At 69.3% G+C, this 115,343-nt stretch carries 102 protein-coding genes, 1 tRNA gene and 3 pseudogenes (1 of these 106 only partly in view); 46 read left to right on the forward strand and 60 right to left on the reverse strand.

The window, feature by feature from the left end; translation table 11 throughout:
- Nucleotides 1–315 precede the first annotated feature (315 nt).
- Entirely contained in the window at nt 316–1,116 is an 801-nt protein-coding gene (gene fabG, locus BFN33_RS36060; protein ID WP_069764408.1) for a 3-oxoacyl-ACP reductase FabG, read from the forward strand.
- Nucleotides 1,117–1,199: 83 nt separating this feature from the next.
- Here the strand turns inward: fabG and BFN33_RS36065 are convergent, their stop codons facing one another.
- From BFN33_RS36065 to BFN33_RS36110, 10 genes are all read right to left on the reverse strand, one after another.
- Complete coding sequence (locus tag BFN33_RS36065) at nt 1,200–2,378, reverse strand: hydrolase (RefSeq protein ID WP_069764409.1); 1,179 nt, start codon at nt 2,376–2,378, stop codon at nt 1,200–1,202.
- A 25-nt stretch (nt 2,379–2,403) separates the two neighbouring features.
- The gene (locus BFN33_RS36070) at nt 2,404–2,928 is read right to left on the reverse strand and encodes a flavin reductase family protein (protein WP_079141168.1); all 525 of its coding nucleotides are present in this window, start codon (nt 2,926–2,928) and stop codon (nt 2,404–2,406) included.
- Nucleotides 2,925–4,634: an NAD(P)/FAD-dependent oxidoreductase gene (locus tag BFN33_RS36075; RefSeq protein WP_069764410.1), complete on the reverse strand. Its 1,710-nt coding sequence runs from the start codon at nt 4,632–4,634 to the stop codon at nt 2,925–2,927. The genes BFN33_RS36070 and BFN33_RS36075 overlap by 4 nt, the downstream gene beginning before the upstream one ends.
- A 90-nt stretch (nt 4,635–4,724) precedes the next feature.
- Complete coding sequence (locus BFN33_RS50460) at nt 4,725–5,366, reverse strand: antibiotic biosynthesis monooxygenase (protein WP_079141169.1); 642 nt, start codon at nt 5,364–5,366, stop codon at nt 4,725–4,727.
- Between the two features lie 34 nt (nt 5,367–5,400).
- The gene (locus BFN33_RS36085; RefSeq protein WP_069764411.1) at nt 5,401–6,312 is read right to left on the reverse strand and encodes an MBL fold metallo-hydrolase; all 912 of its coding nucleotides are present in this window, start codon (nt 6,310–6,312) and stop codon (nt 5,401–5,403) included.
- Between the two features lie 49 nt (nt 6,313–6,361).
- Nucleotides 6,362–6,547 carry an acyl-CoA carboxylase epsilon subunit gene (locus BFN33_RS53390; RefSeq protein ID WP_069764412.1) on the reverse strand — a complete coding sequence of 62 codons (186 nt, stop codon included), beginning with the start codon at nt 6,545–6,547 and terminating at the stop codon, nt 6,362–6,364.
- Entirely contained in the window at nt 6,544–6,768 is a 225-nt protein-coding gene (locus tag BFN33_RS36095; RefSeq protein ID WP_069764413.1) for an acyl-CoA carboxylase epsilon subunit, read from the reverse strand. Before BFN33_RS36095 ends, BFN33_RS53390 begins: the two co-directional genes overlap by 4 nt.
- Nucleotides 6,765–8,309: an acyl-CoA carboxylase subunit beta gene (locus BFN33_RS36100; RefSeq protein ID WP_079141171.1), complete on the reverse strand. Its 1,545-nt coding sequence runs from the start codon at nt 8,307–8,309 to the stop codon at nt 6,765–6,767. Before BFN33_RS36100 ends, BFN33_RS36095 begins: the two co-directional genes overlap by 4 nt.
- Before the next feature lie 63 nt (nt 8,310–8,372).
- Nucleotides 8,373–9,866, reverse strand: coding sequence for a cation:proton antiporter (locus tag BFN33_RS36105; protein WP_069764415.1), 1,494 nt, complete (start codon nt 9,864–9,866; stop codon nt 8,373–8,375).
- A 351-nt stretch (nt 9,867–10,217) separates the two neighbouring features.
- On the reverse strand, nt 10,218–11,000 hold the full coding sequence (locus BFN33_RS36110; protein ID WP_069764416.1) for an AfsR/SARP family transcriptional regulator: 783 nt from the start codon (nt 10,998–11,000) through the stop codon (nt 10,218–10,220).
- Between the two features lie 2,046 nt (nt 11,001–13,046).
- Here BFN33_RS36110 and BFN33_RS36115 point away from each other — a divergent pair.
- Both BFN33_RS36115 and BFN33_RS50465 read left to right on the forward strand, forming a co-directional pair.
- The gene (locus BFN33_RS36115) at nt 13,047–19,289 is read left to right on the forward strand and encodes a DNRLRE domain-containing protein (RefSeq protein ID WP_079141173.1); all 6,243 of its coding nucleotides are present in this window, start codon (nt 13,047–13,049) and stop codon (nt 19,287–19,289) included.
- A gap of 96 nt (nt 19,290–19,385) precedes the next feature.
- Nucleotides 19,386–20,294 (forward strand): DUF4240 domain-containing protein, encoded by a 909-nt coding sequence (locus BFN33_RS50465; RefSeq protein ID WP_079141174.1) that lies wholly within the window; start codon nt 19,386–19,388, stop codon nt 20,292–20,294.
- 24 nt (nt 20,295–20,318) lie between these two features.
- On the opposite strand, the gene araD (BFN33_RS36125) is transcribed toward BFN33_RS50465, so the two are convergent.
- The 11 genes and pseudogenes from araD (BFN33_RS36125) to BFN33_RS36170 form a co-directional block, all read right to left on the reverse strand.
- Entirely contained in the window at nt 20,319–21,074 is a 756-nt protein-coding gene (gene araD / locus BFN33_RS36125) for an L-ribulose-5-phosphate 4-epimerase AraD (protein ID WP_069764418.1), read from the reverse strand.
- Nucleotides 21,075–21,114: 40 nt separating this feature from the next.
- Nucleotides 21,115–21,354, reverse strand: a complete 240-nt coding sequence (locus tag BFN33_RS36130; protein WP_069764419.1) for a hypothetical protein — start codon at nt 21,352–21,354, stop codon at nt 21,115–21,117.
- An 8-nt stretch (nt 21,355–21,362) separates the two neighbouring features.
- Nucleotides 21,363–21,491 (reverse strand): annotated as a pseudogene (araD, locus tag BFN33_RS54730) (L-ribulose-5-phosphate 4-epimerase); the annotation flags it as partial.
- A gap of 28 nt (nt 21,492–21,519) precedes the next feature.
- Nucleotides 21,520–22,257 (reverse strand): annotated as a pseudogene (locus tag BFN33_RS36135) (L-arabinose isomerase); the annotation flags it as partial.
- A gap of 1 nt (nt 22,258) precedes the next feature.
- Nucleotides 22,259–23,287: pseudogene (locus BFN33_RS36140) on the reverse strand (L-arabinose isomerase); the annotation flags it as partial.
- Between the two features lie 13 nt (nt 23,288–23,300).
- Nucleotides 23,301–24,962 carry a ribulokinase gene (araB, locus tag BFN33_RS36145; protein ID WP_069764420.1) on the reverse strand — a complete coding sequence of 554 codons (1,662 nt, stop codon included), beginning with the start codon at nt 24,960–24,962 and terminating at the stop codon, nt 23,301–23,303.
- A gap of 91 nt (nt 24,963–25,053) precedes the next feature.
- Nucleotides 25,054–27,099, reverse strand: a complete 2,046-nt coding sequence (locus tag BFN33_RS36150) for an RICIN domain-containing protein (protein WP_069764421.1) — start codon at nt 27,097–27,099, stop codon at nt 25,054–25,056.
- A 101-nt stretch (nt 27,100–27,200) separates the two neighbouring features.
- Nucleotides 27,201–28,709, reverse strand: coding sequence for an alpha-N-arabinofuranosidase (locus BFN33_RS36155; RefSeq protein WP_069764422.1), 1,509 nt, complete (start codon nt 28,707–28,709; stop codon nt 27,201–27,203).
- A 52-nt stretch (nt 28,710–28,761) separates the two neighbouring features.
- Nucleotides 28,762–29,664, reverse strand: coding sequence for a carbohydrate ABC transporter permease (locus BFN33_RS36160; RefSeq protein ID WP_069764423.1), 903 nt, complete (start codon nt 29,662–29,664; stop codon nt 28,762–28,764).
- On the reverse strand, nt 29,661–30,578 hold the full coding sequence (locus BFN33_RS36165) for a carbohydrate ABC transporter permease (protein WP_256122949.1): 918 nt from the start codon (nt 30,576–30,578) through the stop codon (nt 29,661–29,663). Before BFN33_RS36165 ends, BFN33_RS36160 begins: the two co-directional genes overlap by 4 nt.
- 172 nt (nt 30,579–30,750) lie before the next feature.
- The gene (locus tag BFN33_RS36170; protein WP_069764425.1) at nt 30,751–32,103 is read right to left on the reverse strand and encodes an ABC transporter substrate-binding protein; all 1,353 of its coding nucleotides are present in this window, start codon (nt 32,101–32,103) and stop codon (nt 30,751–30,753) included.
- A 476-nt stretch (nt 32,104–32,579) separates the two neighbouring features.
- Here BFN33_RS36170 and BFN33_RS36175 point away from each other — a divergent pair, with 476 nt between their 5' ends.
- From BFN33_RS36175 to BFN33_RS36200, 6 genes are all read left to right on the forward strand, one after another.
- On the forward strand, nt 32,580–33,620 hold the full coding sequence (locus tag BFN33_RS36175) for a LacI family DNA-binding transcriptional regulator (RefSeq protein ID WP_069764426.1): 1,041 nt from the start codon (nt 32,580–32,582) through the stop codon (nt 33,618–33,620).
- A 107-nt stretch (nt 33,621–33,727) separates the two neighbouring features.
- Nucleotides 33,728–35,014: an esterase family protein gene (locus BFN33_RS36180; RefSeq protein ID WP_069764427.1), complete on the forward strand. Its 1,287-nt coding sequence runs from the start codon at nt 33,728–33,730 to the stop codon at nt 35,012–35,014.
- A 283-nt stretch (nt 35,015–35,297) separates the two neighbouring features.
- Nucleotides 35,298–35,621, forward strand: a complete 324-nt coding sequence (locus BFN33_RS36185; protein ID WP_069764428.1) for a hypothetical protein — start codon at nt 35,298–35,300, stop codon at nt 35,619–35,621.
- A 3-nt stretch (nt 35,622–35,624) separates the two neighbouring features.
- Nucleotides 35,625–36,911 carry a WXG100 family type VII secretion target gene (locus tag BFN33_RS36190; protein ID WP_069764429.1) on the forward strand — a complete coding sequence of 429 codons (1,287 nt, stop codon included), beginning with the start codon at nt 35,625–35,627 and terminating at the stop codon, nt 36,909–36,911.
- Nucleotides 36,908–37,603, forward strand: coding sequence for a hypothetical protein (locus BFN33_RS36195; protein WP_069764430.1), 696 nt, complete (start codon nt 36,908–36,910; stop codon nt 37,601–37,603). The genes BFN33_RS36190 and BFN33_RS36195 overlap by 4 nt, the downstream gene beginning before the upstream one ends.
- Nucleotides 37,604–37,689: 86 nt before the next feature.
- Nucleotides 37,690–38,226 (forward strand): hypothetical protein, encoded by a 537-nt coding sequence (locus BFN33_RS36200; RefSeq protein ID WP_256122950.1) that lies wholly within the window; start codon nt 37,690–37,692, stop codon nt 38,224–38,226.
- Between the two features lie 59 nt (nt 38,227–38,285).
- On the opposite strand, the gene BFN33_RS36205 is transcribed toward BFN33_RS36200, so the two are convergent.
- From BFN33_RS36205 to BFN33_RS36215, 3 genes are all read right to left on the reverse strand, one after another.
- Nucleotides 38,286–40,946, reverse strand: a complete 2,661-nt coding sequence (locus BFN33_RS36205; protein WP_069764432.1) for an RICIN domain-containing protein — start codon at nt 40,944–40,946, stop codon at nt 38,286–38,288.
- Nucleotides 40,947–41,115: 169 nt separating this feature from the next.
- On the reverse strand, nt 41,116–41,400 hold the full coding sequence (locus tag BFN33_RS36210) for an SHOCT domain-containing protein (protein WP_069764433.1): 285 nt from the start codon (nt 41,398–41,400) through the stop codon (nt 41,116–41,118).
- 37 nt (nt 41,401–41,437) lie between these two features.
- On the reverse strand, nt 41,438–41,860 hold the full coding sequence (locus tag BFN33_RS36215; RefSeq protein ID WP_069764702.1) for a DUF6325 family protein: 423 nt from the start codon (nt 41,858–41,860) through the stop codon (nt 41,438–41,440).
- Between the two features lie 176 nt (nt 41,861–42,036).
- Between BFN33_RS36215 and BFN33_RS36220 the strand changes: the two genes are divergently transcribed.
- On the forward strand, nt 42,037–43,371 hold the full coding sequence (locus BFN33_RS36220) for a hypothetical protein (protein ID WP_256122951.1): 1,335 nt from the start codon (nt 42,037–42,039) through the stop codon (nt 43,369–43,371).
- Nucleotides 43,372–43,382: 11 nt separating this feature from the next.
- Here the strand turns inward: BFN33_RS36220 and BFN33_RS36225 are convergent, their stop codons facing one another.
- The 3 genes from BFN33_RS36225 to BFN33_RS36235 all read right to left on the reverse strand — a co-directional run bounded on the left by BFN33_RS36225 (nt 43,383) and on the right by BFN33_RS36235 (nt 45,202).
- Entirely contained in the window at nt 43,383–43,874 is a 492-nt protein-coding gene (locus BFN33_RS36225) for a hypothetical protein (protein ID WP_069764434.1), read from the reverse strand.
- A 30-nt stretch (nt 43,875–43,904) separates the two neighbouring features.
- Entirely contained in the window at nt 43,905–44,366 is a 462-nt protein-coding gene (locus tag BFN33_RS36230) for an SHOCT domain-containing protein (protein ID WP_069764435.1), read from the reverse strand.
- A gap of 173 nt (nt 44,367–44,539) precedes the next feature.
- The gene (locus BFN33_RS36235) at nt 44,540–45,202 is read right to left on the reverse strand and encodes an HdeD family acid-resistance protein (protein ID WP_069764436.1); all 663 of its coding nucleotides are present in this window, start codon (nt 45,200–45,202) and stop codon (nt 44,540–44,542) included.
- 211 nt (nt 45,203–45,413) lie between these two features.
- Between BFN33_RS36235 and BFN33_RS36240 the strand changes: the two genes are divergently transcribed.
- A complete protein-coding gene (locus BFN33_RS36240) occupies nt 45,414–45,986 on the forward strand; it encodes a potassium channel family protein (RefSeq protein WP_069764437.1) in 573 nt (190 codons plus the stop codon).
- Between the two features lie 36 nt (nt 45,987–46,022).
- On the opposite strand, the gene BFN33_RS36245 is transcribed toward BFN33_RS36240, so the two are convergent.
- The 3 genes from BFN33_RS36245 to BFN33_RS36255 all read right to left on the reverse strand — a co-directional run bounded on the left by BFN33_RS36245 (nt 46,023) and on the right by BFN33_RS36255 (nt 49,614).
- Nucleotides 46,023–46,220 (reverse strand): hypothetical protein, encoded by a 198-nt coding sequence (locus BFN33_RS36245; protein WP_069764438.1) that lies wholly within the window; start codon nt 46,218–46,220, stop codon nt 46,023–46,025.
- A gap of 125 nt (nt 46,221–46,345) precedes the next feature.
- Entirely contained in the window at nt 46,346–46,879 is a 534-nt protein-coding gene (locus BFN33_RS36250; protein ID WP_069764439.1) for a hypothetical protein, read from the reverse strand.
- Nucleotides 46,880–46,926: 47 nt separating this feature from the next.
- A complete protein-coding gene (locus BFN33_RS36255; RefSeq protein WP_079141179.1) occupies nt 46,927–49,614 on the reverse strand; it encodes a LuxR C-terminal-related transcriptional regulator in 2,688 nt (895 codons plus the stop codon).
- Nucleotides 49,615–49,811: 197 nt separating this feature from the next.
- Between BFN33_RS36255 and BFN33_RS36260 the strand changes: the two genes are divergently transcribed.
- Nucleotides 49,812–50,168: an amphi-Trp domain-containing protein gene (locus tag BFN33_RS36260; protein WP_069764440.1), complete on the forward strand. Its 357-nt coding sequence runs from the start codon at nt 49,812–49,814 to the stop codon at nt 50,166–50,168.
- Nucleotides 50,169–50,180: 12 nt separating this feature from the next.
- On the opposite strand, the gene BFN33_RS36265 is transcribed toward BFN33_RS36260, so the two are convergent.
- Complete coding sequence (locus tag BFN33_RS36265; protein ID WP_069764441.1) at nt 50,181–51,017, reverse strand: class II glutamine amidotransferase; 837 nt, start codon at nt 51,015–51,017, stop codon at nt 50,181–50,183.
- 123 nt (nt 51,018–51,140) lie between these two features.
- Nucleotides 51,141–52,517, reverse strand: a complete 1,377-nt coding sequence (locus tag BFN33_RS36270) for an MFS transporter (protein WP_069764442.1) — start codon at nt 52,515–52,517, stop codon at nt 51,141–51,143.
- Between the two features lie 242 nt (nt 52,518–52,759).
- On the opposite strand from BFN33_RS36270, the gene BFN33_RS36275 reads away from it, so the two are divergent.
- The 4 genes from BFN33_RS36275 to BFN33_RS36290 all read left to right on the forward strand — a co-directional run bounded on the left by BFN33_RS36275 (nt 52,760) and on the right by BFN33_RS36290 (nt 55,321).
- Entirely contained in the window at nt 52,760–53,536 is a 777-nt protein-coding gene (locus BFN33_RS36275; protein WP_069764443.1) for an RNA polymerase sigma factor, read from the forward strand.
- A complete protein-coding gene (locus tag BFN33_RS36280; protein WP_069764444.1) occupies nt 53,533–54,477 on the forward strand; it encodes a CU044_5270 family protein in 945 nt (314 codons plus the stop codon). The genes BFN33_RS36275 and BFN33_RS36280 overlap by 4 nt, the downstream gene beginning before the upstream one ends.
- A gap of 215 nt (nt 54,478–54,692) precedes the next feature.
- The gene (locus BFN33_RS36285) at nt 54,693–54,914 is read left to right on the forward strand and encodes a type II toxin-antitoxin system VapB family antitoxin (RefSeq protein WP_069764445.1); all 222 of its coding nucleotides are present in this window, start codon (nt 54,693–54,695) and stop codon (nt 54,912–54,914) included.
- Nucleotides 54,911–55,321, forward strand: coding sequence for a PIN domain-containing protein (locus BFN33_RS36290; RefSeq protein WP_069764446.1), 411 nt, complete (start codon nt 54,911–54,913; stop codon nt 55,319–55,321). The genes BFN33_RS36285 and BFN33_RS36290 overlap by 4 nt, the downstream gene beginning before the upstream one ends.
- Nucleotides 55,322–55,982: 661 nt before the next feature.
- On the opposite strand, the gene BFN33_RS36295 is transcribed toward BFN33_RS36290, so the two are convergent.
- Nucleotides 55,983–58,127 (reverse strand): PQQ-binding-like beta-propeller repeat protein, encoded by a 2,145-nt coding sequence (locus BFN33_RS36295; RefSeq protein ID WP_069764447.1) that lies wholly within the window; start codon nt 58,125–58,127, stop codon nt 55,983–55,985.
- A 687-nt stretch (nt 58,128–58,814) separates the two neighbouring features.
- Here BFN33_RS36295 and BFN33_RS36300 point away from each other — a divergent pair.
- Both BFN33_RS36300 and BFN33_RS36305 read left to right on the forward strand, forming a co-directional pair.
- On the forward strand, nt 58,815–60,779 hold the full coding sequence (locus BFN33_RS36300; RefSeq protein ID WP_256122952.1) for a protein kinase: 1,965 nt from the start codon (nt 58,815–58,817) through the stop codon (nt 60,777–60,779).
- A gap of 404 nt (nt 60,780–61,183) precedes the next feature.
- Nucleotides 61,184–61,900: a DUF4232 domain-containing protein gene (locus BFN33_RS36305; protein WP_069764448.1), complete on the forward strand. Its 717-nt coding sequence runs from the start codon at nt 61,184–61,186 to the stop codon at nt 61,898–61,900.
- 59 nt (nt 61,901–61,959) lie between these two features.
- On the opposite strand, the gene BFN33_RS36310 is transcribed toward BFN33_RS36305, so the two are convergent.
- Nucleotides 61,960–62,763 (reverse strand): SDR family NAD(P)-dependent oxidoreductase, encoded by an 804-nt coding sequence (locus BFN33_RS36310; protein WP_069764449.1) that lies wholly within the window; start codon nt 62,761–62,763, stop codon nt 61,960–61,962.
- A 139-nt stretch (nt 62,764–62,902) separates the two neighbouring features.
- Here BFN33_RS36310 and BFN33_RS36315 point away from each other — a divergent pair, with 139 nt between their 5' ends.
- Complete coding sequence (locus BFN33_RS36315; protein WP_069764450.1) at nt 62,903–63,811, forward strand: LysR family transcriptional regulator; 909 nt, start codon at nt 62,903–62,905, stop codon at nt 63,809–63,811.
- Nucleotides 63,812–63,915: 104 nt separating this feature from the next.
- Here BFN33_RS36315 and BFN33_RS36320 read toward each other — a convergent pair whose 3' ends face one another.
- Nucleotides 63,916–64,137 carry a hypothetical protein gene (locus tag BFN33_RS36320; protein WP_069764451.1) on the reverse strand — a complete coding sequence of 74 codons (222 nt, stop codon included), beginning with the start codon at nt 64,135–64,137 and terminating at the stop codon, nt 63,916–63,918.
- A 233-nt stretch (nt 64,138–64,370) separates the two neighbouring features.
- Here BFN33_RS36320 and BFN33_RS36325 point away from each other — a divergent pair, with 233 nt between their 5' ends.
- Nucleotides 64,371–65,504: an NAD(P)/FAD-dependent oxidoreductase gene (locus BFN33_RS36325; RefSeq protein ID WP_256122966.1), complete on the forward strand. Its 1,134-nt coding sequence runs from the start codon at nt 64,371–64,373 to the stop codon at nt 65,502–65,504.
- A 95-nt stretch (nt 65,505–65,599) separates the two neighbouring features.
- Here the strand turns inward: BFN33_RS36325 and BFN33_RS36330 are convergent, their stop codons facing one another.
- The 5 genes from BFN33_RS36330 to BFN33_RS36350 all read right to left on the reverse strand — a co-directional run bounded on the left by BFN33_RS36330 (nt 65,600) and on the right by BFN33_RS36350 (nt 69,689).
- Entirely contained in the window at nt 65,600–66,574 is a 975-nt protein-coding gene (locus tag BFN33_RS36330; RefSeq protein ID WP_069764452.1) for a hypothetical protein, read from the reverse strand.
- Nucleotides 66,571–67,191, reverse strand: a complete 621-nt coding sequence (locus BFN33_RS36335; protein WP_256122953.1) for an RNA polymerase sigma factor — start codon at nt 67,189–67,191, stop codon at nt 66,571–66,573. Before BFN33_RS36335 ends, BFN33_RS36330 begins: the two co-directional genes overlap by 4 nt.
- Nucleotides 67,192–67,714: 523 nt before the next feature.
- Nucleotides 67,715–68,203, reverse strand: coding sequence for an EamA family transporter (locus BFN33_RS36340; protein WP_069764453.1), 489 nt, complete (start codon nt 68,201–68,203; stop codon nt 67,715–67,717).
- 204 nt (nt 68,204–68,407) lie between these two features.
- Nucleotides 68,408–68,481: transfer RNA gene (locus BFN33_RS36345), tRNA-Gly, on the reverse strand.
- Between the two features lie 176 nt (nt 68,482–68,657).
- Nucleotides 68,658–69,689, reverse strand: coding sequence for a hypothetical protein (locus BFN33_RS36350; protein ID WP_069764454.1), 1,032 nt, complete (start codon nt 69,687–69,689; stop codon nt 68,658–68,660).
- Nucleotides 69,690–69,986: 297 nt separating this feature from the next.
- Here BFN33_RS36350 and BFN33_RS50475 point away from each other — a divergent pair, with 297 nt between their 5' ends.
- Nucleotides 69,987–70,604, forward strand: a complete 618-nt coding sequence (locus tag BFN33_RS50475; protein WP_176742542.1) for an adenylyltransferase/cytidyltransferase family protein — start codon at nt 69,987–69,989, stop codon at nt 70,602–70,604.
- Between the two features lie 17 nt (nt 70,605–70,621).
- A complete protein-coding gene (locus BFN33_RS36360) occupies nt 70,622–71,509 on the forward strand; it encodes a deaminase (RefSeq protein ID WP_069764455.1) in 888 nt (295 codons plus the stop codon).
- Here the strand turns inward: BFN33_RS36360 and BFN33_RS36365 are convergent.
- The 4 genes from BFN33_RS36365 to BFN33_RS36380 all read right to left on the reverse strand — a co-directional run bounded on the left by BFN33_RS36365 (nt 71,487) and on the right by BFN33_RS36380 (nt 74,238).
- Nucleotides 71,487–71,945 (reverse strand): HIT family protein, encoded by a 459-nt coding sequence (locus BFN33_RS36365; protein ID WP_069764456.1) that lies wholly within the window; start codon nt 71,943–71,945, stop codon nt 71,487–71,489. The genes BFN33_RS36360 and BFN33_RS36365 overlap by 23 nt on opposite strands.
- Nucleotides 71,942–72,460, reverse strand: coding sequence for a dihydrofolate reductase (locus BFN33_RS36370; RefSeq protein WP_069764457.1), 519 nt, complete (start codon nt 72,458–72,460; stop codon nt 71,942–71,944). The genes BFN33_RS36365 and BFN33_RS36370 overlap by 4 nt, the downstream gene beginning before the upstream one ends.
- Nucleotides 72,457–73,353: a thymidylate synthase gene (thyA, locus tag BFN33_RS36375; RefSeq protein WP_069764458.1), complete on the reverse strand. Its 897-nt coding sequence runs from the start codon at nt 73,351–73,353 to the stop codon at nt 72,457–72,459. Before thyA ends, BFN33_RS36370 begins: the two co-directional genes overlap by 4 nt.
- Nucleotides 73,354–73,485: 132 nt before the next feature.
- Nucleotides 73,486–74,238: a helix-turn-helix domain-containing protein gene (locus BFN33_RS36380; RefSeq protein WP_069764459.1), complete on the reverse strand. Its 753-nt coding sequence runs from the start codon at nt 74,236–74,238 to the stop codon at nt 73,486–73,488.
- Between the two features lie 652 nt (nt 74,239–74,890).
- Between BFN33_RS36380 and BFN33_RS36385 the strand changes: the two genes are divergently transcribed.
- On the forward strand, nt 74,891–75,406 hold the full coding sequence (locus BFN33_RS36385) for a phosphoribosyltransferase (protein ID WP_069764460.1): 516 nt from the start codon (nt 74,891–74,893) through the stop codon (nt 75,404–75,406).
- Between the two features lie 551 nt (nt 75,407–75,957).
- A complete protein-coding gene (locus BFN33_RS36390; RefSeq protein WP_069764461.1) occupies nt 75,958–76,359 on the forward strand; it encodes a DUF4234 domain-containing protein in 402 nt (133 codons plus the stop codon).
- 180 nt (nt 76,360–76,539) lie between these two features.
- On the opposite strand, the gene BFN33_RS36395 is transcribed toward BFN33_RS36390, so the two are convergent.
- The 4 genes from BFN33_RS36395 to BFN33_RS36410 form a co-directional block, all read right to left on the reverse strand.
- Nucleotides 76,540–76,959 carry a hypothetical protein gene (locus BFN33_RS36395; protein ID WP_141758022.1) on the reverse strand — a complete coding sequence of 140 codons (420 nt, stop codon included), beginning with the start codon at nt 76,957–76,959 and terminating at the stop codon, nt 76,540–76,542.
- Nucleotides 76,960–77,382: 423 nt separating this feature from the next.
- Nucleotides 77,383–77,841 carry a nuclear transport factor 2 family protein gene (locus tag BFN33_RS36400; protein WP_079141184.1) on the reverse strand — a complete coding sequence of 153 codons (459 nt, stop codon included), beginning with the start codon at nt 77,839–77,841 and terminating at the stop codon, nt 77,383–77,385.
- A gap of 33 nt (nt 77,842–77,874) precedes the next feature.
- On the reverse strand, nt 77,875–78,840 hold the full coding sequence (locus BFN33_RS36405; protein WP_069764464.1) for a Yip1 family protein: 966 nt from the start codon (nt 78,838–78,840) through the stop codon (nt 77,875–77,877).
- Between the two features lie 64 nt (nt 78,841–78,904).
- Nucleotides 78,905–80,203 (reverse strand): VCBS repeat-containing protein, encoded by a 1,299-nt coding sequence (locus BFN33_RS36410; RefSeq protein ID WP_069764465.1) that lies wholly within the window; start codon nt 80,201–80,203, stop codon nt 78,905–78,907.
- Nucleotides 80,204–80,346: 143 nt separating this feature from the next.
- Here BFN33_RS36410 and BFN33_RS36415 point away from each other — a divergent pair, with 143 nt between their 5' ends.
- Nucleotides 80,347–80,838, forward strand: a complete 492-nt coding sequence (locus BFN33_RS36415; protein ID WP_069764466.1) for a nucleotidyltransferase domain-containing protein — start codon at nt 80,347–80,349, stop codon at nt 80,836–80,838.
- Between the two features lie 88 nt (nt 80,839–80,926).
- On the opposite strand, the gene BFN33_RS36420 is transcribed toward BFN33_RS36415, so the two are convergent.
- Nucleotides 80,927–83,209, reverse strand: a complete 2,283-nt coding sequence (locus tag BFN33_RS36420) for a (Fe-S)-binding protein (protein ID WP_069764467.1) — start codon at nt 83,207–83,209, stop codon at nt 80,927–80,929.
- Nucleotides 83,210–83,404: 195 nt separating this feature from the next.
- On the opposite strand from BFN33_RS36420, the gene BFN33_RS36425 reads away from it, so the two are divergent.
- From BFN33_RS36425 to BFN33_RS36445, 5 genes are all read left to right on the forward strand, one after another.
- Complete coding sequence (locus BFN33_RS36425; protein WP_069764468.1) at nt 83,405–84,448, forward strand: MraY family glycosyltransferase; 1,044 nt, start codon at nt 83,405–83,407, stop codon at nt 84,446–84,448.
- Nucleotides 84,449–84,542: 94 nt separating this feature from the next.
- Entirely contained in the window at nt 84,543–86,390 is a 1,848-nt protein-coding gene (gene dnaK / locus BFN33_RS36430; protein ID WP_069764469.1) for a molecular chaperone DnaK, read from the forward strand.
- Complete coding sequence (grpE, locus tag BFN33_RS36435; protein WP_059209014.1) at nt 86,387–87,034, forward strand: nucleotide exchange factor GrpE; 648 nt, start codon at nt 86,387–86,389, stop codon at nt 87,032–87,034. Before dnaK ends, grpE begins: the two co-directional genes overlap by 4 nt.
- A 45-nt stretch (nt 87,035–87,079) precedes the next feature.
- Entirely contained in the window at nt 87,080–88,261 is a 1,182-nt protein-coding gene (dnaJ, locus tag BFN33_RS36440) for a molecular chaperone DnaJ (protein WP_069764470.1), read from the forward strand.
- A gap of 6 nt (nt 88,262–88,267) precedes the next feature.
- Entirely contained in the window at nt 88,268–88,714 is a 447-nt protein-coding gene (locus tag BFN33_RS36445; protein ID WP_069764471.1) for a heat shock protein transcriptional repressor HspR, read from the forward strand.
- A gap of 57 nt (nt 88,715–88,771) precedes the next feature.
- Here BFN33_RS36445 and BFN33_RS36450 read toward each other — a convergent pair whose 3' ends face one another.
- Nucleotides 88,772–91,156 carry a PA14 domain-containing protein gene (locus tag BFN33_RS36450; protein ID WP_069764472.1) on the reverse strand — a complete coding sequence of 795 codons (2,385 nt, stop codon included), beginning with the start codon at nt 91,154–91,156 and terminating at the stop codon, nt 88,772–88,774.
- Nucleotides 91,157–91,396: 240 nt separating this feature from the next.
- On the opposite strand from BFN33_RS36450, the gene BFN33_RS36455 reads away from it, so the two are divergent.
- Nucleotides 91,397–92,500: a sugar ABC transporter substrate-binding protein gene (locus BFN33_RS36455; protein WP_069764473.1), complete on the forward strand. Its 1,104-nt coding sequence runs from the start codon at nt 91,397–91,399 to the stop codon at nt 92,498–92,500.
- Between the two features lie 40 nt (nt 92,501–92,540).
- On the opposite strand, the gene BFN33_RS36460 is transcribed toward BFN33_RS36455, so the two are convergent.
- The 3 genes from BFN33_RS36460 to BFN33_RS36470 are packed head-to-tail and all read right to left on the reverse strand — an operon-like array spanning nt 92,541 to nt 95,871.
- Entirely contained in the window at nt 92,541–93,398 is an 858-nt protein-coding gene (locus BFN33_RS36460; protein ID WP_069764474.1) for a transglutaminase family protein, read from the reverse strand.
- A 2-nt stretch (nt 93,399–93,400) separates the two neighbouring features.
- Nucleotides 93,401–94,333 carry an alpha-E domain-containing protein gene (locus tag BFN33_RS36465; RefSeq protein ID WP_069764475.1) on the reverse strand — a complete coding sequence of 311 codons (933 nt, stop codon included), beginning with the start codon at nt 94,331–94,333 and terminating at the stop codon, nt 93,401–93,403.
- Nucleotides 94,330–95,871, reverse strand: coding sequence for a circularly permuted type 2 ATP-grasp protein (locus tag BFN33_RS36470; protein WP_069764476.1), 1,542 nt, complete (start codon nt 95,869–95,871; stop codon nt 94,330–94,332). Before BFN33_RS36470 ends, BFN33_RS36465 begins: the two co-directional genes overlap by 4 nt.
- A gap of 307 nt (nt 95,872–96,178) precedes the next feature.
- Here BFN33_RS36470 and BFN33_RS36475 point away from each other — a divergent pair, with 307 nt between their 5' ends.
- Entirely contained in the window at nt 96,179–97,207 is a 1,029-nt protein-coding gene (locus BFN33_RS36475) for a LuxR C-terminal-related transcriptional regulator (RefSeq protein WP_069764477.1), read from the forward strand.
- Here BFN33_RS36475 and BFN33_RS36480 read toward each other — a convergent pair.
- From BFN33_RS36480 to BFN33_RS36495, 4 genes are read right to left on the reverse strand one after another with little or no spacing between them, the layout of a single operon-like run.
- Nucleotides 97,170–98,162: a helix-turn-helix transcriptional regulator gene (locus BFN33_RS36480; protein ID WP_069764478.1), complete on the reverse strand. Its 993-nt coding sequence runs from the start codon at nt 98,160–98,162 to the stop codon at nt 97,170–97,172. The genes BFN33_RS36475 and BFN33_RS36480 overlap by 38 nt on opposite strands.
- Nucleotides 98,159–99,157, reverse strand: a complete 999-nt coding sequence (locus BFN33_RS36485; RefSeq protein WP_069764479.1) for a helix-turn-helix transcriptional regulator — start codon at nt 99,155–99,157, stop codon at nt 98,159–98,161. Before BFN33_RS36485 ends, BFN33_RS36480 begins: the two co-directional genes overlap by 4 nt.
- Nucleotides 99,154–100,131 carry a helix-turn-helix transcriptional regulator gene (locus BFN33_RS36490; RefSeq protein WP_069764480.1) on the reverse strand — a complete coding sequence of 326 codons (978 nt, stop codon included), beginning with the start codon at nt 100,129–100,131 and terminating at the stop codon, nt 99,154–99,156. The genes BFN33_RS36485 and BFN33_RS36490 overlap by 4 nt, the downstream gene beginning before the upstream one ends.
- Complete coding sequence (locus BFN33_RS36495) at nt 100,128–101,168, reverse strand: helix-turn-helix transcriptional regulator (protein ID WP_370743345.1); 1,041 nt, start codon at nt 101,166–101,168, stop codon at nt 100,128–100,130. Before BFN33_RS36495 ends, BFN33_RS36490 begins: the two co-directional genes overlap by 4 nt.
- Before the next feature lie 86 nt (nt 101,169–101,254).
- On the opposite strand from BFN33_RS36495, the gene BFN33_RS52770 reads away from it, so the two are divergent.
- Together BFN33_RS52770 and BFN33_RS36500 are read left to right on the forward strand one after the other, a co-directional pair.
- Nucleotides 101,255–101,458, forward strand: coding sequence for a hypothetical protein (locus BFN33_RS52770; protein ID WP_141758023.1), 204 nt, complete (start codon nt 101,255–101,257; stop codon nt 101,456–101,458).
- Between the two features lies 1 nt (nt 101,459).
- Nucleotides 101,460–101,795 carry a hypothetical protein gene (locus tag BFN33_RS36500; protein WP_062049350.1) on the forward strand — a complete coding sequence of 112 codons (336 nt, stop codon included), beginning with the start codon at nt 101,460–101,462 and terminating at the stop codon, nt 101,793–101,795.
- Nucleotides 101,796–101,923: 128 nt separating this feature from the next.
- On the opposite strand, the gene BFN33_RS36505 is transcribed toward BFN33_RS36500, so the two are convergent.
- Nucleotides 101,924–102,337, reverse strand: coding sequence for a pyridoxamine 5'-phosphate oxidase family protein (locus BFN33_RS36505; protein ID WP_069764482.1), 414 nt, complete (start codon nt 102,335–102,337; stop codon nt 101,924–101,926).
- Nucleotides 102,338–102,466: 129 nt separating this feature from the next.
- Here BFN33_RS36505 and clpB point away from each other — a divergent pair, with 129 nt between their 5' ends.
- Entirely contained in the window at nt 102,467–105,064 is a 2,598-nt protein-coding gene (clpB, locus tag BFN33_RS36510) for an ATP-dependent chaperone ClpB (protein ID WP_069764483.1), read from the forward strand.
- A gap of 36 nt (nt 105,065–105,100) precedes the next feature.
- On the opposite strand, the gene BFN33_RS36515 is transcribed toward clpB, so the two are convergent.
- Nucleotides 105,101–105,589: a hypothetical protein gene (locus BFN33_RS36515; protein ID WP_069764484.1), complete on the reverse strand. Its 489-nt coding sequence runs from the start codon at nt 105,587–105,589 to the stop codon at nt 105,101–105,103.
- 140 nt (nt 105,590–105,729) lie between these two features.
- Here BFN33_RS36515 and BFN33_RS36520 point away from each other — a divergent pair, with 140 nt between their 5' ends.
- From BFN33_RS36520 to BFN33_RS36530, 3 genes are all read left to right on the forward strand, one after another.
- Entirely contained in the window at nt 105,730–106,254 is a 525-nt protein-coding gene (locus BFN33_RS36520) for a YbjN domain-containing protein (RefSeq protein WP_069764485.1), read from the forward strand.
- Nucleotides 106,255–106,498: 244 nt separating this feature from the next.
- Nucleotides 106,499–106,768: a type II toxin-antitoxin system Phd/YefM family antitoxin gene (locus BFN33_RS36525; RefSeq protein ID WP_005483715.1), complete on the forward strand. Its 270-nt coding sequence runs from the start codon at nt 106,499–106,501 to the stop codon at nt 106,766–106,768.
- A complete protein-coding gene (locus tag BFN33_RS36530; protein WP_069764486.1) occupies nt 106,761–107,024 on the forward strand; it encodes a type II toxin-antitoxin system RelE/ParE family toxin in 264 nt (87 codons plus the stop codon). Before BFN33_RS36525 ends, BFN33_RS36530 begins: the two co-directional genes overlap by 8 nt.
- Nucleotides 107,025–107,073: 49 nt before the next feature.
- Here the strand turns inward: BFN33_RS36530 and BFN33_RS36535 are convergent, their stop codons facing one another.
- Complete coding sequence (locus tag BFN33_RS36535) at nt 107,074–108,264, reverse strand: pyridoxal phosphate-dependent aminotransferase (RefSeq protein WP_069764487.1); 1,191 nt, start codon at nt 108,262–108,264, stop codon at nt 107,074–107,076.
- 194 nt (nt 108,265–108,458) lie between these two features.
- On the opposite strand from BFN33_RS36535, the gene BFN33_RS36540 reads away from it, so the two are divergent.
- The 8 genes from BFN33_RS36540 to fbaA form a co-directional block, all read left to right on the forward strand.
- Nucleotides 108,459–109,094, forward strand: coding sequence for a hypothetical protein (locus BFN33_RS36540; RefSeq protein ID WP_141758024.1), 636 nt, complete (start codon nt 108,459–108,461; stop codon nt 109,092–109,094).
- A 210-nt stretch (nt 109,095–109,304) separates the two neighbouring features.
- Nucleotides 109,305–109,598: a hypothetical protein gene (locus BFN33_RS36545; RefSeq protein ID WP_069764489.1), complete on the forward strand. Its 294-nt coding sequence runs from the start codon at nt 109,305–109,307 to the stop codon at nt 109,596–109,598.
- Between the two features lie 426 nt (nt 109,599–110,024).
- A complete protein-coding gene (locus BFN33_RS36550; RefSeq protein WP_069764490.1) occupies nt 110,025–110,549 on the forward strand; it encodes a DUF2617 family protein in 525 nt (174 codons plus the stop codon).
- Nucleotides 110,550–110,637: 88 nt separating this feature from the next.
- Nucleotides 110,638–112,275: a polyamine aminopropyltransferase gene (locus BFN33_RS36555; protein ID WP_069764709.1), complete on the forward strand. Its 1,638-nt coding sequence runs from the start codon at nt 110,638–110,640 to the stop codon at nt 112,273–112,275.
- A gap of 70 nt (nt 112,276–112,345) precedes the next feature.
- Nucleotides 112,346–113,086: an SRPBCC domain-containing protein gene (locus tag BFN33_RS36560; protein WP_069764491.1), complete on the forward strand. Its 741-nt coding sequence runs from the start codon at nt 112,346–112,348 to the stop codon at nt 113,084–113,086.
- A 13-nt stretch (nt 113,087–113,099) separates the two neighbouring features.
- Nucleotides 113,100–113,891, forward strand: coding sequence for an aldose epimerase (locus tag BFN33_RS36565; RefSeq protein ID WP_069764492.1), 792 nt, complete (start codon nt 113,100–113,102; stop codon nt 113,889–113,891).
- Nucleotides 113,892–113,922: 31 nt separating this feature from the next.
- Nucleotides 113,923–114,474 (forward strand): orotate phosphoribosyltransferase, encoded by a 552-nt coding sequence (pyrE, locus tag BFN33_RS36570; RefSeq protein ID WP_176742552.1) that lies wholly within the window; start codon nt 113,923–113,925, stop codon nt 114,472–114,474.
- A 128-nt stretch (nt 114,475–114,602) separates the two neighbouring features.
- Nucleotides 114,603–115,343, forward strand: partial view of a class II fructose-bisphosphate aldolase gene (fbaA, locus tag BFN33_RS36575; RefSeq protein WP_069764494.1) — the 5' portion only. It continues 291 nt past the right edge of the window; 741 of the gene's 1,032 nt are visible here — the first part of the coding sequence; it begins with the start codon at nt 114,603–114,605; its stop codon lies beyond the right edge, outside the window.

The raw sequence follows: 115,343 nt of genomic DNA on the forward strand, positions 1-115,343 counted from the left end.
CCTGGAGCCGGGCTCGCCGGGGCGCGAGGCCGGACGGCGCAGCCCGCCTGACCCGCCGGACAAGCCCCCACCCCCGGGCCTGATCCGCCGGGCAGGCCCGCGCCACTGGTCTGGAGCGGGGCCCGATCGGGGCGCGAGGCGTGACAGCGCAGCCGGCCTGACCCGCCGGGCAGGTCCCCGCCCCCGGCCTGGAGCCGGGCTCGACCGGGGTGCGAGGCATGACCGCACAGCCCGCCCGACCCGCCGGACAAGCCCCACCCCGGTCTGGAGCCGGGCTCGACCGGGGCGCGAGGCGGGACGGCGACGGTGGGGGGCATGGACACATCGACTTCCACCGCCACCGACCGCCGGGTCGCGCTGGTCACCGGTGCCACCAGCGGCATCGGCCACGAGATCGCCCGCACCCTGGCCCGCCAGGGCTACGCCGTCTACCTGTGCGCCCGCACCGACAAGACCCTTGAGGACACCCTCGCCGAGCTGCGCGCCGAAGGTCTCGACGTCGACGGCAGCACCTGCGACGTCACCTCGCCCGAGCAGGTGCGGGCGCTGGTCACCGCCGTCGTCGAGCGTTACGGGCGGCTCGACGTGCTGGTCAACAACGCCGGCCGGCCGGGCGGCGGCGCCACCGCCGAGGTGCCCGACGAGCTGTGGTTCGACGTCATCGACACCAACCTGAACAGCGTCTTCCTGGTCACCAAGGCGGCGCTGACCGGCGGCGGCATGCTGGAGCGCGGTACGGGGCGCATCGTCAACATCGCCTCCACCGGCGGCAAGCAGGGCGTGGTGCACGCCGCGCCGTACACCGCCTCCAAGCACGGCGTGGTCGGGTTCTCCAAGTCGCTGGGCCTGGAGCTGGCCAGGACCGGCATCACCGTCAACGCGGTCTGCCCGGGTTTCGTGGAGACCCCGATGGCCGAGCGGGTGCGCGAGCACTACGCCGGGATCTGGGGTGTGGACGAGCAGGAGGCGCACAGCCGGATCACCACCCGGGTGCCGCTCGGCCGCTATGTGGAGCCGAGCGAGGTGGCCGCGATGGTCTCCTATCTGGTCTCCCCGGGCGCGGCGGCGGTCACCGCGCAGGCGTTGAACGTCTGCGGCGGCCTCGGCAACTACTGATCGGCCCTTCTCCACGTGTAACGCCCGGGTGCCGGGACCTCGACGGAGGTTCCGGCACCCGGGCGTTGCGCGTGGCTCGCGGGTCAGACCTTGAGCACCTGGTCGACCCAGCCACGGGCGGCCGGCTCGAACTGCAGCGCCACATGGGTGGAGATGGCGGAGACGTCCCGCCACAGCCGCTGCATCGGGCCGTCAAGCGCCTGCCCCCGGGTGCCGGACTGGCGGAACAGCCGGTCCACCGCGGTCACCGAAAGGTCGACGGCGAGGGCGGAGTCCCGCAGGTTCCGGGTGGCTTCCAGCGGGCCGGTGACGGCACCCTCGTCGGCGAGCCGGGCTGCCCTGCCCAGCAGCAGCCGGGCCGCGTCCACCTCGCCGGCCGAACGGGCCAGCGCCTGCTCGGCGGAGCCCCGTACGCCCTGCACCCCGGTGGTGCCGGGCAGGTTCGGGGCGTTGCCGACCTTCTCGGCGAAGTACGCAGAGAAGGTGCGGACCATGCCGAGCGCGGCGCCGACCGCCGGTGCCGCGAACATCAGACCGTTGACCGCCTGGAGCGGGGCCCGGTGGCAGGCCGCCGCCACCCCGCCCCAGGCCTCACTCGTGCGCCCGGCGAACAGGTCGGCCCGGTCGAAGGAGAGGTGCTCGGGCACGAACACCTCGTCGAGGACCAGGGTGTTGCTGCCGGTGGCGGCCATGCCGACGCTGTGCCACGTGTCCTCGATGCGGTACGCGGAGCGCGGCAGGGCGAACAGCCGTGCCTCACTGCCCGTCCCGGTCTCCACCAGGCCGCACATCAGCGCCCAGTCCGAGTGGGCGACGCCGCTGATGTACGGCCAACGGCCGCGCACCAGCCAGCCGCCGGGGGCCGGTCCGGCCGTGCCGAACGGTGTCACCGATCCCACCAGCACCGCGTCCGGGCCGGCCGCCCAGATCTCGGCCTGGCCCTGCTCGGGCAGGAAGGCCCCCGCCATCCGGGCGATCGAGGCGATCAGTGAGGCGCACCAGGCGCTGGCCGGGCATTCCCCGGCGATCTCCTCGACCGCCTCCACCAGTTCGGTGAAGGAACCGGCGGTGCCTCCGACGGCGGCGGGGGCGAAGTGCCGGGCGAAACCCGCCCGGACGATCTCCTTCAGTACGGCGGGGTCGACGTCGCGGGCCCGTTCGGCGGCCTCGGCGCGGCGGCCGGCGGCAAGTGCGACGGCGGCCGCGGCGGTGGACAACCCGGTGGTCGACGACCCGATAGCGGGCGACCCGGCGGTGGGCATCTGTCTTCTCCTCACTACTCGGTGCTCAGGAGGCGGCCGGCAGCCGGTGGAAGGTGTTGCGGAAGAAGGTCAACGGCCCCTCCTCGCGCTGCACGGCCAGGTCGATCACCTCGCCGATGACGATCACGTGGTCGCCGCCGTCCACCTCGCGGTCAATCCGGCACTCCAGATAGGCCAGCGCGTCGGAGAGCACCGGCACGCCGGTGATTCCCGGCCGGGTGTCGGCCTCGACACTGTGCCGGGTGTGCCGGCTGGCGAAGGACCGGCACAGCTCCTCCTGGTCGGCGGCCAGGATGTTCACCGCGAAGGCGCCGGTCCGCCTGAAGACCGGCAGTTCGCCCGAGTCCTTGTGGATGCAGACCAGGATCAGGGCCGGGTCGAGCGAGACCGAGGTGAAGGAGTTCACCGTCAGTCCCACGGTCCGCCCGGTGCTGCCGGTGGTGATCACGGTGACGCCGGTGGCCCAGTTGGCGCAGACGCTGCGCAGCGCCTGTGGGTCCACCAGGGCCGGTTCCTGCTGCAGCACACTCGCCGCGCGGCGCTCGCTCATGCCGCACCGTCGAGCAGCGGGTCGACGAACAGGCCCTGGCTGCCCTCGGAGATCTCCTCCGCCTGAGCCAGGGTCAGCAGCACCGGCCCGGTGTACAGCCCGTCGCTCTGCCAGTCGTCGGGACGCAGGCTGATCGCGTACGGGTTGACCGGCACCTCCGGGTCGGGGGTGACGTCGAGCTTGCGGGCGGCCCGGTGGAAGACTGCGACCGCCAGCGCCTCGGCGACCCTGACGTCTCGGTCGAGTTCGGCGGCCAGTTCGTCGTCGTTGTAGTCGACGACGAGGGTGCCGTGGCTGTCCTTGATCGCCTTGGCCGGGACATAGGCGCCCGCCGGGCCGTCGGTGACGACCTTCTCCAGCTCGTTCCAGTCGCGGAAGACCTGCTGGACCCGGTCGTTGACCGTGAACAGCTTCTCGAGGTCGCCGCGCACGCGGCGCATGAACCCGTAGTCCAAGAAACGGTCCTTGACGAAGGTCAGCACCACGCCGACGTGGTTGAGCATGGCGTCCCAGCACAGCTTCGGCACCATCACCGCCGGGTTGCCGAAGGCCGGGTAGTGGTCCTCGACCTTGGAGAGCACGAACTCGAAGGTGCGCAGGTGGAGTTCGTTGTAGAACTCCAGCCGTTCGGCGATGTCCTCGCCCGCGAAGTCCCGGGTGACCAGGTCGGTGGTGACGCTGTTGCCGTAGCCGATTATGTCCGAGCCGGGAGAGTAGAAGGCGTCCGCGAAGGCGCCGGCCTCGCCGACCAGCATCCAGCGGTCCGGCGAGTACACCCGCTCGGTGCCGAAGGCGAAGTCCTTCAGGCTGATGAAGTCCGCGACGTCGCCGGTGCGGCCGTCGACCACCTCGGCCAGTTGCGGCTCGTTGGCGCGCAGCCACTCCTGGACCTTCTCGAAGGTCTGGATCCCCTCGTACGGGTGGACCCGCGGGTCCGCGCAGACGCCGACCGAGATGTGGTCCGAGCCCAGCGGGATCAGCCACACCCAGTAGCCCTCGCCCATCAGGTGGTTGGTGGAGAACCTGCGGATGCCGGGGCGGTTCGTCCGCGCCATCCACCGCGGGTCGTCCTTGCCCCACTCCTCCAGGTCGATGCCGCCGGTGAGGCGGAACCAAGAGGCGTTGATGGTGTGCGACACCTCGCGGGAAAGGCCCAGCTTCCGCTTGACGAAGTGGGCGCGGCCGGCCGCGTCGACCAGCCAGCGGGCGGTGATCGTACGCTGCTCGCCGCCCTGGGTGTAGGACACCGTGTGGTCCTCGTCGCCCTCGCGCAGCTCGATGTCGGTGATCGCGGCGCCCTGGCGCAGGTCGGCGCCCGCGTCCAGTGCCATCCGGGTCAGCTCGTTCTCGAACCGGCCGCGGTCGATCTGGTAGTTGTCGTGTGCCGGGAACTCCCGCGGGCCGAGCTCGATCCGCTTCGTGAGGTCGTGGTTGCCGCCCGCGGGCTGGAAGAACCGCAGGCCGTTCTTCTTGAGATGGAACTTCTCCAGGTGCTCCTTCATCCCGACGGTCTGTGCGAAGTAGTGCGCGCCCGCCGGCACCGTCGACTCACCGACCTTGAACGCCGCCTCCGGCGCCAGGCCCTGCCGCTTGTCGAGGATCACCACGTCCGTCTCCGGCCGGGCCTTCTTGAGCTGGACCGCGAGCGTGAGACCCGCGAGCCCGCCGCCGAGAATCACCACGTCGGTCGTAGCCTGATCCACCATCGCTCCTCCTGCTGGTAACAGTTCGTCAGAAGTCTGTGCGGGCGCTCTCGGGGCCCGCTCAAGCCCGCGTGGAAGCGGCCGCCGGTCGTTTCACACCACCTCGGCGACCACTTCGGCGACGACTTCGAACAGGCCCGGATTGGCCGTGGCGTACGGCGGGTTGACGGCTTTGCGGGCCTGGAACTCCGGGTCGGCCTGCAGCGCCTTCCACGCCTCTACGCTGGCGTAGTGGGCGACGTTCACGAGGGGCAGCGAGGCCTCGCCGAGCGCCTGATGCATCCGGAAGTCGACGAAGCCCGGTGAGCCGGCGGCCCGTTCGGCCCGGGGCCGCCAGGCGCCCAGGAACTCCTCGACCCGCTCGTTCGGCAGCTCGAAGGCGTTGACCATGGTCACGCCCGCGCCGTCCGCCCGCTGCCCGGACGCGGCTTCGCCGATCACCCGGTAGACGCCCCGGTGGACGGTCTTGGCGTACGTCTCCGCGCCCGGGCCGCCCCGCTCGCCGGCCGCCGCCGCGGTCAGGTCCGCGGCGCTCGCCCAGTCGGCGACCGCGACCAGCTGGAAGCGGTGCTCGGCGCGCAGGGCCCGGTGCAGGCGGGCACCACGGAAGCCGGGCGCGGTGCGCAGCAGCTCCAGGTGGGTGCGCCAACCGGCGATGAACTCCTCGGTGTTCTCCACCGGCGCTTCGAGCACCGCGATCAGGGTGACTGGGCCGCTCTCGTACTTCGTGCTCACGTGTCGTCCTCTTCCTGTGGGAATCGTTGTGTCGTCAGGCGTGGCAGGCGGGAAAGCCGCCGTGCAGCTCCGCCATGCCGCGGACCATCTCGTCGATGCCGGCGAAGTCCTCCGGGCGTCCGCCGCGCAGTTCGCCGTAGGCGCGGTGCAGGTTGGGGACCAGCCGTTCGGTGTCCAGGAAGTCGGCGAACTCGCCGAGGTCGGCGGCGCGGGCCGCCTCCAGCGGGTCCAGTCCCCCGGCGAGACCGGCCCTGGCCACGTCCAGCAGCCAGGCGAGGTAGCGCTCGGTGGTCTCGAGCAGCTCCGGGCCGCCGACGGGGCCGTGCCCGGGCACCACGGTGACCGCGTCGAGCGCCCGCAGCCGGGCTACCGCGTCGCGCAGACCGCTGACCGAGCCGGTCAGTACGAAGGGGGTGACCGCGTTCATCACCAGGTCGCCGGCGAACAGCACCTGGCGCTCCGGCAGCCACACCACCGTGTCGCAGGAGCTGTGCGCCGGGCCGAAGGCACGCAGCCGCACCTCCAACCCGCCGACGTGGAGCGTGAGTTCCTCGGCGAAGGTGACCTGGGGCGCGGCCGGTTCGACCGCGCCCCAGTCCACGTCGGGCCACAGGCCGGTCAGGTGCAGTCCGGTACGGATCGCCTCCTGCCGGGTCCGTTCGGCGGCCACCACCACCGCTTCCGGGAAGAGGTGGTTGCCGAAGGTGTGGTCGCCGTGCGAGTGGGTGTTGACGAGCAGCCGCGGAAGCTGCGGCGCGGCGCCCGCGACCAGCTCGCGCAGCCGTCCGGCCCGCGCCTCGGTGGCGACGGTGTCGATCAGCAGCGCGCTGTCGCCGTCGACCACCAGCCCCGCGTTGTTGAGGCACCAGCCCCCGTCGGGCTGCAGGAAGGCGTGAACCCCGTCGGCGATCTCTTCGAGTCTCGGTGCACCGGTGAAAGCTGCCATACGGCCACTGTCGTCCGGGCCCCTCGACGGCCACTCGAAGCGACCCTGATCAGCGGTCCGGGTGCCGGCTGTGCCCGGGCCGGAACGCAGGGGTGCGCTCCCAGCGGGCCGCGCTCGGCCGGTCCTCGGCGGCGCGGGCCGCCACGACCACCAGCAGCGCCGCSGTCTCCTCGGGCGTCGGCCGCCCRCGYTSGATCCGCASCAGSRGYCGCTCCTCGACGGCGGGCCCGGTCACCGGGCCAGACGCCARCTGTGCCCSGGCCGGAACGCTACCGTGCGCTCCCAGCGGTACCAGCGAGCCGTGCCCGGCCCCGGCGGGCTCGGCCGCTCTTCGGCGCCATTCCGGGCCGCGGCAACCGCCAGCAACGCCGCGGTCAGCGCCGCCACCTCCTCCGGCGTCGGCCGCCCGCGCTCGATCCGCACCAACAGCCGCTCCTCGGCAGCGGGCCCGGTCACTGCGGCGGGTTGCCGTGCTTGCGCATCGGCAGGTCGGCGTCCTTGGTGGCGAGCATCTCCAGGCCCCGCACCAGCACTGAGCGGGTATCGGCCGGGTCGATGACGTCGTCCACCAGGCCGCGCTCGGCCGCGTAGTACGGGTGCATCAGCTCGGTCCGGTACTCCTCGGTGCGTGCCTTGCGCACCGCCTCCGGGTCCTCGGCGGCGGCGATCTCCCGCCGGAAGATCACGCCCGCGGCGCCGTCGGCGCCCATCACGGCGATCTCGTTGGTCGGCCAGGCCAGCGCCAGGTCCGCGCCGATGGAACGCGAGTCCAGCACGATGTAGGCGCCGCCGTACGCCTTGCGCAGCACCACGGAGATCCGTGGCACCGTCGCGTTGCAGTACGCGTACAGCAGCTTGGCGCCGTGCCGGATGATGCCGTCGTGCTCCTGGCCGACGCCCGGCAGGAAGCCCGGCACGTCGACCAGGGTGACGATCGGGATGTTGAAGGAGTCGCAGGTCTGCACGAATCCGGCCGCCTTCTGCGAACTGTCGATGTCCAGCACGCCGGCCAGTGAGCGCGGCTGGTTGGCGACGATGCCCACTGCCCGCCCGCCGAGTCGCGCCAGGGTGCAGATCACGTTGGTCGCCCAGCGCTCGTGCACCTCGAGGTGCACCCCGTCGTCGACCAGTTCCTCGATCACCGCGCGCATGTCGTAGGGGCGGTTCCCGTCGCTGGGCACCAGTTCGTACAGCGCCTCACCGCGCCGGTCTGCCGGGTCGTCGGTGACCACCGCCGGCGGTTGCTCCCGGTTGTTCTGCGGCAGCAGCGACAGCAGATAGCGCACCTCCTCAAGACAGGTCTGCTCGTCGTCGTAGACGAAGTGCGCCACGCCGGACAGCTCCGCGTGCACATCGGCCCCGCCGAGACCGTTCTGGGTGATCTTCTCGCCGGTGACGGCCTGTACGACGTCCGGTCCTGTGATGAACATCTGGGAGGTCTCGCGGACCATGAAGACGTAGTCGGTCAGCGCCGGTGAGTACGCCGCGCCGCCTGCGCACGGGCCGAGCATCACCGAGATCTGCGGGATCACCCCGGAGGCACGGGTGTTGCGCTGGAAGATCCCGCCGTAGCCGGCCAGTGCGGAGACGCCCTCCTGGATCCGGGCGCCGGCGCCGTCGTTCAGCGACACCAGCGGGGCGCCCGCGGCGATCGCCAGGTCCATGATTTTGTGGATCTTCTGGGCGTGCGCCTCGCCCAGCGCACCGCCGAACAGCCGGAAGTCGTGGGCGTACACGAACACCGTGCGGCCCTCCACCGTCCCCCACCCGGTGATCACACCATCGGTGTGCGGACGGTTGCCCTCCAGCCCGAATCCGGTGGCCCGGTGTCGCCGCAGCGCCTCGACCTCCTGGAAGGAGCCCTTGTCGAGGAGCACGGCGATCCGCTCACGCGCCGTCAGTTTCCCTTTGGCGTGCTGCCGTTCGGTGGCCTCCGGACTGGGGCCGTCCAGGACGAGCTGTTTTAGTTCGTGCAGTGTGTCGACGCTCCGGCGCATCGGACTCGTCGCACTCGTGGGATGTGTTGTGTCATCGTCACGCATCGGATTCCGCCCCGTTTCTCATGGCTGACGTGTCCCGGCCGTTCCCTGAGTCTGTGAGGGGGCTTCGACCGGGAGCAAGCCGCCTCCAGGGGTCTGCGAGAGCTGGTCGAGCCGCAGCAGACGCAGCAGCGGGTCGGTCGCCACGGTGGTCACCAGGGTCATCACCACCAGCACCGCGAACAGCCGGGAGTCGATCACCCCCAGCGACAGACCGACGTTGAGCACCACCAGCTCCGTCAGGCCGCGGCAGTTCATCATCACGCCGAGCCCCAGTGACTCCCGGTTGCCCTCACCGGCGACCCGGGCCGCAGCGAACGTCCCGCCGATCTTGCCGGCCACGGCCACCAGCAGCACCAGACCGAGCACGCCCAGCGCGGAGAGCGAGAACACCGACTGCAGCCGGGTCTGCAAACCCACCGCGGCGAAGAAGAACGGCAGCAGCAGCCACAGCGCCAGGCCCTCGGTCCGGTGCGCGAAGTCCCGCACCGTCCGGGAGGAGCGCGGCATGACCACGCCCGCCAGGAAGGCGCCGAAGATCGCGTGCACCCCGAGCACATTGGTGGTCACCGCGCAGATCAGCACGAAGAAGGTGATCAGTGTGCCGATCGGCAGCACTCCGCCGCGCCGGCTCTCCAGCACCCGCAGCACATGCGCCAGCGCCGGGCGCACCACGAACCACAGCAGCAGGGTGAAGGCCACCACCTCGGCCACGGCGACCAGCACACCGAGCGGCGAGTCGCTGCGCACCTCGGCGACCACCACACCCAGCGCACACCAGGCGGTGACGTCACCGACGCCGGCCATGGCCAGGCCCATCGCGCCCAGCCGGGTGCCTGTCAGTCCGCGGTCGGCGAGGATCCGGGCCAGCACCGGGAAGGCGGTGACCGACACCGACAACGCCACGAACAGCAGGAACGGCCCGGTGTGCACCCCGTCGGGCTGATACTCGTCACGCAGTCGCAGCGCGGCGAACATGCCCAGCAGGAAGGGCACGGCGAGCGCCGCGTGCCCCGCGGAGAGCACCTTGCCGCCGAGTCTGCGCAGCATGGTCAGCGGCATCTCGAGGCCGATCAGGAACATGAAGAAGACCACGCCCACCTGCGCCAGGTTGTTCATGATCGGCGTCACCGCCGCGGGGAACACCTCCTTGGAGACTCCGGGTGCCAGCTCCCCGAACACCGAGGGTCCGAGCAGCAGGCCGGCCAGGATCTCCCCGACGACCGGCGACTGACCGACCGCCCGGGCCGCCAGCCCCAGCACCCCCGCCGTCGCGACCACCACGGCCCCGGCCACCAGCACCTGCCCGGCCAGGTCGGCCGGCTCGGCCGCCTTCGTCGCGCCGGTGATCTCCTTCACCGGGTGGTCGACGCCGTATCTCAGCAGCAGCAACGCCAGTGCCAGGGGTACGACGACCAGCAGGCCGTAGCTGATCAGGGCACGGGCGGCGCCGTGGAAGCGGGGTGGGTCGCCCCCGGGTTCGTTCACGAGGGACGAGGTTGGATCGTGCGTCATGGCGAGGCTCTCCTCACAGGACGATGGCTGCGTCAGGACGATGGCTGCGCCGCCGCGCCTGGAGCCGGGGTGGTGCGGCCGGTACGCGGGCGGCCGGTCTGCGGCAGTTGGCCTGCGGGCAGCCGGTCCGCGGGCGGCCGGTCCGCAGGCGGCCGGTCCGCAGGCGGCCGGTCCGCAGGCGGCNCGGCCGGTCCGCGGGCGGCCGGTCCGCGGGCGGCCGGTCCGCGGGCGGCCGGTCTGCAGGCGGTCCGCGGCAGCCAGCTGGCAGGCAGCCGGTCCGCGGGCAGCCGCGGACCGGTCCGGGACGGAGTCGCTGCTCCGTCCCGGACCTGTCGGGTGGGTGACGCGGGATCAGCCGGTGCGCAGCAGGGCGGTCACGGAGCCGCCGTGCACCCCGTTGAGCACCTCGGCCTGAAGCCGCTGCACGTCCGGGGCCGGTTCCAGGCCCAGCTCGGACTTGAGCACCCTGCGCAGGTCCTGGTACGCCCGCAAGGCCTCGGCGCGGCAGCCCGCGGCGCGCAGTGAGTCGATCAGCTGGGCGTGCAGCCGCTCGTTGAGCCGGTGCTCCGCGACCAGCGACCGCAGTTCGGGGATCAGTTCCTGGTGCCGGCCGAGCCGGGCGTCCGCCTGGATGCGCAACTCCAGTACACGCAGCCGCAGTTCGCACAGGTGCGCCTTGTGGATCGTCAGCTCCGGCCCCAGGTTGATGTCGGCCAGCGCATGGCCGCGCCACAGGCCGAGTGCCTGCCGCAGCCGCTCGGCGGCCTCCGCGACATGACCCTGACGCCACAGGCAGCGGCCCTGGTCGGCCACGGCCAGAAAGCGCTCGGCGTCGGTCTCCCCGGTGCGCAGGACGTAGCCCGGCGCCTTGGTGACGATGTCGCAGCGCCGGTCACCCTGGGGTATGGAGTCCAGGATCCGGCGCAGTTGGTAGACGTAGGTCTGCAGTGTGGTGGCCGCACTGCGCGGCGGCCGGTCGTCCCACAGTTCGGCGAAGAGGGTGTCGGTACCGACCACCCGGTTCGCGTTGAGCGCCAGCAGCGCCAGCACCGCCTTGACCCGCGGTGCGGTCGGCGCCAGGTCGCGCCCACCCGCGATGACCTCCAATTGCCCTAGCACATTGATCGTGACCACGATCTTTTCCCCCGTTCACAGTTGTCTCGCTCCCCGTCGTCGCGGAATCGATTCGATTTCAACCAATTACCTGTCGATGCCGCAGAGGCAACAATGCCTTTTTAACGGGCCCCGCGCCAGAACCTCTCAAGCCCACCTCGAGCCGTACTTGAGAGCTGAGGAATATTGGAAGTGCAGGCCGGGCACCCCTTTAGATAGCACGGTCACGTAACTCCACCAGAACTTAGTAAAATCGGGTGCCTTGATTGTGAATTCCCGGTTGCCGGTAGGAGCACTTGCCCAGGAAGCATGGCATAGGCGGATATCAGACGACATGTCTGCATTCCGACTCTCCGGCTACTGCTCCTGTGCAGGTGGGAGCACCTGCCGAAGCCGGGAAGCGCCGCCCCCAAGCCGCCCGCCCCCGAAGGCACCAGGTGTCGACCTGTCGAGTGTGTGAAATGGAACACTGGATCCGCGCACTCAAACAAGCGGAAAGAAGAATTCCACCTCGCGGCATGATTGCCCACTCTGTCGAAGATTTCCGGATCACCCCGACTTCCTGATTGCAGGGTCGGTACAGATGGAAAGCGCTTGAGTGCCGCCGCGTCGGGTGGACAGATGAGTCGTGCTGTATGCCGGGGCTGTAGAAATCTCAACCAACAACGGCGAAAGATACCGCCGGTAGCCGCCTGAGTTGCCTGAGCCCGGCCGGTACGGCAGCGTCCGGACGCTCTGCGCGTCGGCTCGGGTCAGACGAATCCTGTGGGCCGCGGCAAGCACGGCTGGAAGATCCACCTCACCACTGAGCGGACTGCCATCTCGGGGGCCAACGTCCACGACAGTCAGGCCTTCAGCCCGCTCGTCCAGGCCGAGCTACGTGGCGACAAGGGCTACGACTACCACCACCTGCGGGCTGGTTACGCTTGCGTGGTATCACGCCGCGGATCGCCCACAAGGGCAAAGACTCCAGCCAGCGACTGGACCGGCACTGCTGGAAGACCACGGCCTGGCTCGCTCGCCGGGTACCTGCGCCTGCGCCGCGCCAAGAACGCATAGCCAGCCACTTCCTCGCCTCACCAGCGTCTCCCTCACCAGCGTCTCTGTGCCCTCAGCTGCCACCGGCGGCACACCAACCAAGACGACTTGCAAGTGTCTGGGCGGAAGAGTCGTCGGAGACGACGTGCACCGAAGCCGTCCTGGTCGCTGAGACCACGACCTGAGCCGGCCCGGGACCGTCGCAGGAGTGACGCCGCAGAGGCCGTTGATGCCTGGGTCGTCGCGAGGTTGGCCTCCGCGTCCGAAGTAGCCGTATCGGCCTGGCGGTTGTCGTCGACCTTCTGGTCGACCATGATTTTGGTGCCTTTGAGCGCCGCCTCGAAACAGTTGAGCCAGGTTGATCCAGGCGGCCACCGAGAAGGCCGTCGAGGTGCCGACGACCGGTCCTGACGCGGCGGCATTGCCGCCTGCAATGAGGTTCAGGCCGTGGGCGCCGGATGTTGGGGCCACCCCATCCGGGCCGCTGCGGCGGGTACTGCTGCTGGCTCATGCCCCCCTGGGACCCATGTCGTGCTGTGCAAGGGGGATGAATCGCAGAGGTCACGCACAGTTTCCCGATGAAGATGGATTCACCTGAACGGGGTGAACTCATCGTAAACCGCCTGCTCCTGGCGTCCGACACTCATCCAGAGACGTCGAAGCCACGGCGCCCGATGGATGCCCAAACATCCACGCGACGACCTCCGTTGCCAGCGTCAAACGTGGAACGGCGGCGCCGGGCAGTGCTGGTGAGTCATCGTCAAACACTTTCCCCCCAGAGGCTTTTGAGCAGTCCAAGTGATACAGATCACTCAAGTCACCGCCACCTCACCGCCCGCCTTCTGTGATCTTGTCACCCTTTCCGATCTTTACTCAATGCATACATTCTCTTTTGAATTGCATGGGTGACGCCAAGAGCGTGAGAGAAATCGGGGAATCATGAAGGTTCACAGACCTGCGCCACGACTGCGCGGGAGACTCTGGCCCCCGGGGGCCGGTCGCTGGACAGCGGGCAGTATCGCCTTGACCATGGCCATTACCCTGCTCGACGCGACCAGTTCGGGGGCGGTCTCGCAGACCCGAACGTTGGACGCGCCGAAGAAGGCGACAGCGACCCAGGCAGCTGACATACCTTCCGCCCGCGTCGCTGCGAGGCTGTCCGGCAAGCGTGTTGAGGCACTCTCGGAACGTACCGAGATGTCGACGACGTGGGTGAACAAGGACGGCAGTCTCACCAGTGAGTTTGCGGCGGGCCCGGTTCGCTTCGAGCGCGACGGCAAGTGGGTCGATGTCGACGTCGAACTGCGCGAAAGCGGATCAGGGGTCGAGCCGGTCGCGCACCCGGAAGGGCTGCGGCTCGCGGGCAAGGCGGGTACGCCGGCGAAGTCGCTGAAGGCGGCTCGTGAGGCCAAGGCCACCGACCTGGTGACGCTCGGCGAAGGCGACCAGCAGATCACCCTTCAGTGGAAGGGCGGACTGCCCAAGCCGAAACTGGACGGTACACGCGCGGAGTACGTCAACGCGCTACCCGGCGCAGACGTGGTCGTCGAGGCCACCCGCACCGGCTTCGAGCAGTTTGTGGAGATCAAGCAGCGCCCGGACGCCGGCGCCTACTCCTACACGCTGCCGCTGAAGGCCAAGGGCCTGAAAGCCAAGCAACTAGCCGACGGCAGCGTCCTGTTCACCGACGAGAAGAACAAGAAGCGAGCCGTGATGCCCGCGCCGGTGATGTGGGACGCCACCGTCGACAAGAAGTCGGGCGAGCACACGAACCGGGCCAAGGTCGGCCTGAAGGTGGTGCGGAAGGGCTCCGCCTTCGATCTGGTGGTCACCCCGGACGCGAAGTTCCTCGCGAACTCCGACACTCAGTACCCGGTCACCGTCGACCCGTCCACCTCCTCGTTGTCCAACGTCTTCGACACCTACGTGCAGCAGGGCGAGACGGTCGACTGGTCCACTGACACCGAGCTGGACCTGGGTAACCCCGGCACGACCAACTCCAACGGGACTCCGCGCACCGCGCGCTCCTTCATCTCCTGGAACACCACACCGATCCAGGACGCGCTGGTTCTGGATGCCAAGCTGTCGCTTTGGAACTTCCACTCCGGCAACAACACCGACTGCGCGCTCTACCCGTGGGAGGTGTGGTCGACCGGTGCGGCCTCGACGTCGTCGCGCTGGACGGCGCAGCCGTCGTGGACCGCGAAGAAGGCCACCTCAACCGAGACCCGCGGCAATACCGCCTGTACCGCACAGCCGGACGGCTGGATCAACTCCGACGTGACCGCGCTGGTGCAGGAGTGGGCTTCGGCCAAGGCCACCCGCGGCCACATGGGACTGCGGGCTTCCGGCGAGTCGGTCGTGGCGCAGTGGAAGCGAGTCAACTCCGCGAACGCCGCCTCGAACCCGCCCAAGCTCGTCGTCAACTACAACTACCGCCCGCGCACCGGTACCAAGCAGGAGGCCGGCCCGCCGTACTTCTCCTACGGCGGCGCCTACACGGTCAACACCACGACACCCACGCTGCGCGACACCTTCGTCGATGCCGACGGTGACAAGGTCAACGGCACCTTCCAGATCTACGACAACGCCACCAACACGCAGGTGGGCGACGTCATCGTCTCGCCGTACGTGCCCTCCGGGCAGGCCTCCTCGGTCACTGTGCCCTCCGGGATGCTGAGCAACGGCAAGACGTACAAGTTCCGTACCTCGCCGTATGACGGGGCGCACTACAACACCGGCTGGTCGGCGTGGAAGACCTTCACGGTCGACACCGCCGCGCCGTCCGCCCCCACCGGGGTCACATCGACGGACTATCCGTCGAGCACATGGGTCAAGGGGGCGGGTCAGACAGGGACGTTCAGCGTCATACCCAACGGTACGGACCACAACTGGCTGGAGTGGTCGCTGGATGGCGTGACCTGGACGAAGGTCGCGACCGGCGGCTCCAGTGCAGCCAAGGCCATCAACATCATCCCGCCCGAGGACGGCACCCACCTCCTCCAGGTGCGGCAGGTGGACAAGGCGGACAACAAGTCCGAGGCGGTCGATTACACCTTCCACGCCGGGCCCGGTGGCTTCGTCCAGCCAGATGACGGTGAGCGCACAGCCCGCCGTCTTCCGTTGGTCGCGGAGGCCGACGGCAGCAAGTACAACGCGGTGTCGTTCTCCTGGCGGCGCTCCGAGGCCGATCCCTGGGTGCGCATTCCCGCAGGTGACGTCACTGCTGGTGGAACGCCTCTGACGTCCTGGCCGGTGCCCCTGGTCAGCGGTAAGAACGCCGCCTTGGTGTGGAATGCCACCGACACGGTGAATCCGGACGGAACAGTCGAGATCAAGGCCGACTTCACCGGCCCGAACGCGGCCTCGGGCAGCACACGGTCCATCGATGTGATCGTGGACCGCAACGCGACGGGCGCCGCGGCCGAAGAGGTCGGGCCGGGAGAGTTGAACCTCCTCACGGGCGACTACTCGCTGTCCGCGGAGGACGCTTCCGGCTTCGGACTGTCAGTGTCCCGGACGGCCTCGTCGCGCACACCTGACCAGGCAGCCCAACAGGACGGCCAGGCGGCGATCTTCGGCAAGGAGTGGGTCTCCGGCACCGTGGCGGAGGCGACGGAGTCGGACTACTCGCACATCCGCCGGATCTCCGACACAGCCGTCGCCGTCGTCGACGTCGAGGGTACGGAAACACACTTCACCGCGAACGCCGCCAAGACCGCATGGGTCCCCGAGACCGGCTCCGAGTACCTGACGCTCACAGGCAGCGTGTCCGGTTCGTTCACACTCTCGGACACCGATGGCACGGTCACCGCATTCACCAAAGCAGACACGGCCTCCGTGACCTGGCAGGTGTCCTCCACTCTGATGGAAGGCCTGCCCAACTCCACCACCACGGTGGTCTCCGAGACCGTGACGGTGGACGGCCAGGCGCTGGCCCGCCCGAAGCGGATCATCGCCCCGACCTCCGCAGCGAGCGCCGCGACATGCACGGCGACGCCGTCGACCAAGGGCTGCCGCTCGGTGGAGTTCGTCTACGCCACCGCCACCACCGCCACGTCCTCCGCGTTCGGCGACTTCCTCCGCCAGGTCAAGGAGGTCCGCCTGTGGTCCACCGAGCCCGGTGCCGCCTCGGCCAGTGCCAAGACCGTGCAGACCTTCGCCTACGACACGGCCGGCCGACTGCGTCAGGCGTGGAACCCGCAGGTCAGCCCGGCGCTGAAGACCGAGTACGCCTACGACACGGCCGGGCGGGTCACCGGCCTGACCCCGGCCGGGGAACTGCCGTGGACGTTCACCTACGGCAAGGTGGGCACCTCCGCCACCGCAGCTGAGGGCATGCTGCTGAAGGTGTCCCGCTCCGGCCTTCAGCAGGGGAGCAAGGATGTCGCGTCCGGTACCGCGTCCACGTCTGTCGTGTACGACGTCCCGCTGACCGGCACGGCCGCTCCACACACGATGAGCGCGGCGGAGGTCAAGAAGTGGGGCCAGTTGGATGCCCCGACCGATGCGACTGCGCTGTTCCCCGCGGACGTGGTACCCGCTTCGCACGACGGCAGTGCCCTGACCGCCACCGGCTATACACGCGCCACGATCAGCTACCTGGGAGTCTCCGGTCACGAGGTCAACACGGCCGCTCCAGGTGGATACATCAGCACAACCGAGTACGACCGCTTCGGCAACACCGTTCGCGAACTCTCGGCCGGCAACCGCGCCGTCGCCCTCGGAATCAGCACCGCAGACCGGGCCGTACAAGCCGACCTGGGCATCGGATCGCTGTCCGCTGCCGAACGGGCGAACCTTCTGGCCGCCACCTCGCTCTACGACGAGACCGGCATACGCGAACTGGAGAAACTCGGCCCGCTTCGTCGTATAGACCTGACCGCAGACTTGAAGTCGGGGAGCACCACCTTGGTCCCGGCGGGTTCCCCGGTGACGGCCCGCAGCTGGGTCATCAACGAGTACGACACGGGCCGACCGACGGACGGCACGGCGACAGTCAGGGACCAGCTCACCAAGAGCACCGTAGGCGCGCAGGTCCGGGAGCACCCCACAGTGCACGGCGAGACCAAGACATCCGTGGTCTCCTATGACTGGGCAAGGGGGCTGGCGACACAGAACGTGCAGGATCCCGGCGGCCTGGCGATCACCACCAAAACGGAGTACGACGCCCAGGGCCGCGTCATCAAGCAGCTCCGGCCCGGTGCCACCGGCACGGACGCCGCGACTCGAGTGACGACTTACTGGAGCGCCACCGGTTCGGGCGCCTGTCAGGGCCGTCCGGAGTGGGCCGACCTGGTCTGCTCCACCGGAGTCGCCGGCGCCATCACCGGCGGCGGCACCAACCCGTCCCAGGTACCGACCACCACCACCGAATACAACTGGTGGGGCCGATCGGCGACGGTACGCGACACTGCGAACGGCAGCACCCGGACCACCACGATCCAGTACGACGCGGCCGGCCGTCCCATCAAGACGACCATCAGCGGAGGCATCGGGCAAGCCGTTCCCGAATCCACCACGGAGTACGACCCGGCGACAGGTCATCCCGTGAAACTGACCTCAGCGACCGGCGGCACCATCAGCAAGGCTTACGACAAACTCGGCCGCCAGATCTCGTACACCGACGCCGATGGTGGTGTCACGACCACCGAGTACGACCTGCTCGACCGCCCGGCCAAGACAACGGACAACTCGCCCTCTACCGTCACGTACACCTACGACCACTCGATCGAGCCGCGTGGCCTCGCCACAAAGGCAACCGACTCCGTCGCTGGTGTCTTCCAGGCCACCTACGACGCCGATGCGTCCCTCGCCTCGCAGAAGCTGCCCGGCGGCTACACCCTGCAGCAGACGGAGGACACCACTGGGGCTGTCGTCAGGCGCACATACACCCGCGACAGCGACGGCCTCAGTGTCATGGCCGACACCGTGACCCGCTCTGTTCTCGGGCAGGCCGTCACCCACGCGGGCTGGTCCAACCAGTCCTACACCTACGACAAGCTCGGTCGTCTCACCACCGTGGACGACACCACCAGCACCGTCTGCACCAGGCGGACGTACGCCTTTGACAACCGCAACAACCGCACTTCGCTGGCCACCGCGGCCGGCGCCCCCGGCCTGGACTGCCCCACCACGGGCGGCACAGCCGACAACCACACCTACGACAGTGCCGACCGCATCGTCGACACCGGCTACACCTACGACGTCTTCGGCCGAGCCACCGCGACCCCCGGCAGCGGCACGATCGCGTACTACGCCAATGACCTCGCCTACCAGCAAACCGAGAACGGAAAGCGCCAGACCTGGCAGCTCGACGCCAGCCTGCGGTTCCGCTCCTGGAAGACCGAGACCGGCAGCGGCTCCACCTGGACCCAGACCGCGTCCAAAATCAACCACTACGACAGCGACGACGGCAGCCCTCGTTGGATCACCGAGGACACCACCACGGGCGCGCTGACACGCAACGTGAGGGGCCTCGACGGTAGCCTGGCAGCCACTACGGGCAAGACCGGCGGCACCGTCCTGCAGTTCACCAACATCCACGGGGACGTCAGCCTCCTGCTCCCTCTGGACACCAGTGTCGCGCCGACCGCCCTGGACGCCGACGAGTACGGCAACTCCAAAGTCGGCCAGACCCAAGCCCGCTACAACTGGCTCGGAAGCCAAGGCGTTTCCAACGACGCCTTGGGTGGTCTGCTGGTCACGGGAGTTCGGGTGTACAACCCGGCAACCGGGCTCTTCCTCTCACCTGATCCCGTGGTGGGGGGAAACGCCAACGCCTACGGTTACCCCACCGATCCGGTCAACTTCATGGATGCGGACGGCAGGTTCGCCATTCCTCTGGGGGTCCCCTACCTCCTCGGTGTCGGAACCGCGATCCTGGTCGCCTATGTCATCCTTCTGGCTACGAGCTGGATCTGCGGGCAAATCGGGTGCTCAATCAGCCTACCCGGACCGAACGTCGCCATTCCGAACAAGAACTCCAACTCGGCCAAGAAGTACAAGAAAACCGCGTACATCGGCTACATGATCCACTACAAGGGCAAGATCTGGAAATACGGGATATCCCGCGTCGGCACGAGCAGGCCGGCCAGCCAGATCAGTACCTGCAACAGGTACTACGGAACCATCGGTGGTTGCAGGTACACCGTGATGAGGCGCATGACGGGCTGGCTCAACGCCCGCAGCTGGGAAACAGCCATGATCCTCAAGTACGTGGCCAGGCATCGCCACTGCCCGCCAGGGCAGGCCAAAAAAATCTGCGTGTAAGGACCCGCACACGTCGGGATGAATGAACGACAGGCGGGTGGGGTGCCGTGGAGGCACCCCACCCGCTGCGCCCATCAAGGGAAAAGAGCCTGATCCATGACAGAAGAAGACTTCTGGTCCCTCATCGATCTTCTCGGAGGTGCGGCAAACCAGCGAACCACTCCCCCCTTGAAGGAGGCCCTGGCTCACCAGGGGGAGGCTCGCGTCGAAGAATTCGCCGACAGGCTGACGGAGAAGATGGGCCGGCTTGCGGATGTACCTCTGTCGGGAATCCCTGCCCAAGACGTGAGTGATCCGTCAGGCGCACAGCCGGTGCCACTGACCGGTGACGCTCTCATCAATCTTCATTTCGCGGTGGTAGCCGCAGGCATCGCGCAGTTCCAACAAATCCTGAGAAAACCGGGTCACGTGGCTGAGCGCGCCTGGGACTTCAGTGAATCGGACAGCCTTGCGGAGGCTGTGTCCAAAGCCTACGAAGTCGCCACCGGAAAACCCTGGCTGGGCCCACTGCCAGGGTTCCTTGTGGACGAACCAGAGGATCCGACGGCCATCGCGGAGAGTGAAACACCCTGGCTCAACCTCGCGCTGCACGGTGACAACGAGATTCCCTCAGCGTATTTCGATGCGGCCGGCACTGTAGTTGAGATGATCCACGACGATCCACAGTGGCGGTCCTGGTGGTCGAGCGCCGAGCAGCTCAGCTTGGAAATCGATATCGATTACACCTCGCAGGCGGAAAACAGTCGCGTCGCTACACGAAAAGGACGGGCTTGGGCCTCGTTCCGCAGGAGCGTTTCTCGCTTCCGTGGGCTGAACAAGAGCCGTCTCGCCTACCTCGCAACCACGGACCTGGAGGCAGTTCTCGCACTCGTATCCACATCTCTGCGCATGCCCACACCACCCCAAGTACCTCGGCCGGCACACGCAGCCGCACCAACCAGGCAGGACGACACGGCTCGCGCCAGGCTGGAAGAACTGCGACAGCGGCACCGCGAAGGCACCTGAACCACACCACTTTCGGTGCCCGCTTCAGCGCTGTTCCAGAGACTTCTCTCCACCAGGTCGAGCCGTAGGAATGTCCGGGTTGCCGTAGTACGCGTCAGGTCCGTGTTTGCGGGTGTAGTGGCGGTCGAGCAGGTGGGCGGGAGGTGGGGCAGCCGGGGAGAGGGACAGGGTGTGGAGGGCGATGTCGGCGACGGCCTCGCAGATGATCGCCTGTTCCAGGGACTTGCGGGCCGTGGCGCCCCAGGTGAAGGGGCCATGGTTCGCCACGAGAGCCGCCGGGACCTCGACTGCCTTCTGGTCCTCCTCCCCCAGGAGATCCACGATGACGACACCGGTGTTGTACTCGTAGTCCTTCGCGCACTCCTCGGGGGTGAGGTCACGAGTGACGGGGATGGGGCCGTTGAAGGTGTCGGCGTGGGTCGTCCCCAGGACCGGTATGTCCCGGCGGGCCTGGGCGAAGGCGACCGCGTGGGTGGAGTGGGTGTGGGTGACGCCGCCGATGGAGGGGAAGGCGCGGTAGAGGCAGCGGTGGGTCTCGGTGTCGGTGGAGGGGCGCAGGTCGCCGTCCACCACGGCGCCGTCGGACAGCCGGACCGTCACCAGGTCGTCGAGAGCGAGATCCTCGTAGGGAACCCCTGAGGGCTTGATGACGAAGACGCCCGCCTCGCGGTCGACTCCGCTCACGTTGCCCCAGGTCAGGGTCGCCAGGCCGACCTGGGGGATGGCGAGGTTCGCCCTCAGCACCTCCTCTCGCAGGCCGTCGCGGACTCGTACGGTCATCGCTCGTCTCCTTCGACTTCTACGCGGCCGTCGGTCATGGTCACAGGGCCTGGGCGAGGCGGTGGTAGGCGGCGTTCCAGCGGATTTCCTTGGCGAACTGGTCGGTGCTGGTGTGTTCGTCGATGGTGAGCAGTTCGACGCCGGTCATGGCGGCGTAGTCGGTCAGCGTCTCGACGTCGACGGCCGAGCTGAGCACGGTGTGGTGCGGGGCGCCGGCCAGCAGCCAGCTCTCGGCGGACTCCGCGAGTGAGGGGCGCGGTTTCCACACCGCCCGGGCCACGGGGAGGNACGAAGACGCCCGCCTCGCGGTCGACTGCTCACGTTGCCCCAGGTCAGGGTCGCCAGGCCGACCTGGGGGATGGCGAGGTTCGCCTCCAGTACCTCCCGGCGCAGGCTCTCCGGGACAGTGGTGGTCATCGGTGTTCTCCTTCGTGCCGGTGAGAGGTCACAGGGCCTGGGCGAGGCGGTGGTAGGCGGCGTTCCAGCGGATTTCCTTGGCGAACTGGTCGGTGCTGGTGTGTTCGTCGATGGTGAGCAGTTCGACGCCGGTCATGGCGGCGTAGTCGGTCAGCGTCTCGACGTCGACGGCCGAGCTGAGCACGGTGTGGTGCGGGGCGCCGGCCAGCAGCCAGCTCTCGGCGGACTCCGCGAGTGAGGGGCGCGGTTTCCACACCGCCCGGGCCACGGGGAGGTGGGGCAGGGGTTCGCTGGGGCCGACGACGTCGACGGCGTTGGCGGTCAGCCGGAAGCGGTCCCCGAGGTCGCAGAGGCCGACGACCACGGCGGGGCCCTCGGCGGCGTCGAAGACCAGGCGGACCGGGTCCTCGCGRCCRCCGATGGACAGCGGGTGGATCTCGCAGCGGGGCCGGGCGGCGGCCACCGAGGGGCAGACCTCCAGCATGTGCGCGCCGAGCACGCGCGGGGTGCCCGGGCCGAGGTGGTAGGTGTAGTCCTCCATGAACGTGGTGCCGCCGGGCCGGCCCTGGCCCATGACCTTCATCGTGCGCAGCAGTGCGGAGGTCTTCCAGTCGCCCTCGCCGCCGAAGCCGTAGCCGTCGGCCATCAGGCGCTGGACGGCCAGGCCGGGCAGCTGGCGCAGGCCGCCGAGGTCCTCGAAGTTGGTGGTGAAGGCGGTGAAGCCGCCCTCGGTGAGGAAGGTGCGCAGGCCCAGTTCCTGGCGGGCNGAGGTGGTAGGTGTAGTCCTCCATGAACGTGGTGCCGCCGGGCCGGCCCTGGCCCATGACCTTCATCGTGCGCAGCAGTGCGGAGGTCTTCCAGTCGCCCTCGCCGCCGAAGCCGTAGCCGTCGGCCATCAGGCGCTGGACGGCCAGGCCGGGCAGCTGGCGCAGGCCGCCGAGGTCCTCGAAGTTGGTGGTGAAGGCGGTGAAGCCGCCCTCGGTGAGGAAGGTGCGCAGGCCCAGTTCCTGGCGGGCGGCGTACAGGAGGGAGTCGTGGCGGATCCCGCCGGGGCGCAGGGAGGGCACGACGTCGTACGACTCGACGTACTCGGCGGCGAGTTCGGCCGCCGCCTTGTCCTGGACGGCGTCGACGACGGCGACCAGGTCATTGACCGCGTAGGTGTTCACCGAGAAGCCGAAGCGCAGCTGGGCCTCGACCTTGTCGCCCTCGGTGACGGCGACATCGCGCATGTTGTCGCCGAAGCGCGCCAGACGCAGCGTGCGGGAGGCGTGCCGGCCGACGGCGGCGCGGGCCCAGGCGGCGATGCGCCGCACGACCCTGGGGTCGGTGGCGTGTCCGGCGACGATCTTGCGGTCGACGCCGACGCGGGACTCGATATGGGCGAACTCGCGGTCGCCGTGGGCGGCCTGGTTGAGGTTCATGAAGTCCATGTCGATGCTCGGCCAGGGCAGCGACAGGTTGTACTGGGTGTGCAGGTGCAGCAGGGGCACGTCCAGGGCGGCGAGGCCGGCGATCCACATCTTGGCCGGGGAGAAGGTGTGCATCCACACGATGACTCCCACGCAGCTGTCGGAGGAGGATGCCTCCTGGCACAGCCGGCGGATCGAGTCGGCGTCGGTGAGCACGGGCTTCCACACGATCCGGACCGGGATCTTGCCGGGGCCGCCGAGGATCTCGGCGATGTTCCTGGACTGCTTGGCGACCTGGCGCAGGACGTCGTCGCCGTACAGGCCCTGACTTCCGGTGAGGAACCAGATCTCCTGGTCGGGGTGGGCGGTGGCGTTGGTGTCCATGAGGGTTTTCCTTTCAGGAGGACGCGGAGACTTCGGCGCGGATGCGGCGCAGACGGCGCATGACGTCGTTGGTGCCGCGGCCGAAGTAGTCGTGCAGCACCCGGTACTCCGCGTACAGGCGCTCGTAGGCCGCCGCCCGCTGGGGGTCGGGCAGATAGAGCCCGCGGTGGACCTTGCCCATGGCGTGGGCGGCGGCGCGGATGTCGGGGTACGCCCCGGCGGCGACCGCGGCGTGCATCGCGGCGCCGAGCGCCGGGCCCTGGGCGGAGCCGATGACGCCCAGCGGGCGGCCGGTGACGTCGGCGTAGATCTGCATGAGCAGGGCGTTCTTCGTCAGACCGCCCGCGATGATCAGTTCTCGTACCGGTACGGCGGCGGACTCGAAGGCGTCGATGATGGTGCGGGTGCCGAAGGCGGTGGCCTCCAGCAGGGCGCGGTAGACGTCCTCGGGGCGGGTGGACAGCGTCTGGCCGATCAGCAGGCCGCTGAGGTCGTGGTCGACCAGCACCGAGCGGTTGCCGCTGTGCCAGTCCAGGGCCACCAGTCCGTGCTCGCCGACCTGCTGCCGGGCGGCCAGCTCGGTCAGGTACTCGTGCGCGGACTGCCCGGCCGCCGCGGCCTTCTCGGCGTACTCGACGGGGAAGCCGGTGCGTACGAACCAGCCGAAGATGTCACCGACACCGCTCTGCCCGGCCTCGTAGCCCCACAGCCCGGGCAGGATGCCGCCGTCGACGACACCGCACATGCCGGGCACGGTGCCGAGCTGGTCGGAGCTCATCACATGGCAGGTGGAGGTGCCCATGATGGCGACCATCTGGCCGGGCTCCACGGCGGCCGCCGCCGGGGCTGTGACATGGGCGTCGACGTTGCCGACGCAGACCGTGATGCCCTCGGGCAGTCCTGTCCACGCGGCGGCTTCGGCGGTCAGCGTCCCGGCCGGGTCGCCCAGTCGGCCGATGGGCTGGTCCAGCTTGTCGGTGACGAAGCCCGCGAAGTCGGGGTGCAGAGCGCCCAGGTAGGCGGGCGACGGATAGAGACCGTCCTGGTACTGGCCCTTGTAGCCGGCGGTGCAGGCGTTGCGGACGTACGTCCCGCACAGCCGCCAGACGATCCAGTCGGCCGCCTCCAGCCACCGCTCGGTGCGGTGGTAGATCTCCGCGTCCTCCTCAAGGACCTGCAGCGCCTTGGCGAACTCCCATTCCGAGGAGATCTTCCCGCCGTAGCGCGCCGGCCACGGCTCCTTCGTCTCGGCGGCCAGCGCGTTGATCCGGTCGGCCTGGCCCTGGGCCGCGTGGTGGCGCCAGAGCTTGACGTAGGCGTGCGGGCGGGCGGTGTACTCGGGCAGCTCGCACAGGGGCGTGCCGTCGGCGAGCGCCGGCAGCACCGTGCAGGCGGTGAAGTCGGTGCCGATGCCGATGACCTGCTCGGGTGTCACTCCGGCGCGGGCGAGTGCCTCGGGTACGGCGGTGCGCAGGACGTCGATGTAGTCCGCGGGCACCTGAAGGGCCCAGTCCGGGGGCAGCCGGGTGCCGTCGGGCAGGGCTCGGTCGAGGACGGCGTGGGGGTAGACGTGCTCCGCCGACGCGAGCTCCTCGCCGTCGCGGACGCGGACGACGACGGCACGGCCGGACAGGGTTCCGAAGTCGACACCCACGACGCAGGGTTCCTCGGGCATGGCGGCCCACCTCTCTTGTTCGATATCGCGATCACTGTTCGGGATGTTGGGCAGGAGATCGGGGGCCCGGACACGTCCGGGCCCCGGCGGGTCAGTTGACCCGCACGACCTGCCACAGTTCGTCATCGGCACCGTTGTCCGCCGACTGCACGATCAGCGCGCCGTTGGCGGTGGAGGCCGAGGCGACGTCCGCCACCAGGCCGCTGCCGGCGTCGACGAGCTTGTAGTAGCCGTTGCCCGCGTCCGTGAGCGTCCACTTCTGGGAGCTCGCGGTGGACGAGGCGTTCTGGACGACGGCCGCGCCGGCCGAGGTCGAACCGTTGGTGTCGAGGAACAGACCGCTGTTGACGTTCTTCACGGTCCAGGCCCCGCCGCTCTGGGACTGGAACGTCCACAGCTGGCAGTTGTTGGCGGTGTTCACCCACTGGCCTGCCTGCTTGCCCACGGCGGTGGACGCTCCGGGTATCTCCAGGAGCTTGCCGCTGTTCTTGTTGACCAGGCGGTACTGGCCGGTGGCCAGGTCGGGCAGGGCGGTCTGGGTGAGGTTCCAGCGCTGGCAGGCGCAGCCGGTGTCGGACCACTGTCCGGCGGCGGTGCCGACGGTGGTGGAGGCGCTGGGGATCTCCAGGTACTTGCCGCTGATCCGGTTGGTGGCGGTGAAGCCGCCCGCCGGGTTCGGGGCGATCGCCCACTCGTGGTCGAGGGTGCCGTTGTCGTCCCACTGCAGGACCTTGGCGCCGTTGGCGGTGGACTGGTTCGTCACGCCCAGCACCTTGCCGCTCGCCACGTTGAAGATCTTGAAGTAGCCGGACGTCTGCTGGACGAACTTCCACTTCTGGTCGGTGGCGTTGTCGGCGTTCTGCTGGGTGGCGTTGACACCACTGGTGGTGGAGCCGCCCGCGATGGTCAGCATCAGGTGGCTGTTGGCGTTCGACGCGGTGTAGGTGGCGCCGTCCGAGATGCCGCCGCCCAGGTCGATCGTGCCGTAGGTGATCGGGTTCAGGCCGGTGCTGGTGAGGTGCCCGCCACTGAGGACCAGCAGGCTGTGGCCGTCGGCCAGCGGGAGCAGGCCGCGGCTGTAGCCGCCGGGCACGGTGGAGGCGATGCGCGTCCAGGTGTTGGCGGCGCCGTTCTGCGTGTTCAGGAACAGGTCGTCGCTGCTGTTGGCGCTCACCACCAAGGTCCCGTTGGCGCCGCCGGTGGGCAGCCAGGTGATGTACGGGGCGCTCTTCGGCTGGGTGCCGTCGGTCGCCTTGAGGGCGATGCCGGTGGCGGAGCCGAACGCCTCCGGGTTGGCGGAGATCTTGTAGTAGACCGCGAAGCCTCCCTCAGGGGCGTCCCAGAACTCGTACGTCATGACGTAGTTGCCGTTGGGGAGCTTGGCGATCACCGGCATGCCCGGACGGTCGCCGTACGTCGAAGTGGCCACGTCGTCGACCACGGAACCCCAGCTCAGGCCGTCCGTGGAGACCTGGTGGACGATCTTCTGGCCGTGGTTCGGGTCGCGCTGGTCGGAGTAGTAGACGATCAGCTTGGAGCCGGAGACCATCAGGAACGGCTCCCACACCGGCGTCTTGCCGTTGGTGGGGTCGGCCTCACCACCGGTGGCGATGGAGCTGACGTACGACCAGCTGGCGCCGTGGTCGGTGCTGGCGTAGAGGTCGAGTTCGGTCGTCGACAGGTCGTTCGGGATGGAGTTGCCCGCGGCGAGGATCGTGCCGGCCGGGAAGTTGCCTATCTGCGTGGGCAGTTCGTACAGGAACGGCTGGTAGCGGTTGCCGAAGCCGTTGTGGGTGTCGCTGATGCTGGAGATCTGCGTCCAGCTGTTGCCGTTGTCGGTGCTGCGGTAGACCGGGAAGACCGGGGTGCCCGAGCTGTACTGCTCGAACGTGGCCAGCAGGGTGCCGTTGGACGATCCGCTGTTCTGCAGGCGGATGGCGCGTGGGTAGAGCGAGCCGGGCGCCGGGGCGTTCGACGGCGGGGTGTACATCGTCTGCGAGGCGCGCGAGATCGCGTGCGCCTGGCCGGCGGCGGGCAGGACGAGGGCGACGGCGGCTGCGAGCAGGGCCAGCAGCAGGGTGATCGCCTGGGTGCGGGGTACGGCGCGGGATCTGGCGCCTTCCCTGATGGTGGACATGGGCGGCTCCCAAGGGATGTCCGGGAAGAGGGGGTGGTGCGGGGCCCGCCGCTCCCGGAGAAAGGGGGGAGAGGGAACGGCGGGTGTTCGAGGGGTGGTCGTCAGCCGGCGGTGCGGCGCAGCCGGACGACGTTCCAGGAGACGGGCGGCAGGCTCACGGTGAGGCGGCCGTCGGTGACGGAACCGGTGTCGGCGGTGTAGGGGCGGACCCGGTCGGGGTCGTCCTGCGTGTTGGCGGCGCGGACGTCGGGGTCGCTCAGCACCGAGTGCTCAACCAGGGCGTGACCGGGGAACGCCCGCAGGTCCAGGGCGAGTTCGACGTTGTCGCTCTGGTGCCGGTTGATGGCGAAGACGGTGAGCTCGTCACCGTCGTGGGTGGCCACGGCGTCCACGACGGGGACCTCGCCGAACCTCTTCGTCTCGTACACCGGGGCGACCGGCTCGACGCGCAGGACCGTGCCGCGGGCGTGCCGGGCCGCCTGGGCGAAGGGGTGGAAGGTGGTCTGCCGCCAGCTCGGGCCGCCGGGTTCGCTGCGGATGGGGGCGATGACGTTGACGAGCTGGGCGAGGCAGGCGGCGGTGACCCGGTCGCTGTTGCGCAGCAGGCTGATGAGCAGTCCGCCGACCACGACGGCGTCGGCGACGTTGTACTCGTCCTCGATCACCCGCGGCGCCACGGCCCATTCGGTGGGCTTGCCCTGCGCCTCGAAACGGGTGTTGTACCAGACGTTCCACTCGTCGAAGGAGAGGTTGATCCGCTTCTTCCTGCCCAGCTTCGCCCGGATGTGATCGGCGGTGGCGACCACCGACTCGACGAAGTGGTCCATGTCGACCCCGGAGGCCAGGAAGCTGCCGAGGTCGCCGTCGAGTTCCTCGTAGTAGGCGTGGCAGGAGATGTAGTCGACCTGGTCGTAGGCCTCTTCCAGGACGGTGGCCTCCCAGGCGCCGAAGGTCGGCATCGAGGAGCTGGAGCTGCCGCACGCGACCAGTTCGAGCCCGGGGTCGACCATGCGCATGGCCCTGGCCGTCTCGGCGGCGATTCGGCCGTACTCCTGGGCGGTCTTGTGGCCGGTCTGCCAGGGCCCGTCCATCTCGTTGCCCAGGCACCACATGCGGATGCCGAACGGGTCACGGGCGCCGTTCTTGATCCGCTGGTCGGACCAGGCGGTCCCGCCCGGGTGGTTGGCGTACTCCAGCAGGTCCAGGGCTTCGGCGACGCCGCGGGTGCCGAGGTTGACGGCCATCATCGGCTCGACGCCGGCCTTCTCGGCCCAGCGCTGGAACTCGTGCAGACCGAAGGCGTTGGTCTCGGTGCTGTGCCAGGCGAGGTCCAGGCGGGTGGGGCGGTCGGCGACCGGTCCGACGCTGTCCTCCCAGCGGAAGCCGGAGACGAAGTTGCCGCCGGGATAGCGCACGGCGGTCACACCCAGCTCGCGCACCAGGTCCAGGACGTCACGGCGCAGGCCGTCCTCGTCGGCGGACGAGTGGCCGGGCTCGTAGATGCCGGTGTAGACGCAGCGGCCCATGTGCTCGACGAACGAGCCGAAGGTACGGGGATTGACGTCGGCGACGCGGAAGGCGGAGTCGACGGTCAGGGAGGCGTGCAGCATGAAGGTCGCTCCGGGAGGTGCGCAGAACGGGAGGGGGGCTGGGCGGCTGGGCTCACTTGAGGCTTCCGACGGTCAGACCGCCGCGCCAGTACCGCTGGAGGAGGAGGAAGGCGACGATCAGGGGGAGGACCGCCACGAGGGAACCCGCGATGACGAGCGTGAACAGGGTGTTGGCGCCGGACTGGACCAGCGCGCCCTGGTACCAGGACTGCAGGCCGACGGTCAGCGGGAACAGCTTGTCGTTGTTGAGCATCACCAGCGGCAGGAAGAAGTTGTTCCAGGTGCCGACCATGGAGAACAGCAGCACGGTCACGAGCGCGGGCTTCAGCGTCGGCAGCGCCACGTTGAACAGCACCCGCAGTTCACCGGCCCCGTCGACGCGGGCCGCCTCGAGGAGTTCGTCCGGCAGGGACTCCTGCACGTAGACCCGCACCAGGTAGACGCCGAACGGGTTGAGGAGCGAGGGCAGGATGACCGCCCACATCGTGTTGGTCAGCGCCACCTTGCTCAGCAGCAGATAGGTGGGGATGGCCAGCGCGGTCGCCGGGACCATGATGGCGCCCAGCAGGCTGGAGAAGAGCAGGTTGCGGCCGGGGAAGCGGTACTTGGCGAACGCGTACCCCGCGAAGGTGGCCACGGCGGTGGCGCCTACACCGCTGACGCCCGCATAGATCGCGGTGTTGCCCATCCAGCGCAGGTACTCGCCGTCGTTGTAGGTGAACAGCTGCCGGAGGTTGCCGAAGAAGGCGCCCGGCGAGTGGAACCACAGGGCCGCGGTGGAGAACAGCGCGTCGTTGTCCTTGGTGGCGGCGACGACCAGCCACCAGAACGGCATCAGGAAGTACAGGATCATCGCCACCATCACCGCGTTGACGGTGACGCGTCCTTTGGCGGAGGACGTACGGCGGGGCGCCGGAGCGGCGACGGCGGGGGCGGGGACGGCGGCGGTGGTCACTTCAGTCCGCTCCTTTTGCGTGCGGCGAACAGGAAGAGGTAGGAGCCGATGAAGACCACCGCTCCGAGGGAGAAGGAGATGGCGGCGGAGTAGTTGAACTCCGAGTACTGGAAGGCGAGGTTGTAGGCGTAGAGGTTGGGCGTGTAGTCAGGGGTGATCACCGAGGACGCCGTCGGCTCCAGCACCCGTGGCTCGGTGAAGAACTGCAGGGTGCCGATGATGGTGAACATCAGCGTGAGCACCATGGCCGCGGAGATCATCGGGATCTTGATGCGCAGGGCTGTCTGGATCTGGCCGGCTCCGTCGAGCTTGGCCGCCTCGTAGACCTCGCGGGGCAGCCCCTGCAGGGCCGCGTACAGGACGATCATGTTGTAGCCGGTCCACTGCCAGGTCACGATGTTGCCGAGCGAGGTCAGCATCAGGCTGTGGCCGAGCAGGTCGACCGTGCCCGTGCCCAGGGCGTGGCTGAGGGAGTTCACCGGGCCGAAGGTGGGGCTGTAGAGGAAGCCCCACATCAGGGCGCCGATCACCGCGGGAACGGCGTACGGCATGAACAGTGTCATCCGGAAGACCTTGGCGAGCTTGCCGGTGACCTCGTCGATGATGAGGGCGCCGAGCAGCGCGAGCGCGAGCATGACCGGGATCTGCACCAGGCCGAAGACCGCCACCCGGCGCACACCGGACAGGAAGTGCGGGTCGCTGAACGTCTGCTTGTAGTTGGCGAACCAGCTGAAGTGGTCACCTCCGACCAGGGTGGAGGTCCGCAGGCTCAGCCAGAAGGCGTACGCCAGGGGTGCCACCAGGAAGGCCGCGAAGAGCAGGCCGAACGGGGTGATCAGCAGCAGGCCCATGGCCTGGTGGCGGGTATGGGCGGATCGCCGTCCGTTGCGGCGGCCCACGCCCGTGCCGGTCACTGGGGCGCGAAGTCCCTTTGCCTGTACGGGGCTTGGGTGAGCGGCCGTCGCGGGTCCCTGCTGTCGGAGCAGGCTCATCACATCTCCTTGCGCGTCTTGCGGAGCCCCCGCCGGCGGGCGGTGCGACGCGCGGGCGCCGGCGGGGGCAGTGGGAGTCGGGGACTCGGGCCGGTTACTTGCTGACCTTGAATCCCTGCTTGGCCGCGTAGGAGGTCACCTGGTCCTGGACGTTGTCGTTCACCGAGGACCAGGCGGTCTGGCCCTGCAGGGCCTTGCCCACCTCACCGGTGTCGGTGTTGTAGGCGAAGTCCTGGAACGGGCTCCAGTCGAAGGTCCCGATGCCGTTCGCGGCGGGCACGAAGACCTTGTTGATCTGCTGGCCGCCGAAGAAGTCGTACTTCTTGTTCTCGAAGTACGCGCCGTTGAGGATCGGGTTGACCAGCGGGAAGAGGTAGGCCTGGTCGATGCCGATCTTCCAGGCCGCCTGGGAGGTGCCGAAGAGCTCCCGGGCGACCTCGGTGGCCTGCTTGGGGTGCTGGGTCTGCGAGGTCACCGCGAAGCTGGAGCCGCCCCAGTCGCCCTGGGCGTTGCCGCCCGCCGTCCACTGCGGCAGCGGGGCCACCCGCCACTTGCCCGCGGTCTTCTTGGCGACGCTGGAGAGGTAGCCCGGACCCCAGCCGGCCGCGATGTACGTGGCGTACTTGCCGGTGCTGAGACCGTTGTAGAAGTCCGTGGTGGCGTATGACTGGGTGTCGACCAGCTTGTTCTTGACCAGGTCACCCCAGTACTCGTACACCTTCTTGGCGTTGTCGTCGTTGAGCTTGACCCCGATGTCCGGCAGCTTGCTCGCCGCGTAGGTGTAGGGGCGCGAGCCGGCCTGCCACGTCAGGCCCTGGCGCCAGCCGGCGGCCGTCTCGTCGCTGCCGAAGTCGGTCATGTACGCGCTGGGGTCGGCCTTGTGCAGCTTGGCGGCCTCCTCCTTGTACTCCGCCCAGGTGGTCGGGACCTTCAGGCCGTACTTCTTGAAGAGGTCGGCGCGGTACATCATCGCCATCGGGCCGCCGTCGACCGGGATCGCGTAGACGTGGTCGCCGTCGGAGGCCTGCTTCCAGGCCCAGTCGACGTAGTTGCCCTTGTCCGCGTTCGCGCCGTACTTGCCCATGTCCAGCAGGCCCTTGGTGAGCTGGATGGTGGGCAGCTCCTGGAACTCCAGCATGACGACGTCGGGGGCGCCCTGGCCCGCCTTGAGCGCGGTCTTCAGCTTGGTGTACTCGTCCTGGCCGACGCCCGCCTGCACCCAGTCGACCTGGACGTCCTTGTGGGTCTTGTTGAACTCGGCCACGACCTGCTTGAACTGCGGGTACCAGGCCCACACCTTGATGTGCACCGGGCCGCTGCCCGTGGAGCCGCTGCCGCTGCCGCCCGACCCGCAGGCCGCGAGGAGCACGCCGGCAAGGGCGACGGAGGTCGTCGCGACCGCGGTCCGGCGCAGCGAACGGGACGTGGGCCTTCTGGTGGAGGACATGAGCAATCTCCTGGATGTGCTGCCCGAGGGCAGGGGCGAGGGAGGCAGGGCGGAGGTACGCCGGACACAGGGGTCGGCGAGGAGGGCCGGGGGCATGCGGGGACCGCGGCTCAGGTGAGGGCGACGTCAACCGGCGCGGGAGGGTGGGCGCATGTGACGTCGGTGAAGGGGAGCGACAGCTGGGTGATCAGCGCACGGGCGCCGTCACACCACCATGAATAAGGAGTGAAGCCGTGTCAGGGACGGTGCGGCTCCCGGTCCCTGAGTGGTGGTTCTTCCCACTGCGGCTCCTACTGGTCCGGTCCGCGACGCGGTGACGTCACGGACCCTGGGTTCCCGACCCGGCTGGATCAGGCCCCCTTCTGCTACGCTCTGCAGCGCTGCAAAAGTGTTAACCGAGAACTTGCCGCGCTGCAAGAGGTAACCCGCAAGAAACTTTCAGCGCTGAAAACGACATCCGGGACGAAGGTGGGCATATGGCAAGAGGCGTCACACTACGCGACGTCGCGGAGCTGGCCGGCGTCTCCAGCCGGACCGTGTCCAACGTGGTCAACGGCTACGCGCCGGTCTCCGAGGCCATGCGGGCCCGGGTCCAGAAGGCCGTCGACGAGCTGGGCTACCAGCCCAACGTCCTGGCCCGCAATCTCGCCTCCGGCCGCTCGGGTCAGATCGCGGTGGTGGTGCCGTATCTGGACACGCCCTACTTCGCCGAGCTGTCGCAGGGCATCATCCGGGCGGCCCGGGTGCAGGGGTACAACGTCCTGATCGACCAGACCGACGGCGACGCGGAGCACGAGAAGCTGTTCCTCAGCCGCCGCTCCCAGCAACTGCTGTTCGACGGCGTCATCTTCAGCCCGCTGGGGCTGGCCCAGTCCGACCTGGGCGACCGCGACGCCGACCTCCCGCTGGTGGTGCTCGGCGAGCGGGTCAGCGACGGCGGCTTCGACCACATCGGCATCGACGACGTCACCGCCTCCCGGGAGGCCACGGAGCATCTGCTCGGCCTCGGCCGGCGCCGCGTCGCCGCCATCGGCGACCAGCCCTACCGCACCGGTGAGGCGGCCCAACTGCGCACCCAGGGCTACCGGTTGGCCCATGAGCGGGCCGGCATACCGGTCCGCGAGGAACTCGTCATCTCCACCCCGCGCTTCAACCGCTCCGACGGCGCGAGCGCCATGGCCCACCTGCTCGACCTGGAGGAACCGCCCGACGCGGTCTTCTGCTACAGCGACCTGGTGGCGCTGGGCGCCCTGCACACGCTGGCCGCCCGCGGGCTGCGTGTCCCCGAGGACGTCGCCGTCGTCGGCTACGACGACATCGAGGACGCCCGTTACTCGAACCCACCCGTCACGACGGTCTCGCCGGACAAGAAGATGATCGCCGAGACGGCGGTGGAGCGACTGCTCAAGCGGATCGGCAGCTCAACCCCTGTCCCCGGCATGGAGATCCGGGCCCCGCACCGGCTCGTCCCGCGGGCGAGCACCATGGGGCGGCAGGCGACGGACGCCGCCGAGTGAGCGGTTTCACCACCCCTTTTGCACTAATTGGGGAACGCGGAGGATTCCTTACCCCTCCTTCTGTGTGAAGGAAACCGCACAGGTAGGGAAATCGGGGATCAACCGGTATGGGTCTGACCAGCGAGACGACCGTGTATGTGATGGCGGCCCTCGCCGCCGTGTGTGTGGGACTGCTGGTCTGGTCGTGGCCACGGTTCGCCCGGCAGGGACTGTGGCAGGTGTGCGGACGCCTGCTGGCCATCGGGACGACCCAGGTGGTGATGATCGCGGCGTTCGCGTGCTGGCTGAACTCGTCGTACCAGTTCTTCGGATCGTGGGGCGAACTCTTCGGCAGTGTCGAGACGGCGCCCGTCGGGGTGACACAGGCGGGGGACGGCGGCACGGGCACGGTGAGCGGCGTCGCCGTGAAGGGTGCGCTGGTACAGCCCGCCGGTGACGAGCAGCTGAGCCGGGTCAGCGGACTGCCCACCGGACCCGCCGCGGTGAACGGGCGGGTGGAGTCCGTGAAGGTCATCGGCCGCCGCACGGGCGTGGTCGACCCGGCGTTCGTCTACCTGCCGCCGCAGTACTTCCAGAAGGCGTACCAGCGCCAGCGCTTCCCGGTGATCGTCGCGCTCAGCGGCTACCCGGGCAGCATCTTCAACCTCGCGCAGCATCTGCGGGTGTCGCAGACCGCCGGTGAACTGCAGAAGAGCGGTCGGATGCAGCCGACCGTCATGGTGATGATCCGGCCGACGATCGCCCCGCCGCGTGACACCGAGTGCGTGAACGTGCCGGGCGGTCCGCAGACCGAGACCTTCCTGGCCAGGGATCTCCCCGAGGCCCTGAAGTCCGCCTACCGGGTGGGCCACGACGCCAGTGCCTGGGGTGTCATGGGCTACTCCTCCGGCGGCAGCTGCGCCCTCCAGCTGACGATGCGCGATCCGCACGTGTACACGACGGCCGCCGCGCTGTCGCCCGACTACCGGGTCAAGGACGATCCGACGACCGGCAGTCTCTTCGGCAGCGGCCCGGACCGCACCGAGCGGATGAACGGCCACGATCTGATGTGGCGGCTCAAGCACCTGCCCGTCCCCCAGGTCTCCGTCCTGGTGGCCGAGAGCAAGCACGGGGAGCGCGGTTATCCGCAGACGCAGGCCTTCATCAGGGCGGTGAAGGCACCCATGCGGGTCGCGTCGATCCTGCCCGAGCAGGGCAGCCACAACTTCCCGACCTGGGTGCAGGAGATGCCCCCGGCACTGACGTGGATGAACCAGCAACTGACCTTCCCGCAGGACGTCGTGCCGCGCCACCTCAAGAAGGGCTCGGTGGTCGCCGACCCCCCGAGGCCCGGTCCCGACCCCCTGCGTGCCGACGGCCCGGAGCCCACGCCCACCGCCAGGACCCGCAGGTGACCGGTGCGAGCCCCAACTCGCCCACGCTTCTTGCCAATTACTCGTCCAGCGGCGCCGGAGTGCCGTTTGGGGTGGGGCGGTTGTCTGGCGGCGACGGCCGTCGCGGGGCCGACGGCCACCAGAATCCCAGGGCCCCACTTCGTGGACGAGTTGTAAGGACCTGAAGAAGCAGCTGTGCCTTCTTCGACTCGGTGTCGTCGGCCCGGACTTTGCCTCTATTTTATTCTGGGGGCGCGCGCCGACGGCACGGGCCTCGCTCGCAGTCGAAGAAGGGGGTCGCCACATGGCGGATGAATTCAAGGTCGACCTGAGTCAACTGAACTCTTTCGGCCGGGTGTTGAAGCAGTCCGTTACGGATCTGGAGGAAGCGCGCACAGCGCTCTCCGCTGTCAATGCCGACCAGATCGGAACTCCGCGGCTGGACGAGGCGTGTGAGTCCTTCCAGAACAGATGGAAGTACGGAACGGGCCAGTTGAAGGACATGATCAAAGCGGTTGACGAGGGCGTGGAGAAGACCGCGCTGAGCTACAAGCAGTTCGAGGAGAACCTCTCGCAGGCCCTCAAAAAGATGGAGGAAACCCACACCGCGAATACCGGGGGGAAGTAATCCGTGGGTAACAACCCGTATCCCAGCCTCGGTTGGAACCCGGTACCCGGAATTCCCGAGCAGGTCACCTCCCTCTACCGCAAGGTGAAGTCCGCGGCCGATACGCTCAACAACTGCCACCGGCAGATCGAGTATCTGCTCGGGGCGAGCTCCAGCTGGCAGGGAGACGCGGCGAGCGCGTTCCGGGACACCCTGGACGGCGACCTCAAGACCGCCATGATGAACGCCGGGAACTCGCTCGGCAAAGCCGCTGCGGCGCTGGGCACATGGGAAGGCGATCTGACCTCCCACCGCGACCTGGCCAAGAAGTACGACGATGCCGCACGCGAGAACAAGGGTGACGTCGACAAGGCCCGGACCCGCTACGACCAGGCCAAGGGAAATCCCGACCTCAAGCTCGCCGGCAAGGAATACCCCAGCCAGGCGGAGGCGGATGCCGCGACGGAGCGCCTGCGTACCGCCGAGCGCGAACTGAACGCGGCCACCACCCACCTCAACAACGCCAACGCCGCCTACAACGACGTCATCGCGAAGGCGAAGGAACTGGAGGGCACCCACACCGACGCGGCCGAGGCCGTCGCCCGCAGCCTCGACGAGGCCGACGACAAGCTGGCCCCCAAGGAGCCGGGGTGGTTCAGCGAGGCCCTCAGCGCCATCGGTGAGGGCCTCAAGGCGGTCGGCGAATTCCTCGTGGAGCACGCCGGAACCATCGGCGCCATCGCGGGACTGCTGGCTCTGCTCCCCACACCGCTGGCGCCGGTCTTCGCCGGTATCGCGGTCGCGGCGAGCGCGGTGTCCATGGCCAAGAACCTTGCGAGCGAGGATTTCAGAGACTCGTTGGCAGGCGATTACGGCTTGAAGGAAGGCGTGTTTGCCTGGGCCTCGCTGGCCGGTGACAGCCTCGGCATGGTGCCCGGCGTCGGTGCCCTCGCCAAGGCCGGCAGCGAGGCGGGGCTCGCGGCGGCGGTCGCACGTGAGGGCGGCGAGGCCCTGTCGGTGGGCTCGAAGCTGGGTGCGTTCGGCAAGGAAATCGTGCCCGCCTTCAGCTACAAGGCTCTCGACGTGGCGACCTCCCCCACCACCGGAGCGCTCCAGTACGGCATCAACGGCGTCAACGTGGCGGCGAACATGGCGTCGTCTCTGGAAAGCCTGGGCGTGTTGCCGAAGAACGGCCCCGGACATGACGCGTCCGAGATCACGAAGGGCGCGGCTGCCGCGACCGGTTTGAAGGGCGCAAGGGCCGACATCATCACGGGCATCGGCGAACTGATGGGGGCCATCCGGCTGTGAACGCATTCCTTGACACGGTGGAAGCGGAGCCGAAGCCGGAATTCTGGTACGGACTGCCCTATGGATACCTCCAGCTCGACCTCCAGCCTTCACCGGAGGGCATCCAGGAGGTGGCCCGGCAGATCAACGCCTTCCCCGATGACCTCCGGGACCGCGTCGACCAGGTGTTCCGGCTGTACGCCGGCGTCCTGACGATGCTGCGGAGCCAGGAGGTCATGGGGTGCGCGCTCGGCATGCACCCGGACGAACACGGCGGGGCCAACCTGTCCGTCCTCACGGTCTCCACCGTCCACACGTCGGGAGCGCACCCTGAAGCCGTGCTTCTTCAGATGCTGGGGGACGGGACCGGTCCGGCCGACGGCATCGTGCCCGTGGAACTGCCCGTGGGCACCGGGTACCTGCTGGAGACGGAGCGGACCACGCCCGCGCCGACCGCTCCCCCCGAGGGTCAGGACGAGCCCGCGCAGGGGACCGTCTGGCAGGGCACGGTGGCGATCCCGGTGCTTCGCACCTCGTCGATCATCACCGTGCAGCTGGTCACCCCGGCGGTGGAGCTCGCCGACGACTACCGCGGCGTGCTGCTCGGCGTCGCGCGTACGGTGACGTTCGACGACCCGGCGGCGCCGGACCCTGCCGAGGTCCCGTTCCCGGATTCCGGCTCAGGGGCAGACGAAAGGAGCCCGTTCGGATGACAGTGCCAGAACGATGGAAAGACGGTCTGGAGTCGGACACCCCGCCCGCGCCGTACGCGACCGACGGAACGGACTTCGGGGGCGCGGTGCGCTACCACTACGGTGTCGCACTGAAAAAATTCCTCACGTTTTTCCCGGTGTTCGTGCTGCTGTGGGTCCAGCTGTTCGTGTTCCACCTCGACTATTTGCTGCCGGTGGCCATTGTCGGAATGTTGGGCATCATGTGGACGCTGTTCCTTCTTGCCGACCGTCTGAGTTTTACCCGGAAGTGCTCGAAGGTGTTCCGGACCTACCCGCTCGAATTCCGCACCCCGGTCGAGAAGATCGGTATGGAGTCGACCCACACGCTCTTCCTGCGCTTCGGAGATCAGGGTGGCACCCCCTTCACCCTGCGTGCGAAGCATGCGTTGGGGCGTCGTCGGTGGCCTGTCGGCATCACCGACGGCGTCTGGTTCGCCGGCGACGAGCCCTTCGGCGGCGCGATCATCGTGCCGGGCAGCGGTGAGCTGCTCTTCCTCCAGCCCAGGGACTGGGCCGCGAGGAGCAAGGACCGCGAGACCGCCGGACCTGAGCGCACCGAGAAGGCGGGGCGCGCGGGCATCAGGCGTCCGGCTCGTCGCTAGGAGTCCTGACGAGGCGGGGCCGCGGGCCGTTGTGGCCGCGGCCCCGCCCGGGCGTCGGGTCAGGACGGGTCGCCGTACTGGAGGCCGCGGCCGTTCGTGCCGACGTAGACGCGCCCGAAGGTGTCGGGGTCGCCGCTGACGACGCCGACGCCGCCGATGCTGCCCCACTGGTGGGCGTCGTCGTTGACGCGGAGCCAGGTGGCGCCCTTGTCGGTGGAGCGGAAGACTCCGGTGACGTCCTTGACGGTACCGATCAGGTACAGGGCCTGGTAGGAGGCGCCCGGCGCGGCCTTGCCGAAGCCGAGAGCGGAGGCGGACCGCACCGTGGTGAGCGTGTTGAAGGTCCGGCCGCCGTCGGTGGAGTGCAGCAGCCCCTTGTCGCCGCCGGAGATCCACAGGTCCCCTGCGATGCCGGGGGCGGCCGTGAGCCGGCCGGTGGGCAGGCCGGTGGCGCGGGCGGTGAAGGTCGCGCCGCCGTCGGTGCTCGCGTGGAGCTTGCCGTCGGCCAGTGAGTAGAAGGTCCTGGCCGAGGAGCGGTCGGCGACGACCACGGCGTCGCCGCCCAGGCCGCCGGCCTTCGACCAGCTCGCGCCCTTGTCGGTCGAGCGGTAAGGGGCCTGGCCGGCCTCGGTCCAGACGATGGTGGAGCCGTCCGCAGAGAGCGCGACCCGGCCGCTGTCGGCGCTGCCCACCGGCTCCGACGTGAAGCCGCTCCAACTGCTGCCGCCGTCGGTGGAGTAGGCGCCGTCCTGGGCGCCGCCACGGCCGACGCGGACCATCAGCGAGGGGTTGGACTGGGCGAAATCGATGTCGGTGCTGGTCGTCATCTTCGGGCTGTCGAGCCGGCCTGCGGGCACCTTGGTCAGGGAGCCGCCGTACCGGAAACCGCCCAGGTCACCCATGGCGGTGATGGCGGTGGCGCCACCGGGCGGGGCGATCACGTCCGAGAGCGCGGTCTCCTCCAGTCCTCGGGCCCCCACGGTCCAGTGACTGGTGCCGCCGCTGTCGGAGGCGGTGACGTCCTTGCTGCCCCAGATGCCGCTGCCGGTGCCGTACAGCACGTGCCCGGAGTCGAAGGGATCGATGGTCAGGGCGGTCATCCAGTGCCCGATGCCGGTACCGACGTAAGGAGCGGCGGAGGCGTTCCGCACCGACTTCGCGGCCAGCGCCTTCCAGGTCGTACCGCCGTCGGTGCTCCGGTAGAGCTCGTCCTCGGGCCACCAGCGGTCGAGGGTGGTGACCATCACCGTGGACGGCTTCCGTGGGTCGACGGCCAGACCGGAGAACCCGTAGCCGCCCGTGGACGGGGAGACGTTCTTCCACGTCCCGCCCCCGCCGGCCGGCGTGAACTTCCACACCGAGCCCGCGGTCACGCCGTTGGGTCCGAGGGCGTCGGTGTACGTCAGGTACAGCGAACCGTCACCGGAGAGCACGCCGTGCTGCGGCAGTTGGCCGGTGGGCTGCCCGGAGACGGCCTGCCAGGTGCTGCCCCCGTCGGTGGAGCGGTAGAGCGAGCGGGACTTGTCGGCGACGCCCACGTAGACCGTCCTGCTTCCGGCCGGGCCGTACGTCACGAAGGAGATGCCCGCGCCGCTGCCCGCCCCGTCCTTGACGGGGAACGTGGAGACCTGACCCCAGGTCACGCCGCTGTCGGTGCTGCGCCACAGGCCGTTCTTGCGGGTGCCCAGCAGCAGCGTGCCGTGGTTCCCCGGGTCGATCGCGAGCCGTTCGCCGGCCCCGCGGCCGTCCTCGTTGGAGCCCAGCTTGAAGGGCAGATCGGTGCGCCGGAAGGTGCGGCCCCGGTCCGTGGAGCGCAGGATCGCACCGTTGCCCGCCCAGCTGTTGGTGTAGGTGCCCGCCGCGACGTAGAGCCGGTCGGGGGCGACGGGGTCGGTGGCCAGCGAATCGATGCCCAGCAGGTTCCAGTCCTTCTCGCCGAACCGGTCGGTCAGCGGGATCCACTGCCCGGCCGCGGGGTCCCAGCGGTAGGCGCCGCCCATGTCGGTGCGCGCGTAAAGCAGACCCTTCTCGCGCGCGTTGAACACCAGGCCCGTGACGTAACCGCCGCCCACCACCTGGGCGTTGTTCCACACATACGGCCCGGTCGCGGCCGTGGTCCGCGCACCGCCGACCCCCGCCCCCTTGGTCTGGGCCGTTTTCACCAGCCTCCACTGCTGGTTGGTGCCGTGTCTGTCGGGATACTGCACGACTGCCGCGCCCTGGGCCATGGAGCCTCCGGAGACGTCCAGGACCAGGCCGCTTCTGCGGGAGGTGAAGGTGACGGCGTCGGAACCGCTCACCTCGTCGATCCGCCACTCCTGGGAGGGGGAGGAGCTGTCGGTCTGCTGCTCGGCGGCGGCCTTCGCGGCGGTCGAACCGCCAGCTGTGCCCAGCACCTTGCCGCTGTTGCGGTTCACCAGCTCGTAGTAGCCGTCCCCGGTGGGCTTCAGCCGCCACTGCTGGTTGGCGGTGTTCTGGTCGGTCCACTGCTGGACACGGGTGCCGTCGGCGGTGGACAAGCTGTCGACGTCCAGCACCTTGCCGCTGCGCACGGAGACCAGCCGGTAGTAGGCATTGCCGTCGACCGTCGCGGCCTGCGAGTCCTCCTGCGCGAACAGGAAGTACGGCACGACGATGGCGGGCACGCCGAGCAGCAGACCGGTCGCGGTCCAGCGACGGCGGTGACGCCCGCGGCGCCCGCCGTTCGGGGGGTTGTTCATGGGAGGTGTGCGCTCCTTGCATACCGGTCACCAGAGGAAGGCGGATCCAGGATCCGTGACGGCGGATCCGACTCCTTGTGGTCACAGGCAATGCAAAGGGTTGCTTTGAGCCGGAAACTTTCTTCCGGTCACCTCGTGGGGCGGCGGGCGCTGATCGGCATCCGGCGGGTCAGGAAGCCAGGAGCCTGCGCTTCTGGTCCTCGAACTCCGCGTCCGTGAGCAGGCCCTGGCTCTTCAGGTCGCCCAGCTGCTTCAGCTGTTCGATCTTGCTGGTCATGTCGGAGGGCGGCGGAGCGAACGGCGCGGCGGGAGGCGCCGGCTGCGGTGCCGACTCCTGGGGCCCCTGCTGGGCCGCCCATCGCCCCTGCTGCCGACGGGACACACGGTTCGACACGGCGGTGGCGGTTCCGGCGACGACGGCCGTACGGGCAACCCCTCGGAGGAGTCCAGGCATGGTGATCTCCCTTCTCGTTTCCCCGTTTCCTCGCTCGTCAGGGCGCGGTTTCCGCCGCGTCGAGCGCGGCCAGGACCGCGGGCACCGGGATCCTCCCGGAGGCGACCAGCTCGGCCCCGCCGCGGCGCAGGGCGGCGGCGAACGGCGCGGCCCAGAGGTTCTCGTAGATCAGGACGCCGGCGGAGTTGCCGGGTTCCAGTGCGGCGGCCGCCTCCACGAGGTCGTCCTGGCCCAGCAGGCCGGAGGACGCTCCCTCGAATACGGCCAGGTCGAGTTCGCCGTCCCCGGTGAGATCGCCGATCTCCAGGCCGGTCACGGATCCGTCGGCGTCCTTCCTGATGAACGTCAGGTCGAGGATCCGGATGAGGCCGCGGTCCACCAGGTCGACCAGGAGGGGGAAGCCCTCGCCGGTCATTCGGTTGCCGGGGAACTCGACGACGAGATAGTCGATCGGTCCCATCGCGCCGGATGTGTCGACTTCATCGAATGTGTCGCTCACGGCGTCACCTTCTGGTCTTGTGCCTACTCCCCCATGCCATTGCATCACCGCACCGGGGCGGCCGCACGTCGTGCGCGGTTCACCCGTCGGGCGCACCCGGGTCGCGCGTTCGGCACCGCACGGATCTTCTGTTGTCCATGGCCAACGGAGACGAACCGCTCTCGGACCGGGAACGCAGCGAGCTGGATGAACTGCGGCACCGCGTGGGTGCCCTGGAGAGTGGCGCCCATCCGCGAGCGGCACGGCATCACTTCCTCCGGACCACGGGCTCCGTCCTGCTGATCCTCTTCGCGGCCCTGCTGTCGCTGCTGTCCGTCATCGCGGTCTGGGCGAACAGCATCGTGCGGGACACCGATCGTTACGTCGCCACGGTGGGACCGCTGGCGTCCGACCCGGATGTGCAGAAGGCCGTCACCAACCGGGTCACCGACGTGGTGCTGGCGCAGATCGACGTGAACGCGTTGGTCAAACAGTTGCAGGACGCCGTGTCGGAGAAGGGCGTGCCGCCGAAGGCGACCCAGCTGGTCGGCAACCTGGACGGCCCGATCACGAGCGGTCTGAAACAGCTGGTCAGCGGCACCGTGGAGCGGGTGGTCAGCAGCAGTGCCTTCGAGAAGGTCTGGGTGGACGCCAACCGCCGGGTGCACTCGTCCGTCGACAAGGCCCTGACGGGCGAGGGCGGCGGCGCGGTCTCGCTGAAGAACGACGAGGTGGCCATCGACGTGGCACCGCTCGTGGCCCAGGTCAAGGAGCGCCTGGTCGGTGCCGGTCTCGGAGTCGCGGCGAAGATCCCGGACGTCCACACGGACTTCGTGGTGGTCCAGTCGAAGGACATCGGCAAGATCAAGACCTATATGAGGGTCCTGGAGATCATGGGCAGCTGGCTGCCCCTCATCGCCCTGCTGGTGGCCGCGGCGGGGGTGTACACCGCGTTCAACCGCCGGCACGCGCTGATCGGGGCCGGGTTGGCGGTGTTCGTGGCCATGCTGATCCTCGGGATCACCCTCACCGTCTTCCGGGACGTCTACCTCGACCATCTGCCCTCCGGCGCGTCCCCGGCCGCCGCCGGTGCGGTGTACGACGCGCTGATCAAGTTCCTGCGCGCCGGAGTACGGGCGCTCGGTGCCGTCGCCCTCATCGTCGCCGTCGGCGCTTTCCTCAGCGGCCCGTCCAAGATCGCCGTCCTCGTCCGCAACGGCTGCCGCAGGAGCATCGGAGCCCTGCGCGACGTGGCGGTCTCCGAAGGACTTCGACTCGGGGCGGTCGGGCGGTTCGTGCACCGCTTCAAGCGCTGGATCGGGGTCGCGATCCTGGTGGTCGCCGCGATCGTCCTGTTCACCTGGACCTACCCCACCACGATGGTCGTGGTGTGGACCACGGTCATCGTGCTCGTGGGCTTCGCGATCCGTGAGTTCCTGGACACCGGCTCCGCCGCGGCCGCCCCCGGTTCCCGGGCCACCGCGGCTTCCTGAGACCGCTGTGCTCATGCGGGGCCGTGCGGCGGAGACGACATCCTGTGCGACTGACGATCGTCGGACGGGGGACGCTCGTCGGACACGGTGAAGAGGTTGTCGCGCTGGACCACGCACAGGGCCCAGATGATGAAGCCCGAGATCGCGATCATCACGACCGACCACACCGGGTAGTACGGCAGGGAGAGGAAGTTGGCGATGATGACGAGCCCGGCGATGGCCACGCCGAGGACGCGCGCCCACGTCGAGGTCCGGAGCAGCCCGATGCTGACGAGCACGGCGACCGCGCCCAGCGCGAGGTGGATCCAGCCCCAGCCGGTCAGGTCGAACTCGAACGCGTAGTTGCGCGTCGTGACGAAGATGTCGTCCTCGGCGATGGCCATGATGCCCCGGAAGATGTCGAGCAGTCCGACGAGGAAGAGCATCACGGCGCCGAAGGCGGTCAGTCCTGTTGCCCATTCCTGCTTCGCCGCGTGTCCCTGCTGAGTGTGTGTAGCGGTCATCTTGTGCCTCGATTCGTGGTGTACGTGCGTTCAGCGACCGGTGGCGGTGGAGCCCGTGTGCTCCGCCGGGCCGTGGCCGGCCAGGACCAGTTCCTTGGCCCTGCGGAACTCGTCGTCCGTGATGTCGCCGCGGGCGCGGATGTCGGACAGCTTGGCGAGCTCGTCGATGCTGCTGGTCCGGTCCTGGGTGCCCGCGGCCTCCCTGATGCGGGCGTCGAAGGCTTCCTGCTGTGCCCGGGCCTGGGACATCTCCCGGCGGCCCATGTTCTTGCCGCGTGCGATCACGTAGACGAAGACGCCCAGGAAGGGCAGCAGGATGGTGAACGCCAGCCAGCCGGCCTTCCCCCAGCCGCTCATGTCGTCGTCACGGAAGATGTCGACGACGACGCGGAAGAGCAGGACGAACCACATGATCCACAGGAAGAACCAGAGCATGCTCCAGAAGACGCTCAGCAGGGGATAGTCGTACGCGAGGTACGTCTGCGCGCTCATGTCTCTCCTCCGTCCCGGGCGATCGCCCGGCTGCCGTTGATGCAGTCTCAGCGTGGACACGACCGGGGCCGGGTGGCCTCACCCGACGCGGGTGACCTTGCGGGGATCCGGTCCTCCTACGGGGGCGGCGGCGCCCGGGGCCGGGTGCGCTCGCCGTAGTGGCGGATGCGGTGTCAGATCGTTCCGGTGCGGGCATGCGGCCGCGTGGTGTGCGTCTTTCGCAGCGCGGCCCGCCACGCGAGGGCGATCGCCGCCTCGGCCAGGCCGAGCAGGACGAGCCACAGGCCGAGCAGCCGGGTCAGGGCGCGGGCCGATTCCGTCGGCAGGGCGAGCACCACGATTCCCGCGACGATGGCGAGCACCGCGGCGCCCAGGACGACTCCGCGGTGCGGCAGGTCCTTGGCGGCGAGGGCCGTGTAGAGGGTGAGGATGCCGGAGGCGAGCCAGACGACTCCGACGACCAGTGAGAGGGCGGCGATGGTCTGCAGCGGGTTCCGCAGGCTCAGCACCCCGGCCAGGACGTACAGCACGGCCAGCAGCAGCGCCGGGAGCCGTTCACCGTGCTCCTCCCGGCCGAAGACGGCCACGAACCGGAACGCCCCGGTGACCAGGAGGTACAGCCCGATGAGGACTGCCAGGACGTGCAGGGTTTCCTCCGGCCAGACCAGTACCAGAATGCCCGGCACCAGCGTCGCGACCGCCGAGCACAGGATCCAGGTCCATGAGCGGCCCAGGCGCGCCAGCACGTCGGCGGGATCGCTCACCGGAAGGGGGGCCGCCCCGTCGGCGGGGGGTTCTGGCCCGGGGGGCGGCGCCGGATCACGCGACATGGTCATGGCTCCTCCTCGTGTGATCGAGCGCGTCGCTCCCGGACCGCCGACGGGGCGGTGTCCGAGGGAGAGGCGTGCCGGACCGCTCCAGCGTCACGCCTGGCACCGGGTGCCGGGCTCACCCACCACGGGTGATCCGCCGGCACCGCCGCGGCGGTGAGGTGGGAATCTCCAGGCGCCTGTCCCCTCGGCCCCGCACGCGACGAAGAGACACGAGATGAGCGATCCGAGCACTGTCCGGTCCGGACCGGACCGCACCCGCCGCCGGGCGGCGATCGTCGCGGTCGTCCGCGCCGTGCTCATCGCCACCGGCCTCGTCACCGCCTACTACGTGCTGCCGCTGGACGAGCGAGGTACGGCCGGCATGTCGGCGCTCCTCGCGTGCGGCTCGGCGGCGGTGCTGCTGATGTTCTGGTGGGAGGTGCGGGCCATCGTGCGCTCGCCCCACCCGCGGCTGCGGGCCGTCGAGGCCCTGGCCGCCACACTGCCGCTGTTCCTGGTGCTCTTCGCCTGCGGCTACTACCTGATGGACCACTTCACCCCGGGCTCCTTCAGTGAGCCGCTGACGAGGACGGACGCCCTGTACTTCACGCTGACCACGTTCAGCACCGTCGGCTTCGGGGACATCACGGCCCGCTCCCAGGCGGGGCGGGTGCTGACGATGTTCCAGATGGCCGGGGGACTCCTGCTCGTGGGCGTCGCCGCACGGGTGCTGGCGGGCGCCGTCCAGGTGGGGCTGCGCCGGCAGCACCGTGAGCCGTCGGGGTCGCGCGATGCAGACGACCGGTGAGATCGCCGACCCGGCACCGCACACCGCCCGTTCCCCTCACTCCGGCAGTTGCCGCATCTCCAGGACCCGCAGTCCCAGGGACTGGCAGCGTGCCAGCAGCCCGTACAGGTGCGCCTCGTCCACGACAGGACCGAACAGGACGGTCTGGCCGGACATCACGACGTGGCCCAGCTCCGGAAACGCCTTGACCAGCGTTTCCGACAGGTGGCCCTCGACGCGGATCTCGTAGCGCACAAGCTGTCCTCCCATGGACTGCGTGGGACAGGCGGACGGCACCCTTCCCTGCGATCGTGCGCCTCCGTGCCCCTTGGGGCCTCACCCGGTACAGGTGACCGTCCTCTTCTCGACGCGTCGGATTCTCAATGCGTCAGAACGATCTTGAAGGACACGATCAGCAGACCCAGCAGCAGGTTGACCGACGCGGTGACGGCCAGCAGCCGCCGCGAAGCCCCGGCGCGGCGTGCCGCGGCCACGGACCAGCCCACCTGCCCGGCCACGGCGACGGAGAGAGCCAGCCACAGGGCACCTCGCACGTCGAGGCCCAGGAGCGGGCTGACGGCCACCGCGACGGCCGGCGGGACGGCGGCATTGACGATCGGCCACTCGTCACGGCACACATGCAGTACGACACGCCGGTCCAGCGCCTGTTCCGCCAGCCGCGCCCCGAACAGCTGGGCGTGCACATGCGCGATCCAGAACACCAGGCCGGTGAGCAACAGCAGCAGCACCAGCTCGGTGCGCGGGAAGGAGCCCAGGGAGCCGGCGCCGATCACCACGGAGGCCGCGAGCATCGATCCGTAGACGCCGCCCGTGTAGTCCGCGTGGGCGCGCCGCTCGACACGACGCTCTCCGCGGGCCGTGGCCGGTCCGGTTCCGGTTCTGGTTCTGGACACCGACGACTCCTTCCTGGCTCAGCGCGCCGATCCGGCACGGCGTCCGTTCACAGCAGCCGGAGTTCGCGCGCGCGGCGCACCGCGTCGCCCCGCCGGTTCACCGCGAGCTTCCGGTAGACGCTCTTGAGGTGGGTCTTCACCGTGTTCACCGACACGTAGAGGTCGGCGGCGACCTCCTCCGTCGACATCATCCGGGCCAGCCGCTCCAGGACGTCGCGCTCGCGTCCGCTCAGCTCCACCGCGACGAGCGGCGGGGGCAGCGCCTCCGGCCCGGGTTGCTCACCGTGTCGCGGCGTGCCGGGTGTGAGCCAGCCCGCCGCCAGCTCGTGCAGCGGGGCCGTGGCCAGGAGGGGCCGGAGCCAGACTCCCGCGTCGAGGAACGGACGCCGCAGCCGCTCCCGCCGGGCGTCGAGGAGCGCGTTCGCCACGAGCCTCCGGGCCGTCGCCGTGTCTCCGGCCCCCTCCGCGGCCTGGGCCCTCACCAGCGCTGCCCGCACGGTCACCGCCGGACCGGCGTGGCCCCCGGCGCGGATGCCGTCGAGCAGATCGATGGCCGCCCCTGTACGGCCCGTGGCGAGCTGGATCGCCGCGGCCTCCACGGCACACGCCGGCTGGTCGGCGGACACACCCCGGAGCACCTCGGCCGCCGCGTCCGGTCGCCCTTCGGCCAGGTGGGCGGCGGAGGCGACGAGGGCTTCATGGCTTGTCGCCCAGGGTGAGGCGACGACGGCGGAGACGTCCGGGTCAGCCGCGTCCACGGCGGCTCGTGCCCTGCCCCTGACCAACAGCAGGCGAGCCGTGACCAGGGCTCGCCCCGCCGCCGGGACCGGGTCATGTGTTCCGGCCGGGAGCTGGGCCGTCTCGTCGAGGAGGGCCTGGGCCCGGTCCAGCTCATGGCGGTCGAGGGCCACGGCGGCGAGGACCAGCTGTCCGATGCCGGAGCCGGACGGCTGGGGAAGGCCCGCCCGCTCCCTCTCGGACGCAGCCGCCAGGGCCTTGCGCTCCGCTCGGCCGAGCCAGCCGTCCAGATAGTCGAGCAGCGCCAGGTGCTCCAGGGCGTCCTCGCGGGGCAGCACGGTGGAGGCTCCGCCGGGAGCGGCGGCCGCCGTGGTCAGGGCAGCGCGGGCGTCCTCGAAACGCCCGGCCCACAGGCGGGCCGAGCCCAGATGGGTCAGCAGGAGAGCGCTGAGTTCGGGATGCTTGTCCAGGAGGTGCGCCGGGACCTCCTGCCGCAGTCCGTCGGCCGCCGCGGCGGCCCTTTCGGCCCGTGGGGGACTTCCGGTCAGCCGGGCGGCCAGTGCCTCCAGCAGGGCACAGCTCAATTGGGCGGCCGCCAGGTCGGGCGCGTCGTCGGTCAGGTGCTCCTCGGCGAGGCGCAGATGTGCCAGACCATGATCGAGGTCGTGCCGGGACAGGTCACGGGCGGCGCGTACGACGTCCGTCGCGGGGCTTCGGGCCTCGGGACCCATGGGGGAGAACAACTGGGTCAGGTCGTCCGAGCGCAGGCCGGTGAAGAGCTGCCCGATCGCCAGGTCGTCGACGAGGGCGCCGGCGGTGAGATCCCAGTCGCCCGCCGCGGCGCCGTGGGCGAGTGTCTCCGGCAGGATTCCGGAACGACGCAGCCACCGTGCGGCCCGCAGGTGGAGCTCCGGCTCCAGGCCGGGCAGACGCACGCGCAGATGGGCCCGGAGTATCTCCCGGAACAGCGGGTGGAGCTGGTACGAGGAGTGCCCGAGATACTCGACGAACGCGTTGTCGCGGTGCAGCCCGGCGAGAATGGGCTCGGCATCGGTACGGAGGGTCAGCGCGTTGGCCAGCTCGGGGGAGAAACGCTCCAGGACGCTGACCCGCAGCAGCAGGCCCTGGGTCTCCTCCGGCTGTCCCCTGAGGACCTCGGACAGCAGGAAGTCCGCGACCGTACTGCGGTCCGCCTCGAACTCCTTCAGGTAGAGCTCCGGGTCGGCGCTCTCCAGGGCGGCCAGGGCGGACAGGCGCAAACCGGCCGCCCACCCCCGGGTGCGGTCCACCAGGGCGCTCGCGGCAGGAACCGGAAGGCTCAGACCGTGCAGCTCCAGCAGTGCGACGGCCTCCTCGGAGGTGAACGCGAGCTCGGCGGCGCGGATCTCCGTCACTTCACCGGCCGCCCGGTAACGGTGCAGCGGCAGCAGCGGTTCGGTGCGGGTGACGAGGACGAGGCGCAGGCCACGCCCGGCGTGGTGCAGGACGAACTCCAGCTGCTCCGTGACCTCCGGAGCGGTCATGCGGTGGTACTCGTCGAGCACGAGGACCACGGGCCGGTCACGTTCGTTCAGCTCGGCGGCGAGCGCTGCCAGCAGCTTGCGGTCCACCAGGGAGGCGTCCGCGGGGGCCCCGACCGCGTCGGACGCCGACGCACCGCAGGCACGCAGTGCCTGAAGGACGTACGCCCAGAACACCCCCGGACGCCGGTCCCCCGCTTCGACGGTGAGCCAGGCGACCGGCTGCCGCAGTCCGGCGGCCCAGTCGGCGGCCAGCAGGGTCTTGCCGGCCCCGGCCGGGCCGTTGACCAGTGTCAACGGTGTCCCGAGAGCCTGATCGAGGTGCTGGACGAGCCGCTGCCGCCGCAGGAACGTGGCGGGCCGGGCGGGGAGCGCGAACCGGGTGCGCAGGAACGGGTCCCCCTGGGGATCGGCGTACGGTACGGCCGGAACGATCGGAACGGTCGTTCCCCGGGCGTTCTCGTAGGTCTCGGCCACGGTCGCTCACTACCCCTGTCTGCCAGGGTCACGTCACGGGCGGCGCTTCCTCCACCAGCATCCCAGCCTCCGCGCCACGACGCTCGTCGCACCGGACCACCGGCCCGTTCACCCCCGACATGCGCGGCGAACCCAAGAGGACGAGATTGGAGGTGGCCCGACCGGCCGAAGGTGCCGTATCCGGATCGGAGACACCCATGAAGGACCTCAAGTTCGAACAGAAGCGCTCCCTTTCCCGCCTTGAGGCGGCCGACCAGCTCACGAGACTCGCAGCAGCGCTGAGGGAAGGCGGGGACGCCGAACTGGAACTCGGCCCGGGCACGCTGAGCCTGCGGATCCCCGACGACCTTCGCAGCGAGATGGAGGTCGAGATCGGTGAGGGGGAGATCGAGCTGGAGATCGAGTTCAAGTGGCCGACCGCACCGACCCGGACGGAGCCGTCGCGGACGGACGCGGGGGCGAAGGAAGCCACCACGCGCAGGCGCACGCCCGCGAAGTCGGGAGCCAGCGGTACGAGCGCCAACACAGGCAAGGGCGCCGCGAAGAACCCGTGATCCGCTGACGCGTCACGCAGGTTCCGGGACGAAGCGATGCAACTCGTCGACCCCGGCATGTACGACGCCGTAGGTGCTCTCGGGCACCGCGTTCCAGGCACCCGGCAGGTCGCCGAGGGGCTCGGACACGATGAGACGGGTCTCGTCGGACACTTCCCGCAGGAACGCCAGGTCGGGATGCAGTTCTCTCAGCGTGTCGACGCGGGTGCTGTAGAACAACGACCGGGAAGCGCCCTGGCTCGAGTAGCGGAAGGCCCACAGGCGTTCGCCGTCGGTCACGGCGATGGTCATCTGGACCGGGAACTCCACACCGTGGTCATGGCCGCTGCGCTCCACCACTCCCACCATCCGGGCCACGGCGCCCGGCGGATCCTCGTCCAGGCCGAAGGTGACCGCCAGGTAGAACATCATCTCCGAGTCCGTCGTTCCCTCGATGTCGGAGTACAGCCGGGGGTCGACGAGCAGGGACAGATCGCGGCGGACGAGGTGGAAATCCGCGATGGCCCCGTTGTGCATCCACATCCAGCGGCCGTGCCGGAACGGGTGGCAGTTCGTCTGCTGCACCGCCGTACCCGTCGACGCCCGGATGTGGGCGAAGAACAACGGAGAGCGGACATGATCCGCGAGCTCCCTCAGGTTGCGGTTGTTCCAGGCGGGGCCGATGTCCTTGAGCAGGGCCGGGGTTTCGATGGCTTCCTGCGAGTACCAGCCGACGCCGAAACCGTCGCCGTTCGTCGTCTCGACTCCCATTCTGGAGTGGAGGCTCTGATCGATCAGGGAGTGGGCCGGTCTGTAGAGGATGGTGTCGAGCAGCAGAGGTGTTCCCGAGTAAGCGAGCCATCGGCACATGAGCGATCACCTGTGTTCCTACTGCACTCGCGGAAAGATTCCTTGATGTCCCCCTGCACGCCGTCAGTCCCATTTTCGTCTCCCTCGCCACGCGTCGCCATGCGGGCGTCGCACGCAGACACCTCACGTGGGTCCGTGCGGCGGAGAAGCAGTGGTGCTCGAAACCGGGCCCCGAGGGAGGAACACCGCCGTGGCCAGGCCGACGAGCCCGAAGACCGCCAGTGTGATCATCGCGGCTCCGTAGGCATGCGTGGTGAGGCCGGCGACGAGGATGGTGCCGGCGACGGCGGTGCCGAGTGAGGAACCGAGGTTGGAGACGCTGCGCGACAGTCCGGAGATCTCGCCCTGCTGCTCGTCGGGGAAGCTCGACTGCACCACGTTGACCGATGGGGTCAGACTCAGGCCGAGGCCCAGGCCGATCAGCAGCAGCCCGGGCGCGAAGGCCCAGGCACTCGGAGAGCCGCTCGCCAGGGCCAGCAGGACGCCGACCCCGGCGATCGCCACACCGAAGCCCGTCACGATGAGGGTGCGCTGTGCCCACCGCCTCGCCAGACGTTCGGCGGCCAGTGACGAGGCGAGCAGGCCGAGCGTGGCGGCCGTGAAGATCACGCCGGTCTGGACGGCGTCGTATCCGCGGACGACCTGGAGATAGGTCGCGACGACGAACGACGTCCCCATGAGCAGGAGCCACTGGATGTTCTGCGTCACGAGACCGAGATTCGAGGTGCGGCTGCGGAACAGGCTCGTCGACAGGAGTGGCTGTTCGCCGGCCCGCTCCTTGGCGCGTACCGACCGGAAGAACCACAACAGCATGAGCGCACCGAGGACGAGCAGGCCGATCATCAGCCAGACGTTGTTGTCGGCTGCCAGGATCCCCGTGACGAGGAGGATGAGGCCGACGGCCGAGAGGATGGCTCCGGTGGTGTCGAAGGAGCTCGTGGGGTCCGATGGCAGAGGGTCCTTGATCCGGCGACTCAGGATGATGATCAACGCGATCACCAGGGCCTGGAACACGAAGGCAGCCCGCCAGCTGATGGCGGAGGTGATGAGTCCCCCGATCAGCGGCCCGGCGGCGGCGCCGATGCCTCCCAGCGCCATGACCGCCCCGAATGCGCGGGCACGGGAGGTCACTTCCGTGAAGAGGAGCGTCGTGAGGATGTAGACGGGCGGGATGAGCAGCGCCGTGCCGACACCTTCGAGGATCGAGTTGCCGAGGATGAGGACGCCCAGGCCCGGAGCGACCGCGCTCAGCAGGGCGCCGACGCCGTACACGGCGAGACCGGCCAGGAAGCACCACTTGCGGCCGTAGCGGTCGGTCAGCTTGCCGCCGGGGATCATCAGCGCCGCCATGACGAGGAGGAAGATCGTGATCGCGAGCTGCACTCCCTGCACGCTCGTGTCCAGGTCCTCGCTGATGTCGTTGATCATCACGTTCATGTTCGAACCGGCGAAGCTGCAGATGAACTGGGCCAGGGCGAGGGGGGCCAGCACGCCGCGCATCGCACCGGGCGGGCGTTCGGGAGCATCCGCTTCAGACACCGGCGCTGCTCCTTTCGCCTGGAACAGCCAATGAGCGCGTGGTTCCTCCGCCTCAAGCGTGCGCTGCGGCGCAGCTCATCGCACTCCGAGCGCTACGGATACGGGCGCGACCCGGCCCGGACTCTCCGCGCCTTCTGCGAGGGGTGCCTCGTGATGTGATCGTCGCCACAGGGACGACGGGCGCCGAGCGGACAGGGCTGGTTGTGGAACTTTCCCTGCGTGACCGGATACGCGCCGGCGATCCGGAAGCCTTCGCCGAACTCTTCGGCGCGCACGCCCGGGCCGTCTACGGTCATGCCGCCCGCCTGTCGGCGGACCGGGGCACCGCGGAGGACGTGGTGTCCCTGACCTTCCTGGAAGCCTGGCGGCTCAGGGAGAAGCTGAGACCCGCAGCCGCAGCCCCGGACGAAGACGCCGAGGACGCCGACGTGCCCGACGGCGACGGACTGCGCCCCTGGTTGTACGGCATCGCCACCAACGTTCTGCGCAACACGCGCCGCGCCGCCCGCCGGCACAGCGCCGCGCTCGCCCGGCTCCCCGACCGCCCGGCGGACCGTGAGACCCTGCCCGACTTCGCCGACGACGTCGTCGGGCGCATGGAGAGAGCCGAGCGGCTCGCTGCCGCGCACACCGCGCTCGGCCGGTTGCGCAGAGCCGAGCGTGAGGTGTTCGCGCTGTGCGTCTGGTCGGGACTGAGCTACGCGGACGCGGGCGAGGCCCTCGGCGTGCCGGCGAGCACCGTACGGTCGCGGCTCGCCCGCGCAAGGCAGCGTCTACGGACCTTGTCGGAGGCGGAGTTGGCGGCCCGGCGCAGGTCCGCCGGGCAGCGGTCCACGGACCCGGGCCCGGGCAAGCCAAGTGCCGCCGCGTCGGGCGATGTTCCACCTCAGCGGGAGAAACCGGGACTCGGCCCGCGCAGCGGACAGGTACCGGGTGGCCGTTCCCAAACGGCCCGGTCGACTCAGGAGAAGCACCGATGAACCCCGATGAGCGCGAGGAACTGGCCAGGCTGCTGCCGAGCCCGGGTGAGCCGGTCCTGACGAGCGACCGCCACGACCTGCTGAAGGACCATCTGATGAGAGAGCTCACCGAGCAAGCCCCGGAACTCCCGGCCGTCGCGACGGCACCCGGCCGGCGAGCGCGGGCCCCCCGCCGCCGGTTCGCCGTCATCGCCGTACCCCTCGCCACGGCGGCGGCCATCGTCGCCGCGGTCCTTGCCGGCGCCGTCGGATCCAGGACCGCCACGACCGACGCGGACGCGGTCGACCTCCTCAATCGCATCGCCGAGGTCGCCGCCGCGAAGAAGTCCGTGCCCGTCAGGGACGACCAGTACGTCTATGTCCGCACTCAGGGCTCCATGAAGTTCTCCGAGCACGACATCCGGATCCTGCGGGAAGCGAGTTGGACCGCCGTCGACGGCAAGCGGGCGGGACTGCGCCGGGTCACGGTGCTCGTGGGTCCGCCGTTCCGGCCCCGGGACCCGCTCTCCTCGTACTCCAGGGGCACCCACGACATGAGGCTGAATCCCGACCCGAACGTCACCACGTTCCGTGAGCTCCAGGCGCTGCCCACCGACCCCGACGCGCTGCTGGAGAAGATCTACGCCGGCACGAGGGGGGAGGGACAGACCAGGGAGAGCGCGGCGCTGGAGAAGATCGGCGACATGCTGGCCGACGCCACACTCCTGCCCGAACTGGACGCCGCGCTCTACCGCGCGGCCGCCAGGATCCCGGGCGTCTCGGTCGTCACCGACGCCAAGGACTACACCGGCCGCTCCGGCATCGGCCTGAGTTTCGAGGAGCGCGACGGCCGCACGGTCTGGGTCTTCGACAAGAACTCCCTCGACTTCCTGGGCACGGCGGACGAGGCTCTGCTGGCCGTCGGGGTCACGGACAAGACAGGCGAGACGCCGGCCACATGATGGCTTGTCCCTGGAGAGCAGCCCTGGCCCGCAAGGCCAGGGTTCCGGAGCGGTTCATCAGCAGACCCAGAGGCGAGGCGAGTCGGGTGAGAGTGCGAGTTCCTTCTCGTCACCCGCTCGCTACCCATGCCCGTGCCGGCGCTCGACTGTAGCTTCGCTAATGTTGGTGACGTATTCTTCTTTGTACATCACCAATATCGTGCAGGAGGTGCCGCGTGTCTGTGACCCAGATCGACATCGACGACGACGCTTTGGAACGTGCCATGGCTTTGTCCAAGGTCAGGACCAAGAAGGAGGCAGTCAACCTCGCCCTGCACTTCTATGCCGAGCAGCAGGAGCGTGCGGCGCGCATCAGCCGCCACTTCGAGCGTGCGCGTGAATGGGGTGCCGTCGAGGACGCGGAGCGCCTGCACGGGGCGGAGAAGGACAGCCGGTGATCTACCTGCTCGACACCTCCGGCCTGGTCCGGCTGCTCCGCGATCCGAAACTGCAGTCGGCCTGGTACGACGCGATCGACGCCGGGGCCGTCGCATCCTGCTATGTGCAGCGTGCCGAGTTCCTCCACAGTGCCCGGAACGGACGCGAGTACGACGAGATCACGGAGATGTTCACCGACCTCTACCCCGATGCGGCCGTACCGAAGAACGCGGGGCGCTGGATCGGTGGGGTGCAGCACCGTATGGCCCGGGCCGGAGAGCATCGCAGTGCCTCGGCGGTGGACCTCGTCATCGCCGCGACCGCAGCCCATCACGGACTGGCTGTCCTGCACGACGATGCCGACTACCGCGCCATTGCCCGGCACGCATCCGACCTGACCGAGCACAACATCCACGACATCGTCTGAGAGGATTCCGCGCTGTGGCGTGTTCCTCGAAGTCCTGCATTCTGGGCAGGAGTTGGAATCGGTAGTGCTGCGGCGTCCGTAAACGCCATCCGTCTTTACGATTGCGAGGGACAGTCAAGCGGAGGACTCACGGACGTGGCCGACGGGGCTGATACAGCGAAACCCCGGGCCGGCGGCGCCTTTCGGGCTCCGAAACGGTGAGCCTGACACGGCCACCGAGAACTGGTTCCTCCACGTGCCCGGTCTTCATGCATGTACAGACGGCTATCCGGCGGAAAACCCCCGCCAACAGGACAAGCCCCAGGTCGCTGACCTGGGGCTTCAAAAGAGCGGGTGACGAGAATCGAACTCGCGCTCTCAGCTTGGGAAGCGACGGCGCTTGGGTGGCGGCACGGCTTCTGACCTGCAAGTATGTCGCCAGGGGTGCAGTTTGAAGGGTTGGCTTCGCACCGCTGTTTACCGTGGTTGTCCCGTCTTGCAGGCACGCTTTGGGCACGCCCCCACTTGGGGGCACTGCGCGAGGGCCGGACCGCCCCGCTGCGGTGGGACAGCTGCGGGTGCGGGATGGCCCCGACATATCGGCTTGCAGATGCACACCCCTATGAGGGCGTAGGCGGTCTGTGGGCTGATCCACACGGTGCGCGGCGATTGCCTCGGCCGGTCAGGTGGGCCTGTTCGGGCTCCGGGAGAAGGCCGTGTCGCCGGCCAGCGCCACGATCGCGTCCTTGACGAGCAGCACGCGCGGCGGGTAGGCCTGCGCTTTGTCCCCGGGGGCGTCCAGGGCGGAGGTGCGCCAGGCCTCTGCTCCGGTGCGGCTGTCCAGTGCCAGCAGACGGCCGAAGCGGTTGGAGAAGTAGACCCGTTTGTAGGTCTCTGACACCGTGGGTGCGGACAGACTCTCCATGTCCGTCGTCTTCTGCCAGAGCTGTTTGCCGCTGTGGGCCGACACCGCGGTGACCGTCCCGTCGGAACGGACGAAGTAGACGACGCCGTCCACGAGGGTGGCCGCGCCGGTCAGTGGATGTGCCAGCGGTATCCGTCTGACCTGCCCGGTGTCCGGCACCACCCGCAGCAACGCGTTGTACGGCCGTTCGTATCCGGCTTCGTACACGTCCTTCGCGGTCTGGGGGGCGAGGAACAGGGGTTGCCCGCCGACTGCGCCGAGCGCTTCCGCCTTCTTGGGCAGCGTGGCGGTTTTGGTCAGGCTGCCGGGGGCGAGCTTCATCAGCTCGACCGGGGCCTGGCCGGGCTCGGTGCCGGCTGAACACAGGGCGTAGGGGGCGCCTCCCGGCGCCGACGGAGTGCAGACCTCGTTCAGCGAGGGCGCCCGCCACAGTTCCTTTCCGGACGGCCCGTAGGCCACGAACGACGAGTAGTCGGGGGACAGGGCCAGCAGTCCGCCGTCGTACAGGACCGTGTCCTGGGACTTGTTGATGTCGCGTTGCCACCGCCGGTGCCCGGTAGCGGCGTCGAGAGCCACCACGCGCCTGGTCCTGTCGTCCGGATCCTCGTACATGTAGACCAGCCCGTCGCGAACGCCGATCGGCTCCGCCCCCTGCGGGCGGGTGCCGGCCCGCCACAGGGTGCGGCCGGAGGCCGCGTCGATCCTGGCGGCTGTGAAGCCCGTACCGCCACAGAACAGGGCGCTTCCCTCCGTCACGCATCCGGGGCTGTCGTAGTTGAGCCGGACACCCTTCACGTCGGACCGCAGCTTCGTCTGCCACGGCCGCCAGCCGTCGGGCAGTGACGCGGCACGGGCGGTGGCGGTGTCCGGGCCGGACACGAAGACAGCCACCCCGATCCCCAGCCCGGTGACGGCCAGCGCCGCGCCGAGGCCGGTGAGCAGCGTGCGGGCTCGGCGTCGCTTGCTGGTGCTGGTGCTGGTGCTGGTGCTGGTGTCGGTCGCGGCGGCCGCGGAGGTGGTGGCCGTGCTCCGAGAAGTGGGGTGGCGCCGGGGGTTCGCGGACTGCCCGGTCTTCGCAGACGTGGTGGCGTCGGATTCCGCCAGCGTCTGGAGCATGCGGTGTATGTCCGTCAGTTCCGGCCGTGCGGCTGGGTCCTTGTCCAGGCAGCGCCCGACAATGCCCAGGAGCGTTTCGTGCACCCCGCCGAGGTCCGGGGTCCCGTGCACCACCTGATAGCCGGTTATGTACGGGCTGTCCGCGTCGAACGGTCCTGTGCCGACGGCCGCGAACACCAGCAGTGACCCCAGCGCGAACACGTCAGAGGCCGGGGTGACGTCTCGGGGAGAGGCCAGTTGTTCCGGCGACATGAAGGGCGGAGTGCCGATCATCCGCCCGGTCGTGGTGAGGTTCTGGTTGCCCGAAGCGCGCGATATGCCGAAGTCGATGACGCGCGGCCCGTCCTCGGTCATCAGGACGTTGCCCGGTTTGAGATCCCGGTGCACCAGACCCACCCGGTGGATGTCGCGCAGCGCCTCGGTGAGCCCCAGCCCCAGCGCGCGCACATCCCGCAGGCGCAACGGGCCGTCCTTCTCGACGACTTCGGAAAGGGTGAGCCCCGGCACGTAGAGCGTCGCCATCCACGGCCGTTCGGCGTCCGGGTCGGCGTCCACGACAGGCGCGGTGAAGGCTCCGCTCACTCTGCGCGCTGCCGCGATCTCCTGCCGGAAGCGCGTCCGGAACTCGTCCTCCTGGGCATACGGCCCGTGCACGAGCTTGACCGCGACCTGCCGTCCCGAGGCGGAGACGCCCAGATAGACGACTCCCATGCCGCCCGCCCCGAGCCGGCCGAGAAGGGTGTATCCGCCTATGGACTCCGGGTCCCCGGTGCTCAGGGGCGTCATCGCCGAACATCCTTCCCAGCGCCAGCCTGCCTCACGGGGATCAGCGTAGGGCCTGCCGCCCCGGAAACGGAGCCGCGCATATCACGGGCGGTCGGCAAGTGCATGAGAGATGGCCAGAATCGAGCCACCTGGCCCCCGGTACACGGGATTTCGGTGTCGAGTCCGGCGGGCGAAGCGAACGGCAAATGCAGCAGCGCCACATCGGTTTGCCCGTGAGGCACCGAAGTACAAGTGAGCTGCCGGCGGGCGAGCCCTCATGCCGGGGGCCTACCGGCCACTGGGCCGGCCGGGCCTGCCCGTTCCCGCGCAGCCCGGCTGTCTGTCAGAGGACGAGGTGTACTACTACGCCCGTCGCGCCACGGTCCTGGAGGCGGCCCGGGGCTTCGATTCGGGCGCGGACACCAAGAGCGGATCCACGGCTGAGCGGGCTGTATGCGCGGGGTGGCCGTCGAGTGCTTCTAGCGCGACGCACGGCTGTTCCGTATCTACGAGTGCGCCGGCCAGATCCAGATCTACGAGGGCGCCGGCCAGATCCAGCAGGTGTTCATCGCCCAGGCGCTGCTGGGCGACGCGGCACGTGGACTCGAACGCCAACTCGCCTTTATCGAAAGAATGTTGCGATAGTCTCCACGCTGACCGACACCAGTCGCGCACGTCGCACATGTCACGAGAGACACCGGGATTCCCATGTCTGTCCCTCACCACAGCCGGTCCAGCGCGCTCGCCTACGAGGCGGCCGGCATGGAGCCCCCGCCTCCGGTCCCGCTCAAGAAGACCGACCCCACTCGGGTCGGCCCCTATGCCCTGATGTCGGTGCTCGGCAGCGGGGGGATGGGCCGGGTCTATCTGGGCCAGGACACGACCGGCGGGTCGGGCCTGGCGGCGGTCAAGGTGATCCGGCCCGAATACGCGGAGGACCCCCAGTTCCGGAAGCGTTTCGAGCGGGAGGTCGGCGCGCTTGACCGCGTCCAGGGGGCGCACATCGTGCGGCTGCTGGGCAGCGGTTGCGACGAGGACCTGGTGTGGGTCGCCACCGAGTACGTCCCCGGACCGACACTCGCCGAACTCGTCGACGCGCGCGGGCCGATCGACGCAACGGCCGCCTGGCGCCTGCTGGCCGACCTGGGACGCGCGGTCGAGGCCATCTGGCGCGTGGGGATCGTCCACCGTGACCTCAAGCCGTCCAATGTGATCCTGGCGTCCGACGGCGCCCGCGTCATCGACTTCGGAGTCGTCCAGGCCACCGACGGCACCTCGATCACCGTCACCGGCCAGAACGTGGGAACCCCCGCCTTCATGTCCCCGGAACAGGTCAGGGGCAAGGAGGTGACCGCTGCCTCCGACATCTTCGCGCTGGCCTCCGCCCTCGCCTACGCCGTCACGGGGCAGGCGCCGTTCGGCGAGGGCACCGGTGTCGACGTCCTGCACCGGGTCGCCTTCGAACCGCCGAAGGAGGAAGTCCTCGAGAAGGCGGCGGCCGTCGACACCGAACTGGCCGCGTTCATCCGCACCTGCCTGGACAAGGAACCCGAATCGCGCCCTTCACCGGAGACGGTGTTCAGGACCGCCATCGGGCACCAGTTCCCCGCGCCGACCGAGCGGTCGGTACGGTCCGCGCCGAAAGCACCCCTGCTCGATGGACGACCCACCGTCGCCCCCGCGCCAGCCGCGGACCCTCCCGCCGGCTTCGCCGCCTCCGATTCCCCTGCCACCCCTGCTCCCGGGAGGCGCAGGAAGCTGATCGTGGGCGCAGCCGCCACGGTGGCTGTCGCGGTCGCCGCGGCCGTCACCGTGGCACTGTTGCCGCAGAGCCACTCCGCCGCGACGGCCGCCCCCGGGCCGGACACGTCGGCGACCGGGACGGGCAACTCGGCCTCCACGACCAGCAGTTCACATAAGGCGCCGACGTCGTCCCCGTCGCAGGCGGACCAGGCGGACCAGGCGGCAGAACAGTCGCCGAGTGCGGCGGTAACGAAGGACTCCGCAACGCAGGGTTCCGGGACACCGGACCTTCGCACCACCGCGTGCCCCGCCGAGCTCGTGTCGGGAGCCACCGGCGCCTGCGCCAAGGCCCTGCAAATCCTCCTCGACGGCCATGGCCTCTACGTCCCGGTCAGCGGGGACTTCGACGCCGCGACCGTCGCCGCGGTCAGGGCCTTCCAGACCGAGGCCGGCCTCACCGTCGACGGCAAGGTCGGCGCGCAGACCAGGAAGCTCCTGTACGCCCTGCCCCGCGGAACCGTCCAGGCCGGCTCGGTCACGGTGACCGAGAGCGTCAACGCCGTCTCGGTCGCCCGGTGCCTCGACAATCGCGGCTCGGACGTCCAGGTGTGGGAGTGCAACGGCACGGACGCCCAGAAGTGGGCCTTGTACCGAGTGGCCGGCCAGGGCTCTCAGTACCGCGTCGTCAATCGGGGCAGCCATCTCTGCCTGGACGCCGGCACGACCGGCCGGAACGGCCAGGAGATACAGGCCACGAGCTGCGACGGGCTGAGTGCCCAGACGTGGCAGCTGGGCGGCGGCGGAACGCTGGTCAGCGTCCCGGACGGCTTCTGTCTGGACGCGGAAGCCTCCACCTCCGGGCAGGACGGTCAGCGGGTCCAGGGCTTCGGATGCGCGGGCAGCACCAACCAGGTGTGGCACTGGTCCTGACGGCCCCGCCGAGGGGTGGACGCGACGTCGCCCCTCCCCTCACAGTCGCGTCATGGGCGCGGGCATGCCCGCCCGCGTGGATTGTGGCCTTCGTATGCCGAGGTTCGGCCGGTCTGCCAGTACCCTCACACCCACTGGCGGGACGCAAAGACCTGCGAGAAGGGTCCGGGTGGTTACGCGGTCGACTTCACCGCGTGTGCCTTCAGGGCTCAGCAGCCGTTGCGATGGGCCCCTCTGTCCTTTTTCTCTGCTTTCCCGTAACGGCGCGTCACCTCGCTTGTCACAGCGGTGTCTTGGTGCAACTCCGACGGCAACGGATGGCTCGGCAGCGGCCTCCTATGAAGCAACCGAGGCCGCTCAGCCGGAGCGAGCGGCCGATACGACACCGCTTGCCAGGAGTACCGATGCGCGTCAAGAAGATGCCCGCCTTCGCCCTCGTCGTCGCTGCTGCCGGCCTCTCGCTGACCGCGTGCGGCAGCGGCGACGGATCGAGCGCTTCCGCCATTTCCAGCGTGTCCACCGCCGCGAGCAGCTCCACCACCGGCGGCAGCTCCACCACCGGCGGCAGCTCCACCACTGGCGGCACCTCCACCGGCGGCCAGGGCTCGACCTCAGGTTCCTCCTCGTCCGGTTCCACCGGTTCCACCGGCTCCAGCAAGGGCAGCGAACTCTCCGCCAAGACCCAGTCCTCGACCTCGGGCTCCATGTGCAAGACCGACCGTCTCGCCTTCAGTGCCTCCGCCAGCGGGACGAAGGACGAGATAGTCGTCAACCTGAAGAACACCGGTTCCAAGAAGTGCAGCATGCACGGCTTCCCGGGCGTCCAGCTCGTGGGCCCCGATGGACTGGGCGACACCGGGCCGGATGCCGCCCGCACCGACGCCTCGGCGCCCACTGTCACCATCGGGCCCGGGGAGGAGACACGCTTCCTGCTCCGTTACATCCCGGACACCAGCGGCTCCGGTAAGAAGTACACCCGGCTCGACGTCACCCCGCCGAACGAGAAGGTCTCTCAGATCGTGAATCTCAACGGTCTCGCCTTCACCATCGCCGCGTCCAGTGGCAACGCTCCGGACGTCTACGTCGACCCGGTCGGCTACCACGTCGGATCCGGCAAGTAAGCCCAGCAGCCACGCCGTTGCCCAGATGACCGCCCACCACTGACACCCGGCGCCGGCGCTCAGCCGAACGCAGCCAGGGAGACCGGCTGCCACTGGCGCCAGGTGCTCAGACGCTCCTCGTAGAGAGTGGCGACATCGGTGAAGGACTTGCCGAGGAAGATCCTCAGTGGGGGCCGTTCCGCATCGGCGATCCGAAGAATCGCGTCGCGGGTCGCGCGCGGGTCGCCCACCTCGAAAACCTGCGCGGTGGCCGCGTGGACTTCGGTGTAGTCCGGGTGCCGCTCACTGTGCCGTGCCCCGACGGCCAGCCAGTCGGTGGCATAGGGGCCGGGCTCGACGTTGGTGATGTGGATGCCGAAGGCTGCCACTTCCTGCGCCAGGGACTCCGACAACCCCTCAAGAGCCCATTTGGAGGCGTGGTACGCACCGATGCCGGGGAATGCACGTACGCCTCCCTCGCTGGTCACTTGCAGGATCCTTCCCGAGCGTTGCGACCGCATGACGGGCAGTACGGCCTGCGTGACCCACATGGCGCCGAAGAAATTGGTCTCCATCTGAGCCCGGAGGTCGTCCTCGTTCAACTCCTCGACCATGCCGAAATGCCCGTAGCCGGCGTTGTTGACCGCGATATCCAGCGAACCGAAATGCGAGTGGGCGAGCTGCACTGCCTCGTGCACCGCGGTGCGGTCGGTGACGTCGAGCCGGACCGGCAGTACCGCGTCCCCGTACCGCTCGACCAGAGGGGTCAGCAGGCTGACGTCCCGAGCCGTCGCCGCGACGTGATCGCCGCGTTCGAGCGCCGCTTCTGCCCACTCGCGGCCGAACCCCCTCGAACTGCCCGTGATGAACCACGACTTCGCCATGACTGGTGCTCCCCTTGCATGAATTGCGGTGCGTGAATTGCTTGCTGTTGCTCCTCCAGCGTGCTGCTGACCCAGGTATTCCACCAGCGACGGTCTTACATAGGAGACATGCGATTTTGGAATGTGTCAGGATGGCGGCATGGCGGACTTCACCCTGACCGGTCTGCGCGTCGTCCAGGCAGTGGTCGACACCGGATCGTTCACCGCCGCGGCCGACGCACTCGGATACACGCAGTCCGCGGTGTCCCGTCAGGTGGCGGCGATGGAAGCCGCCGCGGGCGCACCGCTGTTCGTCCGGGGCGCCCGCGGGGTGGCCCCCTCTCCCGCGGGCATGGTGCTCGCCCGCCGAGCCGCCACCGCCCTCAATGAGATCGACGCCGTCAGCACAGACCTCGCCGGACTGCAGGACCACGTCACCGGACGAGTCGCCATCGCGGCGTTCCCCTCGGCCGCCGCCGTGCTCGTCCCCAGGACATTGGCCCGCCTGGGAAACGACCACCCGGGTCTGATCGTCGACTTCGGCGAGGCGTCCTCGCCCACGCAGCTTCGCCAACTCCGCGCTCACCGCATCGACGTCGCGGTGATCGGCGTGGGACCGGACCTGCCCGCCTACGATTTCGAGGGACTACGCCGCGACCTGCTCCTCGACGGCGGCCTTCTGCTCGCCGTCCCTGCCGACCACCGGTTCGCCGGCCGCGGAACCATCCCGGTGACCGAGCTGAGGGACGAACCCTGGATCGTCGGCAAGGGCCTCCGTGACGACCCGCAGTTCGGCGCCTGGCCGACCCTCGACCACCCGCGGATCGCCTACGCCGCCCGCGAATGGCCCACTCGCCTCGGCCTTGTCGCCACCGGTCTCGGCATCGCCGTACTCCCCGAAGTGGCCGCGGCCGCGGTCCCCACCGGAGTCCGCGTCGTTCAGGTCGACGACCCCGCCTGGCTCGGCCGAGCCGTCGTCGCCGTCACGGTCCGCGACCGCTCTCCCGAGGTGACGGCCACTGTGGGGGCGCTGCGCCACGAGGCCGCACAGCTTCGTGCGGCGCCATGACGCTCACCCCTGATGGGAGTGAAGGCGCTTGTGCAGCGGGCGTACCCCTTTGTGAGAACGGGCCGCCCTTCCGGGGCCGCGCCGCCTGACGTCCGGGATCAAGGTCAGTCGCGGCCGTCGACGAACCGCGGGGCCGGGGCGCTCCATCCGTGTTCGAGGAGGTCGAAGGCGGCGGCGACGGCTCGTTCGGGGTCGTCGGCGCGCTGGGCGAGGGCGGAGGTCTCCAGGGCGAACCGGGCCAGGGCTGCGCTGCGCAGGTCGTCGGGTGTGACGCCGAGATCTTGGGCGATGGCGCGGGCGAGGGCGTCCTGGTGGCGCATCCACATGCGGTGGGCGTAGTCGCTGAGGGGCCGGGGTGGTCTTCACCAGGTTGAGGAAGTCGGCGTAGCGGGCGTCGGAGTCGACGGCGCGGACGTGGACGCGCTTGATGTACGCACAAAGGGCCTGGGGGACGGTCATGCCGGGGGCGCGGTCGCTGACGGCGGCGACCAGGCCGGCTTTCTGGTCGGCCTCCTCGTCGAAGACGAGCGCCTCCTTGCTGGGGAAGTGCTTGAGCAGCGTGGTGGTGGAAACGTCGGCGGCCGCGCCCGCATCCTCCAGCGCCCATGGCATCGATGTCGCCGTCTATGACGCCGATGCCTCCGCGACCGCCCGCGACCAGGGCGGCACCCTCGACATGCATCCCGACACCGGACAGCGCGCCCTGCGCGCCGGCGGCCTTTGGCCCGGCTTCACCGCCCTGGCCCGGCCCGAGGGCGAGCAGATGCGCCTGGTCGCCCGCGACGGCCGCGTCCTGTTCGACGCCGCGCCGCCCCAGAACGACCAGGGCAACCCCGAGATCGACCGCGGGCAGCACCGCGACCTCCTGCTCGGCTCCCTCGCCCCCGGCACCGTCCGCTGGGGCCACAAACTGGAGCGCGCCGAACCGCTCGGCGACGGCCGCCACCGCCTGCACTTCGCCCACGGCCTCAGCGCCGGGACCGACCTCGTCGTCGGTGCCGACGGCGCCTGGTCCCGCGTGCGCCGCATGCTGACGGACGCGGTCCCGATCCACACCGGCGTCACCTTCGTCGAGACCGGCCTGAACGACGCCGACACCCGCCACCCGTCACTGGCCGCCCTGACCGGGAACGGCACCATGATGGCCCTCGACAACAACCTCGGCTTCGTCGCCCAGCGCAACAGCGGCGGTCACATCCGCGTCTACGTCGGCATGCGCACCCCCCCCCAGGACTGGCACCGGCAGGCCGGCGTCGACCTCACCGACCCCGTCGCCGTCCGTGACGCCCTTCTGCACCGGTTCGCCGACTGGAGCCCCGCCCTGCGCGGCTTCATCACCGACACCGACACCGGCTACACCAACCGCCCCCTGTTCGCCCTGCCCGTCCCCCACACCTGGGAACCCATCCCCGGCGTCACCCTGCTGGGCGACGCCGCCCACCTGATGTCCCCCTTCTCCGGTATGGGCGCCAACCTCGTCATGCGCGACGGCGCCGACCTCGCCCAGGCCCTCACCGAACACGCCACCGCCGACGGAGCCGTCACCGCCTACGAGAAGATCCTCATCCCCCGCTCCGTCGAGGCGGCCGAGGGAGCCGCCGAGGGAATCGACGGCGCCTTCGCCCCTGACAGCGCCGAGCAGGCTCTCGCCCACATGACCGCCCACATGACCGCCCACATGACCGCCCACTGATCGTCAGGAGCAGGAACAACCGACCGAGGGCGCCTGGGGCGTGCAGCGCCCCCAGGCGCCCTCGGTCGTTCGAGGAACTCTTCGTCGGCCCGGTGTCAGCCGATCTTGTCCGTGAAGCCCACCGCCAGGAACGTCTGATGGGTGGCCTTGCCCTTGCTGGCTCCCGCCGTCCACGTGAAGGTGTACTCCAGAATGGAGCTCGTCTTCGGGTCGACGATCACCCGGCCGACGCTCTTGGCCTCCGCGAACTCCAGGGCGGTTCCGCCGCGCCCGGTGCTGTCCTTGACGGTCCCGACGAGTTTGACGCCCTTCAGCCCCGCCATCGCCTTGAACAGCCCTGCCCGCAGTTTCGGGCTCGCCGGGGACTCGCCGAGCAGGGTGACCGCCTGGTCGAAGGGGGAGATGCTCTTGGGCCTCGGGGGAGTCTGGAGCAGCTGGAGCAGCTTTGCCGGGTCCGTGGTCAGCTGGTCCAGGGACTTCCAGTCGAGGTCCTTCGGCCCGAACTGCCAGTCGGGCCGGCGCCCCTTCTTGTAGGCCTTGCCGTCGTTGACGACGTAGAAGTCCATGGACTGCGAGAGGTATGAGTCGCCGATCGTCAGATGCGTCTTCCAGTACTTCCCCGAGGAGACCGACCGGGTGGCGGCCACCGTGGAAATGTCGTTGAGGAAGACGGACGCGGTGTCCGCGCGCGCCTCGCTCCTCGTGCCAGTGCCCGTGTCCGTGGGTGTCTCACCGGTGTTGGCGTACGTCACCGCGCCGGCCGCGATCGCGGCGGCGGTGAACAGGCCGACGAGGACCCGGCGGCGCGCGGACATCCCCCGCAGCGGTGCACTCACCACAGCGCCCTTCTTGCGCCCGGCGGCGTGCCCGGCCTCCTGCGCGGCCACCGCCGCCTCGATCCCCGCCAGCGCCCTGGCCAGCGCCTGTGCCGACGGCGGCTCGACCCGCCCTGCGGCCACCAGTTCATCGGCGCCGGGGAAGTCCAGCAACGCCGCGCGCTCACTCATGCCGGTCTCCTCCACGTCCTGCGTGCTCATGCCGGTCCACTCCACGTCGTCGTAGGTACTCATGCCATGTCTCCCGTCACGCTCAGGTGCCGTCCGGCCGGGCGTGTTGGTGCGAGCCGGTCGCGCAGCCGACCCCGTGCCCGGTGCAGCCGCGAGCGGGCGGTGCCCGCCGGGATGCCCACCGCGGCGGCCGCCTCGGCGGGGGTGAGCTGCTCCCAGCTGACGAGCAGCAGCACCTCCCGCTCCTCGACGGGCAGTTCGGCCAACGCCCGGCGCAGCGCGGGGGCCAGCGCGGCCGCGTCGAGCCGCTGGTCCACCGCCTGCCAGGGATCGGTGCTCTCCACTCCCGGCACGGCCTGCTGCCGCCCCGCCCGCCGCAGATGCTGGGCCAGCACGTTGCGGGCCACCCCGAACAGCCAGCCCCGCGCCGAGCCGCGCGAGGGGTCGAACGTGCGCCGCGCGGCGAACGCCTGCAACCACGCCTCGGCCAGCAGATCGTCCGCCGCGCCGGGCATGCGCCGGGCGAAGTAGCCGTGCAGGGCGGGCGAATACGCCTCCACCAGCGGGGTGAACGCCGCCGCGTCCCCCGCCGCCGACCGCGTCAGCTGGCCGTCGCTGTCGCCGTCACGGTCGGGGGCGCCGTCGCTGCGTTCCTCGTGTTGCCGGGTATCCGGTTTCACGGAATCTCCGTCTCCGACCGCCGGACGACGGTCTCACCCTGTACTTGTCGTCAAGGCGCGGATCCGTTCGCACCCCCTGGTCCGGCCAGTGCGTCTCGATCCGCTTCAGGTTCACCCGGGTTGCGGGCCCTGGCTTCCAGGGCCCGTAGTCCACGGCCGGCTTTTGGCCGTCCGGTACCGCCATCCGCGAACCCGGAACCCCGGTTCGGTTCGCACCACTTGTTCTCACGAGAGAGTGGGTGAGGCCCCCTTCTGAGAACTGGAGGGTGCGGAGATCCATCCCCCGCCCCTGTCGCACGGTCCGGACACGATCGCGCCCGGGCTGCTATCGGATGGGCGGCCTACCGCCGCCGACCGCGGTCCGCCCATGACTCGGCGGGAGCGTCGAGGTCCGGCTCCTCTTCCTCTGTGCGCGGCATGCGCGGCATGCGCAAGAACAAGGTGTCGAACGCCCCGCGTGGCGTCACGGTCGTGGTCACGAGCGGCGTCGCGGAACAAACCATGGCCCGGCAGGGCAGCCACCTCAGTACAGGAACACCGCCGTACCCGGCCTCCGCCCGCACTGCGGCACCATGATCAACAGGAGCCCGGGCACGTACGCGGGCTTGATGCCCTGCCCCATGAACCACCACGCGGCGAGCGCCGCCACGGGGATCTCCAGCAGGAGCAGGACGCTCATTGTTGTCGCCGATGCCCCGCCGAGGGCGAAGTTCAGTGAGCCGAGTCCCAGGATCCGGGGAAGGACGAGCAGCCCGAGCAGCGACAGGTGGGTGGATCTGTCGAAGCCCGTCAGCGGGACGTGGGCCAACCGGCAGACGGCGAGAAGTTCCAGACCGCAGACCAGCGAAGTGAACGTCGAATACAGCGGCGTGCTCACATCCGCGCGCGACCGTTCGCTCAGCGCGGTGTACCCGGCCGGGGCGACGGCCCCGGTGAGGGCGAGCAGGTCCCCCAGCCGCGCCGTACCGCCGGACCTGATGCCGAGACCGCCCGCCGCTGCCGCGCCCAGCACGGCGAGCGCGAGACCCGCCCAGGTCCGGCCGGGGGTCCGGACGCCCTGGCCCGCGGCGATGAGGGCTTTGCTTTTCGGTGCTCGATCTTGCGTCGGAAGGCGTCCTGGAGGCCCTCTAGCCTCGACTTAGGGCACGCAGAGGGCACGCCGCCCCCAAATTGGTCTAGACAACAACAAACCCCAGACCGCTGACCTGGGGTTTCATGGAGCGGGTGACGAGAATCGAACTCGCACTCTCAGCTTGGGAAGCTGATGTTCTACCACTAAACTACACCCGCGTAATACGCCGCTCGGGACCGGGGTCCGAGCGCTTGCCCACTGTACCGCATCTCGTAGCACCAGGGCGCAGGGCCCGTGTCCATGCGCCTCGGCGCTCGCGCGACGGCGGGTCGGCGCTCGGGTCGCGGCCCCTTACCACGCCAGCGGCAGGGCCTGACCGGTCACGGCCCGGCCGCTACCCGCCTGTTGTGCCGCTCCCGCCCGTTGACGTGCCCAGTGCCGCACGTCCTGCTGCCCTCGCCACTAGTACCACACCCGTGACCGTCGCTCCCGCGTACAGCGTTGCCAGTGCGGAGAGCAGGGCGATCTTCCAGGTGTCCATGTCGGAGAGCTTGTCGACCAGGTCGCCCAGCATCACGAGCACGATGCCCAGCAGGGTGGTCGCGATCAGGAACACCCCGAACACGACGATCATGTTGCTGGTGTTGGTGACCCGGTCCACGGCGGTCTGGGCGTCGGTCACGCGGCTGTTCATCTCCGCGTGGTTGATCTGGATGGTGCGTCCCATGCCGGACAACTCTTCGTCAATCCGGCTGCGCTCGTTATCGATCTCCGTGCGGAGGTCCTTGACATTACGGAAGTAGGAGAGCCCGCCGTCCTCCGTGTGCCGGCCCGCACCGAAAAGAGTGCTCAGGTGGTCGAATCCCACATTGTCCACGGATTTTTCCGGCGCCCGTTCGATTTCGAAGAACTGCAGATAGGCGATCGGCTCGCCTTCCCGCATGGTGATGTCCTTCGGGCCCACGTTCGCCACGATGAAATAGAGACGCTCGTCCGCCTTGGGGATCCAGATGCCGCTCTCCGGAGCGGTCTCCTCCCGGCCGTAGCCGGGGTGCACAGCGGAGCCGTGCAGGACGAGCAACCCCTTGGCGGCAAGTCCGAACCGGTCACCGATCGTCGCGGTGACGTCGAAATCGAACGAGAACTTCTCCACCGTGGAAATGAGCGCAGTGTCTCCCGGCGCCAGCCGGAACTCGGGCATGACGTTGTCGCCCTTGATTGCCGTGTACTTGGAGTCGCCGGGATTGTCCGGGATCACCAGCAAATCGTCGCCCAGTCGAACAGAGTAGCCCGCTCCGAGCAACTGCTCCGGCTTCCATGATCCCGTTCGGAAGATGCGTTCGGAGTCACGAAGTTCAGTGAGGAGATCCTGTTGGGAGAGGAGGCAACCGGGACGTTGCGGGCGCCGAGCGTTTTCAGTAACCATTACCTGCGCCTTCCCTCGCGCTCTGCAGTGGAGCCATACCTTACGGTGAACTCGCCTGCCGCGGAAGGAGTTTGCGGGAGCCGGCGATGCCACGCGTGACGGTACGGCCCGGGGCCGACCGGGGTGACGGGTCGTCCCTGCGTGCGAAGTGACCGGAGAAGGCCCTCCGTCAAGGGCGCCCGGCTACCATCGATGCGTTACCGCAGACCACGGGCGGGTATGGTGATCTTTAGGTGTCACGAGAAGGCGCGATTACCGAACCCGCCTCCGACAGAGTCCGATGAGGCCAAGAGGAAAATGACGAGCAGGTCCGAAAACGTCCAATGGGCCCATGGCTTGATTCGCGACGAGCATATGCTCGGAAAAGATCTCTTCGCGGACGAGTCCAACTTCGACTTGCGTTTTGTCGAGGGTTACGAGAGAATCACGAAAATTGTCGAGGCGCTGCGTGTCCTGGGTATGCGGGTGGTGTTGACCAGCGGCTCTTTCGATATTATTCACGAAGGTCACTCGATGTATCTTGAGGCGGCTCGTAAGTTTGGCGACTTCCTTATCGTGGGTCTCGACAGCGATGACAAGATTCGGCAACGTAAGGGACCCAATCGCCCTGCCGTACCGGAAATGGAACGACTGCGGATGGTCACGCATCAGCGTGGTGTCGGCCTCGTCACGCTGAAGCAGATCGACCATCCCCGCTGGAGCCTCATCGAAGCCGTCCGCCCCGACGTACTGGTTGCCACGGCAGACACCTACAGCGCTGACGACATCGCCGAGCTTCAGGCGAAGTACTGCGGCCGGGTCGAGGTACTGGAGCGCATGGCGACCGTCAGCACCTCGGCCCGCCTGCGCCGCATCCAGCTGGGCCTCACCGAACGCGGTGACGGCGACGAGCAGCCTCCCGGTAGCTCCGCCTAGAGGGATCGAGCACGCTAGTGAAGCAGACGATTCTCTATCTGCCCGTGGTGCACGCCGGCTACGAGGCTTTCCTGACCCGGCACGCGGACTCCGACGAGATTTTGGTCCTGGGCCGCGGGTTCACCAATGTCTTCCCGAAGCTCGCGAAGGAGATCCGGAGCCTGAGCCCGGAGCGCGCGGCGGAACATGCCCGTCTGATCGTTCCGAAGACACCGGTGAGGGTGGTCGAGCCGACGGATCTGGCCGGTGCTGTCTTCGCCGACGTCGTCGTACTCCCCGACGAGGAGATAATGCACCTGCTTGTCGAGCTTCCGGCCTTTCCGGAGCAGGCCGAGCCTCGATTCGAGTCGACGTTCCTGCGCTGGGATCGGGAGTGGAGCCGCGCGATGAAACCCGCCCGATTCGACGGCGCGATTTCGCGGACGCATCTGGACCGGCGGTTCATCGCCCGGGCGCAGCGGGAATCGCGGCGCAGTTCGGACTGGTGGCGCCAGGTGGGCGCGCTGGCCGCGCGCGACGGCCGATTGCTCAAGGTCGCCCACAACCACCACCACCCGTCCGAATACACGCCGTACATCGACGGAGACCCGCGCAACGACTTCAGCAGAGGCGTACGGCCGGACCTGTCCACCGCCATTCACGCCGAGGCGTCCCTGGTGGCCCAGGCCGCGCGTGAGGGGTTGAGCGTGGCGGGCGCCGACCTGTTCGTCAGCACGTTCCCCTGTCCTGCCTGCGCACGGCTCGTGGTCGAGGCTGGCTTCCGGAAGTGTTTCTTCGCCGGTCCGTACTCGATGCTGGACGGAGAGGAGATCCTCCGCGCGGGAGACGTGGAGCTGATCTGGGTCGATATGGCCTACGGCGATACCCCTACCGACCTGGCCGCTACCGACCCGGGGACGAGCTGAACCTCATCCGAACCGGGGTGAACTCCTCATCAGCGGCGACCTCGCCCTCGCCGACGAGCACGTGTGCGTGCAGATGCCTTATGGTCCCGCCCGTATACCGGCAGTCGCCGTTGCGGACGCCCAGGCCGAAGTGGTCCAGGCCGTACGTGTCCTTCGTGGATGCCAGGACTTCCCAGAAGTCCGCGCGGGCTTCCGGGGAGAGCTCGAGAAGGTCGGTGGCGTGCTCCTTGGGGATGAGCAGCAGATGCAACCGGGTTCCGGCATACGGGAACTCGTTCGGCGTGACCATCCAGTGCGCCGTCTCCCAGAGGATCTTCTGGTTCTCGTGCCGGCGAATGACCTCAGGGCAGAAAAGACAGATGCCCGCGTCGTCCAGTCGCTCCATCTCCGCTCGCTGCTCTGCCGTCCGGCAGTTGCCGAAGTAGTACAGGCTCACGCCGACACCCTTTCGAAACGCAGGAACGAGTAAGGCGGCGTCGCGCCGCTCGCGGCGGCGTCGACGCACGATGTGGACGCGAAGCCCTCCAGCCACCCCGACGGCATCCGGGAATCCCCTTCCACATGCCCGTGCACACGCGTCAGGTAGATCCTGTCGACGGTCGCGAGCGCCTGGCGGTAAACGGAAGCCCCGCCGATCACGAAGACCTCGTCGTTGCCCACCGCCCGTTCCAGCGCTTCGGCCGTGGCCAGCGCGGAGGTGACCGAGGGCTGCCAGTGGACGTCACCGGAAGCCGGGCGAGCAGACGTGCTCACCACCACGTTGGTGCGGCGGGGAAGTGGACGCCCGAGGCGGGCGACGATGGACTCATGGGTCAGGCGTCCGAGCACCACCGCGTGTCCCTGCGTGACTTCCCTGAAGTACTGCAGGTCTCCCGGTATGTGCCACGGCAGATCCCCGTTCTGGCCGATGACGTCGTTCTCCGAGGCCGCGACAATCAATGACCTGATCATGTCGCCACCGGAATGGACCGGATGGCCGGATGCGGGTCGTAGTCCGACAGGGCGAAGTGTTCATCGCGGAAGTCATGGATGTCGGTCACCCCACGTCCGCTTTCGTTGAGGGTCACTGTCGGCAGCCGCCGGGGTTCCCTTTCCAACATGGCCTTCACGCTGTCGACCTGGTCTTCGTAGATGTGCGCGTCGGAAATGGTGTGGTAGTAACAGGCGGCGGGGATCCCGGTGAGATGCTCGAGCATCAGCAGGAGGGCCGCGTACTGGATCATGTTGGACGGGACACCGACCGGAACGTCCCCGGAACGCTGGAACATGTGCAGATGCAGGCGTCCGGCGATGACTCTCACATGGACCCAGCCATGACAGGGGGAAATCGTGGTCTGCGGGATCTTCCCCTCACCGCGGATCTGGTACTGCGGGATCCACGGACTGACGAAATGAGTCCGGTCGTTCGGGAGTTCCGTCAACTGCTCGACCAGGTGCTTGAACTGGTCGAATCCATTGCCTTCGACGGTGGGGAATTTGTTGAACGCCCCGCCGTACGAGCCCGGCCCCAGATCACCCGGCGGCAGCCCACGGCGCGACGTCTTCTGCTCGCTCGCCCACGGCCCCCACCAGTCGCACCCGAACTCGGCCAGCTCATCGAGGGTGGTCGCCCCGTTGATAAATGCGCAGAGTTCCCCGATGGGCTTGCGCCAGAACCTGCTCATGCTTCTCTCGGTAATGACCGGGAAGCCGTTCGCCAGTTCGAAGCTCATCGTCTGCTGCATGAGCGTCAGGGCGTCCGGACCCTGTCGAGTGGGCACTGCCGAACCGCGTTCAAGGATGGCGCCCAAGATCATACGGTATTGCGAATCCGGCGCACGGTCCGCATATGCGGCGTATTCCACGGCTGTTCCCTTTCCCTCGGCCCGGTGGCACTCTTGGCGCAGGGCTCGGCGCCATGCTAGCAGCCGCTCTCGCGGGCATCGCGCACGGGGATATTCCCAGCCTTTCGAAAACAGTTGCATGAACGAAAGGAGTTACAGGAGATCCTTGACACTCACCCTCAAAGCGAAGGCGATCTCCTGGAGAAAAGCCAGAGTGAGATTATTCAGCCTGTCGCTGCTCTGCTCCCACTCCTTGAGTTGATCTGCACTGAAAGAATCCGGGATCCTGGTGGCATCGGCCACTTGTCGGCGGGTCATGTTCCGCTGCTCGCGCAGCTCCTTGATGCGGGTCCCCACCCGGTGTTGTTCGAGTTCCTCAAGGGCCGTTCTGCGTTGAAGGAGTTTCGGCCTCAGTTCGATGATGGCCTGACCGAGCTGCTCCATGAGCTGTTTGATCGAGTCATATCGCACAAGGGTGAGCGGCCCCGGAATCCCGGTCACCATGCGGCTGATCCGGGTGTCGATATGCGCCACGACCACAATCGGCACGATGGCTTCCTGGGCGAAAACGAGTTCCTGTCCCGCCCCCGTGCTCGGATGATGCGCGAGATAAATAAGCAGGTCGGAGTTAATGACCCGTTGGCGGTCCGTACGGAATACTTCCACGTCTGGCACGGTGGTGTGGTGAACCGGGTCCGTGACCTTTCGGGGCTCATAGAGTCGGACGTCGTTGTACGTACAGACATCGGCTACCGTGTCAGAAATCTCGAACAAGTACTTCCGTTCGTCGGAGTCCAGTCCGGTGAGGGCAGATGCAAGATAGGCATCAAGGCGGCAGCGGGTGACCGATGAATTCTCGATGCTCGGCTCCCGGTAAACGGAAGACAGGTGGTCAGGGAGTGTCATCGTTTGAATTCCGTCCTGTCGTCCAGGTGATATCTTGCGCCCCAGACTACTCGGCCACCCTTCCGCCCCCGGGCTTGGACGGCATCACCGCCAGGCCGCGGGGCGAGCGCCACAGTGGCGGCCGGAGAGCGGGTGAGCAAGTCCGTCGCCGCGGCCAGGTCCGGCGAGCCGAAGCCGGTCGGCCGGCAGTGGGGCAGAGTGTGTTGCGGGGGTGTGACGACGCTGCAGGGCGCGAAAGTTGGGGCGTACGGTGGAGGTGTGGGAGACGTTCCGCCTCGGGCTCGGGTGCCGCCTGCAGGATCGCATCTTTCATGCCGTAACGTGGCTTTTGTCGTCAGGGAAGCAGCAGCCCGACGCGGCTCCTGGGGAAGGGATTCTTGGACTTGATGGAACGCACTGTCGTCCGTTGTGCCGAGGGGCACGTGTTCACCACCGCCTCACTTCCGATGCAGCAGGCCGAGCGGCTCGGCCCTGGTCGGCTCGTACGGTGTCCACGATGCGCCCGGCTCCGCAGTGTGGTGCCGGTTGCTCTGGAGAAGCATTAGCGGCGGGCGCTGTTGGAACATTCGCAGTGACCATTACGCCGTAGTGGGAGCGCGGGGCTGTCGTGGTTGTCGCCCCGCGCGCCCTGTATTTCCTCGGGAGTGTGAGCGTGAGTGACATACAGGCAAGGGAGAACCTGACCTACGAGGCGTTCGGCACCGCCGTCCGTGAGCTCGCGCAGACCATCGCCGACGACGGCTACGAGCCCGACGTCGTGCTCTCGATCGCCCGCGGTGGAGTCTTCGTCGCCGGCGGCCTCGCGTACGCCCTCGACTGCAAGAACATCCACCTGGTGAACGTCGAGTTCTACACCGGCGTGGGGACCACCCTGGAGATGCCGGTCATGCTGGCTCCCGTCCCCAACGTCATCGACTTCTCCGACCAGAAGGTCCTCATCACCGACGACGTCGCCGACACCGGCAAGACACTCAAACTGGTGCGCGACTTCTGCCTCGACGCCGTCGCCGAGGTCCGCTCGGCGGTCATCTACGAGAAGTCCCAGTCCCTGGTGAAGTGCGAGTACGTCTGGAAGCGCACGGACGACTGGATCAACTTCCCGTGGAGCGTTCTGCCGCCGGTGCACAGGTCGGGCGAGGCGCCCAGGGAGAACAAGGAAGCGGTCTGACCTGCGAGTAGCTCGTTCGAAGGTCAGTTCACGGCGAGTGTGCGGCGGCCCTGGGCGCAAGGTCAATCCGGTCGCTTCGAGGCCCCGGAGGGACGGCAGCGGACAGGGGCCGTCGCTGGGGTTGCGGTACCGCGCTGCTGTGCAGCTGGCTTCGCTGCCGTGTGCCGGGCATGAGCCTCTCGTCGTAGTCGGCGTTCGTAGTCGGCGACCTGACGGGCCACGGGGACGTTGGGAGCAGTGCGGATCAACCGCTCGTTTTCGCGATCCACCAAGAAAGGACCGTTACCTCCCAATCGAGGGCGCTGTCCGCTGCGGCTGTCACGGGCCGCTCCCCAGTAGAAGATCCACCCGAACGGCAAGGCCTCTACGCGCAAGATCTGAAGGTCGTACTCGATGCAGCCCCGCATGCCTTCGATCTCGGCAAGCACCAGCCGGCGCGCGTCCTCTTCAGCCAGCATCGCCCGATGATGACATGACGCCTCCACAGGCCGCGATGCCTCGACGCGCGTGGCGTGGCTGGTCGTGATGCACTGGGTTAATGGAGGTGCGTCATGTCAGGTCGCGCCGGCAAGACCCGCAACATCTTTCTCGTTTGGCTTATTTGGCCGCTGATCACGCTGGGCATCTACCACCTGGTCTGGTACTACAAGGTGAATCGCGAAGCCCGGGACTTTGATCAGCGGATCGAGGTCAATCCAGTGTTGGCCCTTCTGGCTATCACCGTCGGCTGGCTGGTGATTGTTCCCCCGTTCGTATCGGTCTACAACACCGGTGTGCGCATAGCCCGCATGCAGCAGTCGGCTGGTATGCAGCGGAACTGCAATCCCTGGATCGGACTCATCCTTTTCATCGTGGCCGCTCTGTTCCCGCTCTACTACCAGCACGAGTTGAACCAGATTTGGGCTCACTATCAGGTCCCAGAAGAGGGCGACCAGGTGCCTCTCGCAGCCTGACGTGCGCCGTGACGCGGCTCCGGAGGCCGCTTGGTACGTGGGCATTGCAGCAGGTCGTGGTCCCTGCCCACGACTGATCCGACCGGATCAGTCAGCAAGCCCTGATCCTGGCTGCTGCGCGTTTCCGCGTGCTGTCGAGGTGTCGTTCCCACCACCAACCCGCCGAAGAGCACGGACCTTCTACTGGCTCCGCCCGGTGGGAACAGCCGGTACGCCCGCGGCCCCGGTTATGGACAGCGGGGTGATGAGGCCCGCCACCACGGCCTGGACGATGACGTCGTTGGCCGCTCGTTCGCTTCCCACGCCGGCGACGTAGAGCCGGGCGGAGACGATCAGGAGGAGAGCCCACCAAGGTGATTGCAGCCAACTGAGCGTTGCCGTCAGACCGACGAGGGCGTAGGCGACGTTCTTGCGGAACTCCGCTTCACCTACCGCTCGGTCGTACTCGTTGAACAAGTCGTAGCTGGCGATCAGCAGCTTGGTGCGTAGCTGGCGTGTCTCACCGAGGATGTCTCGTACCGCCAGGCCGGCCACGAGGCGTTCGCCACGCTCGCGCTCCGGGTTCGCGGTCGCGGTGCCCTCAGGTACCGGGCGGGGCAAGCGTTCCTGATCCTGTAGGAAGCTGACCAGGTCGTCGTATGCGAGACGTGACACGCGAGGTGCGAGGGCTGTGCCGCCGCTCCGGAACCTCGCGGCATTCGGCGCTTCCCTCGCGTTCACAGTGACTACTCGGACGGCGAGCATGGCTCCGATGAGGTAGGCGAGGAAGGCCCCGGACGCGAGTACTCCGGCGGGACCTATCAGGTCGCCGAGGCGATACAGAGAAGCCCAGACGCCGTGAGCCCGTTGAGGCGTCGGAACGCGGTCCTCCAGGATCAGCCAGAGCGTCAGGAGCCAGATGCAGCCTGTCGAGAGCGGAGCCCGGACATCGCGTAGGCCTGGTAGCAGATTCGCCAGCAAGATGTCCCCCCGGTCCACATGCCGCCGTTGGCGACAGCAAGCCCTTTGAGCGTCTTGAGCACGTCAGGAAGTCCCCGGCTGAGGAACATCCGTCCGCAACGACGTGATGAGGCGGTCGAGGTCGCCGCGTGCCGTGTACGTACGGATCGGGTCGATGTAGTCGCGTGACTCGATGATCCGACCGTCCCGGACCCGCATGACGAAGACGCAGGGCACCTTCGCCATGGAGCCGTCCGGCAACGTGAACTCATAGGCGAACTCGGCGACGATCACTTCGGGATCGGCGGTCTCGTGAACGACGACGTCGACGACCCGCCTCTTCGGCAGGGGCCCCCGGACCTCCGGCGGCACCGTGAAGTGCTCCTGGAGCGCGGACCGACTCGTCAACGGCTCGGACCCCGGCGTCGCCATGGGATGCCGGACATCGGTGACCTCGCCGTACAGGTCGGGCAACTCGTCGAAGTTCCCGTCGGCGACCCCATGGACGAGCCGGAGAAACACCTCGCGCGGACTCGGACTCACACGCCCCCAAGTGGCCCTTTCTCGTCGTGGACGCTAGAACGTGCCCAGCTTCACGATCGACAGCAGGGCGATCAGCTGGATCGCCGAGGCGCCCAGGGCCTTCGGCCACGGCAGGTCGTGGGACCTGGAGACCATCAGGGTGAGCAGAGCGCCGGCCGCCACCCAGGTCGCCCAGCCCAGGAGCTGGACGAAGGACGCGTCGCCGCCGAAGAACATGGCGACGATCAGGCGGGGGGCGTCGGTCAGGGACATGATCAGCATGGAGAGGCCGACCGTGGGCTGCCACGCCCCGTCGCCGCCCAGCTGGCGGGCCAGGGCGTGGGTGACGACGCCCAGGACGAAGGCCGACAGGACCATGGCGACGGCGGTCGTCAGGACGATCGGGATCGCGTTCGACAGGGTGGCGTTGATCGCGTCCTCTCGGGCGCCCTCGAAGCCGAAGACCGCGAGCAGGCCGTAGAGGAAGGTCACGATGAGGGCCGGGCCCCACATCGTGTAGTCCCGCATCTGGAGGAAGGTCTGCCTGGGGGAGAGCAGGATCCCCTTCAGGAGTTCCTTCCAGTGCAGGCGGGGGCCCGCCGGGGCCGCCGGGGCCGAGCCCGCGCGGTAGGTGCCGCCCTGGTTGTAGGGGTCCTCGCCGACCGAGAAGGCCTGGGTATGGCCCGGGTTGTTGGCCGCGTACGGGTCATGGCCGCCCTGCGGGTGCGGGGCACCACCGCCACCGGCGCCGTCGCCGAAGTACTCCGGCTCGTCGTAGCCCCCGCCGCCGCCCTGGGTCCACTGGCCCGGGTGGGGCTGCGGCGCGGGGGGATAGCCGTACGGCTGTCCCTGGGGCGCCTGCTGCCCGTACGGAGGTTGTTGCGGTCGCGCGTGAGGAGCGCCGTTGTCCCGGCCGCGTCCGATCCTGAATCCAGCCACGTCTTCGAACGTACCTGGTCCCGGGGAGTGGCGTGCGCGGCCCGGCGTTTCAGGGACGGCTTTGCTGCTGAGCTGTGACATCCCTTAAGGGCATCCTCTAAGGGCATCCTCATCCGTCCCCTACGGGGTCAGCGTGCCGGTGAGGTCAGGGGCTGAGGAACGCGGACGTGGAGAAGCTGACGGCCGGCTCGGCGCTCACGAGCCCCTTCTTCGCGCCGGGGAAGACGGCGACGGTGTCCTTCGTCTCGCTCCGGTACGTCCGTACCGCCAGGTCCGCCCGGCCGTCGCCGTCGAAGTCGCCGACCGCGAGGACCCGGCTGGTGCCGGTGGCAGGGGGTTCGACGGTGGTCGTCGCCCGGGTGGAGAGCCCGGTCGTACGGCCCTGGAAGACGCGCAGGCGCGAGCCGCTGGACACCAGCTCGCTCAGGCCGTCGCCGTCGAAGTCGGCGGCGTCCAGGACCGAGCCGGGGGAGTCCAGGGAGCCCTTCGCCGCGGTGGGGAGGTCATAGCGCAGTGACGTTCCTCCCATGGCGCCGACCGCCGCGTCCAGGGCCTTGCCGCGGCCGAAGGAGCCGAGGGCCACGTCGATGCCGGACGGCAGGACGGCTCCGGTGCGGGTCGGGCCCGCCGGACCGCCGAGGACCACGGCGGAGGGGCCGGCGCCCTGCGTTGTACGGACGATCAGGTCGTCGTAGCCGTCGCGGTCGACGTCGGCGGCCGGGCCCGTGGGGACCTCGCCGGGCGACCGGATCGGGGCGGCGGCCCCGCTCGGCCTGCCCTGGCGGGTGAACGGGCCGCGCAGGTAGGTGAGATGGCCGCCGGAGGCGTGCAGGACCAGGTCCTTGGTGCCGTCGCCGTCGAAGTCGCCGCAGACCGGCTGGTCGGGCCAGTCGTTGCCGACGCGGGCGGCGGCCGGGACGGTGAGGTGAACGGCCTTGCCGGACAAGCCGGTCGGGGAGCCGAAGAGGACCTGGAGTGGGACCGGGGGCCGGCCCTGGCCGTCGTAGGGCGGGTCGGTGGAGACGACGAGGTCCGTGAAGCCGTCCTTGTCCAGGTCGCAGGTGGCCTCCGCGTCGAACAGGGCGGGGAGTTGGCCGTCGGTGGCCGCGCCCTGTCCGCTCGGGGTGATCAACTGCCGTGCGCCCGGGACCAGTCCGCGCGCGCTGCCGTAGACGATGCCGATGCCGGGGTCGTCTGCGTGGGCTTGTGCCTTGACCAGGTCGCCCAGCACGAGGTCGCGGTGGCCGTCGCCGTTGAAGTCGTCCGGGGTCCTGCTGCCCTTGCCCTTCGGCACCGGGAGCCGGGGCGGGGTGTCGGCGTTCCGTACGGGTGTGTGGTCCGCCGAGCCGGTGTGCTGGGTGGGGCTGCAGGCGGCGAGCAGGAGGGTGGCGGCGAGGGCGGCGACGGCGGTGACCAGGGTGGCGCCCGGGGGCGCCGTACACATCACGTCTCTCCGCACGATCCGCACGTGCACCGTTCACCTCGTCAGCATCATTGACAACGACCTCGGCAATGATGCACTTGTTCGACTTACGGCGACAGTCCTGGGGCCGCCATCGTGCGGTGGTGCGGGCGGGGAGGCAAGTCATGGACGCGGAGGACGTGTTGCGTGTCCTGGACCTGTTGCGGCGGGCCGGCACGGAGGTCTGGGTCGGTGGCGGCTGGGGGATCGACGCGCTGGTCGGCAGGCGGACCCGGGACCACCGCGACCTGGATCTGATGCACCGGCAGGAGCAGGAGCCGGCCGTCGTGGCGGCGCTGGCCGCCGCGGGGTTCGTGGAGAGCCTGGACCTGCGGCCGGTCCGGTTCGTGGTCACCGCCCCCGACGGGCGGGAGATCGACCTGCATCCGCTGGTCTTCGCCGAGGACGGCTCCGCCGTACAGGCGTCCGGGGAGCCGGAGCGGCCCTTCGGCTATCCGGCCTCCTGCTTCGTGACCGGGACCGTCGGCGGGACGGCCGTTCCGTGTCTGTCCGCCGAGCAGCAGGTCTACTTCCACCAGGGGTACGAGCCCTCGGAACGCGACCGGCACGACATGGCTCTGCTGCGGCGCGTCTTCGGGATCGTCACCCACTTCTGAGCGGGGACCGCAAAGACGCGGCGCCCCCGGGTCCGGTGGGACCCGAGGGCGCCGAACAGCCCCGTCGTGAGCGCTACTTCACCGGCTCCTACTTCACCGGCTCCGGTTCCGGCTCGTTCGCCGTCTCCGCCGCGTCCTCCGGGTCGACCGGGGTCCGCACGGACTCCAGGAGGAGCTGAGCGACGTCGACGACCTGGATGGACTCCTTGGCCTTGCCGTCGTTCTTCTTGCCGTTCACCGAGTCCGTGAGCATCACCAGGCAGAACGGGCAGGCCGTCGACACGATGTCGGGATTCAGCGAAAGGGCTTCGTCGACGCGCTCGTTGTTGATGCGCTTGCCGATCCGCTCCTCCATCCACATCCGCGCGCCACCGGCGCCACAGCAGAAGCCGCGCTCCTTGTGGCGGTGCATCTCCTCGTTCCGCAGGCCCGGGACGTTCGCGATGATCTCGCGCGGCGGCGTGTAGATCTTGTTGTGGCGGCCCAGGTAGCAGGGGTCGTGGTAGGTGATGATGCCCTCGACCGGCGTGACCGGGACCAGCTTGCCCTCGTCCACCAGGTGCTGGAGCAGCTGGGTGTGGTGGATGACCTCGTAGTCGCCGCCGAGCTGCGGGTACTCGTTGCCGATCGTGTTGAGGCAGTGCGGGCAGGTCGCGACGATCTTCTTGGCCGACTTGGGCTTGGCGGACTCCGGGACCACCTTGCCGTCGTCGTCGAGCTCCTCGCCGAACGCCATGTTCAGTGCCATGACGTTCTCCATGCCGAGCTCCTGGAACAGGGGCTCGTTGCCGAGGCGGCGGGCGGAGTCACCGGTGCACTTCTCGTCGCCGCCCATGATCGCGAACTTGACGCCCGCGATGTGCAGGAGCTCGGCGAACGCCTTCGTGGTCCTCTTGGCCCTGTCCTCCAGGGCACCCGCGCAGCCGACCCAGTACAGGTACTCGACCTCGGTGAGGTCCTCGATGTCCTGGCCGACGACCGGGACCTCGAACTCGACCTCCTTGAGCCACTCCAGGCGCTGCTTCTTGGCCAGGCCCCAGGGGTTGCCCTTCTTCTCCAGGTTCTTGAGCATGGTGCCCGCCTCGGACGGGAACGCGCTCTCGATCATCACCTGGTAGCGGCGCATGTCGACGATGTGGTCGACGTGCTCGATGTCGACCGGGCACTGCTCGACACAGGCGCCGCAGGTGGTGCAGGACCACAGGACGTCCGGGTCGATGACGCCGTTCTCCTCGGCCGTGCCGATCAGCGGGCGCTCGGCCTCGGCGAGAGCGGACGCGGGCACACCGGCCAGCTGCTCCTCGGACGCCTTCTCCTCGCCCTCCATGCTCTTGCCGCCGCCGGCCAGCAGGTACGGGGCCTTGGCGTGCGCGTGGTCGCGCAGCGACATGATCAGGAGCTTGGGGGAGAGCGGCTTGCCGGTGTTCCACGCGGGGCACTGCGACTGGCAGCGGCCGCACTCGGTGCAGGTGGAGAAGTCGAGGAGGCCCTTCCAGGAGAACTGCTCGACCTGGGAGACGCCGAAGACGTCGTCGTCACCGGGGTCGGTGAAGTCGATCGGCTTGCCGCCGCTCGTCATCGGCTGGAGGCCGCCGAGGGCCGTCTCACCGGTCGCGTTGCGCTTGAACCAGATGTTCGGGAAGGCCAGGAAGCGGTGCCAGGCCACACCCATGTTGGTGTTGAGCGAGACGACGATCATCCAGACGAAGGACGTGCCGATCTTGATCGTCGCGACCAGGTAGACGAGGTTCTGCAGCGCGGAGACGCTCAGGCCCTTGAAGGCCAGCACCAGCGGGTACGAGGCGAAGTACCCGGCCTCGTAGCCCTCCACGTGGTGCAGCGCGCCCTCGAGGCCGCGCAGCACGTAGATGGCGAGGCCGATGGTGAGGATGACGTACTCGACGAAGTACGCCTGACCCGCCTTGGAGCCCGCGAAGCGGGACTTGCGGCCGGGGCGGGAGGGCAGGCTCAGCAGGCGGATCACGATGAGGGCGGCGATGCCGAGCACGGTCATGACGCCGATGAACTCGATGTACATCTCGAACGGCAGGAACTCACCGATGACCGGCAGCACCCAGTCGGCCTTGAAGAGCTGGCCGAACGCCTGCGCGAGAGTCGGCGGCAGCGTCAGGAAGCCGATCGCCACGAACCAGTGGGCGAAGCCGACGATGCCCCACCGGTTCATCCGGGTGTGGCCGAGGAACTCCTTCACCAGCGTCACACTGCGGGCGTAGGGGTTGTCGGTCCTGCTTCCGGCGGGCACGGGCTGGCCCAGCTTGAAGTACCGGACGAACTGGCCGATGGCGCGCGCGAGCAGTGCCACGCCGACCACGGTCAGTACCAGCGACACGATGATCGCGGCGAGTTGCATTTCGGGGCTCCTCGGGCCTGCGAGGGTTCTACGAGCGAGATTACTAAGCGGTAACTTATGCAGTCCGTCTGAGACTACCCCCATCTTCTGCCGCACTGTAGCCGGGCACAAAGTGATCTGAATCGCTGAGGGTTACCTTAAAACCCGATCGTGTTATTCGTGATGAATTGGTGCATACGCCGCTAATTTGGGCTTGTGCTCTATGGGATCCTCGCCGCCACCTCCGCCCTGCTCCTCGCAGCCGTGCTCGCCGCCGTGCTGCGGGTGGCCGCCCTGCGCCTCGGGATCATTGACCGGCGATGGCGACGACCCGTGCCGCTGTCCGGCGGCGTGGCGGTGGTCGGCGCCACCTGCCTCGTCGCGGCGGTCGGGGACTGGAAGGGCGCCACACCCCTGGGGCCCGAGGTCGAGCGGCTGCTCGTCGCCGGGGCCGCCGTTGCCCTCCTCGGTCTCGTCGCCGACGTACGGCGGGTCAAGGCGCGGTTCCTCGTGGGCGGTACGGCGGTGGCGGCGGTGTGTGTCGTGCCGTACGAGGAGACGGGCGTGCCCGCCGGGCTCCTCGCGGCCGGCTGGATCGTCTTCGTCGCCCTCGGGTTCAAGGCGCTGGACCACGCCGACGGGCTCGCCGGGACCGTCGGGGTCGTCACCGCCTTCGGGGCGGGGGCCTGTGCGGCGGCCGAGGTGATGGACGGAGTCGCCGTACTGCTGAGCGTGCTGGCCGCCGCGCTGACCGGGTTCCTGATGCACAACTGGCATCCCGCGCGGGTGGGGCTCGGCGCGTGCGGGGCCCTGTTCACCGGGTTCGTGCTGGCGTCCGCCACCGTGGCGACCCGCGCGGGGCAGGAACTCGGTTCCGGTGCGGGGGTGTTGTTCGCGCTGAACGCGGTGGTGGCCGCCGACGTCGTGCTCGTCGTTCTCGCCCGGGGGCTGTCCGGGCGGCCTTTGCTGCGTGCCGCCCCGGACCATCTCGCCCACCGGCTGCGGCGGCTCGGGCTCACTCCGCAGGGGGCGTCCGTCGTCCTGGGTGTCGCGGCCTTCGGCGGGGTACTCGTCGGGGCTCTCGTGCACCTCGGGTGGATCGCCGCGACCGGGGCCCTGTGGGTCGCCGGGGTTGCCCTGGTCGTCGTACTCGTACTGCTTCGCGTCAAGCCGAACGTGAAGCCGAACGGGAAGCCCAACGTGGTCCAGCGTCGAGCATCGCCGCAGGTCACGACCCAGTTGCGTGTAAGGAACGGATAAGAGTTGAGTCCGTACGACTCAGGTCTGTTGACCGAGCCGGAGTCGTCGTGCACACTTGAGCCTGTTCCACTCAAGTCAGCTGGAGGAATCAACCATGGCACGTGCGGTCGGCATCGACCTGGGCACGACTAACTCCGTCGTCAGCGTTCTCGAAGGCGGCGAGCCCACCGTCATCACCAACGCCGAGGGTGCCAGGACCACGCCGTCCGTCGTCGCCTTCGCGAAGAACGGCGAAGTGCTGGTCGGCGAGGTGGCCAAGCGCCAGGCGGTCACCAACGTGGACCGGACCATCCGTTCGGTGAAGCGGCACATGGGCACCGACTGGAAGATGGAGCTGGACGGGAAGCCCTTCAACCCGCAGCAGATCTCCGCCTTCATCCTTCAGAAGCTGAAGCGGGACGCCGAGTCCTACCTGGGCGAGAAGGTGACCGACGCGGTCATCACCGTCCCGGCGTACTTCAACGACTCCGAGCGTCAGGCGACCAAGGAGGCCGGCGAGATCGCGGGCCTGAACGTCCTGCGTATCGTCAACGAGCCCACCGCGGCCGCGCTCGCGTACGGCCTCGACAAGGACGACCAGACGATCCTCGTCTTCGACCTCGGTGGCGGCACCTTCGACGTGTCCCTCCTCGAGATCGGCGACGGCGTCGTCGAGGTGAAGGCCACCAACGGTGACAACCACCTCGGTGGTGACGACTGGGACCAGCGCGTCGTCGACTACCTGGTGCAGCAGTTCAAGTCCGGTCACGGCGTGGACCTGGCCAAGGACAAGATGGCGCTGCAGCGTCTGCGCGAGGCCGCCGAGAAGGCCAAGATCGAGCTGTCCTCCTCCACGGAGACCTCGATCAACCTGCCCTACATCACGGCCTCCGCCGAGGGCCCGCTGCACCTGGACGAGAAGCTCACCCGGGCTCAGTTCCAGCAGCTGACCGCGGACCTCCTGGAGCGCTGCAAGACCCCGTTCTTCAACGTCATGAAGGACGCCGGCGTCTCCATCAACGAGATCGACCACGTCGTCCTCGTCGGCGGCTCCACCCGTATGCCCGCCGTCGCCGAGCTCGTCAAGGAGCTCACCGGCGGCAAGGACGCCAACAAGGGCGTCAACCCGGACGAGGTCGTCGCCATCGGCGCCGCCCTCCAGGCCGGTGTCCTCAAGGGTGAGGTCAAGGACGTCCTGCTCCTCGACGTGACCCCGCTGTCCCTCGGCATCGAGACCAAGGGCGGCATCATGACCAAGCTCATCGAGCGGAACACGACGATCCCGACCAAGCGGTCCGAGATCTTCACCACCGCCGAGGACAACCAGCCCTCCGTGCAGATCCAGGTCTACCAGGGCGAGCGCGAGATCGCGGCGTACAACAAGAAGCTCGGGATGTTCGAGCTGACCGGTCTGCCGCCGGCCCCGCGCGGTGTCCCGCAGATCGAGGTCGCCTTCGACATCGACGCCAACGGCATCATGCACGTGACCGCGAAGGACCTGGGCACGGGCAAGGAGCAGAAGATGACCGTCACCGGCGGCTCCTCGCTGCCGAAGGACGAGGTCGACCGGATGCGCCAGGAGGCCGAGCAGTACGCGGAGGAGGACCACCGCCGCCGCGAGGCCGCCGAGACCCGCAACCAGGGCGAGCAGCTCGTCTACCAGACGGAGAAGTTCCTCAAGGACAACGAGGACAAGGTCCCCGGCGAGGTCAAGACCGAGGTCGAGGCCGCCGTCGAGGAGCTGAAGGCCGCGCTCAAGGGCGAGGACACCGCGGAGATCCGCACCGCCACCGAGAAGGTCGCCGCGGTCTCCCAGAAGGTCGGCCAGGCCATGTACGCCGACGCCCAGGCCGCGCAGGGCGCGGGTGACGCCGACGACGCCGGTGCCTCGCAGGCCAAGGCGGACGACGACGTCGTGGACGCCGAGATCGTGGACGACGAGCGCAAGGACGGTGCCGCGTGACGGAGGAGACCCCGGGCTTCGACGAGAAGCCCGACGTCCCCTCCGGCGCCACCCCCGACGACGCCGAGCCGAAGGCCGCCCCCCAGGAAGGGGCGGCCCCGGCCGGGGACGCAAGTGCCCAGATCGCCGGCCTGACGGCCCAGCTGGACCAGGTGCGCAAGGCGCTCGAAGAGCGCACCGCGGACCTCCAGCGGCTCCAGGCCGAGTTCCAGAACTACCGCCGCCGTGTGGAGCGGGACCGGATCACGGTCAAGGAGATCGCCATCGCGAACCTCCTGACCGAACTCCTGCCCGTGCTCGACGACATCGGCCGCGCGCGGGAACACGGGGAACTTCTCGGCGGGTTCAAGTCCGTCGCGGAGTCCCTGGAGACCGTCGCGGCGAAGATGGGCCTGCAGCAGTTCGGCAAGGAGGGCGAGCCCTTCGACCCGACGATCCACGAGGCCCTGATGCACAGTTACGCACCCGACGTCACCGAGACGACGTGCGTGGCGATTCTGCAGCCTGGGTATCGCTTCGGCGAGCGCACCATCCGCCCCGCGCGGGTGGCCGTCGCCGAACCGCAGCCGGGCGCGCAGACGGTCAAGGCCGAGGACGGCTCCGAGGCCGGCGACGACAAGGACAACGGCCCTGAGGAGGGCTGAGGTCGAAGAGAACGATCAGGACACCGGAAAGGGGGCGCGTCGAGGATGAGCACCAAGGACTTCATCGAGAAGGACTACTACAAGGTCCTCGGCGTCCCCAAGGACGCCACCGAGGCCGAGATCAAGAAGGCGTACCGGAAGCTCGCCCGCGAGTTCCACCCGGACGCCAACAAGGGCAACGCCAAGGCCGAGGAGCGCTTCAAGGAGATCTCCGAGGCGAACGACGTCCTCGGTGACCCCAAGAAGCGCAAGGAGTACGACGAGGCCCGCGCCCTGTTCGGCAACGGCGGCTTCCGCCCCGGGCCGGGCGGCGCGGGCGGCTCCTTCAACTTCGACCTGGGCGACCTCTTCGGAGGCGGCGCCCAGGGCGGGGGCCAGGGAGCCGGCGGCTTCGGCGGCGGACTCGGAGACGTCTTCGGGGGCCTGTTCAACCGGGGCAGCTCCGGAACTACGCGCGTCCAGCCCCGGCGGGGCCAGGACATCGACACCGAGGTCACCCTCAGCTTCACCGAGGCGATCGAGGGCGCGACGGTCCCGCTCAGGATGTCCTCGCAGGCCCCCTGCAAGGCCTGCTCGGGCACCGGCGACGCCAACGGCAACCCGCGCGTGTGCCCGACGTGCGTGGGCACCGGCCAGGTGGCGCGGGGCTCCGGGGGAGGCTTCTCCCTCACGGACCCGTGCCCGGACTGCAAGGGCCGCGGCCTGATCGCGGAGAACCCCTGCGAGATCTGCAAGGGCTCCGGGCGGGCGAAGTCCTCCCGCACCATGCAGGTCCGCATCCCGGCCGGGGTGTCGGACAGCCAGCGGATCCGGCTGCGCGGAAAGGGGGCGCCCGGTGAACGCGGCGGCCCCGCGGGCGACTTGTACGTCACCGTGCACGTCGACGCGCACCCCGTCTTCGGCCGCAAGGGCGACAACCTCACGGTGACGGTGCCGGTGACCTTCTCGGAGGCGGCGCTCGGCGGCGAGGTCAGGGTGCCGACGCTGGGCGGCCCCGCCGTGACGCTGAAGGTGCCCCCGGGCACGCCCAACGGCCGCACCATGCGGGCGCGGGGCAAGGGCGCGGTCCGCAAGGACGGCACCCGCGGCGATCTGCTGGTCACCGTCGAGGTGAGTGTCCCGACCGAGCTGTCGGGGAAGGCTCGTGACGCGCTCGAGGCGTATCGCGAGGCGACCGTGGGTGAGGATCCACGGGCGGAGCTGTTCCAGGCCGCGAAGGGAGCATGATTCGAGATGGACGGTCGTCGACGCAACCCGTATGAACTGACCGAGGAAACCCCGGTCTACGTCATCTCGGTGGCGGCCCAGCTGTCCGGCCTGCACCCGCAGACACTGCGCCAGTACGACCGTCTGGGCCTGGTGTCCCCGGACCGCACCGCGGGCCGGGGCCGGCGCTACTCGGCCCGCGACATCGAACTGCTCCGCCAGGTGCAGCAGTTGTCGCAGGACGAGGGCGTCAACCTGGCCGGGATCAAGCGCATCATCGAACTGGAGAACCAGGTCGCCGCGCTCCAGTCGAGGGTGGCCGAGCTCCAGGCAGCCGTCGAGGGGGCCGCGGCGGCCATGCAGCAGCGCGAGGCGGCGGTGCACGCGTCGTACCGCCGTGACCTGGTGCCGTACCAGGAGGTCCAGCAGACCAGCGCGCTGGTGGTGTGGCGGCCGAAGCGGGCCAAGGACTAGGCACAGCCACGAGAAGGGGCCCGGAGATCTCTCCGGGCCCCTTCCCTGTGTTCCGGGTCAGAACTCGTACTCCCAGATGCCGTACGCCGTGGACCGGGCCACGGTCTCGGCGCCCGCGGAGTCCAGGAGGACGACGCGGTAGTAGTACAGGGCCAGCCGGTCCTCGTGGACGGTCTTGTCCATGAAGGAGTGGGCGTCACCCGTCGCCCCCTCGGTCAGCGTGACGTAGGCACTCGTCGCCGGATCCCAGCGCTCCACGCGGTAGCGCGTGAACCTGGCGCAGTCCCCGAGGCCGGAGCTCTCGGAGCAGCCGACGTACAGGTCCGGGTAGCTGTCCTCGACGATCTCGGTGCCGGTCCAGCCGGGCGGCCGGGTGTCGGGCAGGGTCACGGACACGTCGGCCGTGTGGAAGAAGTCCGGCCCCTCGTCCCAGAGGGCGTCGACGGCGGCCACCCGGTAGACGTGGGTCGCGCCGTCCGCGACGGTCGGGCAGAGGATCTCGGTCTCGGTGAGGGACTCCCCCCTCCAGCAGTTCCGCTTCCAGACCGTCTCTCCGGACTCCGGGTCGGTGACGCCCTGCCACACGTAGTACGTGAAGACGTCGTTGTCGGCGGGTGGGGTCCAGGTCAGGCGTACACCGAGCGGGACCTGCTCGGCGGTCAGGTTCTGCACCGGGTCCGGACGCTTGGTGTCCGGGGTGGTCCCGGTGGCCGCCGGACCGGGCTGTGAGGTGTGTCCGTACGGGTCGACGGTGACGACCCGGTACTCGTACGTCGTCTCGGAGGCTCCGGAGACGTCCTGGCAGGTGCCGCGCAGGACCTGGCGTCCGGCGAAGGAGGGAGCGTCGTCGCCCGCCCACCACCAGTCCACCGACGGATCCGCGCTGTCCGGCCCGCACTTGTCCACGACCACGGTCTCGCCGGTCGCGGGGTCGGTCCGCTCGATCCGGTACGTGAGCAGCGGGGCGCTGTCATGGGTCCACGGGTCGGCACTGGCCCAGGAGACGTACACGCCCGCGCCGGAGCGGGTCGCGGTGGTCTCGTACGGCGCGATCGCCTCCGGGCGGTCGGCCATCGCGAGGGTGACCTCCGTCGGCGAGGAGGCGTTGCCCTTCGTGTCCTGGGCGCGTACCGCGTACCGGTAGGAGTCGGCGACGGCGAGGAGCTGGCGCGGTACGACGTCGGTCCCCGTGGTGGTGCCGGCCGCGCCGGGCAGCGCGTCGAGCCAGCCGCCGGTCTTCGGGTCGTACTGGAGGACCTCGTACCGCGCGGCCCCGTCGACGGCCGACCACACCAGGTGTGGCACGCCCGAGCGGTACTCGACGCGGGCGTCGGCGGCGGTCGCCGGCGGGGTCATGTCGAAGGTGGTGAAGGTGGTGGCGGCCGAGTACACGGACCAGTTGCCGACGGCGTCCCGGGCCCGGCCCCGATAGGTGACCTTGCTGCCGTCGGCGGGCTGCCCTGTGTCGCAGGTCGTCCCCTTGGCGCCGGCGTACACGGTGGCCCAGGCGTTCGTGACCGGGGCGAGCCGCTGGAGCTCGTACCAGGCGATGTCGGCCCGGTCCTCGGCGGTGGTGACGAGCTCCGGAGCCGCGAAGGGCTGGTCGTCCGGGCACACGTCCATCTCCAGGAACGGCGCCGCGGGCGGAGTCGTGTCCACGGTGGTGACGGGCTGGTCGGCGGTGCCGCCCGAGGTGTTGCCGGCCCTGTCGCGGGCGCGGACCTCGTAGTAGTACGTGGCGCCGGTGGGCGGCGGGGTGTCCGTGTACGAGGTCGAGGTGGTCGTCGTGAGCGGCTTGGTGCCGTACGACGTCCCCTTGAGCCGCCGGTAGACCTGGTACCCGGCGAGGTCCATCTCCTTGTTCTTCGCCCAGGTGACCTTGGCCTTGCGGGTGGCCTTGTCGTACGTGACGGAAGTGCCGGTAGGGGTGAGCGGCTTGACCTTGTCGACGTCGGCGGCGGTGCGGGGCGCGTAGGTGACCTTGACCTTGGCGGTGCCGGTCCAGTTGGCGTAGTCGATGCGCAGGGTGTGCTTGCCGGAGGGGACGGTGACGTTGGCGGTCTTGGCGACCGTGGTGGAGACGTTCTTCCAGAGGTCGATCTTCCGCACGCCGTCGACGTATACGCGGATGCCGTCCAGGCCGGTCGCGTTGAGCGCGAAGGGGCCGCCGGAGCCGAAGTCGCGGGTCACGGTCCAGCGGACGCCGAAGTTGTCCTTCGGGAGGCCCGAGACCGGGGCGCCGCTCCAGCTCTGGTCGATCGCGTTGTCGCAGTCCGTCTTCTTCGGGGTGCCGGACAGGCTCGTGTTCGCGTAGAACTGCCGCGTGAACACGGGCGAGGCACACGACACGGCCGCCGAGGCGGGCGCCGCCGTCAGGGAGACGAGGGTGCCGGCGGTGGCGAGGACGACGGCGGCTGCGGTCGTCCGTCTGGCTGACTTCATTCGATCCTCTGGTCGTACGGCGAACAGCAGTTGTGCTTCTGCTGTGATCACGACTCGCCAGGTGTGAAGTTGGTTGTACTAGTGTTCGCGCCAAGTCTTCACACCATCGGCGGAGAGTGGCGTTGCGCACTCGTTAAGTGATTCCGCTTGACGTCGTTGGGCGGCCCCGCGTTGTCTTTTCAGACACATGGGCCGCAATGCCGCGCCCGCGTCCGGAAAGCACCAGAAGTGAGCAGCCCCATGCGTCGTATCGCCATAGCCGTGGCCGCGTCCACGATGACCTTCTCGCTGGCCGCCTGCGGGGCGCTCGGCGCCGCGAGCGGGAGCGAGGCGAGTCCGACCAAGGGTGACGACATCACCGTGGGTGTGCTGATGCCGGAGAAGACGAACACCCGTTACGAGGAGTTCGACTACCCGATCATCCAGCGGAAGGTCGCCGAGCTCACGGACAAGAAGGGCAAGACCCTCTACGCCAACGGTGAGGCCGACGCCAAGAAGCAGGCCGCGCAGATGCAGCAGATGATCGACGAGAAGGTCGACGTCATCCTGCTGGACGCCGTGGACTCGCACGCCATCGCGGGCATGGTGACGAAGGCCAAGGACGCGGGCATTCCGGTCATCGCCTACGACCGCCTCGCCGAGGGCCCGATCGACGCGTACGTCTCCTTCGACAACGAACTCGTCGGCGAGGTGCAGGGCCGCTCCCTCGTCGAGGCGATCGGCTCGGGCATCGACACCTCCGACAAGATCGTCATGATCAACGGTTCGCCCTCCGACCCGAACGCCGGACAGTTCAAGGCGGGCGCGATGTCCGAGCTCAACGGCAAGGTGACGATCGCCGAGACCTACGACGTCGACGGCTGGAAGCCGGAGACCGCCCAGAAGGACATGACCGAGGCGATCAACGCGATCGGCAAGGGCAACATCAAGGCCGTCTACTCCGCCAACGACGCCATGGCAGGCGCCGCCATCCAGGCGATGGAGGACGCGGGCATGACGAACATCCCGCCGATCACCGGCCAGGACGCGGAGCTGGCCGCGGTGCAGCGGATCGTCTCGGGCGAGCAGTACATGAGCGTCTACAAGCCGTACCCGGGCGAGGCCGAGGCCGCCGCCGAGATGGCCGTCATGAAGGTCCAGGGCAAGGGCATCCAGTTCGACGCCCTCGCCACGGACAGCGTCGACAGCCCTACGAACAAGAACATCCCGGCCCAGCTCGTCCAGGTCGTCGCCCTGACGAAGGACAACATCAAGAGCACGGTCGTCAAGGACGGCATCTACACGATCAAGGACATCTGCACCGCGCAGTTCAAGAGCGACTGCGCGGCGGCCGGTCTGAAGTAGCAGTGCCGGGGCGGAGGGAACCCACCCTCCGCCCGCCCGTTCACGCCACCCGCGTGAACTCCACCGTGACCTCCGGCGATCCGCCGGGCACGCCCCGGTAGATGCCCTTGTGGGGCGTCACGTCGTCATAGTCGCGCCCCCGGGCCACCACCACGTGGGACTCGTCGGCGCGGACCCGGTTGGTGGGGTCGTAGCCGCACCAGTCGCCCGCCCAGTACTCGATCCAGGCGTGGCTCTCCCCGGCGACGGGCCGGTGGAGTTCGGCGTCCCGCTCCGGGTGGAGGTAGCCGGAGACATAGCGGGCCGGGAGTCCGGCACCCCGCAGCAGGGCGACGGTGAGATGGGTGATGTCCTGGCAGACGCCGGCGCCCTGCTCCCAGGCCTCCGCGGGGGAGGTGTTCACGCTGGTCGCGCCGGGGAGGTACGACACCCGGTCGGCGACCAGCTCCGACACCGCGACCGCCGTCCCGTGCGGGTCGAGACCGGCCGCCGCCTTCCGGGCCTTCTTGATCAGCTTGGGTGGGACCGTCGTACGGCCCGTGGGGGTCGCGAACTCCAACAGGCGGGACCCCGCGATGCGTTCGGCCACCTCGTCCCACGTGGGCGCGGCCGGCAGCGGCTCAGGGCGGGACGTCTCGACCAGGCTGGAGGCGGTGATCGTGAGATGGCCGTGCGGGTCCATCAGGTCGAAGCCGGTGACCTGCGTGCCCCAGTAGTCCCAGTACGACCAGGTGGGCGTGGTCGGATTGACGGTGACCCGGGCGTCCAGGGTGGTCTGGGCGGGCAGCGTCAGCGGGGTCATGCGGACCTCGTTGTGGGACGAGGCCACGGGCTGGGCGTACGAGACCATCGTGGTGTGCTTGATCCGGAGGCGGCGGGACGCGGGCGTGGTGGACATGCTCACGCTCCTTCCTGGGCCCACTCGACGGGCCCCTGGTACGGGAAGAACCGCTCCGCCACCGCTTCCGCGGAAGCCATGCAGGCGGTTTGCAGGTCCCCGAGCAGCAAAGGGAGTTGCTCCTCCAGGGCGTGCAGGTCGAGGTATTCGAGACGGGTGCGCATCCGGCCGATCGGGCGGCGCGCGGGGTCCTGGCGGGGCCGGCCGAGCGCGGTCAGGCACTCCTCCGCCGTCGTCAGCGCGTGCAGCGCGGAGCGCGGGAAGTCGCGGTCCAGGAGCAGGAACTCGGCGACGCGCGGGGTGTCGCCGAAACCGCCGTACACGCGCGCGTACGCCTCGTCGGCGCCCGAGGCGCTCAGCAGGGTCGGCCAGTCGGGCGCGTGGGCCGCGTCCAGGACCCGGACCGACAGCAGCCGTACGGTCATGTCCACCCGCTCCAGGCTCCGGCCCAGCACCACGAAACGCCAGCTGTCGTCGCGGCTCATGGTGGAGTCGGCGAGCCCGAAGAAGAGCGCCGAGCGCCGCCGTACCAGTTCCAGATAGGCGTAGGGGCCGGTGCGGCGGGCCGCGAGGCGCTGGTCCGCCAGGGCGTGCCAGGTGGAGTTCAGGCACTCCCACATCTCCGAGGAGACGGCCTCCCGGGCACTGCGGGCGTTCAGCCGGGCCGCGCCGAGGGCGCCCTCGATGGAGCAGGTCGAGCGGGCGTCGAAGGCGAGCTGGTCGAGGACCTGCTGCATGTCGACCCGGGTGCCGCCCGCGTCGACGCCGAGGATCGCGTACAGCGACCGGCAGGCCACGTCCTCGTCGCGCCATGGGTCCTCCAGCAGCCGGTGGAGGTAGGCGTCGAGAATGCGGCCGGTGTTGTCCGCCCGCTCGACGTAACGGCCGGTCCAGGTCAGTGCCTCGGCTATCCGCGAGAGGATCACGTCGTTCACTGCTGGGCCCCTTCCTGTACGACGGTGGGGTTGCCGTCGGGACCGTGCTGACGTGGGGCGATGTCCAGGAGGGCGGTCCCGTTCGCCGGCGCGGGCGGCTCCGCGGGGCCCTCGGCGAGCACCCAGGTGTCCTTGGAGCCGCCGCCCTGGCTGGAGTTGACGATCAGGTTGCCCTCCTGGAGGGCGACCCGGGTCAGGCCGCCCGGCAGGACCCAGATGTCGTTGCCGTCGTTGACGGCGAAGGGACGCAGGTCGATGTGGCGGGGCGCCATGCGCTCACCCGCGAGGGTGGGCGAGGTGGAGAGGGCGACGGGGCGCTGGGCGATGAAACCGCGGGGGTCCTTGCGGACGGCCTCGCGGGTCCTCTCCAGGGTTTCGCGGTCGGCCTTCGGCCCGATGACGATGCCCTGGCCGCCGGCCCCGTCGACGGGCTTCACGACGAGCTTGTCGATCTGGTCGAGGACGGCCTCCAGTTGGCCGGGTTCGTCGGGCCGGAAGGACTCCACGTTGGGAAGAATCGGTTCCTCTGAGAGGTAGTAACGGATCAGGTCCGGGACGTAGGTGTAGAGCAGCTTGTCGTCCGCGATGCCGTTGCCGACCGCGTTGGCGAGGGTGACATGGCCCGCCGTGGCCGCGCCGAGGATGCCCGGGCAGCCGATCACCGAGTCGGGGCGGAAGTGGAGCGGATCGAGGAAGTCGTCGTCCAGGCGCCGGTATACGACGTGGACGGGCACCTCTCCGCGTGTCGTGCGCATCCACACCCGGTTGCTCCGGCACACCAGGTCGTGCCCCTCGACCAGCTGCACGCCCATCAGCCGGGCGAGCAGGGCGTGTTCGAAGTAGGCGGCGTTGCTGGGCCCGGGGGTCAGGACCACGACCCGGGGGTCCTGGACGCCGTCGGGCGCGGCGGCGCGCAGGGCGGTGAGCAGCTTCTGCGCGTAGCCGTCGACGGGAAGCACATGCTGCTCGGCGAAGAGGGACGGGAAGACGCGGGTCATGGCGCGCCGGTTCTCGATGACGTACGACACGCCGCTGGGAACCCGGACGTTGTCCTCCAGGACGCGGAAGTCCCCCTGTTCGTCCCGGACCAGGTCGATGCCGGCGACATGGATGCGGACGCCGCCCGTGGGCTCGAGCCCGTGTGCGGCGCGGTGGAAGTGCGGGGAGTTCAGCAGCAGCCGCCAGGGCACGACACCGTCCTCGAAGGCACGGGCGGGTCCGTAGGCGTCGGCGAGGTAGGCCTCCAGGGCTCTGACTCTCTGGCTCACCCCGCGTTGTACGAGATCCCACTCGAGGGCGTCGAGGATCCTGGGCACGAGGTCCAGCGGCCAGGGCCGCTCCTCGCCCGCGAAGGCGTAGGTCACGCCCCGGTCGGTGAACGACCGGGCCATCTGGTCGGCCCGGAACCTGAGTTCACTCGGTTCGATCGGCTGGAGTGCGGCCAGCACCGGCTCGTAGGCGGTCCTGACCTCACCCGGCCGCTCGAACATCTCGTCCCACGCGTCGGCCAGCGCGTATGCGTCAAATATGTCCGCCATGGCCTGACGTTAAGTGCGGCACGTAACGGGATGATCACTGCGTGATTTCCGGGAGTTGACGCGCGGAGCGGGTTGTTCCGCACGGGGACGGTCCTGGACGGGCGGGGGAGCAGCTTGTTGCAGACGGGCGGACGGAGGCCCGGAGGTAACGGAGCATACCGGCCGTTTTTCCCGGCGTCGGCCCGAGGAGCCGTGTTGCGGAGCGGGTCGGGGCCGCGCATAGTGGCGGAGCCCGGGGGCTTCCACGCCCCGATGGGAAAACAGCACAAGAGGGCGGTAGACGCGGGAACCGGGGGTGGGATGGGCGATGGCCGGGCTCAGGACGGACGACCATCCACACGGTGCCGACCGGCTGTGCGACGCCGGGGACCGGGTGTACTCCCGGGCCGTACGGCGCGGCCGCGTGCCGCGCGCCGACGCCGAGCCGGTGCCCTGTCTGCTGGAACTGGCGCTGCTGCACCCGGACCCCGACGACATGGACTGGCTGGTGCCGACGGCACCCCAGGAGGTCATGACCCGGCTGCTGCGCGGCGTCTACGACGAGGTCAGCACGAGCCAGCAGCGGGTGGGGGCGGCGGTCGCGGCGGTGGAGCGGTACGCGGGTCTGGGACCCAGCGTCGTGCCGGGCGCCGGTGAGGGGACCGCGATCCGGGTCCTCGACGGCCTCTCGCGGATCCAGGCCGCGATGGACGAGGCCACCGAGGCGTGCACGACGGAGGTACTCACCGTCCAGCCCGGCGGCATCCGTCCCGAGCACGAGCTGACGGAGGGCCTGCACCGGGCGCTGGCGCTGCGCGGCCGGGGCGTGCGGATGCGGGACCTGTACACCCATGTGGCCCGGCACGGCCAAGGGCTCCTGAACTACCTGGAGTTGATGGGCGGTTCGGTCCAGGCACGGACACTGGACGAGGTCATCGACCGGCTGATCCTCTTCGACCGCACGGTGGCCTTCATCCCCGCGAACGCCGACCGCACCCTCGCCCTGGAGCTGCGGCACCCGGCGCTGGTGGAGTACCTGCTGACGGTCTTCGAGCGCCTGTGGCGCCTGGCGATCCCCCTCACGGCCCCCCTCCCGGACACCGGCATCGAGGGCATCTCCCACCGCGAGCAGTCCATCGCCGCACTGCTGGCCGAGGGCCACCAGGACGCGGTGATCGCGGAACGGCTGGGGATAAGCGTGCGCACCTGCCGGGCCCATATCGCGCGACTGTCGGAGACGCTCGGGGCGGCCAGTCGTACGCAACTGGGCGTCCGGATAGCGCAGGTGGGCCTGGACGGCCCGACGACCATGTCCTCGATCACGCTTCCCGGTCAAGAATCCCGGACTGTCCGATGAGGTAGCCGAGCTGGGCGCGGCTCTCGCTGCCGAGGGTGGCGGCAAGTTTGGCGATGTGGACGCGGGCGGTGCGGATGTTCATGCCGAGGCGGTCGGCGATGACGGCGTCGGTGTGGCCCTCCACGAGCAGTCCGGCGATGGCCCGTTGACGGGGTGTGATGCCGTTGAGGCTCGGCCGGTGCACGATCTGCGGATACATGGGCGTGGCCTGCCACCACAGCCGGTCGAAGGTGGCGGCCAGGAACTCCACCAGGGCCGGGTGCCGGACCTCCAGCGCGACCGTGCCGTCCTCGCCGGCGGGGATGAACGCGACGGTCCGGTCCGCGACGATGAGCCGGTCGGTGACCTCGTCGAGGGAGCGGGCCTCGGCGTCGCCGCGGAGCTGCTCGTAGCGGGCGAGGACGAGCGGCATATGGCGCTGGGTGTGCTGGTACAGGGTGCGGATACGCGCGCCGCGGTCCAGGAGCGCCTGGTCCCGGTCCATCGCCACGACCTGGGCGGCGGCGCCCCGCCGGTCGCTGTAATGGACGTTGGGCTGCACACACAGGAGTTCGCGTACGGCGCCGGCCATGGCCTCGGTGATGGCCGCGTTGATGGGGCCGGTACCGCTGACGACTCTGATAGCGGGCTTCTCCGCGGCCGCCGCACTCCGCCCGTCGATCCGCAGGAGCGGCGCGAACGCCTCGGCGAGCCGTTGCGCACCCCGCCGCTCCTGCACCACGCGGTCCGTGGTGGCACGGAGCATGCGGTGCAGGGCGAGGGCGGGCGGTACGGCTTCCAGCCGGGCGGGGTCCCGGGCGTCGGGCCGCAGCAGCCCGCTGTCGAGGAGACAGGGCGCGGGCGAGGCCTCCTGCCGGCCGATCCCGTCCTCGCGAAGGGCACGTTCGTAGAGCTCGACGCCTTTTGGGCACGGGTCTTCCGGGCCGTGCTCGGGATGGGCCGCCGCCGTCGTCACTCGCCTGTGTCCTCCTGGCCGAGAATGCCGGACTGCCCTATGAGATAGCCGAGTTGGGCGCGGCTCTCGCTGCCAAGGGTCGCCGCGAGTTTGGCGATGTGGACGCGTGCGGTACGGATGTTCATGCCCAGGCGGTCCGCGATGACGGCGTCGGTGTGGCCCTCGACGAGGAGCGCGGCGATGGCCCGTTGGCGGGGCGTGATGCCGTCGCGCGTGGGCTGCTGCACCGCTTCGGGGTACATCGGCGTGGCCAGCCGCCACAGCCGGTCGAAGGCGGTGACGAAGAAGGAGATCAGGGCGGGGTGCCGGATCTCCAGGGCGAGGGTGCGGTCCTTGCTGGCGGGGATGAAGGCCACGGTCCGGTCGACGATGATCAGGCGCTCCGTCACCTCGTCCAGGCTGCGAGCCTCCACGTCGCCGTGCAGCCGCTCGTAGCGGGCCACGACACTGGGCGCGTGGCGCAGGGTGTGCTGGTAGAGCGTGCGGATACGGCCGCCGCGGTCCAGCAGGGCCTGGTCGCGGTCGAAGGCCTCGACATGCACGAAAGGGGGCGGGTGGGCGTGTCTGTCACTGGTGTTCGGCTGGATGGACAGCAGCTCCGAGCTGTCGGCCATGGCCTGGCCGATCACCCGGCCGATCAGGTCGACCCCACTGAGCACACTGATCATCGAGGAGTCGTCAGCGCCCGTACCGCGGCCGTCGATCCGCATCAGGGGCTCGAACGTCTCGGTCAGCCGTGCCTCACGCAGTCGTTCGTCCGCGATGCGTTCCTCCGCGATCCGCAGCATGCGGTGCAGGGCGACGGCCGGGGCGACCGGCTCCAGCCTGTCCAGGTCCGTGACGGCGGGATGCAGGAGACCGAAGTCGAGCAAGCAGGGCGCCTCCTTGGCGTCGACGCCGAGCACATGGCCCTCACGCAGGGCACGTGCGTACAGCTCGGTCCCTGCCGCGCACAGGTTCTCCACGCCGTGCTCCGGATGTGGCACCGGGATCACTCCGTCACTCCCTCCTGCTTGAGGATTCCTGATTCCGCGATGAGGTAGCCGAGCTGGGCGCGGCTCTCGCTGCCGAGCGTCGCCGCGAGTTTGGCGATGTGGACGCGGGCGGTGCGGATGTTCATGCCGAGGCGGTCGGCGATGACGGCGTCGGTGTGGCCCTCCACGAGCAGTCCGGCGATGGCCCGTTGACGGGGCGTGATGCCGTCGGGGGAGGGCGGGGGGACGGCTTGGGGATACATGGGGGTGGCCAGCCGCCACAGCCGGTCGAAGGCGGTGGCGAGGAAGTCGACGATGGCGGGGTGGCGGATCTCCAGGGCGAGGGTGCGGTCCTGGTTGGCGGGGATGAAGGCGATCTCGCGGTCGACGACGATCAGCCGCTGGGTGACCTCGTCGAGGGTGCGGGCTTCGACGTCGCCGTGCAGGCGTTCGTAGCGGGCGAGGATGCTGGGCGCGTGGCGCTGGGTGTGCTGGTACAGCGTGCGGATACGGCCGCCGCGGTCGAGCAGGGCCTGATCGCGGACCAGGGCTTCGGCAAAGATATCGGCGGCGGGGATGTGATGGGTGTGAGGCTGGATGGTGAGCATCTCACCCGAAGTGCCCGACAAGGTCAGCTGAATGGCCTCGCCGATACGGTCGAGACCGCTGAGGACCCTGATCGTCGGCGTCTCGGCGAGTGCGCCGGACATCCCCACCAGAGGCTCGAACGTCGCCGCCAGCCGCTCCTCGCGCCGCCGCTCGTCCGCGATGCGCTCCGCCACGCCACGCAGCAGGCGGTGGAGGGCGAAGGCCGGCGCGATGGGCCGCAGCCACCGCAGGTCCGAGACGTCCGGTTGCAGGAGTCCCAGGTCGACCAGGCAGGGCGCGGTGTCCTCCGCTGAGCAGGACACCCGCCCTTCACGCAGCGCACGGGTGTACAGCTCCAGGCCCGCCTCGCACAGTTCCTCGGCTCCGTGCGCGTGAGCCTCCCTCACGGACGGCCCTCCCCCTCCGATGCCGAGTGACCTTGGTCAAGGAGCCCCGACTGCGCGATGAGGAAGCCGAGCTGGGCGCGGCTGCCGCTGCCCAGGACCGTCGCGAGCTTCGCTATGTGGGCGCGGCACGTGCGCACGTTCATACCCAGCCGCCGGGCTATCGCCTCGTCCACATGTCCCTCGACGAGGAGCTTGGCTATGGAGTGCTGGATGTCGGTGATGCCGTCCGGCGCCGTTTCGTAGGGAGCGCCGGCGCTCAGCGGGACCGCACGGCTCCACATGAACTCGAACACCTTGATCAGATAGCCGACAAGGCCGGGGTGCCGGAGCTCCAGTGCGACCTGGCGGTCGTCCCGGACGGGGATGAAGGCCACGGCCTCGTCACAGATGATGAGCCGCTCCACCAGTTCGTCGATGGTGCGGTACTCCACCTTTCCGTCGGCGAACTGTTCCATGTAGGCCAGTCGCTCGGGGCTGTACCGAGCAACATGCTGGTACAGGGTGCGGATCCGCACGCCCCGGTCGATGAGGGTCCTGTCGCGTTCCAGCCCCTCGATGAGTCTGTTGTCGGGGCGTCTGCCCCGGCTGGGCTGGACGGTGAGCACCTCGGACTGACACTGGGACGTCGCGAGGTCGAGCGCCGCGTTGATCCGGTCGAGCCCCTCCAGGACCGTGATCGAGTGCGCCGGTGCCACCTGCTGAGCGCTCAGAGCCATGAACGGCTCGAAGGCGTCGGCCAGCTCGATCGACATCCGCCTGCGCTCGGTGATCTCGTGTTCCAGCGGGTTGAGTCGCTGAGCCAGCGCGACCGACGGCGGTACGGGCAGCATCCAGTTCGCGTCGTCCGGGTCGGGGTGGAGCAGGGCGAACTCAAGAAGGCAGGGAACCGATTCCACGTCCGCGCGGGAGACGCGTCCCGTCCGTAGAGCGTTGGCGTAAAGACGGCCACCTTCCTCACACAGCTCGGTCACCGTATGGTGATGTGTCGCATGTGCCCCATTCGATACCAAATTTCCACCCCCCAGGGTCCTGAACATGCAGGAACATGATGCACCGTTCGTGTGGCCATGACGTGCCCGAATGAGCCATCGTCTTACTCGACGGGGGAAGAGGGGACCTTCAAGTGAGGACGAAGCCGACTATGCGTAACAGAATGCTTCGCTCGGTGCTTGTCGCCGCCTTCTCCACCGTTGTGGCTTTCGGAGCACTGACCGGCCTCTCCGGCGTGAAGGGCGACGCTCATAGAGTGAGTGGTACCGAGGCCGCGGACATCGTGGCTGTCGGCGAAGAGGCTCAGGCATTCCCGGCGGACACGGTCTGGGACTGACATGACTACTCCACCTGACGACCGCTCCTTCCGCAGAGAAATGGCCACCGCCTACCGCTCCGGCTGGCACTTCATCGACCTCGTCACCGCGATCCCCCACCCCGGTGACTCGTTGATGGTGACCGTCTTCGGCGAACCGGTGGTCGTCACGCGGGACGACGACGAGGACGTGCGGGCGTACCGGTGTCTGCGGCGGCCTCGGGGGGCGCCGCAGCCCGTTCGGTGTGCCATCCGGTACGGAATGATCTTTGTGAACCTGGACCAACGAGACCATCGGCTGGTGGAACCGGAAACCCCCACCCCGCGGACCATCTCAGCCACCCCCCGCAGTGCCTGACGCGATTCCCCCGTCGTAACAGATCGCTCAGGTGCTTCCCCCCGCAGCGGCGTCACCGTGACCTGAACACGGTGACGCCGCTGCAGTTTTGGGCGACATTTCCGGGTATTGGATGATCGGCCCCTGGCTCAAAAACGACCCATCGCGCCCGTCAGCGAGATCTCGATGACCACCCGCAGCGGGTTCGGCGCCGGGGTCCGTTCATAGCGCTCGGCGTATCGCCGCACCGCCTCCGCGACCCGTTGCGGCTCCGTGCGGACCTGCGCCCGCCCATCCAGCGTGGCCCACCGCGGCCCCGCCACCTGGCACACCGCCACCGCCGCCCCGCCCTCGCCGGCCGCCAGCACGTGCCGTACCTTCGCGCTCGTCCGGCTCGCGATCACCCGAGCAAGACGGGCCTCGGGGTCGTATGTCACCCCGACGGGCACCACGTGCGGGCTCCCGTCCGGGCGCGGGGTCGTCAGTGTGCACAGATGCCGTTCGCGCCAGAAGCTGAGGAACGACGGGTCCGGGGCACCCGGATCCTGGGTGTAGGAGGTCATGCCGGGAAGCTAGTCCCCCATTCCTCCCGCAGTCTGCCTTGAGTGGAATAGACTCAACTTTATGTACGCTGACAGAGTCAGTAGCAGGAGTCGGTAGCAGGAACTGACACCGAGGAGGAGTACGGACACGTGGATGCCGAGCTGACCAACCGGAGCCGGGACGCGATCAACGCGGCCAGCAACCGGGCCGTGACCGAGGGACACCCGGACCTCACCCCCGCCCACCTGCTCCTCGCTCTGCTCCAGGGGCAGGACAACGAGAACATCGTCGATCTGCTCACCGCCGTCGACGCCGACCAGGCCGCCGTGCGGGCCGGGGCCGAGAAGGTGCTCGGCTCGCTGCCCAGCGTGGCCGGGTCCACCGTCGCGCCGCCGCAGCCCAACCGCGACCTGCTCTCCGTCATCGCGGACGCGCAGGCCCGCGCCAACGACCTCGGTGACGAGTACCTCTCCACCGAACACCTGCTCGTCGGCATCGCCGCCAAGGGCGGACCGGCCGCCGACGTGCTCACCCAGCAGGGGGCCACCCCGAAGAAGCTGGTCGACGCCTTCCAGAAGGCCAGAGGAGGGCGCAGGGTGACCACCGCCGACCCCGAGGGGCAGTACAAGGCCCTGGAGAAGTTCGGGACCGACTTCACCGCCGCGGCACGGGAGGGCAAGCTCGACCCGGTCATCGGCCGCGACCAGGAGATCCGCCGGGTCGTACAGGTGCTCAGCCGCCGTACGAAGAACAATCCCGTCCTCATCGGTGAGCCCGGCGTCGGCAAGACCGCCGTCGTCGAGGGGCTCGCCCAGCGGATCGTCAAGGGGGACGTGCCCGAGTCGCTCAAGGACAAGCGGCTCGTATCGCTCGACCTGAGCGCCATGGTGGCGGGCGCCAAGTACCGCGGTGAGTTCGAGGAGCGGCTGAAGACCGTCCTGGCGGAGATCAAGGACTCCGACGGGCAGATCATCACCTTCATCGACGAGCTGCACACGGTCGTGGGCGCCGGCGCCGGCGGGGACTCCTCCATGGACGCCGGCAACATGCTCAAGCCCATGCTGGCCCGCGGCGAGCTGCGGATGGTGGGTGCGACGACCCTCGACGAGTACCGTGAGCGGATCGAGAAGGACCCCGCCCTGGAGCGGCGCTTCCAGCAGGTGCTGGTGGCCGAGCCGACGGTCGAGGACACCATCGCCATCCTGCGCGGGCTCAAGGGGCGCTACGAGGCCCACCACAAGGTCCAGATCGCCGACAGCGCGCTGGTGGCCGCCGCGGCCCTGTCCGACCGGTACATCACCTCCCGCTTCCTGCCCGACAAGGCCATCGACCTCGTCGACGAGGCGGCCTCCCGCCTCCGTATGGAGATCGACTCCTCACCCCTGGAGATCGACGAACTCCAGCGCGGTGTCGACCGGTTGAAGATGGAGGAGCTCGCGCTGGTCAAGGAGACCGACCCGGCCTCCCGCGAACGCCTGGAGCGGCTGCGCCGCGACCTCGCCGACAAGGAGGAGGAGCTGCGGGGCCTGACCGCCCGCTGGGAGAAGGAGAAGCAGTCCCTCAACCGGGTCGGTGAACTGAAGGAAAAGCTGGACGAGTTGCGCGGTCAGGCCGAACGCGCCCAGCGCGACGGCGACTTCGACACCGCCAGCAAGCTGCTCTACGGCGAGATCCCCACCCTGGAAAGGGACTTGGAGGCCGCATCCGAGGCCGAGGAGGAGGTCTCCAAGGACACCATGGTCAAGGAGGAGGTCGGCTCCGACGACATCGCGGACACCGTCGCCGCCTGGACCGGCATCCCGGCGGGCCGCCTGCTGGAGGGCGAGACGCAGAAGCTGCTGCGCATGGAGGAGGAGCTGGGCAAGCGGCTCATCGGCCAGAGCGAGGCCGTACGGGCCGTGTCCGACGCCGTACGGCGCACCCGGGCCGGGATCTCCGACCCCGACCGGCCCACCGGCTCCTTCCTCTTCCTCGGCCCCACCGGCGTCGGCAAGACCGAACTCGCCAAGGCCCTCGCCGACTTCCTCTTCGACGACGAGCGGGCGATGGTCCGCATCGACATGTCGGAGTACGGCGAGAAGCACACGGTCTCCCGCCTGGTCGGCGCGCCCCCCGGCTACGTCGGCTACGAGGAGGGCGGTCAGCTGACCGAGGCGGTGCGCAGGCGGCCGTACAGCGTCGTGCTCCTCGACGAGGTGGAGAAGGCGCACCCGGAGGTCTTCGACATCCTGCTCCAGGTGCTGGACGACGGCCGCCTGACGGACGGTCAGGGCCGTACGGTCGACTTCCGCAACGCGATCCTGGTGCTGACGTCCAACCTGGGCAGCCAGTTCCTGGTCGACCCGATCACCAGCGAGACGGAGAAGAAGGAACAGGTCCTGGAGGTGGTCAGGGCCTCCTTCAAGCCGGAGTTCCTGAACCGGCTCGACGACCTGGTCGTCTTCTCGGCCCTCACCAAGGACGAGCTCGGCCGGATCGCGCGGCTCCAGATCAACCGGCTCGCCCAGCGCCTCGCCGAGCGCCGGCTCACCCTGGAGGTCACCGACGCGGCCCTGGACTGGCTCGCCGTCGAGGGCATGGACCCGGCCTACGGCGCCCGCCCGCTGCGCCGCCTCGTCCAGACCGCCATCGGCGACCGCCTCGCCAAGGAGATCCTGTCCGGCGAGGTCAAGGACGGCGACACGGTCCGGGTGGACGCCTTCGGCGACGGTCTGATCGTGGGACCGGCGACCGGCAAGACGCTCTGAGCGCGGTGGTGACGAGGGGGCGGTGGCGCCCCCTCGTCACGGCGTGAACGCCACGAACCGCACCACGGACCAGTTCGGGCTGTCGTGGGTGACCTCCAGCTGTACGGAGGCGCTCTGCCCGGCGACCGGGCCCCGGTTCATGCACGCGTAGACGTTGTCGCCGTCGCACTGCACGTTCCGCAGTCCGGGCCCGTCCGGGTAGCTCGCTGCCACCCAGGCACTCACCTTGGCGCTCCGCAGCCGGAAGCGGGCCTCGTACCGGGGGTCCTGCCCGGCCTCCTGCACACACCCGAGGTCGCGCGCCCCGGTCGGCGGCTTCGCCCCGCCGTAGGCGAACGCCTCGGCGCACGGGACCTTCCGGACGCCCGTGTCGACCGAGTCGTCCGTGAACAGCCAGGCGATCAGCAGCGCGATCAGGCCCGCCACCACCAGGGTCGGTACGGCCAGGATCGCCGCGAAGACGCCCCATCTGGTCCTGCCCGGCCGGACCTGTTCCGGCGCGGTTTCGGTCTCCGTCTGCGTCATGTGTTCCCCGTTTCTTCGACCTCTGTTTTCTGTGGCTGACCGGATCATGTCAGCCCTGGGAGGACAGGTTCCGTCTGGGCTTGCCACCCCCCTCCCCGGATGGGGGAGGATGGCGGAATCCGTACGAAGGGAAATTCACGGTGACCATCGACCCGTCCTCGATTCCGAACTTCGGGGGCCAGCCCGAGCCGCAGCAAGGACCGGCGGGCCCCGTCGTCCCGGATCAGGATCTTGTGAAGCAGCTCCTCGACCAGATGGAGCTGAAGTATGTCGTCGACGACGAGGGTGACCTCGCGGCGCCGTGGGAGCAGTTCCGTACGTATTTCATGTTCCGCGGCGAGGGTGACCAGCAGGTCTTCTCGGTACGGACGTTCTACGACCGCCCCCACCAGATCGACGAGAAGCCCACGCTGCTGGAGTCCATCGACGACTGGAACCGGCGCACCCTGTGGCCCAAGGTCTACAGCCACACCCATGACGACGGCACCGTCCGTCTGATCGGCGAGGCGCAGATGCTCATCGGCACCGGCGTCAGCCTGGAGCACTTCGTCTCCTCGACCGTCAGCTGGGTGCGCGCCGCCATCGAGTTCGACAAGTGGCTCGTCGAACAGCTCGGCCTCGAGGAGGAAGTCAACGACGCCGAGAAGCCCGAGGACGACGAGTAGGCGTCCTCCCACTGCCCGCGCGTGTCGGCGTCACGACCGTATACGCGCCGTAGTCGAACGACAGCCCGGCCAGGGCACCGGCCACCACGGCCGCGTGCCGGGGCCGGGCTGTCGCCGTCCGTGCCGCCACATGGGCGAGCCGGCCGGGCGGGGCGAGTGCCGCGGCCGTCCACAGCCTGTGGGTAACTTTTCGGCTCGCGTGAAGCCGTTGTGTACACATGAGACACTCGGTATCCTTGGGCGCATGACACAGCCCATGCCCATAGAGTCCATCCGCGATGTCCGGGCGCACCTGGCCGAGGTCGTGGAGAGGGCCGACCGGGACGACGTACCGACGGTCATTACCCGTCGCGGCAAGCAGGTCGCCGCCGTGGTGTCCATCGAGGTGCTGCGCAAATACCAGGAGTGGGAAGAGCGCGAGATCAACCGGATCATCGACGAGCGCATGACCAACCCGGCACCAGGCATCCCGATCGAGGACATCATGAGGGAGACGCTGGCGCGCAGTGAGTGAGTACCGCACCGTCTTCCGAGCCGAGGCTCAGGCCGAACTCCGTAAAGTCCCGCGAGACATGGCCCTCCGCATTTTGGCCAAGCTGACCGAGCTGGAGAGCGACCCGACGGGGTTCAACACCACGGCCCTCGTCTCCCAGCCCGACCGGCGCCGCCTACGCGTGGGCGACTACCGCGTGATCTACACCATCGACAACGGCGAGCTGGTGGTGTGGGTCGTACACGTCGGGCATCGCTCCACCGTGTATGACGTTTGAGCGCTCTGACACCGACCCGTCCCGGACTCCCGACGCGGCGGTGCCGCGCTCATGCGGTCGGCGTCTTGAGCCGGGCGGCCGCCTCCTCCAGCACATCCGTCCGCTTGCAGAAGGCGAACCGCACGAAGGGCGCGCCCTGCTCGCGGTGGTCGTAGAAGACGGCGTTCGGGATCGCCACCACCCCACAGCGTTCGGGCAGCGCGCGGCAGAAGGCGAAGCCGTCGCTCTCGCCCAGGGGGCGAATGTCAGTGGTGATGAAGTAGGTGCCGGCCGGTTTGAAGACCTTGAACCCGGCCTCCGCCAGGCCGCTCGACAGCAGGTCCCGCTTGGCCCGCATGTCCTCACGGAATGCGGCGAAGTAGCTGTCGGGAAGGGCGAGGGCCTCGGCGACCGCGTACTGGAAGGGGCCGGAGGAGACGTACGTCAGGAACTGCTTCGCCGAGCGGACCGCTGAGACCAGACCGGGCGCCGCCGTGATCCAGCCGACCTTCCAGCCGGTGAAGGAGAAGGTCTTGCCGGCGGAGCCGATCGTGACCGTGCGCTCGCGCATCCCCGGGAAGGTCGCGAGGGGCAGGTGTTCGGCGTCGTCGAAGACCAGGTGCTCGTACACCTCGTCCGTGATCACCAGCAGATCCCGCTCCACGGCCAGCTCGGCGATCGCCGTCAGCTCCTCGCGGGTGAGGACGGTGCCGGTGGGGTTGTGCGGGGTGTTGATCAGGAGCAGGCGGGTGCGGTCGGTCACCGCGGCGCGCAGCTCGTCCAGGTCCAGGCGGAACGAGCCTTCGTGCGGGCGCAGGGTCACCGGTACGCGCTTCCCGCCCGCCATCGCGATGCAGGCCGCGTAGGAGTCGTAGTACGGCTCCAGGGCGACGACCTCGTCACCGGGCTCGACCAGGGCGAGCAGCGCGGCGGCGATGGCCTCCGTGGCTCCGGCGGTGACCAGGACCTCGGTGTCGGGGTCGTGGACCAGGCCGTAGCGGCGCTCCTGGTGCGCGGCGACCGCCGTGCGCAGCTCGGGAACGCCCGGGCCCGGCGGGTACTGGTTGCCCCGCCCGTCCCGCAGCGCCCGCACGGCCGCCTCCCTGACCTCCTCGGGCCCGTCCGTGTCGGGGAAGCCCTGGCCCAGGTTGATCGCTCCGGTCTGCAGCGCCAGGGCAGACATCTCGGCGAAGATCGTCGTCCCGAACTCGGCGAGACGTCGGTTGAGCAGGGGGCGCGCACTGGAGGTCATGCCGGTCATCCTGCGCCCAAGCTCTGTGGTTCCTCAACCGGGGCTCGGGGGCAGCCCCTCCTTGACGAGCCGGGCGCGCGCGTACACCTCTGAGCCGAGTGGGACGCCGAGCCGGCCGGTGTGCCGCTTACCTGCGCTGACGGGCGCCGGCAGCCCGCACTTGTTCGCGTCGGATGGCTGCGTAGAGTACCTGCGGTCATCGAATGGAGAAGACGTTGGACGCGGTCGAGTTCCCCCTCAGCGCTCGGGTGCGTGGGGCCAGGCGAGGGCTCGTGGTCACGAGCGCGGCGGGTGCCGTATGCGTGGGAGCCGCCGTGGGGTCCGTGGTCGCCGACGCCGCCGGCTGGGTGTCGGTGCCGCGGGCGGTCCAGGCGGGTTCGGTGCTGGTGACGCTGTTCGTGCTGCCCGTCGTATGGGTGGGAGTGCACGCGGTGTGGGCGCTGCGTGGGCGGGCCGAGCTGTTCCTCGCCGCCGAAGAGCACCCGCGGCGGCGTCCCACCGACCGGCAGATGGTCGACCACCTGCGCGACGAGCACCCGCTCACGCCTCTGTGGTGGACGATTTCCGTCGTCAGCGGCCTCAGCACGCTCTGTCTCGGGGGCGCGCTTCCGTTCGCCCTGGCGGACGGCGCCCTACTCGCCGGCGCACTCCTCGGGACCGGGCTCGCCGTGTCCCTGGCCGCCCTGGTCCTGGCCGTGTCCGGTATCCGCCGAGCCGCCCGCCAGGGTTCGGAGGACCGAAGGAGGCGTGCCGAGCTGTGGTCCCTGCCCTCCGCTGTCGAACGCCGGCTCACGGACTCCCTCCTCGGCGCCGGCGACGGGGGACACCTCGGAGTCTGAACAATCGTTGGGCAAGATCACGGCCCAGTGACCCACGAACGGCCCCTGAACTGCCCTTATGCGCAGGTCAGGGGCCGTTGGCCTGAGAGAAGGCTCTGAAGTTCCTCAACTCTGCTTTGGCCCGTGAGACAGAAGGGCATCTCCAGCTCACGCAACCGGCGAGGCGCCCACGGGGGGTCGCTTCGGGGGGTAACGGAAGGAGGGTGAGCCATGGTCTTCGGCATCATCCTGGTGGTGTTCCTGGTCCTGTTCCTCGTGGGCGTGGTGGCCACGGTGTTCCGGAACGGCTCGACGCGTCGGCGTATGCGGGCGGCCCACAGCGGCGGCGCCGGCGCCGCCGGCGGTAGCTGGTGGGCCGGGGGAGACGGCGGCGGATCGGACTCCGGTGGCGGCGGCCACCACGGGGGGCACTCCTGCGGCGGTGGCCACTCCTGTGGCGGTGGGTCGTCCTGTGGTGGCGGGTCGTCCTGCGGCGGTGGGGGCGGATGCGGGGGAGGCAGCTGACACGGGGCAGCTGAGCTCCGGCAGGGGGAACCGCATCCGGAGACGGGGGAGCGGGGGAAGGCGGGGGTGTGGGTCCGGACCTGGGTCGGGACGCACGCCCCCGCTTGTTGCTGTGACGCGCGCCCCCGTTTGTCGCTTATTCACTCCGGTGCTCCGGCGCGCGCTCCGGCCGCCGTGGCGCACGCCGTAGTTGAACAGATGAGCTGGAGAGCCCACGGAGGGATGGAAACCCCACGAACTTGGGTAAAAACGCTGTGGTGGCGCCACTGTTCATGATTCCCTCTAAATCGCCAACACAGCCCCTCGGACGTCCTGCGGACACGTCCTGACCTCCCGACTGGGCTGACCGGGCCGATCCCCCCACAGTCGCCCGGATGTTCCGGAACCCCACACCACCCTTTCTTTGCGTGCTAGCGGAGCCGATCCATGCTCACGACCCTGAACACCTCGTACACCGACACGCGCGCGGCCGACCTCGCCTGGGCCCTGGGGCGTGAGCCGCTGCCCGCCCTGGCGACGCTCGACCTCGAAATCGGACGGGCGCAGCTTCAGTTGAGACTTCTCGGCGCGTCCCACCAAGTGCTCCTGGAGGAGGATCGGGGCACCTGTTCGGAGACGGTGGCGTGCATCGCCGGCAGCAGTGCGCCGCTGCCCCTGGGCGTGACCAAGCGGGTGGGGGACTGGGAGTACGAGTTCGCCGCGCGCGTCGAAGCGCTGTCGCCGGGTCAGTTCGCCGGACGCGCACAGGAGTTGCTTGCGCTGGTGTCCGACCATCCGAACGGGCTTGCAGGGGTTTTCCCGGGCAGCCCGCTCGCGTTCACCGCACTGCTGGCCCAGCGGTACGAAGGGCAGGTGCACTGGCGGACCTGGCACGCGTATCCGCAGGAAGGGCAGTTGGTGGCCACACGGACACGGGTCGGGGTCCGGGTCCCGATCGGGACATCGGGCTGAGCGACGCGAACCCCTGTGGCCCGGTCGCTCCTCAGTTCCACACGTGTGGGTGACGAAGCGTGCCGCATCAGTGACGTACCGTCGCAACGTGATCGAGTCGCACGCCCCCGCTCCGCCCGGCGCTCCGCCGTCCTGGGCCGGGCCCGCGCGGCTGCCCGTCCGCCCCGGCACGGGCCGCTTCCTCGTCCTCGCCTGTGTCTTCGTCTGCGCGGCCTGCGGACTGGTGTACGAGCTCGAACTGGTCGCTCTCGCCTCGTACTTGATCGGCGACTCGGTCACCCAGGCCTCCGTGGTGCTGTCCGTCATGGTTTTCGCGATGGGCATCGGCTCGCTCCTCGCCAAGCGGCTGCGCCTGCACGCGGCGGCGGCCTTCGGCGCGATCGAGGCGCTGCTCGCGCTGGTCGGCGGGTGCAGCGCGATGGCGCTGTACGCCGTCTTCGCGTGGACCGGCGACTGGGGCGGCCTGTGGGCGAGCGGTCCGCGCTGGCTCCTGGTCGCCTTCTCCCTCGCCATCGGTCTGCTCATCGGCGCCGAAGTCCCCTTGCTGATGGAGCTGATCCAGCGCATCCGCCGCCAGGACGCGGGCGGCGCGGTGGCCGACCTGTTCGCGGCGGATTACGTCGGCGCGCTGGTCGGCGGCCTGGCCTTCCCCTTCCTCCTGCTGCCGCTGCTGGGCCAGTTGACCGGCGCGATGGTCACCGGCGGGGTCAACGCGGTCGCGGGCGGCGCCCTGGTCCTCGGCCTGTTCCGGCGCGACCTGACCCGCCGGGCCCGCTGGCTGCTGCTGGCCGCCAACCTCGCCGTGCTCGGCGTCCTCGCCACCGCCGCCGTCCTCGTCGACGACTTCGAGCGGGCCGCGCGAGAGGCGGTCTACGGCAACGACGTACGCGTCGCCCTCCAGACCGGCATCCAGGAGATCGTCCTCACCGGCGGCACCGACGGCCGCGCCCTCGGCCTCTACCTCGACGGCCGTCTGAGGGTCAGCGGCCGTGACGAGCGCCGCTACCACGAGGCCCTCGTCACCCCAGCGATGGACGGCCCCCACGCGCGCGTGCTCGTCCTCGGCGGCGGCGACGGCCTCGCCGCCCGCGAGGTGCTGAGGTACCCGGACGTACGGCGCATCGACATCGTCGAGATCGACCCCGCGGTGGTGGACCTGGCCCGCCGTGACCCGGCGCTGTCCCGGCTCAACGGTCATGTGTACGGCGACGCGCGTGTGCGGGTGACCATCGCGGACGCGTTCCGCCGGCTGCGGACGGCGGCGCCCGAGCCGTCGTACGACGTGGTGATCGCCGATCTGCCCGACCCCGGCATCACCGCGAGCACCAAGCTGTACTCGGCGGAGTTCTACGGTCTGGTCCGTCGTGTCCTGGCCCCCGGGGGCCGTCTCGTCGTGCACGCGGGGCCGGTCTCCTCCCGTCCGCGGGTCTTCTGGACGGTGGACGCGACCATGCGCGCGGCGGGTCTGCACACCACGCCCTACCGCGTCGGCGGCCGCGACTCCGGCTTCGCCGCGGGCCCCGACCGCACGGCCGGCGCCTCCCGGGCACCACGCGACTGGGGTTTCGTGCTCGCCTCACCGGCAGCACGCCCGGCACTGGGCCCGGGCGCGGGGCCGCGGTCGGCGACTCTGACGCGCGAGTCCCTGGGGGCGGCGCGGAGGGCGGCGGAGGCGACCCGGATCGTAGGGCTGCCGGCGTCGACGTTGGTGCATCCGCGCTACTGACACCGATGGGCGCGGTCACTTTCCACCAACGGGGGCGCACGACCGTCCCCCCTGGGTAGGCTCGGCAACCATGGAGCATGAGGTGTTCGTTCCGGTTACGGTCGAGCGGCTGAGGGAGGCCCTGGGGGATCCCGTCAGGGTCGCCCGGGCGGTTCCAGGGCTCCAGCAGGACGCCGGCGCGGACCCCGTCGCCGGGCGGCTGAAGGTGCGGGTCGGCAGCCACTCCATCACCTACCGCGGCGCGGTACGCGTCACCGGCCGGGACGACGGCTCGTACGCCGTCGAGGGCGACGCCACCGAGACCCGCGGCACCGGCTCGGTCACCCTCGCCCTCGCCCTCCGCCTGCGCGACACGGAGGGCGGCACGACCCTGACCTTCGACGGCACGGCCACGGCGGACGGCCGCGTCACGGAACTCCCGCAGGACGCGGTGGGTTCCGCGGTCGTACGGCTGCTGAACCGTTTCGCGGAGGCCCTGGGCGAGACGGAGGAACCAGAGCAACCGGAGGAGCAGCAGCCAGAGACACCACGGGCCGTGGCGACTCCCGAGCCCGTGGAGCCCCCCGTGCCCCCCGTCGACGACTTCACGGAACCCGCCGGCCCCCCGGCCGAAGCGGCCCACGCCCGGCGCACGATGATCGGCCGCAGCGCGGAGGAGGTCGACCACGCGCCCCCGCGGGGCCGCTACGCCCCCGTCCCGGCCCCCCAGACCGTGGCCTCGGGAGCGACCCTCCGCTGGGCGGCCCCGGCGGCGGCGGTGGTCCTGGCATCGGCGATCGTGGTCACCCGGGTGCTGAGAAGACGCCGTTGAGTAGTGTCGTCCCGTGAGCCATGAAGACATCACACTGACCGCGGGCGACGCGGAAGTGACCTTGCAGCCGGGAAACGGCGGACGGGTCGGGGGACTTCGGGTCGGAGGCGTCGAACTGCTGCGGCAGGGAGAGCGCTTCGGCTGCTTCCCGATGGTCCCCTGGTGCGGCCGCATCCGGGACGGACGGTTCCGTGACGGCGCCGACGTCCACCAGATGCCGCTCAACTCCCCACCGCACGCCATCCACGGCACGGCCCGCGACGGCGCCTGGAGCATCGCCCGCACGGCCGCCGACGAGGCCGTCCTCACGTACGACCTCGTCAAGCCCTGGCCGTACGCCGGCCGCATCACCCAGATCGCGGCGCTCACCCCCGACGCCCTGACGCTCACGATGTCCGTGGAGACGTACGACTCCTCCTTCCCGGCCCAGATCGGCTGGCACCCCTGGTTCAACCGCACCCTCGACGGCGGCGAGCCGGTCCGGCTCGACTTCACCGCCGCCTGGCAGGAGGAGCGCGGCGACGACCACCTGCCCACCGGCAACCGCGTCGAGCCGAAGCCCGGCCCCTGGGACGACTGCTTCGGCATGCCCGGCGGCGTCGACGTCACGCTCACCTGGCCCCGCCGGCTGGAGCTGAAGGTCGCCAGCCGCGAGGAATGGGTCGTGGTGTACGACGAGCAGGAGGCCGCCGTCTGCGTGGAGCCGCAGACCGGGCCGCCCAACGGCCTGAACACCCTGCCGCGCCTGGTCACCCCGCTGGAGCCGCTGGAAGCCACGACCACGTGGACCTGGCGCCGCATCTAAGCTGACAGGCATGACGGACGTCAACGAAGTAATGCCGCCAGGCACACGTGGCGAGCTGCTGCAGCAGATCAAGGACAAGGCCGTGGTGCACGGCAAGGTGACCCTGTCGTCGGGTCTGGAGGCCGACTACTACGTCGACCTGCGCCGCGTCACCCTCGACGGTGAGGCGGCCCCGCTGGTCGGACAGGTGCTCCTGGACCTGACCGCCGACCTGCAGTTCGACGCGGTGGGCGGACTGACCATGGGCGCCGACCCGGTCGCCGGCGCCATGCTGCACGCGGCCGCCGCGCGCGGGAAGAAGCTCGACGCCTTCGTCGTCCGCAAGGCCGCCAAGGCGCACGGCATGCAGCGGCGCGTGGAGGGTCCCGACATCGCGGGCCGCCGGGTCGTCGTCGTCGAGGACACCTCCACCACCGGTGGTTCCCCGCTCGAAGCGGTCGCGGCCGTGCGTGAGGCCGGCGCCGAGGTCGTCGCCGTCGCCACGATCGTCGACCGGGCCACCGGCGCCGCCGAGAAGATCGAGCAGGGCGCGGGGGTGCCCTACCGCTTCGCGTACTCGAAGGACGAGCTGGGCCTGGACTGACCGCGGGATGGACCATCCGGCCAAGTCTGGAAAGATGAGGCCGACGATGACGTCGAACCCCCACACAAGGTCTAGGTCAGGGCCGTAAGCACGCAGTACGCCAACCCGCAGATACAAGGAGCGGACAGATGCCCATCGCAACCCCTGAGGTCTACAACGAAATGCTCGACCGGGCGAAGGCGGGCAAGTTCGCCTACCCGGCCATCAACGTGACCTCGACCCAGACCCTGCACGCTGCGCTGCGCGGCTTCGCGGAGGCCGAGAGCGACGGCATCATCCAGATCTCGACCGGTGGTGCCGAGTTCCTGGGCGGCCAGTACAAGAAGGAGATGGTCACGGGTTCCGTGGCCCTCGCCGAGTTCGCGCACATCGTCGCCGAGAAGTACCCGGTCACCGTCGCGCTGCACACCGACCACTGCCCCAAGGACAAGCTCGACGGGTACGTACGCCCGCTGATCGCCGTGTCCGAGGAGCGCGTGAAGGCCGGCGGCAACCCGCTGTTCCAGTCGCACATGTGGGACGGCTCGGCGGAGACCCTCGCCGACAACCTCGCCATCGCCCAGGAGCTCCTGGAACGCGCCCGCGCCGCCAGGATCATTCTCGAGGTCGAGATCACCCCGACCGGCGGCGAGGAGGACGGCGTTTCGCACGAGATCAACGACTCCCTGTACACGACCGTCGACGACGCGATCCGTACGGCCGAGGCGCTCGGGCTCGGTGACAAGGGGCGCTACCTGCTGGCCGCCTCCTTCGGCAACGTCCACGGTGTGTACAAGCCGGGCAACGTCGTCCTCCGCCCCGACCTGCTGAAGCAGCTGAACGACGGCGTGGCCGCCAAGTTCGGCAAGCCGGCCGGGTCCCAGCCGTTC

Source organism: Streptomyces sp. LUP47B, assembly GCF_001746295.1.
GTDB lineage: Bacteria > Actinomycetota > Actinomycetes > Streptomycetales > Streptomycetaceae > Streptomyces.

Coding starts and splice junctions, on each gene's coding strand:
- BFN33_RS36420 (WP_069764467.1), bottom strand. CDS start 83,209: ATGCAACTCGCCGCGATCATCGTGTCGCTGGTACTGACCGTGGTCGGC.
- BFN33_RS36240 (WP_069764437.1), top strand. CDS start 45,414: ATGAGCGATCCGAGCACTGTCCGGTCCGGACCGGACCGCACCCGCCGC.
- BFN33_RS36315 (WP_069764450.1), top strand. CDS start 62,903: ATGGCGGACTTCACCCTGACCGGTCTGCGCGTCGTCCAGGCAGTGGTC.
- fabG (WP_069764408.1), top strand. CDS start 316: ATGGACACATCGACTTCCACCGCCACCGACCGCCGGGTCGCGCTGGTC.
- BFN33_RS36300 (WP_256122952.1), top strand. CDS start 58,815: ATGTCTGTCCCTCACCACAGCCGGTCCAGCGCGCTCGCCTACGAGGCG.
- BFN33_RS36445 (WP_069764471.1), top strand. CDS start 88,268: ATGGACGGTCGTCGACGCAACCCGTATGAACTGACCGAGGAAACCCCG.
- BFN33_RS36260 (WP_069764440.1), top strand. CDS start 49,812: ATGAAGGACCTCAAGTTCGAACAGAAGCGCTCCCTTTCCCGCCTTGAG.
- BFN33_RS36265 (WP_069764441.1), bottom strand. CDS start 51,017: ATGTGCCGATGGCTCGCTTACTCGGGAACACCTCTGCTGCTCGACACC.
- BFN33_RS36500 (WP_062049350.1), top strand. CDS start 101,460: ATGACTACTCCACCTGACGACCGCTCCTTCCGCAGAGAAATGGCCACC.
- dnaJ (WP_069764470.1), top strand. CDS start 87,080: ATGAGCACCAAGGACTTCATCGAGAAGGACTACTACAAGGTCCTCGGC.
- BFN33_RS36470 (WP_069764476.1), bottom strand. CDS start 95,871: ATGGCGGACATATTTGACGCATACGCGCTGGCCGACGCGTGGGACGAG.
- BFN33_RS36210 (WP_069764433.1), bottom strand. CDS start 41,400: ATGCCTGGACTCCTCCGAGGGGTTGCCCGTACGGCCGTCGTCGCCGGA.
- BFN33_RS36075 (WP_069764410.1), bottom strand. CDS start 4,634: ATGGTGGATCAGGCTACGACCGACGTGGTGATTCTCGGCGGCGGGCTC.
- BFN33_RS36550 (WP_069764490.1), top strand. CDS start 110,025: ATGCTCACGACCCTGAACACCTCGTACACCGACACGCGCGCGGCCGAC.
- BFN33_RS36370 (WP_069764457.1), bottom strand. CDS start 72,460: ATGATCAGGTCATTGATTGTCGCGGCCTCGGAGAACGACGTCATCGGC.
- BFN33_RS36455 (WP_069764473.1), top strand. CDS start 91,397: ATGCGTCGTATCGCCATAGCCGTGGCCGCGTCCACGATGACCTTCTCG.
- BFN33_RS36170 (WP_069764425.1), bottom strand. CDS start 32,103: ATGTCCTCCACCAGAAGGCCCACGTCCCGTTCGCTGCGCCGGACCGCG.
- BFN33_RS36475 (WP_069764477.1), top strand. CDS start 96,179: ATGGCCGGGCTCAGGACGGACGACCATCCACACGGTGCCGACCGGCTG.
- BFN33_RS36230 (WP_069764435.1), bottom strand. CDS start 44,366: ATGAGCGCGCAGACGTACCTCGCGTACGACTATCCCCTGCTGAGCGTC.
- dnaK (WP_069764469.1), top strand. CDS start 84,543: ATGGCACGTGCGGTCGGCATCGACCTGGGCACGACTAACTCCGTCGTC.
- BFN33_RS36525 (WP_005483715.1), top strand. CDS start 106,499: ATGACACAGCCCATGCCCATAGAGTCCATCCGCGATGTCCGGGCGCAC.
- BFN33_RS36310 (WP_069764449.1), bottom strand. CDS start 62,763: ATGGCGAAGTCGTGGTTCATCACGGGCAGTTCGAGGGGGTTCGGCCGC.
- BFN33_RS36410 (WP_069764465.1), bottom strand. CDS start 80,203: ATGTGTACGGCGCCCCCGGGCGCCACCCTGGTCACCGCCGTCGCCGCC.
- BFN33_RS50475 (WP_176742542.1), top strand. CDS start 69,987: ATGACGAGCAGGTCCGAAAACGTCCAATGGGCCCATGGCTTGATTCGC.
- BFN33_RS36415 (WP_069764466.1), top strand. CDS start 80,347: ATGGACGCGGAGGACGTGTTGCGTGTCCTGGACCTGTTGCGGCGGGCC.
- BFN33_RS36515 (WP_069764484.1), bottom strand. CDS start 105,589: ATGACGCAGACGGAGACCGAAACCGCGCCGGAACAGGTCCGGCCGGGC.
- BFN33_RS36155 (WP_069764422.1), bottom strand. CDS start 28,709: ATGCTGCACGCCTCCCTGACCGTCGACTCCGCCTTCCGCGTCGCCGAC.
- BFN33_RS36270 (WP_069764442.1), bottom strand. CDS start 52,517: ATGCGCGGCGTGCTGGCCCCCCTCGCCCTGGCCCAGTTCATCTGCAGC.
- BFN33_RS36540 (WP_141758024.1), top strand. CDS start 108,459: ATGGAGAAGACGTTGGACGCGGTCGAGTTCCCCCTCAGCGCTCGGGTG.
- BFN33_RS36450 (WP_069764472.1), bottom strand. CDS start 91,156: ATGAAGTCAGCCAGACGGACGACCGCAGCCGCCGTCGTCCTCGCCACC.
- BFN33_RS50465 (WP_079141174.1), top strand. CDS start 19,386: ATGACAGAAGAAGACTTCTGGTCCCTCATCGATCTTCTCGGAGGTGCG.
- BFN33_RS36305 (WP_069764448.1), top strand. CDS start 61,184: ATGCGCGTCAAGAAGATGCCCGCCTTCGCCCTCGTCGTCGCTGCTGCC.
- BFN33_RS36100 (WP_079141171.1), bottom strand. CDS start 8,309: ATGCGCCGGAGCGTCGACACACTGCACGAACTAAAACAGCTCGTCCTG.
- BFN33_RS36560 (WP_069764491.1), top strand. CDS start 112,346: ATGGAGCATGAGGTGTTCGTTCCGGTTACGGTCGAGCGGCTGAGGGAG.
- BFN33_RS36405 (WP_069764464.1), bottom strand. CDS start 78,840: ATGTCACAGCTCAGCAGCAAAGCCGTCCCTGAAACGCCGGGCCGCGCA.
- BFN33_RS36205 (WP_069764432.1), bottom strand. CDS start 40,946: ATGAACAACCCCCCGAACGGCGGGCGCCGCGGGCGTCACCGCCGTCGC.
- BFN33_RS36105 (WP_069764415.1), bottom strand. CDS start 9,866: ATGACGCACGATCCAACCTCGTCCCTCGTGAACGAACCCGGGGGCGAC.
- araD (WP_069764418.1), bottom strand. CDS start 21,074: ATGACCGTACGAGTCCGCGACGGCCTGCGAGAGGAGGTGCTGAGGGCG.
- BFN33_RS36350 (WP_069764454.1), bottom strand. CDS start 69,689: ATGGTTACTGAAAACGCTCGGCGCCCGCAACGTCCCGGTTGCCTCCTC.
- BFN33_RS36115 (WP_079141173.1), top strand. CDS start 13,047: ATGGCCATTACCCTGCTCGACGCGACCAGTTCGGGGGCGGTCTCGCAG.
- BFN33_RS36215 (WP_069764702.1), bottom strand. CDS start 41,860: ATGGGACCGATCGACTATCTCGTCGTCGAGTTCCCCGGCAACCGAATG.
- BFN33_RS36220 (WP_256122951.1), top strand. CDS start 42,037: ATGGCCAACGGAGACGAACCGCTCTCGGACCGGGAACGCAGCGAGCTG.
- BFN33_RS36460 (WP_069764474.1), bottom strand. CDS start 93,398: ATGTCCACCACGCCCGCGTCCCGCCGCCTCCGGATCAAGCACACCACG.
- BFN33_RS36535 (WP_069764487.1), bottom strand. CDS start 108,264: ATGACCGGCATGACCTCCAGTGCGCGCCCCCTGCTCAACCGACGTCTC.
- BFN33_RS36295 (WP_069764447.1), bottom strand. CDS start 58,127: ATGACGCCCCTGAGCACCGGGGACCCGGAGTCCATAGGCGGATACACC.
- BFN33_RS36330 (WP_069764452.1), bottom strand. CDS start 66,574: ATGAGTACCTACGACGACGTGGAGTGGACCGGCATGAGCACGCAGGAC.
- BFN33_RS36085 (WP_069764411.1), bottom strand. CDS start 6,312: ATGGCAGCTTTCACCGGTGCACCGAGACTCGAAGAGATCGCCGACGGG.
- BFN33_RS36175 (WP_069764426.1), top strand. CDS start 32,580: ATGGCAAGAGGCGTCACACTACGCGACGTCGCGGAGCTGGCCGGCGTC.
- BFN33_RS36280 (WP_069764444.1), top strand. CDS start 53,533: ATGAACCCCGATGAGCGCGAGGAACTGGCCAGGCTGCTGCCGAGCCCG.
- BFN33_RS36070 (WP_079141168.1), bottom strand. CDS start 2,928: ATGAGCGAGCGCCGCGCGGCGAGTGTGCTGCAGCAGGAACCGGCCCTG.
- BFN33_RS36225 (WP_069764434.1), bottom strand. CDS start 43,874: ATGACCGCTACACACACTCAGCAGGGACACGCGGCGAAGCAGGAATGG.
- BFN33_RS36180 (WP_069764427.1), top strand. CDS start 33,728: ATGGGTCTGACCAGCGAGACGACCGTGTATGTGATGGCGGCCCTCGCC.
- BFN33_RS36380 (WP_069764459.1), bottom strand. CDS start 74,238: ATGACACTCCCTGACCACCTGTCTTCCGTTTACCGGGAGCCGAGCATC.
- araB (WP_069764420.1), bottom strand. CDS start 24,962: ATGCCCGAGGAACCCTGCGTCGTGGGTGTCGACTTCGGAACCCTGTCC.
- BFN33_RS36545 (WP_069764489.1), top strand. CDS start 109,305: ATGGTCTTCGGCATCATCCTGGTGGTGTTCCTGGTCCTGTTCCTCGTG.
- BFN33_RS36495 (WP_370743345.1), bottom strand. CDS start 101,168: ATGTTCAGGACCCTGGGGGGTGGAAATTTGGTATCGAATGGGGCACAT.
- BFN33_RS36185 (WP_069764428.1), top strand. CDS start 35,298: ATGGCGGATGAATTCAAGGTCGACCTGAGTCAACTGAACTCTTTCGGC.
- BFN33_RS36320 (WP_069764451.1), bottom strand. CDS start 64,137: ATGTGGATGCGCCACCAGGACGCCCTCGCCCGCGCCATCGCCCAAGAT.
- BFN33_RS36150 (WP_069764421.1), bottom strand. CDS start 27,099: ATGTCCACCATCAGGGAAGGCGCCAGATCCCGCGCCGTACCCCGCACC.
- pyrE (WP_176742552.1), top strand. CDS start 113,923: ATGCCGCCAGGCACACGTGGCGAGCTGCTGCAGCAGATCAAGGACAAG.
- BFN33_RS36235 (WP_069764436.1), bottom strand. CDS start 45,202: ATGACCATGTCGCGTGATCCGGCGCCGCCCCCCGGGCCAGAACCCCCC.
- BFN33_RS36505 (WP_069764482.1), bottom strand. CDS start 102,337: ATGACCTCCTACACCCAGGATCCGGGTGCCCCGGACCCGTCGTTCCTC.
- BFN33_RS36065 (WP_069764409.1), bottom strand. CDS start 2,378: ATGCCCACCGCCGGGTCGCCCGCTATCGGGTCGTCGACCACCGGGTTG.
- BFN33_RS36390 (WP_069764461.1), top strand. CDS start 75,958: ATGTCAGGTCGCGCCGGCAAGACCCGCAACATCTTTCTCGTTTGGCTT.